The sequence below is a fragment of the Peptostreptococcaceae bacterium genome, from assembly GCA_016649995.1.
Classification (GTDB): domain Bacteria; phylum Bacillota; class Clostridia; order Peptostreptococcales; family BM714; genus BM714.
In genome coordinates, this window is the sequence record JAENWJ010000001.1 from 1 (window position 1) to 115,343 (window position 115,343).

119 protein-coding genes, 2 tRNA genes, 1 other RNA gene, 1 riboswitch and 1 other annotated feature (1 of these 124 running past the window's edge) are annotated in these 115,343 nt (G+C 38.1%); of the genes, 81 read left to right on the forward strand and 41 right to left on the reverse strand.

Translation table 11 applies throughout. The features are described 5' to 3' along the window. Positions 1–218: 218 nt before the first annotated feature. Both typA and JJE29_00010 read left to right on the forward strand, forming a co-directional pair. A complete protein-coding gene (typA, locus tag JJE29_00005; protein MBK5251020.1) occupies positions 219–2,036 on the forward strand; it encodes a translational GTPase TypA in 1,818 nt (605 codons plus the stop codon). 180 nt (positions 2,037–2,216) lie between these two features. Beyond that, the gene (locus JJE29_00010) at positions 2,217–3,380 is read left to right on the forward strand and encodes an aminotransferase class I/II-fold pyridoxal phosphate-dependent enzyme (protein MBK5251021.1); all 1,164 of its coding nucleotides are present in this window, start codon (positions 2,217–2,219) and stop codon (positions 3,378–3,380) included. 42 nt (positions 3,381–3,422) lie between these two features. On the opposite strand, the gene JJE29_00015 is transcribed toward JJE29_00010, so the two are convergent. Further along, the gene (locus JJE29_00015) at positions 3,423–3,998 is read right to left on the reverse strand and encodes a hypothetical protein (protein MBK5251022.1); all 576 of its coding nucleotides are present in this window, start codon (positions 3,996–3,998) and stop codon (positions 3,423–3,425) included. Positions 3,999–4,126: 128 nt separating this feature from the next. Between JJE29_00015 and JJE29_00020 the strand changes: the two genes are divergently transcribed. The 9 genes from JJE29_00020 to JJE29_00060 all read left to right on the forward strand — a co-directional run bounded on the left by JJE29_00020 (position 4,127) and on the right by JJE29_00060 (position 13,020). Beyond that, positions 4,127–4,642 (forward strand): hypothetical protein, encoded by a 516-nt coding sequence (locus tag JJE29_00020; protein MBK5251023.1) that lies wholly within the window; start codon positions 4,127–4,129, stop codon positions 4,640–4,642. Between the two features lie 57 nt (positions 4,643–4,699). Beyond that, positions 4,700–4,801: riboswitch (purine riboswitch) on the forward strand. Between the two features lie 42 nt (positions 4,802–4,843). Continuing rightward, complete coding sequence (locus tag JJE29_00025) at positions 4,844–5,413, forward strand: xanthine phosphoribosyltransferase (GenBank protein ID MBK5251024.1); 570 nt, start codon at positions 4,844–4,846, stop codon at positions 5,411–5,413. 24 nt (positions 5,414–5,437) lie between these two features. After that, the gene (locus JJE29_00030; protein MBK5251025.1) at positions 5,438–6,559 is read left to right on the forward strand and encodes a BMP family ABC transporter substrate-binding protein; all 1,122 of its coding nucleotides are present in this window, start codon (positions 5,438–5,440) and stop codon (positions 6,557–6,559) included. A gap of 12 nt (positions 6,560–6,571) precedes the next feature. Beyond that, positions 6,572–8,107, forward strand: a complete 1,536-nt coding sequence (locus tag JJE29_00035) for an ABC transporter ATP-binding protein (protein MBK5251026.1) — start codon at positions 6,572–6,574, stop codon at positions 8,105–8,107. Then, on the forward strand, positions 8,104–9,174 hold the full coding sequence (locus JJE29_00040; GenBank protein ID MBK5251027.1) for an ABC transporter permease: 1,071 nt from the start codon (positions 8,104–8,106) through the stop codon (positions 9,172–9,174). The genes JJE29_00035 and JJE29_00040 overlap by 4 nt, the downstream gene beginning before the upstream one ends. After that, positions 9,175–10,107: an ABC transporter permease gene (locus JJE29_00045; GenBank protein ID MBK5251028.1), complete on the forward strand. Its 933-nt coding sequence runs from the start codon at positions 9,175–9,177 to the stop codon at positions 10,105–10,107. A gap of 297 nt (positions 10,108–10,404) precedes the next feature. Continuing rightward, positions 10,405–11,082, forward strand: coding sequence for a serine O-acetyltransferase (gene cysE, locus JJE29_00050; protein MBK5251029.1), 678 nt, complete (start codon positions 10,405–10,407; stop codon positions 11,080–11,082). A gap of 9 nt (positions 11,083–11,091) precedes the next feature. Beyond that, positions 11,092–12,012, forward strand: a complete 921-nt coding sequence (gene cysK / locus JJE29_00055) for a cysteine synthase A (protein ID MBK5251030.1) — start codon at positions 11,092–11,094, stop codon at positions 12,010–12,012. A gap of 48 nt (positions 12,013–12,060) precedes the next feature. Further along, complete coding sequence (locus JJE29_00060; GenBank protein ID MBK5251031.1) at positions 12,061–13,020, forward strand: ornithine cyclodeaminase family protein; 960 nt, start codon at positions 12,061–12,063, stop codon at positions 13,018–13,020. On the opposite strand, the gene JJE29_00065 is transcribed toward JJE29_00060, so the two are convergent. The 3 genes from JJE29_00065 to JJE29_00075 are packed head-to-tail and all read right to left on the reverse strand — an operon-like array spanning position 13,017 to position 15,023. Then, positions 13,017–13,613, reverse strand: coding sequence for a lysine exporter LysO family protein (locus JJE29_00065; protein ID MBK5251032.1), 597 nt, complete (start codon positions 13,611–13,613; stop codon positions 13,017–13,019). The two genes, JJE29_00060 and JJE29_00065, sit on opposite strands and share 4 nt — an antisense overlap. 2 nt (positions 13,614–13,615) lie before the next feature. Next, positions 13,616–13,888 (reverse strand): LysO family transporter, encoded by a 273-nt coding sequence (locus JJE29_00070; GenBank protein MBK5251033.1) that lies wholly within the window; start codon positions 13,886–13,888, stop codon positions 13,616–13,618. 1 nt (position 13,889) lies between these two features. Further along, complete coding sequence (locus JJE29_00075; protein MBK5251034.1) at positions 13,890–15,023, reverse strand: class I SAM-dependent RNA methyltransferase; 1,134 nt, start codon at positions 15,021–15,023, stop codon at positions 13,890–13,892. A 133-nt stretch (positions 15,024–15,156) separates the two neighbouring features. Here JJE29_00075 and JJE29_00080 point away from each other — a divergent pair, with 133 nt between their 5' ends. The 4 genes from JJE29_00080 to JJE29_00095 all read left to right on the forward strand — a co-directional run bounded on the left by JJE29_00080 (position 15,157) and on the right by JJE29_00095 (position 18,458). Continuing rightward, positions 15,157–15,945, forward strand: a complete 789-nt coding sequence (locus JJE29_00080; protein ID MBK5251035.1) for an Mrp/NBP35 family ATP-binding protein — start codon at positions 15,157–15,159, stop codon at positions 15,943–15,945. Positions 15,946–16,140: 195 nt separating this feature from the next. Then, a complete protein-coding gene (locus JJE29_00085; protein MBK5251036.1) occupies positions 16,141–16,590 on the forward strand; it encodes a transcriptional repressor in 450 nt (149 codons plus the stop codon). A gap of 16 nt (positions 16,591–16,606) precedes the next feature. Next, positions 16,607–17,431: a carbon-nitrogen hydrolase family protein gene (locus tag JJE29_00090; GenBank protein MBK5251037.1), complete on the forward strand. Its 825-nt coding sequence runs from the start codon at positions 16,607–16,609 to the stop codon at positions 17,429–17,431. A 4-nt stretch (positions 17,432–17,435) separates the two neighbouring features. Next, positions 17,436–18,458: an alpha-hydroxy-acid oxidizing protein gene (locus JJE29_00095; protein MBK5251038.1), complete on the forward strand. Its 1,023-nt coding sequence runs from the start codon at positions 17,436–17,438 to the stop codon at positions 18,456–18,458. Positions 18,459–18,531: 73 nt separating this feature from the next. Here the strand turns inward: JJE29_00095 and JJE29_00100 are convergent, their stop codons facing one another. Further along, positions 18,532–20,442 carry a glutamine synthetase gene (locus tag JJE29_00100; GenBank protein ID MBK5251039.1) on the reverse strand — a complete coding sequence of 637 codons (1,911 nt, stop codon included), beginning with the start codon at positions 20,440–20,442 and terminating at the stop codon, positions 18,532–18,534. A 292-nt stretch (positions 20,443–20,734) separates the two neighbouring features. Here JJE29_00100 and ltaE point away from each other — a divergent pair, with 292 nt between their 5' ends. Together ltaE and JJE29_00110 are read left to right on the forward strand one after the other, a co-directional pair. Next, positions 20,735–21,754 (forward strand): low-specificity L-threonine aldolase, encoded by a 1,020-nt coding sequence (gene ltaE / locus JJE29_00105; protein ID MBK5251040.1) that lies wholly within the window; start codon positions 20,735–20,737, stop codon positions 21,752–21,754. 84 nt (positions 21,755–21,838) lie between these two features. Continuing rightward, entirely contained in the window at positions 21,839–22,393 is a 555-nt protein-coding gene (locus JJE29_00110) for a hypothetical protein (protein MBK5251041.1), read from the forward strand. A gap of 26 nt (positions 22,394–22,419) precedes the next feature. On the opposite strand, the gene JJE29_00115 is transcribed toward JJE29_00110, so the two are convergent. Beyond that, positions 22,420–23,223 carry an NAD(+)/NADH kinase gene (locus JJE29_00115; protein ID MBK5251042.1) on the reverse strand — a complete coding sequence of 268 codons (804 nt, stop codon included), beginning with the start codon at positions 23,221–23,223 and terminating at the stop codon, positions 22,420–22,422. Positions 23,224–23,304: 81 nt separating this feature from the next. Here JJE29_00115 and JJE29_00120 point away from each other — a divergent pair, with 81 nt between their 5' ends. From JJE29_00120 to JJE29_00135, 4 genes are all read left to right on the forward strand, one after another. After that, positions 23,305–24,210, forward strand: a complete 906-nt coding sequence (locus tag JJE29_00120) for an RluA family pseudouridine synthase (GenBank protein ID MBK5251043.1) — start codon at positions 23,305–23,307, stop codon at positions 24,208–24,210. Positions 24,211–24,240: 30 nt separating this feature from the next. Then, positions 24,241–24,413: non-coding RNA, 6S RNA (ssrS, locus tag JJE29_00125), on the forward strand. A 73-nt stretch (positions 24,414–24,486) separates the two neighbouring features. Next, positions 24,487–26,199 carry a sensor histidine kinase gene (locus JJE29_00130; protein MBK5251044.1) on the forward strand — a complete coding sequence of 571 codons (1,713 nt, stop codon included), beginning with the start codon at positions 24,487–24,489 and terminating at the stop codon, positions 26,197–26,199. After that, positions 26,196–26,951 (forward strand): response regulator transcription factor, encoded by a 756-nt coding sequence (locus JJE29_00135; GenBank protein ID MBK5251045.1) that lies wholly within the window; start codon positions 26,196–26,198, stop codon positions 26,949–26,951. The genes JJE29_00130 and JJE29_00135 overlap by 4 nt, the downstream gene beginning before the upstream one ends. 48 nt (positions 26,952–26,999) lie before the next feature. Here the strand turns inward: JJE29_00135 and JJE29_00140 are convergent, their stop codons facing one another. Beyond that, positions 27,000–27,746, reverse strand: coding sequence for a peptidoglycan DD-metalloendopeptidase family protein (locus JJE29_00140; GenBank protein MBK5251046.1), 747 nt, complete (start codon positions 27,744–27,746; stop codon positions 27,000–27,002). Between the two features lie 571 nt (positions 27,747–28,317). Here JJE29_00140 and JJE29_00145 point away from each other — a divergent pair. The 4 genes from JJE29_00145 (at position 28,318) to JJE29_00160 (ending at position 32,555) form a co-directional block, all read left to right on the forward strand. After that, entirely contained in the window at positions 28,318–30,198 is a 1,881-nt protein-coding gene (locus tag JJE29_00145; protein ID MBK5251047.1) for a YgiQ family radical SAM protein, read from the forward strand. After that, the gene (locus JJE29_00150; protein ID MBK5251048.1) at positions 30,140–30,337 is read left to right on the forward strand and encodes a DUF896 domain-containing protein; all 198 of its coding nucleotides are present in this window, start codon (positions 30,140–30,142) and stop codon (positions 30,335–30,337) included. Before JJE29_00145 ends, JJE29_00150 begins: the two co-directional genes overlap by 59 nt. Before the next feature lie 15 nt (positions 30,338–30,352). Further along, the gene (locus JJE29_00155; GenBank protein MBK5251049.1) at positions 30,353–31,759 is read left to right on the forward strand and encodes an aminopeptidase; all 1,407 of its coding nucleotides are present in this window, start codon (positions 30,353–30,355) and stop codon (positions 31,757–31,759) included. Between the two features lie 94 nt (positions 31,760–31,853). Continuing rightward, the gene (locus JJE29_00160) at positions 31,854–32,555 is read left to right on the forward strand and encodes a transglycosylase SLT domain-containing protein (GenBank protein ID MBK5251050.1); all 702 of its coding nucleotides are present in this window, start codon (positions 31,854–31,856) and stop codon (positions 32,553–32,555) included. A 106-nt stretch (positions 32,556–32,661) separates the two neighbouring features. Here the strand turns inward: JJE29_00160 and JJE29_00165 are convergent. Then, positions 32,662–32,748, reverse strand: a tRNA-Leu gene (locus JJE29_00165). 192 nt (positions 32,749–32,940) lie between these two features. On the opposite strand from JJE29_00165, the gene JJE29_00170 reads away from it, so the two are divergent. From JJE29_00170 to JJE29_00330, 33 genes are all read left to right on the forward strand, one after another. After that, complete coding sequence (locus tag JJE29_00170; protein ID MBK5251051.1) at positions 32,941–33,894, forward strand: metal-dependent hydrolase; 954 nt, start codon at positions 32,941–32,943, stop codon at positions 33,892–33,894. A gap of 108 nt (positions 33,895–34,002) precedes the next feature. Next, positions 34,003–34,596, forward strand: a complete 594-nt coding sequence (locus JJE29_00175) for an RNA polymerase sigma factor (GenBank protein MBK5251052.1) — start codon at positions 34,003–34,005, stop codon at positions 34,594–34,596. Between the two features lie 22 nt (positions 34,597–34,618). Beyond that, entirely contained in the window at positions 34,619–35,839 is a 1,221-nt protein-coding gene (locus tag JJE29_00180; protein ID MBK5251053.1) for a DUF4349 domain-containing protein, read from the forward strand. 106 nt (positions 35,840–35,945) lie between these two features. Then, positions 35,946–38,549, forward strand: coding sequence for a DNA polymerase I (gene polA, locus JJE29_00185; GenBank protein MBK5251054.1), 2,604 nt, complete (start codon positions 35,946–35,948; stop codon positions 38,547–38,549). Then, complete coding sequence (locus tag JJE29_00190) at positions 38,536–39,159, forward strand: dephospho-CoA kinase (GenBank protein ID MBK5251055.1); 624 nt, start codon at positions 38,536–38,538, stop codon at positions 39,157–39,159. Before polA ends, JJE29_00190 begins: the two co-directional genes overlap by 14 nt. A gap of 26 nt (positions 39,160–39,185) precedes the next feature. Then, entirely contained in the window at positions 39,186–40,223 is a 1,038-nt protein-coding gene (locus JJE29_00195) for a nicotinate phosphoribosyltransferase (GenBank protein ID MBK5251056.1), read from the forward strand. A 22-nt stretch (positions 40,224–40,245) separates the two neighbouring features. Then, positions 40,246–40,331, forward strand: a tRNA-Leu gene (locus JJE29_00200). Positions 40,332–40,685: 354 nt separating this feature from the next. Next, the gene (locus JJE29_00205; GenBank protein MBK5251057.1) at positions 40,686–41,957 is read left to right on the forward strand and encodes a histidine--tRNA ligase; all 1,272 of its coding nucleotides are present in this window, start codon (positions 40,686–40,688) and stop codon (positions 41,955–41,957) included. A 6-nt stretch (positions 41,958–41,963) separates the two neighbouring features. Next, the gene (gene aspS / locus JJE29_00210) at positions 41,964–43,742 is read left to right on the forward strand and encodes an aspartate--tRNA ligase (protein MBK5251058.1); all 1,779 of its coding nucleotides are present in this window, start codon (positions 41,964–41,966) and stop codon (positions 43,740–43,742) included. Between the two features lie 122 nt (positions 43,743–43,864). Then, a complete protein-coding gene (locus JJE29_00215; GenBank protein MBK5251059.1) occupies positions 43,865–44,134 on the forward strand; it encodes a metal-sensitive transcriptional regulator in 270 nt (89 codons plus the stop codon). 10 nt (positions 44,135–44,144) lie between these two features. Continuing rightward, positions 44,145–44,573 (forward strand): SoxR reducing system RseC family protein, encoded by a 429-nt coding sequence (locus JJE29_00220; GenBank protein MBK5251060.1) that lies wholly within the window; start codon positions 44,145–44,147, stop codon positions 44,571–44,573. Between the two features lie 4 nt (positions 44,574–44,577). Continuing rightward, entirely contained in the window at positions 44,578–45,813 is a 1,236-nt protein-coding gene (locus tag JJE29_00225; GenBank protein ID MBK5251061.1) for a serine hydroxymethyltransferase, read from the forward strand. 134 nt (positions 45,814–45,947) lie between these two features. Next, complete coding sequence (locus JJE29_00230; protein ID MBK5251062.1) at positions 45,948–47,201, forward strand: replication-associated recombination protein A; 1,254 nt, start codon at positions 45,948–45,950, stop codon at positions 47,199–47,201. 78 nt (positions 47,202–47,279) lie between these two features. Further along, positions 47,280–47,738, forward strand: coding sequence for an Rrf2 family transcriptional regulator (locus JJE29_00235; GenBank protein MBK5251063.1), 459 nt, complete (start codon positions 47,280–47,282; stop codon positions 47,736–47,738). A 14-nt stretch (positions 47,739–47,752) separates the two neighbouring features. After that, entirely contained in the window at positions 47,753–48,910 is a 1,158-nt protein-coding gene (gene nifS / locus JJE29_00240; GenBank protein ID MBK5251064.1) for a cysteine desulfurase NifS, read from the forward strand. 24 nt (positions 48,911–48,934) lie between these two features. Continuing rightward, a complete protein-coding gene (gene nifU, locus JJE29_00245; protein MBK5251065.1) occupies positions 48,935–49,351 on the forward strand; it encodes a Fe-S cluster assembly scaffold protein NifU in 417 nt (138 codons plus the stop codon). Between the two features lies 1 nt (position 49,352). Then, on the forward strand, positions 49,353–50,444 hold the full coding sequence (gene mnmA, locus JJE29_00250) for a tRNA 2-thiouridine(34) synthase MnmA (GenBank protein MBK5251066.1): 1,092 nt from the start codon (positions 49,353–49,355) through the stop codon (positions 50,442–50,444). A 42-nt stretch (positions 50,445–50,486) separates the two neighbouring features. Beyond that, positions 50,487–50,695, forward strand: a binding site (T-box leader). A gap of 39 nt (positions 50,696–50,734) precedes the next feature. Beyond that, a complete protein-coding gene (gene alaS / locus JJE29_00255; GenBank protein ID MBK5251067.1) occupies positions 50,735–53,368 on the forward strand; it encodes an alanine--tRNA ligase in 2,634 nt (877 codons plus the stop codon). Between the two features lie 175 nt (positions 53,369–53,543). Beyond that, positions 53,544–53,798 (forward strand): IreB family regulatory phosphoprotein, encoded by a 255-nt coding sequence (locus JJE29_00260; GenBank protein ID MBK5251068.1) that lies wholly within the window; start codon positions 53,544–53,546, stop codon positions 53,796–53,798. 1 nt (position 53,799) lies between these two features. Further along, positions 53,800–54,750, forward strand: coding sequence for an aldo/keto reductase (locus JJE29_00265; GenBank protein MBK5251069.1), 951 nt, complete (start codon positions 53,800–53,802; stop codon positions 54,748–54,750). Positions 54,751–54,773: 23 nt separating this feature from the next. Next, positions 54,774–55,184, forward strand: a complete 411-nt coding sequence (ruvX, locus tag JJE29_00270) for a Holliday junction resolvase RuvX (protein ID MBK5251070.1) — start codon at positions 54,774–54,776, stop codon at positions 55,182–55,184. Between the two features lies 1 nt (position 55,185). Beyond that, positions 55,186–55,422: a DUF1292 domain-containing protein gene (locus JJE29_00275; protein MBK5251071.1), complete on the forward strand. Its 237-nt coding sequence runs from the start codon at positions 55,186–55,188 to the stop codon at positions 55,420–55,422. Positions 55,423–55,502: 80 nt separating this feature from the next. Then, the gene (gene smc / locus JJE29_00280; protein MBK5251072.1) at positions 55,503–59,063 is read left to right on the forward strand and encodes a chromosome segregation protein SMC; all 3,561 of its coding nucleotides are present in this window, start codon (positions 55,503–55,505) and stop codon (positions 59,061–59,063) included. Positions 59,064–59,073: 10 nt separating this feature from the next. Beyond that, positions 59,074–59,988, forward strand: coding sequence for a signal recognition particle-docking protein FtsY (gene ftsY / locus JJE29_00285; GenBank protein ID MBK5251073.1), 915 nt, complete (start codon positions 59,074–59,076; stop codon positions 59,986–59,988). A 78-nt stretch (positions 59,989–60,066) separates the two neighbouring features. Continuing rightward, positions 60,067–60,429 (forward strand): hypothetical protein, encoded by a 363-nt coding sequence (locus JJE29_00290; GenBank protein MBK5251074.1) that lies wholly within the window; start codon positions 60,067–60,069, stop codon positions 60,427–60,429. A gap of 18 nt (positions 60,430–60,447) precedes the next feature. Continuing rightward, positions 60,448–61,785, forward strand: coding sequence for a signal recognition particle protein (ffh, locus tag JJE29_00295; protein ID MBK5251075.1), 1,338 nt, complete (start codon positions 60,448–60,450; stop codon positions 61,783–61,785). A 47-nt stretch (positions 61,786–61,832) separates the two neighbouring features. Further along, on the forward strand, positions 61,833–62,111 hold the full coding sequence (rpsP, locus tag JJE29_00300; GenBank protein ID MBK5251076.1) for a 30S ribosomal protein S16: 279 nt from the start codon (positions 61,833–61,835) through the stop codon (positions 62,109–62,111). A 21-nt stretch (positions 62,112–62,132) separates the two neighbouring features. Continuing rightward, positions 62,133–62,363, forward strand: a complete 231-nt coding sequence (locus JJE29_00305) for a KH domain-containing protein (GenBank protein MBK5251077.1) — start codon at positions 62,133–62,135, stop codon at positions 62,361–62,363. A 68-nt stretch (positions 62,364–62,431) separates the two neighbouring features. Then, positions 62,432–62,932 carry a 16S rRNA processing protein RimM gene (gene rimM / locus JJE29_00310; GenBank protein ID MBK5251078.1) on the forward strand — a complete coding sequence of 167 codons (501 nt, stop codon included), beginning with the start codon at positions 62,432–62,434 and terminating at the stop codon, positions 62,930–62,932. After that, the gene (trmD, locus tag JJE29_00315) at positions 62,932–63,690 is read left to right on the forward strand and encodes a tRNA (guanosine(37)-N1)-methyltransferase TrmD (GenBank protein ID MBK5251079.1); all 759 of its coding nucleotides are present in this window, start codon (positions 62,932–62,934) and stop codon (positions 63,688–63,690) included. Before rimM ends, trmD begins: the two co-directional genes overlap by 1 nt. Positions 63,691–63,935: 245 nt before the next feature. Continuing rightward, on the forward strand, positions 63,936–64,583 hold the full coding sequence (locus tag JJE29_00320; protein ID MBK5251080.1) for a (d)CMP kinase: 648 nt from the start codon (positions 63,936–63,938) through the stop codon (positions 64,581–64,583). A 29-nt stretch (positions 64,584–64,612) separates the two neighbouring features. Then, positions 64,613–65,227 carry a 1-acyl-sn-glycerol-3-phosphate acyltransferase gene (locus JJE29_00325; GenBank protein ID MBK5251081.1) on the forward strand — a complete coding sequence of 205 codons (615 nt, stop codon included), beginning with the start codon at positions 64,613–64,615 and terminating at the stop codon, positions 65,225–65,227. Positions 65,228–65,241: 14 nt separating this feature from the next. Beyond that, positions 65,242–67,290, forward strand: a complete 2,049-nt coding sequence (locus tag JJE29_00330) for a bifunctional 4-hydroxy-3-methylbut-2-enyl diphosphate reductase/30S ribosomal protein S1 (protein MBK5251082.1) — start codon at positions 65,242–65,244, stop codon at positions 67,288–67,290. A gap of 75 nt (positions 67,291–67,365) precedes the next feature. On the opposite strand, the gene JJE29_00335 is transcribed toward JJE29_00330, so the two are convergent. Then, positions 67,366–68,559, reverse strand: a complete 1,194-nt coding sequence (locus tag JJE29_00335; protein ID MBK5251083.1) for a pyridoxal phosphate-dependent aminotransferase — start codon at positions 68,557–68,559, stop codon at positions 67,366–67,368. A gap of 221 nt (positions 68,560–68,780) precedes the next feature. Here JJE29_00335 and miaB point away from each other — a divergent pair, with 221 nt between their 5' ends. The 6 genes from miaB to JJE29_00365 all read left to right on the forward strand — a co-directional run bounded on the left by miaB (position 68,781) and on the right by JJE29_00365 (position 77,287). Beyond that, positions 68,781–70,112, forward strand: a complete 1,332-nt coding sequence (miaB, locus tag JJE29_00340; protein MBK5251084.1) for a tRNA (N6-isopentenyl adenosine(37)-C2)-methylthiotransferase MiaB — start codon at positions 68,781–68,783, stop codon at positions 70,110–70,112. A gap of 28 nt (positions 70,113–70,140) precedes the next feature. Further along, a complete protein-coding gene (gene mutS / locus JJE29_00345; GenBank protein ID MBK5251085.1) occupies positions 70,141–72,762 on the forward strand; it encodes a DNA mismatch repair protein MutS in 2,622 nt (873 codons plus the stop codon). Between the two features lie 14 nt (positions 72,763–72,776). Further along, on the forward strand, positions 72,777–74,639 hold the full coding sequence (mutL, locus tag JJE29_00350) for a DNA mismatch repair endonuclease MutL (protein ID MBK5251086.1): 1,863 nt from the start codon (positions 72,777–72,779) through the stop codon (positions 74,637–74,639). Between the two features lie 21 nt (positions 74,640–74,660). After that, complete coding sequence (gene miaA / locus JJE29_00355) at positions 74,661–75,596, forward strand: tRNA (adenosine(37)-N6)-dimethylallyltransferase MiaA (protein MBK5251087.1); 936 nt, start codon at positions 74,661–74,663, stop codon at positions 75,594–75,596. A gap of 20 nt (positions 75,597–75,616) precedes the next feature. Beyond that, entirely contained in the window at positions 75,617–75,868 is a 252-nt protein-coding gene (hfq, locus tag JJE29_00360; protein ID MBK5251088.1) for an RNA chaperone Hfq, read from the forward strand. Between the two features lie 228 nt (positions 75,869–76,096). Next, positions 76,097–77,287, forward strand: a complete 1,191-nt coding sequence (locus JJE29_00365) for a methionine gamma-lyase family protein (GenBank protein ID MBK5251089.1) — start codon at positions 76,097–76,099, stop codon at positions 77,285–77,287. Positions 77,288–77,353: 66 nt separating this feature from the next. Here JJE29_00365 and lexA read toward each other — a convergent pair whose 3' ends face one another. Together lexA and JJE29_00375 are read right to left on the reverse strand one after the other, a co-directional pair. Continuing rightward, on the reverse strand, positions 77,354–77,977 hold the full coding sequence (lexA, locus tag JJE29_00370) for a transcriptional repressor LexA (GenBank protein ID MBK5251090.1): 624 nt from the start codon (positions 77,975–77,977) through the stop codon (positions 77,354–77,356). Positions 77,978–78,052: 75 nt separating this feature from the next. Then, entirely contained in the window at positions 78,053–79,165 is a 1,113-nt protein-coding gene (locus tag JJE29_00375) for a tyrosine-type recombinase/integrase (GenBank protein ID MBK5251091.1), read from the reverse strand. Positions 79,166–79,375: 210 nt separating this feature from the next. Here JJE29_00375 and JJE29_00380 point away from each other — a divergent pair, with 210 nt between their 5' ends. From JJE29_00380 to JJE29_00460, 17 genes are all read left to right on the forward strand, one after another. Then, the gene (locus JJE29_00380; protein MBK5251092.1) at positions 79,376–80,485 is read left to right on the forward strand and encodes a hypothetical protein; all 1,110 of its coding nucleotides are present in this window, start codon (positions 79,376–79,378) and stop codon (positions 80,483–80,485) included. Further along, positions 80,485–80,706: a hypothetical protein gene (locus JJE29_00385; GenBank protein ID MBK5251093.1), complete on the forward strand. Its 222-nt coding sequence runs from the start codon at positions 80,485–80,487 to the stop codon at positions 80,704–80,706. Before JJE29_00380 ends, JJE29_00385 begins: the two co-directional genes overlap by 1 nt. A gap of 147 nt (positions 80,707–80,853) precedes the next feature. Then, positions 80,854–81,138 (forward strand): hypothetical protein, encoded by a 285-nt coding sequence (locus JJE29_00390; GenBank protein MBK5251094.1) that lies wholly within the window; start codon positions 80,854–80,856, stop codon positions 81,136–81,138. A 1-nt stretch (position 81,139) separates the two neighbouring features. Next, complete coding sequence (locus JJE29_00395; GenBank protein ID MBK5251095.1) at positions 81,140–81,286, forward strand: hypothetical protein; 147 nt, start codon at positions 81,140–81,142, stop codon at positions 81,284–81,286. Positions 81,287–81,329: 43 nt separating this feature from the next. Beyond that, complete coding sequence (locus JJE29_00400; protein MBK5251096.1) at positions 81,330–81,596, forward strand: hypothetical protein; 267 nt, start codon at positions 81,330–81,332, stop codon at positions 81,594–81,596. Between the two features lie 21 nt (positions 81,597–81,617). Beyond that, positions 81,618–81,938 (forward strand): hypothetical protein, encoded by a 321-nt coding sequence (locus JJE29_00405; protein MBK5251097.1) that lies wholly within the window; start codon positions 81,618–81,620, stop codon positions 81,936–81,938. Next, entirely contained in the window at positions 81,895–82,548 is a 654-nt protein-coding gene (locus tag JJE29_00410) for an ATP-binding protein (GenBank protein ID MBK5251098.1), read from the forward strand. The genes JJE29_00405 and JJE29_00410 overlap by 44 nt, the downstream gene beginning before the upstream one ends. Before the next feature lie 20 nt (positions 82,549–82,568). Beyond that, the gene (locus JJE29_00415) at positions 82,569–82,874 is read left to right on the forward strand and encodes a hypothetical protein (protein ID MBK5251099.1); all 306 of its coding nucleotides are present in this window, start codon (positions 82,569–82,571) and stop codon (positions 82,872–82,874) included. 104 nt (positions 82,875–82,978) lie between these two features. Continuing rightward, positions 82,979–83,200, forward strand: coding sequence for a hypothetical protein (locus JJE29_00420; GenBank protein MBK5251100.1), 222 nt, complete (start codon positions 82,979–82,981; stop codon positions 83,198–83,200). Between the two features lie 21 nt (positions 83,201–83,221). Further along, complete coding sequence (locus tag JJE29_00425; protein MBK5251101.1) at positions 83,222–83,689, forward strand: hypothetical protein; 468 nt, start codon at positions 83,222–83,224, stop codon at positions 83,687–83,689. Between the two features lie 89 nt (positions 83,690–83,778). Further along, positions 83,779–84,180, forward strand: a complete 402-nt coding sequence (locus JJE29_00430) for a hypothetical protein (protein MBK5251102.1) — start codon at positions 83,779–83,781, stop codon at positions 84,178–84,180. 1 nt (position 84,181) lies between these two features. Further along, positions 84,182–85,015 (forward strand): hypothetical protein, encoded by an 834-nt coding sequence (locus JJE29_00435; protein ID MBK5251103.1) that lies wholly within the window; start codon positions 84,182–84,184, stop codon positions 85,013–85,015. A 16-nt stretch (positions 85,016–85,031) separates the two neighbouring features. Further along, positions 85,032–85,301, forward strand: a complete 270-nt coding sequence (locus JJE29_00440; protein MBK5251104.1) for a hypothetical protein — start codon at positions 85,032–85,034, stop codon at positions 85,299–85,301. Positions 85,302–85,304: 3 nt separating this feature from the next. After that, on the forward strand, positions 85,305–85,952 hold the full coding sequence (locus JJE29_00445; protein MBK5251105.1) for a hypothetical protein: 648 nt from the start codon (positions 85,305–85,307) through the stop codon (positions 85,950–85,952). A gap of 50 nt (positions 85,953–86,002) precedes the next feature. Further along, the gene (locus JJE29_00450; protein ID MBK5251106.1) at positions 86,003–86,410 is read left to right on the forward strand and encodes a hypothetical protein; all 408 of its coding nucleotides are present in this window, start codon (positions 86,003–86,005) and stop codon (positions 86,408–86,410) included. A 52-nt stretch (positions 86,411–86,462) separates the two neighbouring features. Beyond that, positions 86,463–86,636 carry a hypothetical protein gene (locus JJE29_00455; protein MBK5251107.1) on the forward strand — a complete coding sequence of 58 codons (174 nt, stop codon included), beginning with the start codon at positions 86,463–86,465 and terminating at the stop codon, positions 86,634–86,636. Then, positions 86,626–87,189 (forward strand): glucosaminidase domain-containing protein, encoded by a 564-nt coding sequence (locus JJE29_00460; GenBank protein MBK5251108.1) that lies wholly within the window; start codon positions 86,626–86,628, stop codon positions 87,187–87,189. The genes JJE29_00455 and JJE29_00460 overlap by 11 nt, the downstream gene beginning before the upstream one ends. Before the next feature lie 293 nt (positions 87,190–87,482). Here JJE29_00460 and JJE29_00465 read toward each other — a convergent pair whose 3' ends face one another. From JJE29_00465 to JJE29_00610, 30 genes are all read right to left on the reverse strand, one after another. After that, positions 87,483–88,916: an adenylosuccinate lyase gene (locus JJE29_00465; GenBank protein ID MBK5251109.1), complete on the reverse strand. Its 1,434-nt coding sequence runs from the start codon at positions 88,914–88,916 to the stop codon at positions 87,483–87,485. A gap of 104 nt (positions 88,917–89,020) precedes the next feature. Then, complete coding sequence (locus JJE29_00470) at positions 89,021–89,167, reverse strand: stage V sporulation protein S (GenBank protein ID MBK5251110.1); 147 nt, start codon at positions 89,165–89,167, stop codon at positions 89,021–89,023. Next, complete coding sequence (locus JJE29_00475; protein MBK5251111.1) at positions 89,167–89,802, reverse strand: thiamine diphosphokinase; 636 nt, start codon at positions 89,800–89,802, stop codon at positions 89,167–89,169. The genes JJE29_00470 and JJE29_00475 overlap by 1 nt, the downstream gene beginning before the upstream one ends. Beyond that, positions 89,799–90,464, reverse strand: a complete 666-nt coding sequence (locus JJE29_00480; GenBank protein ID MBK5251112.1) for a ribulose-phosphate 3-epimerase — start codon at positions 90,462–90,464, stop codon at positions 89,799–89,801. The genes JJE29_00475 and JJE29_00480 overlap by 4 nt, the downstream gene beginning before the upstream one ends. 2 nt (positions 90,465–90,466) lie before the next feature. Beyond that, positions 90,467–91,330: a ribosome small subunit-dependent GTPase A gene (rsgA, locus tag JJE29_00485; GenBank protein MBK5251113.1), complete on the reverse strand. Its 864-nt coding sequence runs from the start codon at positions 91,328–91,330 to the stop codon at positions 90,467–90,469. 9 nt (positions 91,331–91,339) lie between these two features. Further along, on the reverse strand, positions 91,340–93,229 hold the full coding sequence (gene pknB, locus JJE29_00490) for a Stk1 family PASTA domain-containing Ser/Thr kinase (GenBank protein ID MBK5251114.1): 1,890 nt from the start codon (positions 93,227–93,229) through the stop codon (positions 91,340–91,342). Then, a complete protein-coding gene (locus JJE29_00495) occupies positions 93,226–93,975 on the reverse strand; it encodes a Stp1/IreP family PP2C-type Ser/Thr phosphatase (protein MBK5251115.1) in 750 nt (249 codons plus the stop codon). The genes pknB and JJE29_00495 overlap by 4 nt, the downstream gene beginning before the upstream one ends. Next, entirely contained in the window at positions 93,972–95,345 is a 1,374-nt protein-coding gene (gene rsmB / locus JJE29_00500; GenBank protein MBK5251116.1) for a 16S rRNA (cytosine(967)-C(5))-methyltransferase RsmB, read from the reverse strand. The genes JJE29_00495 and rsmB overlap by 4 nt, the downstream gene beginning before the upstream one ends. Before the next feature lie 4 nt (positions 95,346–95,349). Beyond that, entirely contained in the window at positions 95,350–96,039 is a 690-nt protein-coding gene (locus tag JJE29_00505; protein MBK5251117.1) for a zinc metallopeptidase, read from the reverse strand. Between the two features lie 13 nt (positions 96,040–96,052). Continuing rightward, positions 96,053–96,982, reverse strand: coding sequence for a methionyl-tRNA formyltransferase (locus tag JJE29_00510; protein MBK5251118.1), 930 nt, complete (start codon positions 96,980–96,982; stop codon positions 96,053–96,055). A gap of 8 nt (positions 96,983–96,990) precedes the next feature. Then, positions 96,991–97,440: a peptide deformylase gene (def, locus tag JJE29_00515; protein ID MBK5251119.1), complete on the reverse strand. Its 450-nt coding sequence runs from the start codon at positions 97,438–97,440 to the stop codon at positions 96,991–96,993. 15 nt (positions 97,441–97,455) lie between these two features. Then, positions 97,456–99,615, reverse strand: a complete 2,160-nt coding sequence (priA, locus tag JJE29_00520) for a primosomal protein N' (protein MBK5251120.1) — start codon at positions 99,613–99,615, stop codon at positions 97,456–97,458. Positions 99,616–99,714: 99 nt separating this feature from the next. Then, the gene (coaBC, locus tag JJE29_00525) at positions 99,715–100,917 is read right to left on the reverse strand and encodes a bifunctional phosphopantothenoylcysteine decarboxylase/phosphopantothenate--cysteine ligase CoaBC (GenBank protein ID MBK5251121.1); all 1,203 of its coding nucleotides are present in this window, start codon (positions 100,915–100,917) and stop codon (positions 99,715–99,717) included. A gap of 9 nt (positions 100,918–100,926) precedes the next feature. Continuing rightward, on the reverse strand, positions 100,927–101,124 hold the full coding sequence (rpoZ, locus tag JJE29_00530) for a DNA-directed RNA polymerase subunit omega (GenBank protein MBK5251122.1): 198 nt from the start codon (positions 101,122–101,124) through the stop codon (positions 100,927–100,929). Continuing rightward, positions 101,117–101,755, reverse strand: coding sequence for a guanylate kinase (gene gmk / locus JJE29_00535; protein ID MBK5251123.1), 639 nt, complete (start codon positions 101,753–101,755; stop codon positions 101,117–101,119). The genes rpoZ and gmk overlap by 8 nt, the downstream gene beginning before the upstream one ends. Before the next feature lie 18 nt (positions 101,756–101,773). Beyond that, the gene (locus tag JJE29_00540; GenBank protein MBK5251124.1) at positions 101,774–102,658 is read right to left on the reverse strand and encodes a YicC family protein; all 885 of its coding nucleotides are present in this window, start codon (positions 102,656–102,658) and stop codon (positions 101,774–101,776) included. A gap of 15 nt (positions 102,659–102,673) precedes the next feature. Then, positions 102,674–103,885: an aspartate kinase gene (locus tag JJE29_00545; protein ID MBK5251125.1), complete on the reverse strand. Its 1,212-nt coding sequence runs from the start codon at positions 103,883–103,885 to the stop codon at positions 102,674–102,676. 12 nt (positions 103,886–103,897) lie between these two features. After that, entirely contained in the window at positions 103,898–104,329 is a 432-nt protein-coding gene (gene dut, locus JJE29_00550) for a dUTP diphosphatase (GenBank protein ID MBK5251126.1), read from the reverse strand. A 79-nt stretch (positions 104,330–104,408) separates the two neighbouring features. After that, positions 104,409–106,508, reverse strand: a complete 2,100-nt coding sequence (gene pnp / locus JJE29_00555; GenBank protein ID MBK5251127.1) for a polyribonucleotide nucleotidyltransferase — start codon at positions 106,506–106,508, stop codon at positions 104,409–104,411. A gap of 117 nt (positions 106,509–106,625) precedes the next feature. After that, positions 106,626–106,895 (reverse strand): 30S ribosomal protein S15, encoded by a 270-nt coding sequence (gene rpsO / locus JJE29_00560; protein MBK5251128.1) that lies wholly within the window; start codon positions 106,893–106,895, stop codon positions 106,626–106,628. Between the two features lie 94 nt (positions 106,896–106,989). Further along, entirely contained in the window at positions 106,990–107,943 is a 954-nt protein-coding gene (locus tag JJE29_00565; protein MBK5251129.1) for a bifunctional riboflavin kinase/FAD synthetase, read from the reverse strand. Positions 107,944–107,957: 14 nt separating this feature from the next. Beyond that, the gene (gene truB, locus JJE29_00570) at positions 107,958–108,845 is read right to left on the reverse strand and encodes a tRNA pseudouridine(55) synthase TruB (GenBank protein MBK5251130.1); all 888 of its coding nucleotides are present in this window, start codon (positions 108,843–108,845) and stop codon (positions 107,958–107,960) included. Further along, entirely contained in the window at positions 108,835–109,785 is a 951-nt protein-coding gene (locus tag JJE29_00575) for a bifunctional oligoribonuclease/PAP phosphatase NrnA (GenBank protein ID MBK5251131.1), read from the reverse strand. The genes truB and JJE29_00575 overlap by 11 nt, the downstream gene beginning before the upstream one ends. Before the next feature lies 1 nt (position 109,786). Continuing rightward, complete coding sequence (gene rbfA, locus JJE29_00580; protein ID MBK5251132.1) at positions 109,787–110,134, reverse strand: 30S ribosome-binding factor RbfA; 348 nt, start codon at positions 110,132–110,134, stop codon at positions 109,787–109,789. Between the two features lie 11 nt (positions 110,135–110,145). Beyond that, positions 110,146–112,113, reverse strand: coding sequence for a translation initiation factor IF-2 (gene infB, locus JJE29_00585; protein ID MBK5251133.1), 1,968 nt, complete (start codon positions 112,111–112,113; stop codon positions 110,146–110,148). A 14-nt stretch (positions 112,114–112,127) separates the two neighbouring features. Next, a complete protein-coding gene (locus tag JJE29_00590) occupies positions 112,128–112,466 on the reverse strand; it encodes a ribosomal L7Ae/L30e/S12e/Gadd45 family protein (protein ID MBK5251134.1) in 339 nt (112 codons plus the stop codon). Then, on the reverse strand, positions 112,453–112,728 hold the full coding sequence (locus JJE29_00595) for a YlxR family protein (GenBank protein ID MBK5251135.1): 276 nt from the start codon (positions 112,726–112,728) through the stop codon (positions 112,453–112,455). Before JJE29_00595 ends, JJE29_00590 begins: the two co-directional genes overlap by 14 nt. 48 nt (positions 112,729–112,776) lie before the next feature. Beyond that, a complete protein-coding gene (gene nusA / locus JJE29_00600; protein ID MBK5251136.1) occupies positions 112,777–113,910 on the reverse strand; it encodes a transcription termination/antitermination protein NusA in 1,134 nt (377 codons plus the stop codon). A gap of 14 nt (positions 113,911–113,924) precedes the next feature. Then, positions 113,925–114,386 carry a ribosome maturation factor RimP gene (locus JJE29_00605; GenBank protein ID MBK5251137.1) on the reverse strand — a complete coding sequence of 154 codons (462 nt, stop codon included), beginning with the start codon at positions 114,384–114,386 and terminating at the stop codon, positions 113,925–113,927. Between the two features lie 93 nt (positions 114,387–114,479). Next, positions 114,480–115,343: the 3' portion of a PolC-type DNA polymerase III gene (locus JJE29_00610; GenBank protein MBK5251138.1), read on the reverse strand. It continues 3,309 nt past the right edge of the window; the window shows 864 of its 4,173 coding nt (coding positions 3,310–4,173); its start codon lies beyond the right edge, outside the window — the gene reads right to left on this strand; it ends in the stop codon at positions 114,480–114,482.

Sequence of the window (115,343 nt, forward strand, 5' to 3'; positions counted from 1 at the left end):
AACTATCCACGAAAAATATTAGGCTATAAAACAGCAAATGAAATAGCAGCATAAACACATAAAATATGAAGAATGATTTCAAGCTAAATATTCGCGGGTTTTTCAAAAAAAGTTGGGCATTTAATATTGCAATGTTTCTAAAAAAATTGCACACACTACTATTAAAGTGTATAATAGAAGAGTTGATTATAAATAAATGCATGAGAAGGAAGGAAATTATGAAACAAAAGATTATTAACATAGCAGTGATAGCCCACGTAGATGCTGGCAAATCAACCCTGGTTGACGCGCTCTTGAAACAGAGCAACGTTTTTAGGGACAATGAGGAAGTCAGAGACTGCATCATGGACAGTAACGATCTGGAACGGGAACGGGGCATCACAATTTATTCAAAGAATTGCGCCATCGAACACAAAGGCGTGAAAATTAATATTGTAGACACACCGGGACATGCCGATTTTTCTTCGGAAGTTGAGCGGATTATTAAAACAGTGGATACGGCAATACTGCTTGTAGATTCAAGCGAGGGGCCAATGCCGCAAACTCGTTTCGTATTGAAAAAGGCATTGGAACATGGACTCAAGCCAATTCTTTTTATAAACAAGATTGATAAAAAAGATGAGCGGGCCGAAGAAGTTGTAGACATGGCTTTTGATCTTTTTGCCGACTTGGGGGCAAACGATGAACAACTTGATTTTCCGATTATTTTCGGAGTTGCCAGGGAAGGCATAGCAAAGATGGATATGTCAGATGAAAGCGATAATTTGGATCCTCTTTTCGATTTGATTCAGTCGCATGTAGAGGCGTATCCGGATAGGGATGATGAGCCGCTGCAAATTCAGATATCGTCGCTTGACTATGACGACTATGTGGGTCGTCTCGGGATTGGCCGAATAAGAAAAGGAACCATAAAAAAGGGGCAGACCGTATCAGTAGCTAAAAGGGACGGAAGCGTCAAACAGGCCAAGATTGTAAATCTGTATATTAATGAAGGACTCAAGCGTGTGGAGACAGATGAAGCGGGAAGCGGTGAAATCGTCGTATTGTCCGGAATGTCAGATATTTCCATAGGCGAAACAATCTGTATGACAGGAGCCGTTGAGCCTCTCGAGATGATTGAGATTGAGGAGCCTACGCTTTCTATGAATTTTTATGTAAACGACTCTCCATTTTGTGGACAGAGCGGAAAATATCTTACATCAAGGCACCTGAAGGCGCGTCTCGATAGGGAGCTTGAAGTAAATGTTGGACTTAGAGTTGAGGAACTTGAAGGAAAGGACGGATTCATCGTATCCGGAAGAGGAGAACTCCATCTTTCCATACTTCTTGAAAACATGAGAAGGGAAAAGTACGAGATGTCAGTATCCAAACCCCAAGTTCTCATGAGAAATATAAAAGGGGTTCGCTCTGAGCCGGTGGAACGGGTTTTAGCTACAATGCCGGAAACATATAGCGGAACCGTCATTTCAAAACTGAATGAACGTAAGGGCGTAATGCTTGCAATGATCTCGGAAAATGGATATGCAAAGATTGAGTTTGCCGTTCCGACAAGAGGACTCTTGGGTTTCAGAAGCGAATTTATAAACGATACTAGGGGAGAGGGCACTATGGTGCGTTCTTTCCAAGATTACCAGCCTTACTTTGGGGAAATTCCGGGAAGAAAGAATGGTGTTCTTGTAGCCCAGCTTAGGGGATCCACGATGGCTTATTCACTGTTTAATCTTGGGAAAAGGTCTACCATATTCGTAGATCCTGCCACAGAAGTATATGAAGGCATGATTATAGGAATGAACAGCCGCCAGGACGATATGGCTGTCAATCCATGTAAAAACAAAAAGCTTACCAATACAAGGGCTTCCGGAAGCGATGATGCCATAAAGCTTCAGAATCCAAAGAAATTCACTCTTGAAGAGGCATTGGAGTTCATCGAAATAGACGAGCTTGTGGAAGTTACTCCGGATGCTTTGAGACTCAGGAAAAAGATTCTGAATGAGAACAATAGGATGAAGGCTGGAAAAGGGCCAAAGACAGTATAATATATAGCATAAATACACAAAAAAGGCCTTCGCATTATGCGAAGGCCTTTTTTGTGTATATTTATAAATAATCAGCTTAGAGGGTTTATCTGATTATTTTATTTGGACAGCAAGTGAAGGTGGCTTGTTGTTTTTCATTATGTTAACATTGAAGCATGATGAAAGTATAGGAGGATTATAATGAAAGCTTTGTCAAAAAAGACTGAAGCGTTTACGGAATCCGTAATAAGGGAAATGACACGTGTGAGCAAATTTTATGGAGGGTATAACCTGTCCCAGGGATTCCCGGATTTTGGAAGCCCTAACATATTAAAAGAAGCAGCTAAGCGTGCGATAGATGAAGAGCTAAATCAGTATCCCATAACCTTTGGTGAACAGGAATTAAGAGAGGCGATAGCAAGGAAGGAAAAGGAGTATAATGGAATCGTTTGTGATCCCGAAAAGGAAATAACGGTAACCTGCGGGGCTTCCGAGGCCATGATTTCAACTATGATGGCACTCGTGAATTCGGGTGACGAAATAATAGTATTTGAACCCTTCTATGAGAACTATGGACCAGATGGAATTCTTTCGGGCGCTACTCCGCGTTATGTAAGGCTTAAACCGCCTGCGTGGTCCTATGACGAGGTAGACCTTGAAAATGCATTTAACGAAAAAACCAAGGCGATAATAATCAATACGCCGAATAATCCTACAGGCAAGGTTTTCTCAAAGGATGAATTACAAAAGATTGCTGATTTATGCATGAAATGGGACGTGTATGCAATTACGGATGAAATATATGAATATATTATTTTTGACGGCGAAAAGCATATCTCAATAGCTTCTCTGCCGGGCATGGAGAATAGAACTGTAACAATTAACTCGATTTCGAAAACCTATTCAGTTACGGGATGGAGAGTGGGCTGGGCTATAGCGGATGAGCGTATTACAAGCAGAATAAGAAAAGTGCATGACTTTTTCACAGTAGGAGCCCCTACTCCGTTTCAGCATGCATCAGTCACTGCCTTGAACCTCGATGAATCCTATTACATGGGCTTGCAGGAGCATTATAACCAGGCAAGAAATCATGTGTTTGAAACCCTTGAGAATAGTAAATTTAAGCCGTACAGGCCAAAAGGCGCCTACTACATCATAGCCGATTGTGAAGATCTGATGCAGGAATATGGAACAAAAGACAACTATGAATTTTGCATCGAGTTAATAAAGAAGACTGGGGTTGCGGTTGTGCCGGGGACATCATTTTATTCTAAAAAGGAGTACGGCATTCATCAAGTAAGGTTCTGTTTCAGCAAAAAATGGGAGACCCTCGAAAGCGTAAGAGAGGCCTTCAAAGATCTCTAAATAGTCGATATTATTTAAGGTGGGAAGAAAAATACTTGTCGGTTAATATATATGTTTGACCGACTCGTTATTGTAATCGATTATTTTGACCATGAGACGGTGCCACTTGTTTGTTTCTTCCCTTTTGAAAAGGTATTCGTTGTTGTCGACAGGACCGCTTGAATTGATTGTATAAATCTTGAAACTTGGGACTTTCTCCGAAATAAATGTGCACTCTACGGAAAGCCTTAATATTTTTTTCTCTTCCTCGGCGAGTTCCTTCTCGAAATTGAGTTTAAGTATTTTGGAATCATCGGAAAAGAATGATATTGAAGTTTCGTTTTCGAAAATTTCGGACGACACCAATTCCGAGTAATTCATAATGTGATGCTTGTTTTTTTCGTTTTCATCGTACAAGCAAATAGATTCATTTTTAGGGTCAATTGCCATGGCTTTAGTATGGCCGGAAGGATCCTTTATTCCGAAAATCCCGTAGGAAGGCGTAAAATTATCGAGTGAATTAAAGAAATCTAGAGCCGATTTTGAAAAAGATTCCGAATTCCTTAGTTTTTTTTGTTGCCGAGCAAAGAACAATATGAATAAGACGGCGATAATTGCAATATAAGCATATATGGACATAACATACATCTCCTTTTATTTGTATATTGTAATCTTACCCTAAAGATAGTATTCTTATGCCAAAAAGTTAAACGCAAAAAGAAATTGATGGTATAATAAATCGTAATTAAAAATTTAGGGGGTTTGTTATGAGTTTAAAAATGGATTTGAGGGTTTTTGAAGCAATGATATTTTTTTGGACGGCTACTATGGAGAGAGAAAAAGTAGGCGAAAGATACTTAAACGACATAGCTGACATGGAAGACATGAAGTCGCTATATGACGATGAATTTAACAAGGAATCTGTAAGGAAAATTTTGAGCGCAATATCGAACAGAGAGATGTTTCGCCCTGCAAACAAGAAGGAAGGAAGCTTTTGGAATTACAACATGTGGATAATGGAAGACCCGGAAGTAATGAAGATGATAATAGAAACGGTTAAATCCATAGAAGTGAAAGCAGTTGAAGAGAAGATTAGCGGTAAGCAAGACGAAATAATAGAGATAGCATTTATTCCGGGCCATGGAAATCCATTCTATACCATCGGCGGGAAATTGCTTATTAATGTATTCATGTTTAGATATGATTTCAACGCAGATAAAATAAAATATATTGAAAAGCCCATTGAGGATTATATCGCTGAGACAATAATGGAAAAAATGTAATCGATAGGTTGATTTTTTAGCAAATATGCTTTACAATAATAACGAATATTAAATTAATAATTTGATTAAAAGTTCGTCCGTATAGATTTGGAGATATGGTCCAAAAGTTTCTACCGGGTTGCCGTTAACAATCCGACTACGGGAGCAGTTTTTTCTGACTCTCAACCAAATTTGGTTGGGTTTTTGCTTTGAGGGGGGAAAATGAAGACACTTAAAGATCGAATATTGAAAGACGGAAGAGTATTGGATGGAAACATATTGAAGGTTGACAGCTTTATTAACCATCAGGTTGATTACAAGCTAATGGACGACATAGGCGAAGAAATACATAGAAGGTTTGAGGACTGCAAAGTTGACAAGATACTTACTATTGAAACCTCGGGAATTCCTGCGGCGTATTCCGTGGCTAGAAATTTCGATGTTCCTTTTGTTTTTGCAAAAAAGATAACATCAGGAAACATTGGGGATGATTTATATAAAACCAAAGTGTTTTCATACACAAAGTCATGTCGCTATGATGTGGTTGTTTCTAAAAAATATTTAATCGAAGGTGAAAATGTGCTTGTTGTTGATGATTTTCTTGCAAACGGTCAAGCAGCCTTGGGGATGATAGATCTGGTTGAACAGGCAGGCGCAAATGTTGTTGGAGTAGTAGCCTTGATTGAAAAAGCATTCCAAGATGGCGGGAAGATTTTAAGAGAAAAAGGATATAGGCTTGAAGCCCTTGCATCCATTGAAAAAATGGATTATGAAGGCATAAAAATAAAATAATATAATATACAGGAGGAGTAAATCATGTTCAAGAAATCGTTTGTAGTATTAATGTCATTGTTATTGGTTCTATCCATGTTGTTTGTGGGTTGCGCCAAGGAAGAGGCAACACCGGAAGAGCCTGCAACTGAAGCAGAAGAGGCTACTCCGGAAGAAGCATTCAAAGTAGGTTTTGTATATGTAGGACCGATAGGAGACGGCGGATGGTCGTACACTCACAATGAAGGAAGACTCTACCTTGAGGAACAACTAGGGGTTGAGACTATTTATAAGGAATCCGTACCTGAAGGACCTGAAGTAGAAAAGGTTATGAAAGATATGATTGACCAAGGTGCAAAAGTTATATTTGCAACAAGCTTCGGTTACATGGATTATGTAGTAAAGGTAGCTGAAGAGTATCCGGAAGTTACATTCCTTCACTGTTCAGGATATAAGGATGCTCCTAATATGAACAATTACTTTGGAAGAATATATGAAGCAAGATACTTGTCGGGAATAGTAGCAGGCCTTAAAACTGAAAGCGACAAAATAGGATATGTAGCAGCATATGAGATACCTGAAGTAATAAGAGGAATCAACGCATTCACATTGGGCGTACAATCTGTAAATGAAAACGCAACAGTAGCGGTAAGATGGACTCACACTTGGTATGACCCTGCAAATGAAAAAGAAGCAGCAAAGGCACTTCTTGATGAGGGTGCGGATGTAATAGCTCAGCATCAGGATACAGCAGGACCTCAACAGGCAGCTGAAGAAAGAGGCGCTTTCTCAATTGGTTATCACACGGACATGAGCGCTGCTGCACCGAATGCATTCATGACTGCTCCTATCTGGGATTGGGGACCATATTACACAGAACAAGTAGATAAGATTATGAAAGGCGAATGGACAAACGAACCTTATTGGGGCGGAATGGAAGACGGAGTTGTAAAACTTGCTGAATTTACTGAAAACGCTCCGGCAGAAGCCCAAGCAATAGTTGACGAAGCAACTGCAGCATTGGCTGATGGAAGCCTCGTAGTTTTCGCAGGACCTCTTTACGACCAAGAAGGAACTTTGAAGGTTGAAGATGGAAAAGTAATGAGCGATGGAGAAATGCTTTCAATGGATTGGTTTGTCAAAGGGGTAGAAGGAAAAATAGAATAATCGGGTGATGATATGTTGCAAGATAAAAAAGTATTGGTAGAAATGCAGAATATTACAAAAATATTTGGAAAAGTCCAAGCCAACAAAGATGTATTTCTCACACTGCACGGCGGGGAAGTTCATTCCCTGCTGGGTGAAAATGGTGCAGGAAAAAGTACATTAATGAACATACTGTCAGGCATTTACCAGCCTGACAGTGGTTTTGTTTTTGTAGAAGGACAAAAGGCAGATATAACGACGCCGAAAGTGGCTATAAGTTTGGGAATCGGAATGGTTCACCAACACTTCAAATTAGTTGATGTGTTGACAGCCAAAGAAAATATAATTGCGGGTCAAAAGGGGATGCCGTTTATTAACGGTGGAAAAATTTCGGAAGAGATAAGGTATCTTTCCGAGCGTTATGGATTGGAAATCGATCCTGATAAAAAGATTTATGACATGTCGGTGGCTGAAAAGCAGCGGGTTGAAATTTTGAAGGTTCTTTATAGCGGGGCAAAGATACTTATTCTTGATGAGCCGACTGCTGTTCTGACTCCGCAGGAGACAAAAAAATTATTTGAAATTATAAATAGGATGAAAAAAAGCGGTTGCGCAATTGTGATAATAACACATAAATTAAATGAAGTGCTTGAAATAAGCGACAAGATAACAATACTTAGAAAAGGTGAATACATCGAAACTGTTCAGAACAAGAATCTGAATTCACATGAACTTACTGACAAGATGGTTGGAAAGTCCATGAATCTATCAATAAACAGGCCTGAAACCAAAGACAAAAAATTATTGCTTAGAGTAAGCGGATTAACAGTTAATAATGAGGAACGTGTAAAGGTTCTTAAAGACATAACATTTGATTTGAGCAGCGGAGAAGTTCTGGGAGTTGCAGGTGTTGCTGGCAGCGGACAGAAAGAACTGTGCGAGGCCATTGCCGGTTTGCAAAAGATACACAGCGGGAAAATAAAATTTGGCAAAAGCAATCTTGTCGGCAAGTCTCCAAGGGAAATCATAAAAATGGGTATAAGTATGAGTTTTGTTCCTGAAGACAGATTGGGAATGGGTCTGATAGCTTCGATGGACATTGTGGATAATGTTCCTTTAAAGGAATACCAAAGCCAGAAGGGATTCTTTCTTTCAAAGAAAAAGTCAAGAGAAAAGGCGGCTAGCTTAGTTGAAAAGCTAAATATATCGACTCCGGATATCTATACAAAGGTTAGCATGCTGTCAGGCGGCAACATACAGAAGGTTCTGCTTGGAAGGGAAATAGAGACAAAGCCGCAAATTATGATTACTGCTTATCCGGCAAGAGGACTTGATGTTGGATCGGCTCACCTTGTTTATGATTTGATAAACGATCAAAAGAAGAGCGGTGTTGCCGTTCTATTCATAGGAGAGGATCTTGATGTACTCATAGAGATGTGCGACAGAATAATGGTTCTTTGCAACGGAAAACTCATAGGTACATTGGACGGACATCAAGCGACTAAAGAGGATTTGGGCTATATGATGGCCGGCAATCCCTTGGACAAAGGAGTTGGCGATATATCATGATAAGAATAGCCGCGCGGTCTGAAGTAAGCAAAAACAGGAATATTTTTACGCGAATAACGGCAATAATAATGGCATTGATGCTGTCGGCCTTGTTTATTGTGTTCCTCGGACATGATCCGATAAAAGTATATTTGTCGATGCTCGAGGGTTCTTTTGGATCGGTCTACAGATTTAAGGAAACTATAATAAGTACTATTCCGCTAACGATAACATCTCTTGGAATACTTATGGCATTTAAAATGAAATTTTGGAATATCGGAGCCGAGGGACAAATGATTATGGGAGCCTTTTTTGCAAGTTATTTTGCATTGAGCTATCCCGATATGAATAGGCTGGCGCTTTTAATTGTTATGCTCATTGCAGGAGCAATTGGAGGCGGTTTATGGGCACTTATACCGGCATATTTCAAAGCAAAATACGGAACAAATGAGGTTCTGTTTACCCTAATGATGAATTACGTTGCATTGAAGTGGATAACATATTTGCAATATGGTCCGTGGAAGGACAAAAATGCCCTCGGATTTCCTAAAATTCCAAACTTTACATCAAATGCGGTTCTGCCTGAATTCCTGGGGATTCATATAGGATGGGTTATTGCACTTGTGTTGACGGCAGTTGTATATGTTTTTATACATTACACCAAAAAAGGTTATGAAATAAATGTAATAGGCGAGAGCGAAAATACAGGGGCTTATGCAGGAATGAATGTAAGGAGTATCATTTTGGAGGCAATGTTTATAGGTGGCGCACTAGCGGGTATAGCTGGAATGATTCAGGCTTCTGCTGTCAGTGGGACTCTTTCAGTAGAAGTGACTGGCGGGGTGGGATACACGGCAATTATTGTAACATGGCTCTCCGGTTTGAGCGCACCGTTGATTGTGGTGGTATCGTTTTTGTTTGCGATTCTTATTCAGGGTGGTTCGTATATACAGACAGCTTTTCAAATTCCGCAGTCTGCAGCTCAGATATTGCAGGGAATGATACTGCTGTTTGTTCTTGGCAGCGAGTTTTTTGTTAAGTATCAAATAATATTCAAGAATAATAGAGTGAAAAAGGAGGGGATGTAAATGGCAATAATCGTATTTCTTAATGCAGCGGTACAGGCAGGAACCCCTTTGCTATTTGCAACCCTTGGAGAAATAATTACCGAAAAAGTAGGCAATTTGAATCTTGGAGTTGAGGGTCTAATGCTGATGGGAGCAGTTGCCGGATTCAAAATAGGGCTGTTGACTTCGAACCCATATATGGCTCTGCTTGGAGCTGCAACCGCGGGTGCTTTCGGAGGATTGATATTTGCATTTCTGACAGTTTCTCTAAAGGCAAATCAGGTGGTAACGGGATTGTCTCTTACTATTCTCGGAACGGGTCTATCGGGTTTTGCGGGCAAGAGCCTTATGGGACAGATTGTGCCGGTAGAAGTAGGGAGTTTTTTCAAGGCTTTTGAAATACCCGGACTCAGCGATATACCGATTTTGGGAAAAATATTGTTCAATCAGAATGTATTCATTTACTTGGGATATATTACAGCGATTTTGCTTGGTATATACATGTATCGCACCCGTTGGGGCCTAAATATGAGGGTGGTCGGAGAAAATCCTTCAGCTGCCGATGCAAGCGGAATAAATATAAACCTGTATAAATATGTTCATATCTTGTTTGGCAGTGCATTATGCGGATTGGGAGGAGCCTATCTTTCATTGGTTTATGTTCCGGCCTGGCAGGAAAACGTAACGGCTGGAAGAGGTTGGATAGCTGTTGCTTTGGTAATATTCAGTACTTGGAATCCTAACAAGGCGATATTGGGAGCATATTTTTTCGGAGGATTGGATATAATAGGATTTAGACTCCAAAAATTTGATTTAAGCATTTCGCAATACATTGTAGACATGTTCCCGTATTTAGCGACAATAATAGTTTTAATAATAATATCCCTTAGGAAAAGCAGAGAGAACATGCCTCCTGAGGGTTTATCGAATCCTTATTTTAGGGAGGAACGATAAAAAATTTGCAATAGATTTAAATCTGTGATATCATAATAAAATATATTAATAAAGGCTTTGAGTAGGAGAGTAATCCCGAATAAACGGACAGAGAGGAAGCATGTACGCTGTAATTGCTTCACGGTTGGAAGCGGGACGAATTGCACCTATGAGCTGACAGTTGAATTTAGTAGGCTGTTCCGGTTTATACCGTTAAAAATATGAGAGATGATTAGTCTCAATAGAGTGGAAAAGCGGATACCAATCTGCCTCTGTGAGTTGCACAGGGGCAGATTTTTATTTTAAGGAGGGAAAAAAATGAATAGATTTAAATCTTTCGGAGAGTATTTGGATTCAATAATAGATAGGGATCCAGCGGTTAATAGCCGATATGAGGTGATGATTTGTCATCCTTGCGTTTTTTCAATTGCTTCACATCGCTTGAATCATGCTCTTTACCATAAGGGGTATAAGGTTACGGCTAGATTTCTATCTCAAATAAGCAGGTTCTTGACAGGTATTGAAATTCATCCCGGAGCAAAAATTAAAGAAAACCTATTCATAGATCATGGAATGGGAGTTGTAATAGGCGAAACCGCTGAGATAGGTCGAAATGTAACAATTTATCAAGGGGTTACCCTTGGAGGCACCGGGAAGGACACGGGCAAAAGGCACCCTACGATCGGAAATGATGTGATGATAAGTGCGGGCGCAAGGGTATTGGGGCCGCTAAAAATCGGGGATCGCTCGAAAATAGGCGCCGGTTCCGTTGTGCTTAAGGATATACCTTCAGACTCTACAGCCGTAGGAATACCTGCTAGGGTGGTAAGAAAAAGAAATGTGAAGATTCATGCCATAAGACGAGCGAATGAATTTGCGGATCTTGATCAGATTAATATTCCGGATCCTCTCGAAAAAGAATTAGAATCCATGAAGGAAAAAATAAGGATGCTCGAAGAACGTTTGGACAGTTTTGATGAACGTAAAGCTATTTAGGAGGTTGCTATGGAAATATATAATAATGTTCTAGAAATGATTGGGGACACACCCATTGTAAGACTTGAGTCCTATTCAAAACCGGGTGTTGAGGTTTTTTTAAAGCTTGAATTCCATAATCCCGGAGGGAGCATAAAGGATAGGCCGGCTGCAAAGATAATAGAAGAGGCTGAAAAACGATTGGAAATAAAAGCGGGAGGCACTATCGTCGAAGCGACGAGTGGCAACACCGGAATTGGTCTAAGCCTTGTCGGGGCGGTTAAAGGATATCGTGTTGTTATTGTTATGCCTGAAAACATGAGCATTGAGAGACAAAAAATAATGAAGGCTTATGGCGCAGAATTGATCTTGACGCCTAAGGAAGATGGAATGAAAGGGGCAATAGAAGTAGCGGAATCAATGAAAGAAAATAATCCCGAGTATTTTGTGGCAAATCAATTTGGCAATAAAGACAATGCAAAAGCGCATGAGGAAGGTACTGCCATCGAAATATTAAAACAGATGGACAATAAATTGGATTATTTTATTAACGGGATAGGGACAGGGGGAACAATTACGGGCATAGGAAAAGTCCTTAAAGAAAATATTATAAATATAAAGGTCATTGGAGTTGAGCCTTCTGGTTCTGCGGTTATTTCCGGCAAGAAAGCGGGACCACATAAATTGCAGGGAATAGGTGCCGGATTCGTTCCTAGCATTTTGAATGTGGGTCTATTGGATGAACTGATTTTAGTTGATGATGAAGAAGCATATACGGAAGCCAGATTCCTCGCGAGAAAAGAGGGACTAATGGTTGGAATTTCGACAGGAGCAAACCTGGCCGCAGTACGAAAATTGGTTTCAAGTATAGAATCGGACAAAGAGATAAGAATTTTGACCTTGTCGGCAAGCTCGGGAGAAAGGTATTTAAGCACCGACTTGTATGATTAAAATGTTATAATGATTGTGTTTAAGAAACAATTACAAGGAGATAGTAAAATGATTCAGATAGACAAAAAAAAGATAGATGAGATTTACACAATGGCAGAAGCAATAGAATCGGTAAAAAGAGCCTTGGTTCTTAATGAAAACGGAAAGGCGCAAATACCGGTTAGAACAAGCCTTTCATTTGCAGATAAGCAGGGAACATGCCTTTTTATGCCGGGGTTGATAGAGTCGATGGATTTGATAGGAATAAAAATAGTTTCGGTTTTTCCCGGTAATTCAAAAATGGGATTGGATAATGTGCCATCCCAGATGATATTGCTTGATGGCGAAACGGGATACGTCAAAGCGATGATAAACGGCACAAGGCTCACGGAAATAAGAACAGGGGCCATTACGGCGGTTGCCACAGATCTTATTTGCAGGGAATCAGTTAAGACAGCGGCAATCATCGGTACAGGCGGACAGGCTCCATGCCAGATTGAAGGCCTTTTGACTGTAAGGAATATCGATAAGGTGAATATTGCCGCAAGAAACTATGATAAAACAAAATTATTTGCAAAGGAAATGAAAAATCGCTTCAAGGACAGGTTTGAAACCGAGTTTATTGCATGCGAAACCATTGAAGAGGCAGTAGCGAATGCAGATATAATAAATACAGTTACTACATCCCATACACCTATTATTAGGAAAGAGATGCTTAAAGAGAATGTTCATATAAATGCAGTAGGTTCGTTTAGACCGGACATGCAGGAAATCCACGAGGATATAATGGAGAACGCATCTTTCATTTTGGTGGACAACTTGGAGGTCGTATTGAAGGAATCAGGGGACCTGCTTAAACCCATTGAAATGGGGCTTATTAAAATTTGCGATGTTGATTCTGAGATTGGTTCATATATTGCCGAAAACAAGAACTATAGAGGTTCCGGTGGGATAACTGTATTCGAAACTGTAGGATTTGCAGTTCTTGATTTAGTTGTGGCAAACGACATACTTATGAAAATGGTTTAGAAATTCAAGAAAAATGGAACAAGAAAAGGAACAAGCGCAGAAAGGGTAAATCCATTTATAAAGGCAATCAATGATGTTTCGCTATCAGTGGATTTAGATATAATAGGAAGTGTAGAATCCATGCTGGTTGCGCCTGCCGGGGCTATGCTCGTAAGAAAGTTGAGGTGTTTGGCAATCACTGGAATAATCAATACTGCCATCAATTCCCTGAAAACATTACATAGAAAAGCAATTGCGCCGACCTCGGCGTTTACCAATCGTGTCAAAAGGATTCCAGATAGGCTGTACCAACCGAATCCGGAGGCAATAGAGAGACTTATTCCGATTTCACGATGAAGTATGAATGCGGCCAGGATACCTCCTGTCAGACTTCCGAGAACGATTGAAAAAGGTATCAATAATACCTTTGGACCCAAAACCCTTAATCGATGAAAAACACTGCGATTGTATCCCAATTCGATTCCTACTGTAAGAATAAGAAAGTTTAATGCATAACCGGAGGCATGCTCAATTAACGGCTTCATCTCCATTGGAAGAAAAACAAATCCGAAGAAAATGCCGGAACATACTGATATGACAATGGCAAGCGACATGGTTAACTCCTTTCAAAAAATCTCTTTGTAGCGATATAGACAAAAAGAGTGCTGAAAAATATTGTGCTTATTGCATATATGAAGGAGTCTATGCCGATGGTTTTTAAATTGGACAAAAGGCTTTTGTTCATTCCTATCGAAGCACCCATAAAGAATAAAAGAAACACCAGTCCTACGAATTGCAGTTTTGAATTCAACAGGACTGTTTTTTTGCTTAGATTTGCTATTGAGCCTATAAGTATGCCAATAATTAAAAAAAATAGAACCTGGGTCAATTTAATTCCCCCATTCTCTGCTAAAGTATTGATAATAGTAGCTTTTAATACGTCCGTTGTACAGTTTTCTGTTTTTATCTGATTTGATGGCGAAAGCGGATTCAAAGTGCTCGTGAGAGGTTATTATGAAGTAGGACCATCTGTCAAGATGCTTAAGTCTTTCCCCCATGATTCGGTAAAGTCTTTCAGCCGATTCCTGTGACTCTAATCTTTCTCCATAAGGAGGGTTTGTGATTACGCATCCGTTTTTGCTGTTTGAGCTTAGCTCGGAAATATCGCGAACCTGGAAATGAATTGAATCTTCGACGCCGGCTTCGGCGGCGTTTATCTTGGCGGCCTTGATTGCACGTTTGTCTATGTCATACCCTTGTATGTTCAATGACTTATCAAAATCAATAGATGAATATGCTTCCTTTCGGGTTTCTTTCCATATCGATTCGGGTATGAAACCCCATGTTTCTGAAATGAATTTGCGGTTTAAACCGGGCGCTATATTGCGAGCTATCATTGCTGCTTCGATAGGTATGGTTCCTGATCCGCAGAATGGGTCTATCAAGGGCTTGTCAGGATACCAATTGCTAAGCAATACCAAGGCTGCGGCCAAGGTTTCCTTCAATGGAGCAATAACAGGTTCTATTCGGTAGCCTCTCTTATGGAGGCCTTCGCCGCTTGTGTCCATGAGTACGCTTGCTTGGTCATTGAGAATTGCAATGTGTATTGGAAAGCGAGGTCCTGTTTCTTCAAACCAGTCCAAGTTATAGGTTTCCTTCATAGACTCGACAACAGCTTTTTTAGATATGGACTGTATGTCTGAAAGGCTGAAAAGCTTTGACTTGACTGATTTCGCATACACAGGGAAACAAGCGTCTTTAGAAAGATACGTGTTCCACTCGATTTTTTTTACATTTTGAAACAAAGATTCAAAGCTTGTGGCATTGAATTCCGCAAGTTTAATGAAAACACGGTCTGCGCTGCGGAGCCATAAATTGCATTTGCATATATCCTCTTCAATACCCGCAAATTCAACACCTCCGTTGAAAATTTTCAAATCTTTGAATCCAAGGGCCTTAAGTTCTTTGGCTACAACGGATTCCAACCCGAAGGTTGCCGTGGCAATTAATTTGTATTCTGACATAGTATACTCCTTTCATAGTCATACATTATATTATATCAAATAAGGAGGCATTGTTGGCAATTGAGAAGGATTTTCATTGAAAATATTATCGTGTTGTAATATAATTAGCATATGCTATTTATAGGAGGGTACTATGGAAATACGTAAAGAGAGAACAAATGACAACAGCAATATTAAAAAAGTTATCGCAGTAATGAGCGGTAAAGGCGGAGTTGGAAAATCATCGGTAACATCATTGGTGGCTTTGGCGCTGAGTAAACAAGGCTACAAGGTAGGAATAATGGATGCTGATATAACAGGACCCAGCATTCCGAAGATTTTCGGAATCAATGCTCAGCGCGCAACCGGAGACGAAAAATCAATAAACCCGGTTGAAGCACAAAACGGAATAAAAGTTATTTCATTGAATCTTTTAATAAAAGAAGAGGAGTCTCCCGTTATTTGGAGAGGACCGCTTCTTGGAAGCACAGTAAAACAATTTTATACCGATGTAAACTGGGGAGAGCTTGACTACCTCATAATCGATTTGCCGCCGGGAACCGGAGATGTATCGCTTACAGTAATGCAGTCAGTTCCGGTTGATGGAATTATTGTTGTTACAGCGCCTCAAGATCTTGTCAATTTAATTGTAAAAAAATCGATCAACATGGCCAACATGATGAATATTCCTGTAATGGGAGTCATAGAGAACATGAGCTATTACGAGTGCCCTGATTGTGGTAAACGCAACTATATTTTCGGAAAGAGCAAATTGGATGAAATTGCCAAGGATATGGATTTGAATATAATACATAAATTGCCAATCGACTCTCAGTTTGTTGAACTGTGCGATGAAGGAAAAGTTGAGTTGTACCCAGAAATTGGATTCGGTATTTTTGATGACTTCAATGAGAAAATCAAGGAACTGATAGCAGAAAAGTAATAAAAAAACTGTTGTACAGGAATTGTTTAGAAAAAATAATATTAAGGTTATTGTTGGAATGTCAGGAGATGTAGAAGAAGCAGTAAGAAAATATCTTGAGGGAGAAATTGAATCAAATAATTCTGTTTGCGAGAATTAAAGATTGAAAGCGAGATAAAAATCTCGCTTTCTCCAATAAATAATGGATGTGATTATATGAATGATAAAGTGTGCATGATAGAAGACATTTTAAGAAAAAAGAATTTCAAATTCACTTCTTCAAGAAAAGAGATTATTAGAATATTTTTGGAAAGCGACAAGCATTTGAAGCCTGAGGATGTGTATGAATTAGTTAAGGCAAAAGGGATAAGCTTGCCGACAGTCTACAGGACAATAGACATACTAAAAAAGAATCAAATTATCGAGGAAATAGCGATAGGCAAACATAGATATTATGAACTGAAAATATTCAGCGGGAAAAAACTCCATATTCATTTTAAATGCGATAGCTGTGGTGAGATTTTTGATATCGATGACCCAAAGCTTGTGATGGATCTTATTGATATAACCAGCAGTGTTGAAAGTTCGTATAAGGTGGAAGTAGAAGATTTGCTTATGGTATTGCATGGTACTTGCGAAAGCTGTAATAAGAAAATAATAATATAATCTAAGGAGGATTGAAATGAAACTTGGATTAGTGCAAATGAATGTAACTGAAGATAAAAATGCCAACATTGATAAAGCTTGTGAAATGATAAAAAAAGCATCAATAGAAGGGGCGGACATGATTGTGCTTCCTGAAATGTTCAATTGTCCTTATGACAACAAGTATTTTAGAAAATATGCAGAGGATGCTTCGGGAAAGACAATAAAAGAAATGTCAAAAGCTGCAATAGAGAATGGGGTTTACATCGTTGCGGGCTCAATTCCTGAAATTGAGGAAGGGAACGTATTCAACACTTCATTTGTGCTGAACCCGAAAGGGGAAATTGTTGCAAAACATCGAAAAATGCATCTCTTCGACATCGACATAGAGGGCGGAATACGTTTTAAAGAATCGGAAACCCTGACACCGGGACGAGATGTAACGGTTTTTGAGACTCCTTTTGGAATTGTGGGATTGGCAATATGCTATGATATGCGATTTCCGGAACTTATGAGGCTTATGGCCTTGAAGGGAGCAGAATTGATTGTAGTTCCTGCAGCGTTCAATAGGATTACAGGATCTGCTCATTGGGAAATGACAGCAAAAGCCAGGGCATTGGATAATCAGGTTTATTTTGCAGCGGTTTCACCTGCGGTTGACTGGAATGCATCTTATCATGCCTATGGACATACGATTTTTGTTGATCCATGGGGAAGAGTAAAACAGCAGCTTGATGATAAAGAAGGTTTGCTGATATGTGAAATGGAAAAAGATTTAATTGAAAAGGTTAGGAACGAGTTGCCGCTTATGAAACATAGAAGAACTGACCTGTATGAAATAGATTTCATGGGAAGGCGATAATGTTATGGACTATACTGATGTAAGAAATAATGCGAAAAAAAAATTTGGGGGCAAATGCAAGGTTTGTTTAGAGTGCAACGGTGTTGCATGCAAGGGACAGGTCCCGGGTATGGGAGGGAAAGGTTCCGGAAACGGATTTATTAGAAATGTTGAGCAACTTAAAAATGTTAAGATTCACATGGATACGCTTTATCAATCCGGAAAAGTCGATGCAGGTCTTGAAATGTTTGGAAGGTCATTTAAATACCCATTTTTTGCAGCTCCGATAGGTGGAGTCAAAGTTAATTATGGGGAAGGATTTACAGACACAAGTTATTCGGAAGCTGTCGTTAATGGATGCTTTGAATCGGGAACTGCGGCATTTACAGGAGACGGCATACCGGAAGAATCGTACACAGGTCCGTTGGATGCCATAGGGGCGGTATCAGGATGCGGTATTCCGACAATCAAACCGTGGGGTGTTGAAGAATCAATAAGGAAGGTAAAAATTGCAGAAGAAAGAAATGTGATGGCGATTGCAATGGATGTGGATGCCGCAGGACTCACTGTGTTTGCAAAAATGGGCAAGCCGCTATTTCCGCAGTCAGTTGAATCTCTGAGGAAGATAATTGCGAGCACTGAGTTGCCATTTATTGTTAAAGGAGTAATGACTGTTGAAGGGGCTTTAAAAGCAAAAGATGCAGGTGCCTTTGGAATAATTGTTTCAAATCATGGGGGTAGGGTTTTAGATGATACTCTATCTACTATAGAGGTATTGCCACGTATTGTTGAAGCTTGCAAAGGGGAAATGAAAATCTTTATTGACGGAGGGTTCAGAAAGGGAACAGATATATTTAAGGCCCTGGCTTTGGGAGCAGATGGAGTGCTCATTGGAAGACCCTACGGAGTTGCGGTTTATGGAGGAGAAAAAGAAGGCGTAAAACTTTACACCGAAAAAATTGGAGCTGAGCTTGAGGATGTAATGAGAATGACAGGGGCTCAGAGCATTAAAGATATAACAAGGGAAAAAGTTGAAATTGTAAAATAAACACGAAAAGCAGAAAAAGAGATGACCTTTAACCATCTCTTTTCTAGACAAATCTTTATGAGCAGTAAGCTGCTTACTTTATTCCGAAAAGGTTGCGCTTGTAGATATAATAGAACTTTTCTAGTTCTGCCATTTTTTTCTGCATTTCAATTTGCAGTTTTGAAACAGCCTCATAATTTTCTTCTTCTATCGCAAATCTCAACTCCTCGAATAGGGACTGCTTGCTGAGTTTGTTTTTCATCAAATCATGACGAAGCTGATTAATTTTTTCCCAGTTCACAACATCGTAATCCGTTGCATTTTCAGTTTCATGGATTTTTTTGTAAGAGCGTACCAAATCAGTATTGGTATCGAGTATTCTGGACTTCAATTCATTAATCCATTGACTGGTTGATGCTGATTTAAGGGATTTGATGATGTCTTTTGTAAATACATCTCCATTTAAAAGTATATCGACTTTCTTGGGGTATAAATCTAAAGCTAATACATTTTCATATACTGTTGCTGGAGGTATTCCAAACATTGAACCCCGTTCTTCATCGGTGTAATCCTCAAATACGTCTTCTTCGCTCCTATATGCCCTTTCTTTTTCAAGATAAAAGGCACTATCTCCCGGTTTTTTTGAAAGCTCTTTTTCGATTTCATCGAGCGACATGCCGGACTTTTGAATACTAAGGATTCCGTCGAGCATTGCCTGATAGATTGCGGCAATTGACACATAAGTGTTGGTGGTCGGGTTTGGTGATCTAACTTCAAATCGTGTAGCCATAGGGTTGCTCATGTCCCTTATCAAACCTGTAAGTACGGTTCTATTACGGGAAGGAGATTCTACCGAGTGACCCAATGAGGTTACTATGCAAACAGGTGCCTCAAAACCGGGCTTGAGACGTCTTAGAGCATCATTTGTGTTGCTTATGAACGGATTGATAATCTCATAATTTTTAAGGAGTCCCATGATTGATTCGAATCCTATTGAACTCATATATGAAGAATTTTGGTCAATGGGAGAGAAAAGATTTATCATTTTTCCGGTTTTCAGTTTTAGCGCAATTCCTATGTGTATGTGTTTGCCGTTTCCCGCAACCCCTTCAATAGGTTTGGCAAGGAAGGTTACATCAAGGTTCTTTTCAACAAAAGTATCTTTTATTATATCCTGCGCGAATAGTTCATTGTCGCCCGTTTGCATTTCTGAGCTGTATTTCCAGTCTATTTCCAGCTGTTCCATGATGTAAGTGAAATTTCCATCACTGTCCATCGCGGAAGGGACTCCACCGACTTCCTTGTGACCCATTTCAACTTCGAAACCATACTTGTTGAGTTTTAGCAAAGATTCTTCAAGAGCTGTTTTTACCGGGCCTATGGTGCGTTTCCAGTATTGCTCTTTTAAAATCTGCGATGTGGAAAGTTTTTCTATATCGGCTTGTTTACCTGGAGTCTTTACCCAAAATTCCAATTCAGTAGCTGTGGTGAGAACTATTTCATCAATTAAATCGGCACTTGCAATTTCGAATTCAGCCAAAAGGGTTTTACTGTTTGAAATGAGTTCTAAAAGGCTTTCCTTTATTCGCACTGCGGATCGTTTCAAAACGGAACGTGAGCAGACCAATTTGTCTTCATGGCAAATGAATGCGGGAATGATAAGCGTTCCAACTGGCAAAGAATTTAGCGGGTCCAAAAGGTCGTAATTGTAATCGATAAACCATCTGACATCTTTGTCGGGAATCAAATCTACCTTTGCATTGCTCAATTCGGCGATTTCCGGAAGAACAACGCTTGAACCGTCAGTTTGCACTCCTTTTACAAGGAAACCGGATACATCCTCTTTGAAAAGTTCAATTGGTACTTTTTCATCTGTGTGGTTGTTTCCCAAGTCTACAGCTACAAGGGATACGAATTTGATTTCTGAATGATCATTGATAAGCTTAAGCAAACCTTGATCATCATATGTTCCTGGGTCGATAAAATAGAGAAGCTCATTGTAAATTTTTGAAACCATAGGATCACCTCTTTATAAAATATTTAATATTGAATAATTATAGCATAATAAATATTAATGTAAAGATTAATATTTTGCGTCAAACCTTTGATAAGCAGTAAAATCAACGTGAGAGGTGCAAATAAAAAAATATTTAATAATTTTGATATCAAGCAATAGTATGTAACATAACGTACAATAAATATAAATAGCAACTATAATGTCCGTAATTATACAGCTTGAATTAATCGGTTATTTCGTTTAAGATTTAGTTATGAATAAATATTTAGAGGAGGCGTAAATGATAGATTTAAGAAGTGATACTGTTACGAAACCGACAGAAAGAATGAGAATGGCAATGGAAAAAGCAATTGTTGGGGACGATGTTTATGGAGATGATCCTACGGTAAATGAATTAGAGCGTCTAGCTGCGAAAATTATCGGGAAAGAAGATTCTATTTTTGTACCAAGTGGAACATTCGGAAATCAATTGGCGGTACTGACTCATACAAAAAGAGGCGATGAAGTAATCTTAGGCAAAGGGAGTCATATATTTCAGCATGAGGTTGGGGCAGCAGCTGTTATAGCAGGGGTTCAGCTTAGGCTAGTTGATGATGAAAAGGGTTACATGTCGACCGAGGATGTGAAAGAAGCAATAAGAAAAGAAAATATTCATTATCCGGATACGGGATTGATATGCATAGAGAACGCTCATTCTAACGGTATGGCTATTTCCCCCGAAAAGTATGAAGGCATACGTAAATTGGCGAAACAAAATAAAATTCCAATACATATGGATGGGGCACGCGTTATGAATGCAGCCGTTTCTCTTGGAGTAAATGTAAAGGATATTACAAAATATGCAGACAGCGTGATGTTTTGCCTATCGAAAGGCCTGGGGGCTCCAATAGGTTCCATGCTGGCCGGCGACAAGGAATTTGTTAAAAGGGCGAGAAAATATAGAAAACTGATGGGTGGAGGTATGCGTCAGGTAGGTGTGATTGCGGCTCCAGGAATATTGGCATTGATTGAAATGGTTGATCGATTGCAGGAGGACCATGATAATGCGAAGGTTCTGGCATCAAAACTAGATGCTATTTTGGGCATTGAAGTGAAGCATGATAGAAATGATATTAATATGGTTTACTGCAAAATACCAAATGCTTTGATAAAAGAGGAAAAGCTTGTAAAGGAAATGAAAAAGAATGGAATCATAATAAATGGCGAGGAAAAAGGAGAATATAGATTTGTAACAAACAAGGATGTTAGCAGGGAAGATTTGGATGTTTTCATGAAGGTTATTGAAGAATTGACAAAGTAAATTATTGAGGTTAACCAGGTGTCAATTTATGGATTAATATGATATTATGTTGAGAGAGTTTTGAAATTGACACAGGAGGTGGCCATGCAACCTGCCATATATGAATTGAAAAAAGAAATTTTAGAGCTCGAGAGGGCTGGCTATATAAAGGATTTGGAGCAAATAAGAAAAGTGCTAAATCGAATCAGGTTTATTTGCGATGAGATTGAAGACGGGACTTCAGAAATACCGGAAGCCACAATTTCTTATAAGAGGATAAACAAGCTTCCGTTTATCTACAAGCCTGTATTGAGGAAAGACTATTTCAAAGGAGATTATCTTGAGAAATTTTCTTTGGAAAGAACAATGCAACTCAAGGAAGCGGATGCATTAATAACCCATAATAATTTTTGGAAAGAACATGAGGATGTAAAGGGAAATGTATTCGGTTCCCTGCCGGTTGATATGATGACTGCAAAATCTCTTTCTAAATTATTGCAAATGGGCTGGCGTGAAACGAATGTGAATGTAATTGATTTTAACAAGGAGAACGTTGAAGAAAAAACCATAATAAGATTTTGTGAAAAGACCTTTGAACAATTCATTCTCGTAAAGGAAAAAGCTACTGGGACTTATCTTGCTCTCGAATATGAGACATAAAAAACTCATCTATATAGATGAGTTTTTTATAGGAATTTATCCTTTGCTTTATACCAAAAATTATAGTTGTTCATGCGGAGCAGCTTGGTGCCGATTTCTGAATAACGGATAATTATGCTTTCAATTCCCTTATAATTATATTCCATACCGTCGGTAACTATTAAAATTGAATTTTCATATGTATATTCGGGTTCAAGACCGATTATTGTAGATTCGGGCAGAATAACGCTGGATGTGAAGGAACGGTATGCGGTTGTATTAATGGGAGAAATAGGGGTTATTTGAAGTATGTTTATATTTGGGTGAACGATGCTTCCGCCAAGTGAGTAGTTGTAGGCTGTACTTCCGGCGGTTGTGGAAACTAAGATACCGTCTCCGCTGAAGTTTTCTAGTACATCATTGTCTAAAGTTATGCGTAAGTGGATTGTCGCCGATTTGTCGCCCTTTATGACTATTTCATTAATCCCTATGACATGCATACAATCGGAATTTGTACAGATTTCTGCTTCGATATGTTTTATTTCGTTGACAATAAATTCGTTTTTTTCATATTTGCCTACGAATTCTTCGATGTTTTTAGGAAGCAATTCTTGAAAAAACCCCAAATGACCAGTATTTATGCCTATAACCGGCATCTGTGGGAAATCATATTTATGCATAGTTCTCAGAAAAGAACCATCTCCGCCTATTGTAATCAAAAGCACGGCTTCAGGATCGAAATCTGTTTTTACTTTAAAATTGTGGCGGAGAAGTGCTTGAACAAGATTTTTTTTGGCATCTAAGGACTGTTCATTTGTGTTGGCTATGATGCTTATGATTTTTTTCTTCATAGGATGAGCCCCTCTACCATTTGATTTTTAACTAACATTACTATATAACAAAAGAGATGATTTTGAAAGGCGGTAATATGAATGAAAAGAGACGCCGATTTAAAAGTAAAGGTTAATGATAAATATAAAAATGAAAAAATAATTGAGATATTGTATAAGGAATTCGGAATGTCTGGCAGATTTGTAAGAAAGCTGAAAAAAAGCAAAACAATCGAGATTAATGGAGAAAATAAATCAGTATATAACAGAGTTGAGTTGGGAGACGTTATTGATATATTCTTTCCTATTGAAGCATGTGAGGATATTCCAAACGAAGATATAAAAATTAAAGTTATATACGAAGATAAATGGCTTATGGCAGTTGAAAAGCCTGCCGGATTATTGGTTCATCCAATAAAAGAGGAGCAAACAGATACATTGTCAAATGGGATATCCGCATATATGAAAGAGAAAGGTGAAGATTATATTGTAAGGCATGTAAACCGATTGGATAGGGATACCTCTGGAGTGATTTTGATAGCAAAGAATTCATACATACATGACCAAATTGCTGTTCAAATGAGCAAAGGAGAAGTTAAAAAAAATTATCAGGCTATTGTTTTAGGGATTTTGGATGAAAAATCGAAATGCTTGGAGTATCCGATAGGAAAGCCTGATATAAAGAATATAAGAAGAGAGGTTATGGATCAGGGCAAGCCTTCAACTACAGTATATGAAGTCGTAGCGGAATCGGAAAATGCGAGTCTCTTGAACATAAGGCTAATAACGGGCAGGACACATCAGATTAGGGTTCATATGGCATACATAGGACATCCTGTACTGGGAGATGATTTGTACGGAGTATTTGATGAGTCAATCGGAAGGCAGGCTCTGCACGCAGGATCATATATTTTCAAGCATCCCATAACCAATGAAATTGTAAGTATAAAGTCGGATTTGCCCGAAGATATGCAAAAAATTATAAAACAAAAAAATTTGAATAATTGAAAGTATGAGATATAATAACTATAGAAAAGGAAATGCCTGAGATGTTAGTTATTTCTGATAAATTCAACCACTGGATTTAATACGGGAGCTTGAGTTTCGCTGTAGATGGCATGCCTGTTTATGGACGTCAAAAGCAGAGAGCAGAGCACCCACCTGGTTGTAACTGGGTATGAATTTAAAGAAGACGGCATCTTGGGTATAAAATATAGCTTCTGATTATTCAGGAGCTATATTTATATTAAATGTATTCATTATATGCAGCGAGGTATGTATGCTATGAGTGAAACGATTCTTATTCTTTTAAAAAGCATGACCGGTAAAGTGGGAATAATAATCACACTTGCGTTTTTGTTGTCTAAAATAGCCATATTCAAGCGTCTAGTGACTAAAAAGAATATAACCTTTGTCGACAAGATAATAATGTCGGTTCTATTTGGATTGTTTGGAATTATCGGTACATATGCCGGTGTTCCGGTGAATGGAGCAATTGCGAATTCAAGGATTATAGGAGTGTTTGTTGCCGGGTGGCTTGGAGGGCCTTTAGTTGGTTTTTTAAGTGCTCTTATTGCCGGATCTCATAGATGGATTATTGATATAGGAGGATTTACAGCAGTAGCTTGTGCCGTTTCTACAATTGCGGAGGGTTTGCTGGCTGGATATTGCAGTCGAATGTTCAAGAATATAAGAATGGACTGGCTTGGAGCTCTTGTAATGGGTGCCTTGGCAGAACTAATGCAGATGGCAATCATTTTGATAATTGCAAGGCCGTTTACCGATGCAATCGAATTGGTAAAGATAATTTGGCTGCCAATGGTATTTGTAAACTCAATAGGAATTTCTATATTTATTGCCATAACTCAGAGCATATTTAGTGAAAAAGAAAGAATAAAAGCGGAACAAGCACAGCTGACACTAAATATTGCAACTAAAACACTGCCCTATTTGAGGATGGGATTCAATAAGGAGACCTCAAAGGAAGCAGCCAGAATAATATATGAGATGACAAGTTTAGCTGCAGTTTCGATAACGGATGAGAATAAAATACTGGCATATGTGGGTACCGGAAGCGAAAATATTGTTCCAGGGGAAATGGATATATCAAGCATAACAAGGAATGTAATAGAAACCGGCGAATATAAAGTAACTAAAGAAGTTAAGGAAATTGAGAATAAAGCAAAAACCGATCTGAGCTCAGGCGTTATCGTACCGTTGAAAGAAAGAGATAAAGTTGTCGGAACATTGAAGGTTTTTAGAAATGGTAAACGGGGCATTACCGATCACGATGTGCAGCTTGTTCTTGGGCTTGCAAAATTGTTTTCGATGCAAATAGAGTTGGGAATGGTTGAGTATCAAAGGAAGCTTGTGGCTAAAGCGGAACTAAAGGCTTTGCAGGCTCAGATAAATCCGCACTTTCTGTTTAATGCTTTAAATACAATTGCTTCTTTTATAAGGACTAATCCGGATAGCGCAAGGAATCTTATATTCAATTTGTGCGATTATATAAGGCAAAACATGCAAATTTCTCAAGACGAAATACCACTTGCTAAAGAAATTGCGCATATAAAATCATACCTGGCAATTGAAAGGGCGCGTTTTGGAAATAAAATAGATGTGCTTTTTGATATTGACGATAAATTGGATTTCAAGGTGCCGCCACTTATACTTCAGCCCATAGTAGAGAATTCCATAAAACATGGGATGAAAGGAATGAATGATGGAATTAAGATAAGAATATCGATTGAAGCCATAAAAGACTACTATAATTTGGTTGTAGAGGATAATGGAATAGGAATAGACAAAAAAATAATTGAGTATATAAAAAAAGGTGAGAATGGACAGTCAATAGGACTGGTTAATGTTGATAAGCGTTTGAAGTGCAAGTACGGCTCAAACTACGGGCTTGATATTGTATCCAATAGGGAAAAAGGAACCATGATAAGCATTAAGATACCGATAGAAAAAGAATTGAGTAGGGGGAGAATTGCATGATAAGATGCGTTGTTGTAGATGACGAAATGCCCGCAATAAATGAAATCAAATATGTTTTAAATGAAATTGGTGGAGTAAAAATCGTTGCGGAAGCATATGATTATGAGACTGCAGCAAAGGTAATATGTGATACGAAACCTGATGCCGTATTTTTAGATATAAATCTAGGGAGTGGAGATGGTATAGAGCTTGCTGAAATGCTCAATAATGATAAGGATTGTCCGGCGATAGTTTTTGTGACTGCATATAACGATTATGCAATAAAAGCGTTTGAGGTAAATGCAATAGACTATATACTAAAACCTATTGACAGCAAAAGGCTTTCAAAAGCCTTAAATAAGATAAGAGAAAATATTGAAAACAAAGAACAATCGGGAACGGACCAGCGTTTGAAAATGTTCTTAGAGAACTACAATAGGAAAATAGAAAGAATTAGCGTGTATGCCGATGGAAAATACATTCCTTTGGAGCCTGAAGAAATTTATTATGTTACTACGGATGGAAAGAATACGATTATAAACACGGGAAAAGGTGAATATATCACAAGCATGACGCTTTCCGAGCTCGAGAATAAGTTTAGAGATTACAACCTCTTTAGGACACATAGAAGCTACCTTTTGAATTTGGACCATGTTAAAGAGGTATATAATTGGTTTAACGGTACATTGCAAGTTGTTTTAACAGGAAGCGATGAAAAAATTCCTGTCAGCAGGAACAAGGTATGCAGCTTCAAAGAAATAATGGGAATATAAAGAACTTAAAAAAAAAAAAATAAAGCCGCCTGCATGGCGGCTTTAAAATTAGTCTTCAAGGATGTTAAGTGGATTTATTTGCTTTCCGTTGTAGTGTATTTCGAAGTGAAGATGAGAACCGGTACTTAAGCCTGTACTTCCCATAAGAGCAATTTTGTTTCCCTTTTCAACTGCATCGCCTAAGTTTACGGATGCAGATTTCAAATGGGCATAAACGCTTTTATAGCCGTAGCCGTGAGAAATTATTATCATCCTTCCGTAACCGCCGTTGTAGCCCACATAGGTTACCACTCCGCTGCCTGCGGCAAATATTGGGGTACCTTGCTCATTGGCTATATCGATGCCCTTGTGATAATCCTTTTTACCGGTAGTTGGATGAATCCTAAAACCGAATGGTGATGTTATGCGGCCGGTTGCAGGAAATTGATCGGGTCTTGCATCGAGAAAGTCGAGACGTTCTTCCAAATCCTTTGAGAATTTGTCTATGATTTCTTTTTCGTTTTCTATTAGAGTTATAACTTCATTGCTGTCTTCAGGGACATAAATGCTGCTGTTGTCGGGGATGTTTACTGTTCTGTCAGCTGAGCGTGATAGTGGCGCTGACAATCCATCAGCAACTGAAGCCGTTTCTGATATGTTTAGGCCGACCATATCCCTTATTTTGTATTCAAGATCATTAAGTTCATTGAGCTTTTCTGAAACAATTACCGCATTGTTTGTAAGTTTGTCTATCTGTTCTTCATATGACTCGTTTAAAGCAATAATATTACCGGTTTTTTCACGGCTGGCAAACACTTCATTAGTGAGATTTTCATTGATATTGAAAAGAACTAATGAAGAAATTACTAAGAATAGAGTTGTAAAGGAAATTGCAATGGCTCCGGAATAAACTAAAAGTTTGCTAAAGCAAAGATTCTTTTGTTTTGAGGTTTCAGGTGATATGATAACGAAAGTGAATTTTTCTTTTTTCCATTTTAATATAAGACAAATAAGCCAAATAGCTGATTTGGAGGCAATATTGCATATGAATTCAATGAATTTGTAAAAAACAAAACATGTGGAAGTTAATAAGGATACAAGCATTTGGTCAATAATCATATTGATTTCATTTAAATAGCAAAATGTGTCGCGAAGAGAAGAAAGAATAAGAAGTGATACTTTCCATGATATTTTGATAGTATATGATAAAAAGACCATAAATTTGGATAGAAAATGAGATAAGGGATTAAAAATAGAATTAATTTTGTGTATAAAGTTCTTAATGTTTTGCATAATCTTCTCCTAAAAATATTATATGATGTAATTATAGCAGGAAAACGAGGAAAATGTAACAACTTTATAACAATTGATTTTAACGGAGGTTCTAATGAATAAACGAGATTATTTTCTTCCTATAAACAAGGATGATATGAATAAAAGAGGGTGGAATCAATGCGATTTCATTATGGTCACTGGCGATGCATATGTTGATCATCCGAGCTTTGGCACAGCTATACTTTCAAGAAGTCTTGAAAGATTGGGATACAGAGTAGGAATAATAGCTCAGCCGGATTGGAAAAATGCGGAGAGCATAAGCCTATTAGGAAGACCCAAATACGCTTTCTTGGTGACTTCAGGAAATATGGATTCAATGGTTAACCATTATACTGTTAACAAAAGAAAAAGAAGAAGCGATGCGTACACACCAGGTGGAGAATTCGGAAAACGACCCGATCGCGCGGTAATAGTGTATACAAACCTTATAAAATCACATTACAAGGATGTTCCTGTTGTTATAGGAGGAATAGAAGCAAGTTTGAGACGAATGGCTCATTACGACTATTGGGACGACAAAATAAGACGATCAATTCTGCTTGATTCAAAAGCTGATTTGCTTGTTTATGGAATGGGAGAAAAACCGCTTACTGAAATTGCGGAATACTTGTCAGCGGGTGTGTCAATAAAAGATATTAAACATATTAGAGGAACGGTGTATATACAAAATATAGATTTCGATGAAATAAAGGCAATCGAAATACCTTCATATGATGAAGAGGTGTCAGATAAAACCGCTCTTTCGCGAGCTTTTTCAATGCAAGCAAAAGGCGATAATCCTTTTAACGATATGACGATTATGCAGAAGCATGGGGACCGGTATTTGGTTCAGAATCCCCCACAATACCCATTGGAACAAGTATATCTAGATGACATATACGACCTGCCGTATGTACGGGAATCACACCCGGATTATGACAGTGCCGGAGGGATTCCGGCATTAAACGAAATGCGTTTTAGCATAACAGCGCAAAGAGGCTGTTTTGGAGACTGTTCGTTTTGCGCAATAAGCAGACATCAAGGGAAGCATATACAACCAAGAAGCGCTGCATCGGTTATTAAAGAAGCAAAGTGGATGATCGGGCAGAAAGACTTTAAGGGATATATTCAAGATGTAGGAGGACCGACCGCCAATTTTAGAAAAGAGGCTTGTAAAAAAGCGAAAGAACATGGCTATTGCGATGACAGAAGTTGCCTTGCCCCTTCGCCGTGTCCCAACCTTTCTCCTGACCATAGCGATTATGTGGAGCTTTTGAGGGAACTCCGAGAATTGAAGGGTGTAAAAAAAGTTTTCATTAAATCAGGAGTCAGATATGACTATCTAATGTTGGATCCGAAGAATGTGTTTTTTGAAGAGTTGTGCAAGAATCATATAAGCGGACAATTGAAGGTTGCACCGGAACATGTTTCGAGAAATGTCTTGAAATGCTTGAATAAACCTTCTTTTGATAATTATAAACAATTTAGAGATGCATATTTTAAATACAACAGTTTAATAGATACGGAACAATATCTGGTTCCGTATTTCATATCAAGCCACCCGGGAAGCAGACTTGAGGATGCAGTTATGCTAGCGGAATATTTGCGTGATATTGGTAGACACCCGGAACAGGTTCAGGATTTTTATCCCACGCCGGGAACATTGTCAACGGTCATGTATTATACGGGATTAGACCCTAGAACAATGAAACCTGTATATGTGCCAAAGGGACGGGAAAAGGAACTGCAAAGAGCACTCTTGCAGTATTGGAATCCAAAATACAAGTCACTGGTGTATGAGGCTTTAAAAAAGGCAAATAGACTGGATCTTGTAGGCTATGAAGAAAAGACATTGATTAGGCCATTAAAAACAGAAAAGACATTTGGAGGTAAAAATGATAGAAAAGAAAAGACTGGATCGAATAAACCAGCTCGCAAGAAAACAAAAAGATGAGGGCTTAACAAAGGAAGAAAAAGAGGAACAGAGGGTGCTTAGGGAAGAATACTTGAAATCTTTCAGAAAACAATTTAGGAAACAGCTTGATTCCATAAAAATAGTTGATGAAAAGGAAGATAAGAATGGCCAAAACTAAAAAAGACAGGGGGCAATGCAGATGAAAAAAATCGATCATAGAAAGAGCAAAAGTGCGTGGAGCAGTTTAGAAATTGAAGATAAAAATGAAATGGAAAAGCTGATAGATGAATACAAAAGATTTATTTCAATAGGCAAGACGGAGAGGGAAACGGCTGACTATATTGAATCGGAAGCAAAAAGAGAAGGCTTCATAGATTTGTACGATGTGGACGAGAAAGACTTCAATCCTAATGGAAAATATTATGCTAAACACCGCGGTAAATCCATGGTAATGATTAACCTGGGTAAATGTGATTTAACCGATGGCGTAAACATTATAGGCGGTCATATAGATTCACCAAGGCTTGACCTGAAGCAAAATCCTATCTACGAAGATGGGGACATGGCTTTGCTAAAGACTCATTACTACGGAGGCATAAAAAAGTATCAATGGACATCACTGCCACTGGCCCTTCACGGGGTTGCATATAACTCCGATGGCAACAAAATTTCAATAAGCATAGGAGAAAAGCCTGAAGATCCCGTATTTACGATAAGCGATTTGCTGCCGCATCTTGCAAAGGATCAGAATGCAAAAAAAATGAGCGAAGCGGTAACCGGAGAGAGTTTGAATGTTATCATTGGGAACATGCCTTGCGAGGACGAGGAAGAAAAGAAACCGGTCAAGGCATATATCCTTAAAATGATTGAGGAAATGTACGGCATATCTGAAGAGGACTTTAAAGTAGCGGAATTGGAAGTTGTGCCTGCGGGCAAAGCAAGAGATTCCGGATTTGACCGCTCAATGGTGCTTGGATATGGGCAAGACGACCGCTCATGCTCCTTTGCCGCAATGAAAGCCATTTTTTCATCCGAAACTTATGAAAGAAGTGCGGTAGCTATTTTCAGTGATAAAGAGGAAATAGGAAGTGTTGGAAACACAGGAATGCTCTCAAGTTTCTTTGAAAACTTCATGGCTGAAATAATATATAGGACTAAAGGCCAATACAATGAACTGATGCTTAGAAGATTGCTGTCAAAGAGCTATGTTCTTTCTGCAGATGTCGTGAATGGTTTTGACCCTGATTACTCCGATGTTTCCGATAAAATTAATTCGGCATACATTGGTAGAGGGGTTTCTGTTTCAAAATACGGCGGATCCAGAGGAAAATCAAACGCAAACGATTCAAATGCAGAATATATGTCGAAAATAAGAATGCTCTTTGACAAAGAAAATATTGTTTGGCAAACTGCCGAAGTTGGGAAAGTAGACCAAGGCGGAGGTGGAACCATCGCTTATATTCTTGCAAATAAAGGGGCCGAAGTGGTTGACATCGGACTGCCGGTAATCAGCATGCATGCTCCCTTTGAGTTGATAAGCAAGGTGGATTTATATATGGCTTACAGGGCTTATGATATCTTTTTTAAAGAAATGTCTTGATTTTTTCTCTTGTTTTGTTATAATTCAATAGTTGTGACAAAAAAGGCGTATGCATTTGCATATGCCTTCTATTTTTTTGAAAAGGGGATTAATCATGAAAGTTTTAAATAAGAAAGCAATGAATAAGTTCTATTTGTTGCTTATACCAATTCTGGTAATTGGATTTGCATTGGTTGCATATGCCGAAACTGAGAATGAATACGAAGTAAATGATAAAGATGTTCCGTTTACGGTATTATCCGGGGAATTCAATGAGGCGTATGATAATGAATTGCTCAATAAAGTTGAAACTGCGCAAAACTTCGAAACATATGAGAATTTATTGTTGATGGAAAATGCTACAAGAATAATGGAAGTGACCTCACTGCCTGAAGAAGCGGCATTGTCGCTTGTTAAATATTCAGATGAGCTTGAAATAAGAATCTCACTCTTGCTTGCGCTTATGGAACTGGAAAGCGATTTTAACAAGTATGAGGTAGGCACACATGAAGACAGAGGGTATATGCAAATTATACCTGGAACGGAAAAATGGCTGGCTGAAGAATATGGGGATACGATAGGTGTGGAATATGATCCTGAACGCATTTTCGAGGAGGATTACAACATAGGGCTATCAGCAGTCTATATAAACATGCTTCATAACGCTTATGGTGATAATTACAATAGAATCTTATCAGAATACAATCGCGGACCCTATAATCTGAAAGCGTACTATGAAAAAAATGGAACCTACAGCACCAGCTATTCGAGAAAGGTGCTTTCGCTTGAAAAGAAATATAAGCCCTTGAACTCATAAGAAACACCTTTGATCCGCCTTAACTTTAGGCGGGTTTTTTATGTGTGCCCGGCATGGGCACACATAAAAAAGACTCAAGTCGATTTCTCAACTTGAGTCTTTCTAGTGGTGCCGAAGGCGGGAGTCGAACCCGCACGAAGTTACCCTCACAGGATTTTGAGTCCAGCGCGTCTGCCAGTTCCACCACTTCGGCTCGGTGACAAAATTTATAATATCATAAACCTATTATGATTTCAACAACAAATGTAAAAAAACTGCTAATTATAGGTTTTGATTATACTTAATCATAAAAGACAATGTCGGAATTTGTTGTAATTATTCCCCCCCAGGTGTATAATGGTTTCAATTAATGTTTTAAATATAGTTTCAATAGGGAGTGTTTTATTTGGATCCTTTAACTCACGGTGTTATTGGTTTGGCAATATCGACTTTTAGTGGAACACCGGTTGGTGTTATGAATCCTATAACTTTGGGATGTTCCATAGGGGCAATGGCTCCTGATATAGATGTGGTAATGAAGTTCATTTGGGATGATAAGGTTTATCTTAAGCACCATAGGGGATTTTCACACACAATGCCTGCATTGCTAGGCTTATCCGGCATAATTACAGGAGCTTTGCATATGATGTTCCCAGGCAGTGCGGTAATGGACATCTTTCTTTGGACCATGATAGGGGCGCTTTCGCATACAATGTTTGATATATTGAACTCGTATGGCGCAAGGCTGATTCCGTTCGTAAAGAGGAAGTTCAAGTTGAATCTGTTAATGTTGTATGATCCGGTAGTGACGCTTCTAGCGTTGGTATTGATATTCAAAGCACAGAAGAGTTTAATGGTTTACGGAACTTCGGTTTCGATATTTATTGTCTACCTTTTTGCAAGATTGCTGATGAGAAAAAGAGCTGAGAAGGCTATAATTAAAAACTTTGCTCATGGATATAAAATAATCAGTATAGATGTTTTGCCGGCTTTAATGGCTTTTCACAAATGGAACTTCGTGCTTAGCACAAACAGCCACAACATAGCAGGCCAGATAAACATATTGAACAAGAGTATAGAAATAAGGAAAAAGCTTAGATGTCAAGACAAGGATTTGGTCAAGCTTTTCAAGGGATCGAATGCGGGGCAGTATTTCACAAGTCTTTCTCCAAATTATCATGTGGCCCAAAAAAGCTTTGAAGGCGGGATAATTCTTGAAGGCATTGATTTGAGATATTTCATGAGAGACGACTTCATGCATCATGCGACTGTAATAATCGATGAAAACAAGAACATATTAGAATCATTTATTCAGCCATATAAATATGATAAAAGAATACCAGTTGCAGAACATTTTTAAAACCGGGAAATCCCGGTTTTTTTTTGCAGGAAATACGAAAGAATTATGGAACTTATTTAAAGTAAAGAGAGTCTAATATCTATAAATCCTGGGAAAGGAGTGAAAAAAATGGATTTTACAGAAAAAATACTGGTTGAAAAGTCTCAAAAGGGCGATATGGAAAGCTTTGAAAAACTGATTAAGGAATACCAGAAGGGCGCATACAACATAGCGTATAGGATGCTTGGAAATACAGAAGATGCGAAAGATGCTTCTCAGGAATCTATTATTAAAATTTATAAATCGATAGACGGATTCAAGATGAAATCAAGCTTCAAGACATGGTTTTATAGGATTGTAACAAATACATGTTTGGATTATAGAAGAAAAAGAAGCCGCAACAATGTGCTTTACATAGACAATTCACTGAATACGGAAGAAGGCAGTTACACCAGAGAAATTGAAGATCCATCAGACGGTCCGGCAGAAATACTATTAAAGAATGAAAATATGGAAGCATTGCAGAGATGTATTTGCGGCATGCCTGAAAAATATAGAATGGCGATAATACTAAGAGATATCAGGGGTTTTAGTTACTCGGAAATGGGTGAAATAATGGAACTGCCTGAGGGTACGGTTAAATCGAGAATCAGCCGAGCAAGGATTATGCTTAAAAAAATTATTAATGACAATGCGGAACAAAATGATATAAAAACTGTCTAATTATTGGAAAGGAGGGATAAAAATGAACTGTGAATTCGACAAGACCAAAATTAATGCATATATAGACGGAGAATTAAGCGTTGAAGAAATAGGCGCTGCGGAAGAACATATTAAATCATGTCCGGAGTGCAAAGTCTTATATGAAGAGTTGAAAAATGTCAGAGAAAGGCTATCCAATGCAGAAGAGTTGGAACTTCCTGATGGTTATGAAGAAGAAATGCATCAGAAACTTTTGGGACTACATGACTTGAATAGAGTAAAGGGTAAATCAACCGGCAAGGGTAAAAAGAATTATAATTGGAAACGATGGACGGCTTTCGCGGCAATTTTCTTGGTGGGGTTTGTTTCATACAATGTATGGAAGCCTTCGGGATTTCAAATGAAATCGGCTCAAAATGATATGGCTGTTGCAGTGGAATCTGCGGAAGCGCCGCGAGCCATGAATTCGGATTCTGGAATGAGCCAGGATAAGGAAATGTCCGTCACTATGAGAGAAGAAGATGGAACCGGGTCTCCCGGCGATATGCTCAACATTGATGGCCGAAAGATCATCAGAAACGGATATGTGAATCTCGAGGTTGACAGTTTTGAACAGATATATGACGAGATAATAGCATTGACAGAAACATCCGGCGGTTTCATACAAGACTCAAATACAGGAAAACAATATTACGGCGGACCGGGAAATGAAACAACTTTGCTTAGAGGAAGTTTAAATATCAGGATTCCCGAAAAATCCTTCCTGACAGTTTACAACCAGATAAAAGAACTTGGAGAAGTAAATGATTCGAGCATTAGTGGAAGCGATATAACCTTCCAATACAACGATATTTCAAGTCAAATAGCAAATCTCGAAGTACAGGAAGCACGATTGAGAGACATAATGGAAAAAGCCGAGAATGTGGAAGAGCTTCTTCAGGTTGAGCGGGAACTAAACAGAGTTCGTACTGAAATTGACCGCATGACTGGAATGATTAAGAACTGGGACAATCTTGTAAGCTATTCTACAATAAATGTTTCTTTGACCGAAATTGCGCCTAACTCGACAGAAATAGAAGGATTCGAAAATGATTTCTGGGAAAAGGCGAAACGCGAATTTGTAAAATCGGTGAACCAAGTTATAATATTGTCGCAAAATCTATTTGTTTGGATTATATCAATCATTCCGTTCATATTTATCCTTGGATTGTTGGCGATTATAGTGGCATTTATTGTTAAAAAGAAACGAAAAAGAAAAATCTAACGATAAAAACAAGTTTAAAGCTTTCCTGCTGTTGATGCTGGAAAGCTTTTTCTTTTACTGAAACGCTTTTATTGGTAGAATGGATGTATCAAGAAAGGATGAGACCATGAATAAAATAGTAATAATAGATGGACACAGTTTGATATACAGAGCATTCTACGCTTTGCCTGAGCTGATGACAGCGGAGGGGCTTCATACCAATGCAATTTACGGATTTTTGAATATGCTTAACAGAGTAATTGAGGAAGAGTCTCCGGAATACATAAGCGTGGCTTTCGATATGAAGGCTGCAACATTTCGTAAAGAAGCTTATGAGGGTTATAAGGCAAACAGAAAGAAGATGCCGGTTGAATTGAGAGAACAGATTCCGGCAATTAAAGAAATTCTTGATGCTTATCGCATACATAGAATGGAGTTTGAAGGTTATGAAGGCGATGATCTAATAGGAACCCTTGCGAAAGAATGTGGAAGCCAGGGATTGAAGGTCGTGATTGTTACAGGAGACAAGGACGCATTGCAGTTGGTTGATGAAAACATAAGCGTTATGCTTACTAAAAAAGGAATTAGTAATACTAAGATGTATGATAGCGAGGCTGTATTTGATGAATTTGGAGTTGCTCCCAAACAAATCGCAGACTATAAGGGTCTTGTTGGAGATAAATCAGACAATATTCCGGGGGTAAAAGGCATCGGCAAGAAGACTGCGGAAAGCCTGCTCCAAAGATTCAATACAGTGGAAGAACTTTATGAAAGAATAGATGAATTAGAGAAACAGAACTTGAGGGATAAATTGGAAGCTGAATCCGAAGAGGCTTTTTTGAGCAAACGATTGGCTACAATAGCATTGAATGTTCCTATCGATTTTAGTATAGAAGAGCTTGCGCTTCTAGAACCGGATTGCGAAAGACTTAGAGAATACTTTGTAAAGTATGAATTTAAAAGCCTTTTGCTCAAAACTGCAAAATCGAGCAAAAATCCCGATGAAGTTGAAGATATTGAAACTGAAAAAGTTAAAACGGAGGAAGAAATATCTGCATTGCACAAGACAGCGGCAAAAATTGGGAATATAGGATGCATGGCGTTTAAAAACAATGAAGTTGAAGATAAGGCTAATGCATCATATGTAATGTTTTGCGGCGAAAAAGCTTATTTGATAGATGGAATACTTTCAACATCAAATGCTGTGAGAAAATTGCTTTCCGATGAAAACATTGAAAAATCAGGATATAACATTAAGGAATCATGTTTATTGGCAAAAAAAGATGGTATTGAAATGAAAAACATAGGATTTGATATTAAAATTGCCGAGCATATGCTTCATCCGTCAGGCGCGGATTATTCTCTTGAAAACATTGTTATGAGTAGGACTGGAAATGGATTGGGGCTATCAACTTCTAAGGAAACGAACAATTTGGAATATGGGGGAAGGGCTCTTAGGGCGATTGAAAATCTTCGTGAAAGCATGCTTATGGAGCTTGAGGAAAATGGATTGCTTCATGTGTTTAAAGAAGTCGAGATGCCGCTTATTGAAGTATTGGCAGAAATGGAGAGAAACGGATTCTATATAGATACTGTTAGGCTCAATGAACTTGATGTTGAATTTACAGAAAAACTACTTAGTATAGAACAATCGATTTATGAGCATGCTGGCGAAGAATTCAATATTAATTCTACAAAGCAAACCGGCTATATTCTGTTTGAAAAGTTGGGTTTGCCTGCTCGGAAAAAGACAAAAACAGGGTATTCGACAAATCAAAAGGTTCTTGAGAAGATAAAAAACAAACATCCTATAGTTGAGGAAATAATGGAATACAGGCAATACATGAAGCTTAAATCAACATATGTTGACGGACTTGGCAAGTTGATCAATGAAGAAACAAAACGATTGTACCCCAGTTTTAATCAGGCAGCTACGGTTACGGGCAGGCTGAGTACTTCAGAGCCAAATCTACAGAATATTCCTGTAAGGCTTGAAATGGGTAGAAAGCTAAGACAGATTTTTATCGCAGAAGGCGAAAGGAAGCTTGTTGACGCTGACTATTCACAAATAGAACTCAGAGTTCTGGCGCATCTTTCGAAGGATAAAGGGCTTATAGAGGCTTTTAACAATGGAATTGATATTCATACACTCACAGCTTCACAGGTTTTCGATGTTCCTGTTGAAGAAGTGACATCAGAGCAAAGGGGAAGAGCCAAAGGTGTAAATTTCGGTATAATTTATGGAATAAGTGATTTCGGCCTTTCCGACAACATCGGTATAAGCATAAAAGAGGCTGCCTCTTATATAGATCAGTATTTCAAGAAGTATCCAGACGTTAAAAACTTTATGGACAACCAAATCGATGAAGCGAAAAAACTTGGATATGTAAGAACGATGTTCAATAGAAAGCGTTTTATTCCTGAGCTTAAGTCAAATAACCGCAATCTTAGGGCTTTTGGTGAAAGAACTGCTATGAATACTCCTATTCAGGGAAGCGCGGCAGACATAATAAAGATTGCAATGATAAAGATTTATAGGGAATTAAAGGATAGAGAATTGAAATCAAAGTTGGTGCTTCAGATACACGATGAACTCATAATAGAGACTGAGGCTTCTGAAATAGAAGAGATAAAAGAACTTATGAGAAGAAACATGGAGTGTGCGGTTGAAATGGAAGTGCCTTTGACTGTTGATATGAAAGTCGGTGAAAGCTGGTATGAAACAAAATAAGAATGAGAAAAAGAGTATCATAATAGGACTTACCGGAGGAATAGGATCAGGAAAAACAACTGTGACTGAATTATTATTAGAAAAGGGATTTCCTGTTATAGATGCCGATAAAATAAGCAGAGAGATTATGGATGAACCGAAAACCGGCTGCGAAGTAGTTGATTGCTTTGGAGAGAACATAGTGGATCCCGATGGCAAAATAGACAGAAGAAAATTGAGAAAGATTGTCTTTGAAGATGAATCCCTTTTGAAAGAACTAAATAAGATTTTTCACGAAAAAATAAGGAATCGAATAAATATAGACATATCAAGTCTAAAAAAAGACGGCAAAAGTGTAATATTTTTGGATGCCCCGTTGCTCATTGAGAATAAACTTGATAAAATGGTTGATGAGGTTTGGATAGTGTTTTGCAGCATTGAGTCGCAGATTGAAAGAGTCATGAAAAGGGATAATTCAAGTCGGAAGGAAATTGAGCAAATCATCAAGAGGCAGATGCCGCTTGATGAAAAGTTGGAATGCGCGAACCTTGTTTTCAAAAACGATGGTTCCGTATTGGAATTAAAGGAAAAATTAGAATCGGCTTTACAGAGCTTGAATGAAAGAGTCTGAAAAATAAGCATGAAAGGATAATTTCAATGAAGGAATTGAAAACGTTAAAGGATGTAGAAGAATTTGAATCAGGAGATCCAAAAAGATTATCTTCTGCAAGTCATGAGGAAATACTCAATGGAGCGACAACGGACATATACTTCATAAGAACCATGGATATACTTAAAAGCATGGGAATTGAAGATAAGTATGTGGTTGCCGAGATATTTGCGAGAAAAGATGGCGTCTTTGCCGGAATTGAAGACGTAAAGACTCTTCTGAAAGGGAGAAATATCGAGTTGTGGGGTATAGAAGAAGGAGATTTCTTCAAGACTAAAGAACCTTTAGTGGTTATAAAGGGTCCGTATTCTGAATTCGGAGCCTACGAGACGGTAATACTTGGAATGCTGGCAAGTGCATCTGGATGGGCTACGGCTTCAAGAGAGATTAAAGAGGCGTGTGGAGATAAGACTTTTCTATGCTTTGGGGCAAGGCATTTGCATCCTGCAGTGGCTCCATGCATGGAAAGAGCGGCCATAATAGGCGGAGCAAGCGGAGCAAGCTGTATACTGGCTGCGAAAGAAATGAACATTGAACCGAGTGGAACGCTTCCTCATGCTGCAATGCTTATTGCTGGAGATACTGAAATAATAGCAAAACATTATGATGAACTAATGCCGCTTGAGCATAAAAGAATCGTCTTGGTGGACACATTCAAGGACGAGGTGGAGGAAAGCATTAGAATTGCAAAATTGCTCGGGGATAGACTATATGGTGTAAGAGTAGATACCCCTAGCGAAAGAGGCGGAGTTACATCTGGACTTATTCGTGAACTTAGAGCAAAACTGGATCAAGAGGGGTTTGAAAAGGTAAAGATTTTCGTTTCCGGTGGACTTAAACCGGAAAAAATAAGAGAACTTTCGATTGCAGGAGCAGATTCTTTTGGCGTAGGAAGCTACATTTCATCGGCCTCCCCTATTGATATGACTATGGATTTGAAAGAAGTGGACGGAAAGCTTATTGCAAAGAGAGGGAGAATTCCGGGAATCAATGAAAATAATCGCTTGAAAAAGATAGAGATATGATTTATAATAAGTTTTGTTGATTGCGGATGTGGTGGAACGGCAGACACGCTGTCTTGAGGGGGCAGTGCTCAACTGAGTATGCGGGTTCAAATCCCGCCATCCGCACCATATATAAATTAAATCCAACTACGGTTGGATTTTTTATTAATCGCAAAATTCAGAAAATATTGAAATCTTTAACTATTTAGTATATAATGAGACCATATAAAACATTTGGGGAGGGATATATGTGAACTTGGACTTAGACTTCGAGAATCAGATAAAAAGCGTTGAGGTTTTATATGAAAGACTGAGTGATCGTGAAAGGCAATACTTGAAGGAAGCGCTTCAAATAATACTAACAAAATTCGATGAAAGAACCTAAGAGTGTGGCAATGCCCTACTCTTTTTATTTTGTATGTCAATGTATTTCATTTATGATATAATTATTAAATGTTAAAATGACCGTAGGGAGGAATTAATATGTTGACACAAGCACCGAGGGGTACTAAGGATGTACTCCCAGCTGATGCCTATAAATGGCAATATGTTGAAAGAAAATTTGCTGATATATGCAATCGTTTTGGGTATGAGGAAATCAGAACTCCGGGATTCGAGCATACAGTTCTCTTCAAAAGAGGAGTAGGCGAAGGAACCGACATCGTTCAAAAGGAAATGTATACGTTTAAAGATAATGGAAAGAGAGAGCTTACGCTAAAACCTGAAGGAACTTCACCCGTGGTAAGGTCTTTCGTTGAAAATAAGATTTATGCACTGGCTCAACCTACAAAAGTGTATTACAACACTCCTTGCTATAGGTATGAAAGGCCGCAGGCAGGAAGATTGAGGGCTTTTCATCAATTTGGGATAGAAGTCTTCGGAGCAAAGGATCCTTCGACGGATGCCGAAATAATTCATCTCGGAATGACATTCTTCAAAGAGGTGGGACTCAGTAATCTTGAACTGAGAATAAACAGCATAGGGTGTCCTAAATGCAGAAAAGAATATATTAAAGTGTTGAAAGAATACTATAAGCCTAAATTGAGCGAATTATGTAGTACATGCAACGATCGTTATGAAAGAAATCCTGTGAGAATTATAGACTGCAAAAGCCCGATATGTCAAGAAATCAGTGAGGGAGCCCCTTCAATTCTTGATTATCTGTGCGATGAATGCATGGAACATTTCGAGGGATTGAAAAGAAACCTAGATATTATGAAAACTCCGTATATTATCGACTCAAACATAGTAAGAGGGCTTGATTATTATTCGAAAACGGCTTTTGAAATAATAAGCCGCGATATAGGCGCGCAGGGAACTGTGTGTGGCGGCGGAAGATATGATGGATTGGTTGAGGAAATAGGAGGCCCTCCAACACCGGGTGTGGGTTTTGGACTGGGTGTTGAAAGACTTATTCTGACACTGGAAAGCAATAACATAGATATTCCAAAGCCGGCAGGGCTAGACATATTTATTGCGGCAATGGGACAGAATGCTTTGGAAAAGGCGGTTGAGATTGTAGCAGTATTGAGGACATTGGGTTATAAAGCAGATTTCGACCATCTGAAGAGAAGCCTGAAGGCTCAATTCAAATATTCGGATAAGAAGAATGCCTCATATACATTGGTAATAGGCGACAACGAATTGGAAAAGGGCGATGCTATTCTTAAGAATATGAAAACGGGAGAGCAGAGCGAAATAGCCATAAGCAATACTGCTGAAGAAATTGCGAATAAATTGAGTGAGGGGATGTAAAAGGACATGGCTGAACTTTTAAAAGGCTTGAAAAGAACACATATGTGTGGCTCATTGCGCAAGCAAAACGAGGGTGAAAGAGTAACCCTGATGGGTTGGGTACAGAAAAGAAGAAATTTGGGTTCATTAATATTTGTTGACATAAGAGATGTAACAGGAATATCGCAGATTATTTTCGATGAGGATGTTTCTAAAGAAGCCTTTGAGAAAGCCGGCAAAATAAGAGGAGAATTCGTAATTGCCGTTTTAGGAACTGTTCATATAAGGCAATCAATAAACACGAAAATGGATACGGGTGACATAGAGATATATGCAGAAGAAATAAGAATACTTTCTGAGGCTGATATTCCACCAATACACATAAATGACGATGACGATGCAGGAGAGCGCCTTAGATTAATGTATCGTTATCTTGACCTCCGAAAACCCAAAATGCAGAAGAATCTTATTATGAGGAACAAGGTTACCAAATCTGCAAGGGATTTTCTTAACAATGAGTCATTTACGGAAGTGGAAACGCCAATGCTTACGAAACCAACACCTGAGGGGGCAAGGGATTATCTTGTTCCGAGCAGAGTTAATCCAGGCAAATTTTATGCATTGCCTCAGTCTCCACAAATATTCAAGCAATTGCTTATGGTATCAGGAATGGACAGGTATTTTCAGATTGCAAGATGCTTCAGGGATGAGGACCTAAGGGCTGACAGGCAACCGGAATTTACTCAAATTGACATAGAGATGTCCTTTGTAGAAGAAGACGATGTAATAAGTATAAACGAGAAGCTAATACGCCACATATTCAAGGAAGTAATGAATGTGGATGTGGAGATTCCATTCAAAAGGATATCCTATATAGAGGCTATGGAAAGATACGGTTCGGACAAACCGGACCTCCGATTCGGTTTTGAGCTTAAGAGCTTGAACGAGGTTCTTTCAGGAACGGAATTTAAGGTGTTTAAAACTGTTATTGACAATGGGGGATCTGTAAAGGGAATAAATGTTAAGGGATATGCTGACAAGTTTAGCAAGAAAGGCATTTCTAAACTTGAAAAGCATGTAAAGACCTACGGAGCAAAGGGTCTTGCTTGGATTAAACTTGAAAATGGTGAAATAGTATCACCTATTCTAAAATTCTTGACAGCGGATGAAATTGCCGCGATAACTGAATTGTTTGAACTTGAAGAAAATGATTTAATACTTGTTGTTGCAGATGAACCCAAGGTTGTTTATGACTCACTTGGAAGCCTAAGAGTTCATGTAGCCAAGATGCTTGATATATTGGATGAAAGTAAATATGTATTCCTATGGGTAACCGAATTTCCACTGCTTGAATATGATGAGGAAAACAAAAGATATGTAGCTATGCATCATCCGTTCACTTCACCGGTAGATGCGGATGTCGAGCTGCTTGAAAAGGATCCGGGGAAAGTAAGGGCTAAGGCCTATGACATAGTGCTTAACGGAGTGGAACTTGGGGGCGGAAGCATACGAATCCATGACCCGAAATTGCAGAAAAAAATGTTCGAGGCATTGGGTTTCAGCGATGAAGAGTCTGAAAGGAAATTTGGATTCCTTATGAATGCATTTAAATATGGGACTCCGCCGCACGGAGGACTCGCTTATGGGTTGGACAGAATGGTTATGCTTATGACATTCAGTGAAAGCATTCGTGAGGTAATAGCTTTTCCCAAGACGCAAAACGCGACATGTTTAATGACAGAAGCTCCTGCAGAAGCGGATGAAAAACAATTGGACGAACTGAGCATAGCCTTGAAGCTTGACTGATAATATACCAAGAGTTCCGAATTGGCGAGTGTTTCCGCCTTTTGGAACTTTTGTTTTAGTTGAATATATTCAAAGTCTGTAATATAATAATTATACCGTATACAGGTATAAGGAGGATTGAAATGGCGAATTACGACAAGGATGCTGTTCAGAGAAGACTTAGAAGAATTGAAGGACAGATAAAAGGAATACAGAGAATGATAGACGAAGAACGGGGATGCAACGATATTCTTATCCAGGTCTCCGCTGTGCGTTCAGCAGTAAATAGGGTTGGGGGCATTGTACTTGAGAATCATTTGAAGCATTGTATGACAAAATGCAAGAGCGAAGAATCGGAAAAAGAACAAACAATTGACGAGCTTATCGAAACCATGATAGGATTTTTGAAATAGGAGTATAAACATGTATAGAGTCGGAGAAGTGGTAAATATTAAAGGGGAAATGGCTCAGGTAAAATTGATGAGGCATTCAGCGTGTGGAAATTGCAAAGCATGTAAAATTGGTGATGATGACGGGAGCGTATATTCAGATGTATACAATGAATTGAACGCAAAAGAAGGAGACCATGTTGAAATTAGTATGGAGGAAGGGAATCTTCTCGGTGCGGCAGCCATACTTTATGGATTTCCACTCGTTACCATGTTGTTTAGTGTATTTATAGTAAACTTCATATTGGAAAGAATTAGTGTCGGTCACCATGAATTGATTTTAGGGGCAGTAGTTTTGCTGTCATTGACTACAACTTTTGCAATAATCAGAGCTAAAAATGGTAAGTTCATAAAATCAAAAAAATATCTTCCTGTGGTAACCAAAATAATTGATAAGGGGTGATTGCATGAAATACGAATATCTTAGAAAGGCTGATCCTGAAATAATGGATGTATTAAATAAGGAATTGTATAGACAAAGGAACGGAATAGAATTGATTGCATCGGAGAATTTCATTTCAAAGGCTGTTATGGAAACGATGGGAAGCACTCTAACAAATAAATATGCTGAAGGCTATCCCGGCAAAAGGTATTATGGAGGATGCGAAGAAATTGATGTGGCTGAAGAATTGGCTATTGATCGATTAAAAAAGCTTTTTGGAGCAGAACATGCAAATGTACAGCCTCATTGTGGGTCCGCGGCAAATTTTGCAGTATATCAGTCAGTATTGCAGCCGGGAGACGTTGTAATGGGCATGTCGCTTACGCATGGAGGACATTTGACGCATGGAAGCCCTGTAAATCAGTCAGGAAAGCTTTACAAATTCATAAGCTACGGAGTCGATAAGGAAACGGAAAGAATCGATTATGATGATGTTGAAAAAATTGCAAGAGAGAGCAAACCCAGGTTGATTGTAGCGGGAGCAAGCGCATATTCACGGGAAATAGATTTTGAAAAATTCAGAATGATAGCTGATGCAGTAGGCGCGTACCTTATGGTTGACATGGCTCATATTGCAGGATTGGTTGCTGCAGGCCTTCATGTAAATCCTTGCCCTTATGCCGATTTTGTAACGACGACCACGCATAAAACATTAAGAGGACCAAGGGGCGGAGCCATTCTTTGCAAAGCGGAATACGCAAAGATAATTGACAAGGCCATTTTTCCGGGGTCTCAAGGCGGACCGTTGATGCATGTAATTGCCTCGAAAGCCGTTTGTTTCAAAGAAGCTGCTACAGATGAATTCAAACGATATCAAGAGCAGATAATAAAGAATGCCAAAGTATTGGCAGCGGAATTAAAGATAAGAGGCTTCAGAATTGTTTCAGATGGAACAGACAACCATATGATGCTGCTTGATTTGCGAAGCAAAAATATCACAGGCAAGGATGCGGAAAAAAGGCTAGATGAAATAGGCGTAACTGTAAATAAGAACACCGTTCCATATGATTCCGAAAGTCCTTTTATCACCAGTGGAATTCGTTTGGGGACTCCAGCGGTAACAACAAGAGGCATGCGTGAATCGGATATGGCTGTTATTGCTGAAATAATAAAAGGTGCAATTGAAAGGGATATTGACGACGATTCATTGAAAAACGATGTAAAAGAACTTTGCAAAAAATTCCCTTTATACGAACAATAAATATAAATCAATCTTTATTATCTTTCAACATAAAAAGCGTAAAAAGGATATAATATACAGGAGGTCTAAGACCTCCTGTATATTATATTTAAAAAGATTGAATATTTAAGATTATAAGGGAAAAGGGTGATTTTATGGAGCCGCTAGCTGTTAGGATAAGACCTGAAAAATTGGAAGATGTTATAGGGCAAAAGCATATTATCGGAAATGGAAAATTGATAAACAGCCTTTTGGAAAAGAAACAATTGATGAATATGATTTTTTACGGTCCTCCAGGGACGGGAAAAACTACGGTTGCCAATCTGCTCGCAAGATCTACGGACAGAAAATTTTACAAGATAAATGCCACAAATGCCGGTGTGGGAGACTTGAAAAAAGTGATTGGTGATCTTGATACACTCTTTACAATGAATGGGGTTGTATTGTATGTAGATGAGATTCAGCATTTCAATAGGAAACAGCAACAGGTTCTTTTGGAACATACAGAAAACGGAAAAATAGTTCTTATTGCAAGCACGACAGAAAATCCTTTTCAATATGTATACAAGGCACTTTTGAGTCGTTCAATGCTTTTTGAGTTCCGCTCAATAAGTCCTAATGATATGGTTGAAGGAATTAAGAATTTAAAAGAGCGAATTGAAATTGAATCGGGCAAAGAAATTGTTTTTCAGGAAAATCCCTTATTGAGAATGGCTCAGCATGCAAATGGCGACTACAGAAAATTTCTTAACTATATTGAAATAGGCCTATTGGTTGAAAATGGACAGAAAGTGCTGTTTGATGAAAATATGGCAGAAAAGATACTACAAAAAAAAGTGTTCAGTTATGATAGGACCGGTGATGAATATTACGATATAATAAGCGCTTTCCAAAAATCAATACGAGGAAGCGACCCGGACGCATCGGTTCATTATCTTGCAAGGCTAATAGAGGCGGAGGATATAAAGCCAATATGTAGAAGATTGCTGGTAATAGCTGCTGAGGATATAGGGCTAGCATATCCCAACGCCATAAATATTGTAAAGGCTTGCGTCGATTCTGCGCTATTTGTAGGGCTCCCTGAGGCAAGAATAATATTATCTGAAGCAACACTTTTACTTGCTCTTATGCCCAAGTCGAACTCAGCTATGGTTGCCATAGAAAATGCATTGGCGGATATTGCAACAGGAGAAATTGATCAAATACCCAATAATATAAGAGACAGCCACTTTTCTGGAGCTAAGCAGCTGAATAGAGGAAAAGGTTATAAATATCCTCACAGTTACGACAATCACTATGTAGATCAACAATATTTGCCGGATAATTTAAAGAATAAAAATTACTACGAATCATCCCGGTCAGGCCAAGAAACAAAATTTTACGAGTTCAATAAAAAGATCAGGAAATAAAGTTGACAAAATTACTAGGGTATTATATAATCTCCTTGAATCCCGAGCAATAAACTAGGGTTTTAAGGAGATGATTTTTTGAAGCTTTCAACTAAAGGAAGATATGGATTAAGGGCAATGTTTTATCTGGCGTTGAAATACGGTGAAGGATCTGTGCCTTTAAGTGAGATAAGCAATGAACAAAGCATATCGATAAGTTATTTGGAGCAGCTTTTTTCATCCTTGAGAAAAAAAGATTTAGTTGTAAGCTTAAGAGGTGCAAATGGAGGATACAAACTTGCTGCATCACCCGATGAAACTGTTGTCGGAGATATTTTAAGGGCTCTTGAAGGTTCATTGGCACCAACCGATTGCGTTATGGATGGGGAAGAAGAAAAATATTCTTATAATGACCAATGCGTAACACAACGGGTATGGAGAAAGATAAAGGATAGTATTACTGAAGTGGTTGATTCTATCACATTGCAGGACATGATAAATGATTACAATGAAATGAACAATTGCCGAAGTTGCAAAATTGAAAGTAAATTAAAATAATGGGGGATGATATCATGAAGAGGAATGTGTATTTAGATTATTCGGCTACAACACCGGTAAAGAAAGAAGTATTTGAAGCGATGGTGCCGTTCTATACTGATAATTTTGGTAATGCCTCAAGTATTTACAGGATTGGTAGAGAAGCTAAAGACGTTATCGACAAATCTCGCGAAACAATAGCTGAAACAATTAATGCCTCTCCGAAGGAAATATACTTTTGCGCAGGCGGTTCGGAAGCGGACAATTGGGCGCTGAAGGGAATTGCCGAGGCAAACAGTGCAAAGGGAAAACACATAATTACAAGTAAGATTGAACATCATGCAATTCTTCATACCTGCGAGTATCTCGAAAAGAGAGGGTTTGAAGTAACATATCTTGATGTAGATGAATATGGAATGATTAATCTGAAAGATCTTGAAAATGCGATAAAAAATGAAACCATACTTATCTCGATAATGTATGTAAATAACGAAATAGGAACGATTCAGTCAATAAAAGAAATCGGGAAAATAGCGAAGAAAAACGGTGTTTACTTCCATACCGACGCAGTTCAGGCTTATGGACATATAAAGATGGATGTGGAGGATCTTGGGGTTGATTTAATGACGATGTCATCTCACAAAATTTATGGACCCAAGGGCATTGGAGCTCTTTATATAAAAAGAGGAACACACATCGATCAGCTTATACATGGAGGCGCACAAGAAAAAAACATGCGTGCAGGAACTGAAAATTTGGCTGCAATTGTTGGATTTGGGAAAGCCGCATCCATTGCTGACGAAACACTTGATGAACATCGAAGCCGATTAATCGTATTAAGGGATAGAATGATAAATGAAATCTTGAATAAAATCGATCATGTAAAGTTAAACGGGCCTCGTACCGAAAGACATCCCGGAAATGTCAACTTTTGTTTCGAATTCATAGAGGGAGAGTCTTTGCTTCTACTTTTGGACAATGAGGGAATTGCCGCTTCAAGCGGTTCTGCGTGTACATCGGGCTCATTGGATCCTTCACATGTTCTTATGTCCATAGGGTTGCCGCACGAAATAGCTCATGGTTCCCTTCGATTGACAATTGGGGATTTCACAACCAAAGAAGATGTTGATTATACGGTTGAAAAACTTATCGGAATAGTAGAGAAGCTGAGAGCGATATCTCCGCTTCATTAATAAATAACGGAAGGAGCAAAATACATGTATTCAGAAAAGGTAATGGATCATTTCATGAATCCCAGGAATGTTGGTGAAATAGAGAATGCCGATGGAGTTGGTGAAGTTGGAAACCCGCAATGCGGGGATATTATGAAAATATATCTTAAAATTGAAAAAGATATAATAGTTGATGCAAAATTCAAAACTTTTGGTTGTGGGTCTGCAATAGCTTCTTCAAGCATGGCAACCGAACTAATAAAGGGGAAATCCATTGATGAAGTAGTTAGTTTTACCAACAAAGCTGTTGTAGAAGCATTGGACGGCCTTCCACCTAAAAAAATCCATTGCTCCGTATTGGCTGAAGACGCAATAAAAATAGCTCTTATGGATTACGCTAAAAAGAACAATATAACAATAAAAGGGCTTGAAAACTTCAAGGTCAGGGAGCCTGAACATTAAGATGGCAAAAATGTTGGATAAAAAAAAGGTAGTTATTGGAATGAGCGGTGGAGTTGACAGCTCGGTAGCCGCATACATGTTGAAAGAAGAAGGTTTTGATGTTACAGGTGTCTATTTCAACTTATGGGAGTCGATAGACGGAGGTCGTTTTGAGAATTTTGCAAAAGCAAATGAAGAAGATGCGCGAGCGGTTTGCGAAAATATTGACATAAACTTTCTTTCAAAAAATTATGAAGAACCTTTTAAAAGTGAAGTTGTTGAATACTTTATAAGCGAATATCTTGCCGGTAGGACTCCGAATCCATGTGTGCAATGCAATAGAACAATTAAATTCAAGTATTTAATGGACATAGCAAATGAAATAGGTGCATATTATTTGGCAACCGGACACTATGTTCAGGTCTGTAAAGATAAGGCAAAAAGCAGATATTTCATAAAAAAAACCGATAACAGCAAAGACCAGAGTTATATGTTTTACACATTGTCACAAGAGATGCTATCCAGACTTATAATGCCGCTTGGAAACATGAAAGATAAAGAAGATGTTCGAAGATATGCTGAGGAAATAGGTCTAAGCATGGCAAAAAAGAAGGATAGTCAAGAAATCTGTTTCATACAGGACAACGATTATTGCGGTTTTATTGAAAGGAATGTTAAGGACGGATTTAAATCTGGCGATTTTATAGATGATGATGGAAAATTTCTTGGAAAACATAAAGGAATACCTTTTTACACCGTTGGTCAAAGAAAGGGTTTGGGCATATCTGTTGGAAAACCAATGTATGTAAAGAATATAATGGTAGACAGTAATAAAATTATGTTAACCGATAATTCTGAGCTATTTACATCAGTACTTTTGGCTGAAAAAGTCAATAGTGTTAAATATGAGGAAATACCAGAGGATAGAGTTTTAAAAATTAAGACCAGATATACGGCAAAAGAAGCCGATGGAAAAATAAAAAAACTTAACAATGGAAATCTGGAAATTACATTTCTTAAACCACAAAGGGCAGTTACCCCAGGACAGTCAATTGTAATATATGAAGGTGATGATTTGATAGGCGGAGGTATTATTGTTAAAACCGCTGGTTGATATTGACATAAGATGGGGATTCTATTATAATCACAGGTGATTGCGAATGCTATGATAAAGAATAGTAACCGGGCGGAACTTCTTTAGAGAGAGGCAGATAGCTGAAAATGCCTTGAAGTAATCCGGTGAAGCAGCTTTTGAGCACCTTTTTTGAAATCAAGTAGAAAAAGGCGAATGATGCCCGATAAAGCATCAAGAGTGATTGCTTTGGCAATAACTAGGGTGGTACCGCGAGTGCTCTCGTCCCTAACAAGGATGAGGGCGCTTTTTATTTTATGGAGGTGTATATTATGGAAAAAATGGGTCTTAACGAAATTAGAAAGAACTTTTTAGAGTTTTTCGAGTCAAAGGAACACTATGCACGAATGAGTTATTCACTTGTACCTAAAAATGACAAAAGCCTTCTGCTTGTAAACGCAGGGATGGCGCCGCTTAAAACATATTTTATGGGAACCGAGGTACCACCCAACAAGAGAATGGCCACATGCCAGAAATGTATTCGGACGGGTGATATCGAAAATGTAGGTATTACTGCGCGCCATGCTACTTTTTTTGAAATGCTTGGAAATTTTTCATTTGGAGATTACTTTAAACGTGAATCCATTAAATGGGGATGGGAATTTGTGACCGAATGGCTCGATATGCCGGTGGACAAATTATGGGTTACTGTTTACGAAGATGATGATGAAGCTTATGAAATATGGGAAAAGGAAATAGGAATTTCCAGGGAACGAATTGTACGACTGGGTAAAGATGACAACTTTTGGGAAATTGGAACAGGCCCATGCGGACCTTGTTCAGAGATATATTTTGACAGAGGCGAAAAGTTCAGTTGCGGCGCAGATACGTGCAAACCGGGTTGCGATTGCGATCGCTTCATAGAATTCTGGAACCATGTATTTACTCAATTTGATAAAGATAATGAAGGAAACTATAATCTATTGCCAAAACCCAATATAGACACAGGAATGGGGCTTGAACGAGTAGCCTGCATAATGCAAAATGTGGAATCAATATTTGAAATTGACACAATAAAATATGTGCTTGACGGAGTTATAGAACTAGCGGGCAAACAGTATGGAAAAAATCGCAAAGATGACATATCCATAAGAATAATCACAGATCATATAAGGGCTGTTACCTTTATGACTGCAGATGGCATTATCCCTAGCAATGAAGGAAGAGGTTATGTATTAAGAAGGTTGCTTAGACGAGCTGCAAGGCACGGAAAGCTTATGGGAATAGAAAAACAATTCCTAACTGAACTTGTTGACAGAGTAATTGAAATATCAAAAGATGCGTACCCGGAATTATTTGAAAAACGCGAATACATCAAAAAGGTGCTTGAGATAGAAGAAAAACGTTTTCAGCAGACAATTGATTCAGGGATAGAAATTCTTAACGGATACATTGAGTCCATGAAAAAAGACAGCAATGAAATGCTTTCAGGCAAGGATGCATTTATTTTGTATGACACTTACGGTTTTCCGCTTGATCTAACAAGAGAAATCTTGGAGGAAATCGGATGCACTGTAGATGAAGAGGAATTTGAAAAGGAAATGACCATTCAGAAGGATAGAGCAAGACAAGCTAGAAAAAATCAAAATGATGTAGGATGGGAGTTTGGAGCGGATCTTGAAAAACTCAAAACTGAAAGAACCGAATTTGTGGGATACGATATATTTGAAGCGGAAGCAGAAGTCCTTGCAATTATAAAAGAAGGAATGCCTATTGAAGAAGCTAAAAAAGGTGAAGAAGTCCAAATAATCATGAATGTCACTCCATTTTACGCAGAGAGCGGAGGCCAAGTAGCTGACAAGGGTTTTATTAAAACATCTAAGGGATTGTTTGAAGTTTCAGATTGCAAGAAAAAAAACAATCTATATATACACTACGGAATAGTAATAGAAGGATTGCTCAGTGTTGGTGAAACAGTCGTTTCAAAGATTGACAAAAAGAACAGAATGGATACGGCAAGAAATCACACTGCTACACATATTCTTCATAGGGCTCTGAAGAATATTTTGGGTGAGCATGTAGAACAGGCGGGATCATTAGTAACCCCAAACAGACTTAGATTTGACTTTACTCATTTCGACAATGTAAAGAATGCGGAATTGGATGAAGTAGAAGCAATGGTTAACGAGAAAATTTTTGAAGCTCTTCAAATTGATATTTCTGAAATGGATTTGGATAAGGCAAAAGAACTTGGAGCAACAGCACTTTTCGGTGAAAAATACGGCAAAATAGTAAGAGTTGTCAAGGTTGACGATTACAGCACCGAACTTTGCGGAGGAACCCACCTAAAGAATACAAGCGAAGTGGGACTATTTAAAATATATTCAGAAGGCGGGATAGCTGCAGGAGTTAGGCGAATAGAAGCCTTTACAGGAAGAAAGGCATATGCATATGTTAAGCAGGCGGAAAAAGAAATGAATAATATTATGACATTGGTAAAAGCCAATAATGAAAATGAAGTTGAAGGTAAAATTATTCAAATACTTGATGAATTGAAAATATCAAAGAAAACATGTGAAGAATTCAAAAAAGAAATGGCATCCTCATCAATGGACGAATTGCTTGGCGGCTTGAAAAAGATAAACGGATTCGATGTAGTTGCAGGCAAATTAGATGATTTAGATGCGGAAACCTTGCGTGGTCTTGGAGATAAAATATTGAACAAGATTGAAAATGGGGTTGTAGTTCTTGTATCGGACGATGGAGAAAAATTGAACTATGCCGCTATGGCGGACAAGGAAGCCATAGCAAACGGAATCCATTGCGGAAAATTGATTAAAGATGTTGCAAAAATTGCTTCCGGAGGAGGCGGCGGCCGGCCAAACATGGCTCAAGCCGGAGCCAAGGACAGAAGCAAGGCATTGCTTTCTTTGGAACAGGTATATAAGTATGTGGAAAGCATTTAACAACTAAGCGAGAGCTAAAAGGTATTACTTATAAATAAAATGTAAACATTAAAAAAAGCATTACTTTGTTTTTTTATCAATCTTTAAGGCAGAGGATACCAACCTCTGCCTTTCTTATAAAATGGTCCATTGAAATGGAAGGGATTATTAGAGTATAATGGTTAAAAGGAGTGAATTGGACATGAATGATCAATATACCATGAAGTATGATGTTGGAAGCGACAATGAAGCCGAAACAAGGGAAATTATTGACGTAGCCTACGAAGCGCTTAAAGAAAAGGGATATAATCCCGTGAATCAGATTGTCGGATATTTACTTTCAGGAGACCCAACATATATTACAAGTCACAAGGATGCGAGAAAAATGATAAAGAGACTTGAACGAGATGAAATAATGGAAGAACTTTTAAAGGCATATTTGGAGAAATAAAATGGAATATAAAAAACTTGGAAATACAGACTTGCTTGTTTCAAGGTTGTGTTTCGGAAGCCTGACCATGAGCCCTTTACAGCGTAATCTTACTCCTAAAGAGGGAGGTTTGCTTATAGAAAAGGCCTATGAAAAAGGTGTTAATTTTATTGATACAGCGGACTTATATGACAACTATGAACACATTAAAACCGGAATGGAAAATATAGGAAAGAATAATCTAATTATTTCTAGCAAGGCATATGCTTATGATAGAAAAACTGCCGAGAAAACATTGACAAGGGCCTTGAAATCTTTAAAAAGAGATTATATAGATATATTTATGTTGCACGAACAGGAAAGCATCCATACAATAAGAGGCCATTGGGATGCAATCGAGTATTTTATGGAAATGCGTGATAAAGGCTATATAAGGGCTTTGGGTCTTTCTACACACCATGTTGCGGGAGTGATAGGAGCCAACATGCACGAAGTCTTTCAGGTAATACATCCAATTTGCAATTATAAAGGCTTGGGAATACAGGATGGCACAATTGAAGACATGTTGGATGTACTACAAGCTTCGAAAAAAGCGGGAAAAGGAATATACGGTATGAAACCGCTGGGAGGCGGCAATTTAATAAGCCATATAGACGAAGCTTTTGCATTTGCATTAGACCAAGATGTCATGGATTCCTTTGCAATTGGAATGCAGAGTATTGAAGAGATAGATGACAATGTAAATCGTTTCGAAGGAAAGATCTCAAATGAAACGATTTTATCTGAAATAAAAAAACGGGACAGGCACTTGCATATTGCAGATTGGTGCAGGCGTTGCGGCAAATGTGTTGAAGCATGCAAGCAGGATGCTCTTACAATGGGACCTGATGGTGTTGAAATTGATGAAGACTTATGCGTTCTTTGTGGTTATTGTAGCGCATATTGCCCTGACTTTTGCATAAAGATAATTTGAAAGGGGAAATATTATTGCGAATTATGGGTTTGGATGTCGGCGACAAGACAATAGGGGTATCGGTTAGTGATGAGTTGTTTTGGACGGCTCAAGCATTGAAGACAATAAAGAGAAAGAGCAAGAAAAAGGATTTATATATCCTGAGGGGTATAATAGAAGAAAAGAATGTTGGAAAAATTGTCGTCGGTTTACCGTTCAATATGAATGGAACTTTAGGGCCTCAAGGCGAAAAGGTTAAGGATTTTGTTGCTTGGATTGAGAGTAAAGTCGATATTGAGTGCGTTTACGAGGATGAGAGATTGACAACAGCAATGGCTGAACGATATTTGATAGAGGCGGATATGTCTAGAAAGAAAAGAAAAGAAGTGATTGATACGGTTGCTGCTATGCATATTCTGCAATCATATCTTGACAGAACAAAAAGAGGTGATTAATATGGTTGATAAAATAATCGAACTCATCGACGAGGAAAACAATACGAAAAAGTTTGAATTAATAGAGATGGTCGAGTATGATGATAAAAATTTTGCGATTCTTGCACCGGTTGAAGGCTCACAGGACGATGCAATTGTATGCGAAATTATCGATAAAGGAAGCGAGCTGATTATTAAACCAATCGAGGACCAAAAGTTATTGGATATAATCGAAGATATATATGATGAAATGAATTAAATAACACCCTTGTGGTGTTTTTTAATTCATTATTTATGATAAAATATTCATGTTATTCAAAATAGTTATGAGGTGATATATTGTATCTCAAAAGCATAGAAATGTATGGATTCAAGTCTTTCGCGGAAAGAGCGGAAATAAAATTTAAAGATGGAATTGTGGGAATTGTTGGCCCGAACGGAAGTGGAAAGAGCAATATTACTGATGCGGTAAGATGGGTTTTAGGCGAACAAAGCGCAAAGGTTCTCAGGGGCAACAAAATGGAGGATCTTATTTTCAGTGGAACCGATAGACGTAAACAGTTGGGAATGGCTGAGGTATCTCTAACATTTGACAACAAAGAAGGAATTCTGCCTATTGAATATGGTGAAGTTATTGTTAAGCGAAGAGTCTATAGATCCGGGGAAAGCGAATATCTTATAAACAACAACCCATGCAAATTGAGAGAAATAAAAGAATTGTTTATGGATACGGGTATAGGAATAGATGGATACTCAATAATAGGACAAGGAAGGATCGACTCGATTTTAAACAGCAAATCAGATGAAAGAAGAAAAATATTTGAAGAAGCTGCCGGAATAGTCAAATACAAAAATAGAAAAGAAAATACGGAAAAAAAGCTGGAAGGTACAAATAAAAACATTCTTAGAGTTGAGGACATTCTTAACGAACTCAAGCTAAGGATTAATCCTTTAAAGCTTGAAGCTGAAAAATCAAAGCGGTATGAAGAATACTATGGTGAATTGAAGGGTATGGAAATTTCACTATTTATGGAAGAAATCGATATTATTAACGGTAAAATGAAGGATAATAGAGAAAAACTCGCAAGCGTAGAAACAAACATATCAAGTTTAGAAAACAAAAAAAATGAATCGAAAATTGAACTAATTGAAACGAAAGAGATTTTGGAACAATTGAGATATAATTCCCGAGAAGGTGAGAAAAACCTTTTGGATGCAAATGAAAAGAGAAATCAACTAAACTATGAGATGGACCTGTTAACTGAGAAAAAGAGATCTTCCATTAAAGAAAAAACTAATAAGAAAAACCAAATAGATGGTAATGAAAAAGAAAATGAAGTATTGTTAAATGCCATGAATAAGCAAAAAAACCTTTCGGATGAGTTTGAGGAAAAGAAATATTTGCTTAAAGAAAGCATGAAAAATGAAGAGGAAAAAATAGAAATATTATCCAACAAATTAGCACTGGCAAAAAATCAACTGCTGAAGGAAAAAGCAAATGTACTTGAGGATTTCAATAAATCGTCTGAAATGAAAAGTGAAATCGCAAGTCTTAATTCATACGAGAAAAGTGTGGAAAAACGTCTGGCAAAATTGCATGAAGATAAAAAGTCAATTGACGAATTGATTGCATGCGCTGCATCTGAAAAAAAAGCTTTTGAAGAGGAAATGGAAATAATTGAAAATAAAAGAGCAAGCTATTTGACTGTACACGAATCTGCCATACATATTTATGAAGAATACAGGGATTTGGAATATGAAACAGAAAAAGGAATAAATGATATCGAGCGTGAAATAAAAACACTACATGAAAGACAGCTTTTTTACAAAAGAATGATTGACAATTATGAAGGCTTTAACAGCAGTGTGAAAAATTCACTAACTGCTTTGCGTGGACACGCATTGGCAAAACATATTGAAGGAACTGTTTCAGAAATCATTAAAGTTGACAAAGTTTATGAATTAGCCATAGAAACTGCATTGGGCTATTCAAGCCAACACATAATATGCGACACAATCGATTCTGCGAGAAAAATCATAGAGTTTGCAAAAAAAGAAAAAACAGGACGCATAACACTTCTTCCAATGAGCGATATAAGAGGTCGAACAGGCAATGGTGGCATTGTTCCAAAAGATGATGACGTTGTAGGAAGAGCTAAGGAATTAATTCGTTATGACAAGAAATTTGAGAATATTGTTGATTTTGTGCTTGGCAGCATAATTATAGTGAAAGATTCGTCAACGGCCACCAGACTTATAAAAAACGGTTTCAGAGGAAGCCGGCTGATCACTCTTGAAGGGGATGTATTCAATCCGGGAGGAACTATCACAGGTGGAAGTGCAAAAGGCAGGAGCGCAGGTCTGTTAACAAGAAAACGAATTTATGGGGATATTATTAGAGAAATTGAAGAAAAAAACAGCGATTTGAAAATAATGAAGACCAATATCGAGGCAATAATTGACAAGAGACTATTAAGTGAAAAGGATTTGAATGAAGCAAAAGAAAAAGTAATGTGGACTGATAATGCAATGGAAAAACTGTCTCGAGATCTTGAAATGGCTGTAAAGAATAATAATACATTAAGAGATAGACAATTTGATTTGGAAAATGAATTGAGTGAATCGATTCAAGAAGGAGAAAATATAGAAAGAAATAGAGCATCTATTGTCAATAGTATAAATGATATGGAAGCCCTTAATTCTTTCAACGAAAAAAGCATAGCGGAATTAGAAAAAAATGAAAAAACACATGCAAACGGACTGGATGCGCTAAAAGAATCACTTAATGTAAAAAAAGTGGAACACGCCATCATGTTTGAAAAAATGAAAGGTATTGAAAATGAAATTTCCAGGTTGAGCTTTTCAATTGATAGGTTGATAAAAAATAACAATGATTGTGAAACTCAATTATCCGAGTTGAATTTGCATATAGAAAAATACGAGAGTGAAATTTTAATGAAGCGTGAAACATTCGAACAATTAACTCTTGAAATAGAAAAATTAAAAAAAGTGAATGTTAAACACGCAATGTCTATAGGTGAAAATGCGGCCATAGCAAGAGCGGGACAAGAATATTTGGATAAAACCAATGAAAACATCATAAAAGAAAAGGAAAGATATCACAAATTAGAAATGTCAGATACAAGAAACCAAATGAATTATGATCATTTTATCAAACAATTATGGGAAGTTTATCAACTTTCTTATATCGAGGCAACGGAGCAGCGAACGGAGATAACGAATAGAAGCTCAATGAATAAGCGCATCGAAGTTCTTAAGAGGGAAATTGAATTACTCGGAGATATAAACAAAACAGCCATAAAGGAATATGATGAAGTATTGCATAGATATGAGTTTCTTAGCAAACAAAAATGCGATTTGATTGAGGCAAAAAACACTCTCGAGGATTTGATTGTAAAGCTTGAAGAGAAGATGGTTAAAATTTTCAAAGAGGAAATTAAAGAAATAAACAGCAACTTTAACAAAACATTCAATCAACTTTTCAATGGGGGAAGAGCGGAAATAATATTCGAAGACACCGAAGACATATTGAATTCACATATAGATATTTATGCGGAGCCTCCAGGCAAAAGGTTGCAAAACCTTAATCTTCTATCTGGCGGAGAAAAGTCGTTGACTGCTATAGCGATGCTTTTCGCAATATTAATGAAAAAGCCTTCGCCTTTCTGTGTGTTGGATGAAATTGAAGCTGCTTTGGATGATGTAAATGTTTATAGGTTTGCATCGTTCTTAAAAAAATTCGCGACACAATCGCAATTCATTTTAATCACGCATCGAAAGGGTACAATGGGAATTGCCGACGTGCTTTACGGAGTCACCATGGAAGAGAAGGGGATATCAAAAATAGTTTCATTGGAAATAAAAAACAAAGCGAGCTAGGAGTGGAAACTTGAAGAATATTTTTGAAAGGCTTAGAGAAGGATTAGGTAAAACAAGAGATAATTTTACAGGAAAGATTGATGCATTGTTTAATTCTTTAAAAGTTATTGATGATGATTTTTATGAGGAGTTAGAAGATCTGCTTATTCTATCGGATGTCGGATATGAAACAACAATGGAAATCATGGAATCTCTTGAAAAGACACTTAAAAATGAGAAGGTAAGGGATGCGGGAAAGGTAAAAGGGATTTTGAAATCATTGCTGGCAGAAAAACTAAATGTAGTTGAGTCTGCTAAAGTTGAAGTGAAAAATGAGGGCCTGCGAATAATACTGATAATAGGGGTCAACGGGGTTGGTAAAACTACCACTATAGGCAAGCTTGCAAGTAAATTTACGGCAAATGGTGAAAAAGTTATCGTTGCTGCTGCCGATACATTCAGAGCAGCTGCAGTGGAACAACTAAAAGTATGGGTTGAACGAGCAAATTGTGATTTGATTTCACAAAAAGAGGGAGCAGATCCTGCGTCTGTGGTTTACGATGCCATTCAGGCTGCGAAAGCCCGCAAAATGGATTTATTGATTTGTGATACTGCAGGGCGTTTGCACAATAAAAAGAATCTGATGAATGAATTGAATAAGATTACAAAAATCATTAAAAGAGAAGCCCATGAAGCGTCTTTGGAAACATACCTTGTATTGGATGCTACAACAGGTCAAAATGCGTTGAATCAGGCAAAGGCTTTTAGCGAAATAACGGATATAAGCGGGATTGTAATGACCAAGCTTGATGGTACGGCAAAGGGCGGCATTGTTTTTGCACTTGTTTCCGAGTTGGGATTGCCGGTTAAATATATAGGTGTTGGCGAAGGTATTGAAGATCTTCAAAAATTTGATGCAGAAAGCTTTATTAATGCAATTTTTTAAAAAGCTCTTGACTATTTCTTTTGAATACTGTAATATTCTCATGTAAAGCAAAATCACTTTACATAAGAGGTACGAATAATGGAAAAAAAAATTAGATACGGTAATTTGTTTGCGTTTTATGGGAAGCTCTTAACAGAAAAACAATACGAAATGCTGTATTATTATTACTTGAATGATTATTCAATGGTTGAAATTGCTGAGAATATGAAAATTAGCAGACAGGCAGTATATGACGCGGTAAGAAAATCAAACAAAGCATTGGATAGTTATGAACTTAAAATGGAGCTTTATGGAAAATTCAAAAGAATATCCGATTATTCAAATTCGATAATTGAGAATGCTAAAAGAGTATTGCAAAATGAGAATAATGAAGATAAAAGAAATGAAGTGTATAACATTGTAAAATTGGCTACGGAAATAATACAGGTAAATGATAATTAACCATTAGGAGGATTCGGTATGTTGTTTGAAAGCCTTGCTGAAAAACTTCAAAATTCATTAAATAAACTGAAAGGCAAGGGTAAGCTTTCAGAAAAAGATATAAAATCGGCAATGCGTGAAGTAAAACTTGCATTATTGGAAGCGGATGTAAACTATAAAGTTGTAAAATCATTCATAAGCAAGATCACTGAACGTTCAGTAGGATCAGAAGTAATGACGAGCCTTACCCCTGGACAACAGGTAATAAAAATTGTTAATGAAGAATTGATGGTTTTGATGGGGACAAGCGAGACGAAAATCGAGTTTTCTTCAAAGCCACCCACTGTCATTATGATGGTTGGACTGCAAGGCGCCGGGAAAACGACTACAATGGGGAAATTGGGCGGTTACTTTAAGAAGGCTGGCAAGAACCCTCTATTGGTTGCAGGAGATATATATAGGCCTGCTGCAATAAAACAGCTTCAAGTTGTCGGCGAAAAATTGGATATTCCGGTTTTTTCAATGGGCGATTCTACATTGCCGCAAAATATTTCTAAAGCGGCACTTGAATTCGCAAAGAGAAAAGGACATGATATAGTTCTTATAGATACGGCAGGAAGGTTGCATATTGATGAAACATTAATGCAGGAATTGATAAATATAAAGAAAGCTGTTGATCCAAAGGAAATATTGCTTGTAATAGATGCAATGACAGGACAAGATGCAGTAAATGTTGCCGAAGCTTTCGACAGAGATCTTTCGATAACAGGTGTTGTTCTAACAAAGCTTGATGGTGATACCAGAGGAGGAGCAGCACTTTCGGTAAAAGCTATAACAGGAAAACCAATAAAATTTGTTGGAACAGGTGAAAAACTTGATTCAATAGAACCATTTTATCCTGAAAGAATGGCCTCAAGGATTTTGGGTATGGGGGATGTACTCACACTTATAGAAAAGGCTCAAGAAACCTTTTCTGAAGATAGTGCAAGAAAACTTCAGAAAAAGATAAAAGAACAAAGCTTTGATTTGAATGACTTTCTCAGTCAGATGGAACAGATGAAAAACATGGGGCCAATTGACCAAATTATGGAAATGATGCCTGGGGTCGGCGGAAAACAGTTGAAAAACTTGAAGGTCGATGAAAACGAATTGACAAGAATCGAAGCTGTAATAAAATCAATGACGGTGGAAGAACGTACAAATCCAGAGATAATAAGCAGCGGAAGAAGAAAGCGAATAGCTTCCGGAAGTGGAACCAGCGTTCAGCAGGTAAACAAGCTTTTAAAGCAATTTTCCCAGACAAAAAAGATGATGAAGCAATTTTCGGGCATGGGAAAGAAACAAGGCAAAAGAGGATTCAATATTCCTTTTATGTAAATAAATGATTTTATGCTTAGATAATTATTTTCAAGGAGGTGAAGTAAATGTCTGTAAAAATTAGATTGAAAAGAATTGGTGCTAAAAAGAAACCTTTTTATAGAATTGTTGTAGCTGATTCAAGATCTCCAAGAGATGGTAAATTCATCGAAGAGTTAGGTTATTATAATCCTTTGAAAGACCCGGGAGAGGTTAAAATCAACGATGAAAAAGCTGTCGAATGGTTGCTTAACGGGGCACAACCTACTGAAACAGTAAGAGTATTGCTCAAGAAGAACAACATTTTAGAAAAATTTAAAGAAGCTAAAGAAGCTAAAAAAGCATAGGAACCATCAGGAGGTGTAATCGTGGGAGAACTTGTAAAAGTCATTGCTAAGGCATTGGTTGATCATCCTGAAATGGTAACTGTCAACGAAGTCGAAGGTTCTCATTCTCTAATTGTGGAACTTTCGGTTGCCCCTGACGATATGGGAAAAGTAATCGGTAAACAAGGCAGAATTGCCAAAGCAATAAGGACTGTTGTTAAAGCGGCGGCTATCAGGGAAAATAAAAGAGTCGTTGTGGAAATCGTTCAATAGGATAAGCTCCCAAGGGCTTATCCTTTTTTCGATTTTACAAAATATTGAAACATTAGGATGGTGAGAGAATGTCATATATTAAAATTGGTATAATAGTAAATACTCATGGTTTAAAAGGCGAAGTAAAGGCGAAAAATTTTACTGATGAAGTAGAGCGATTCGAAGATTTTGACTATGTTTATATAGATACGGATAATGGATTTGAAAGATTAAATATTGAGAAGATACGATATGCAAAATCACTTGCCATTCTTAAATTCGAAGATTATGATAATATAAATGAAATCGAAGCATTTAAAGGCAGTGATATTTACATTGATCGTTCTCAGCTTAGAGAACTTCCGGATGGCACTTACCATGTTTTTGATTTAATTGGACTATCCGTTAATGAAAATGGTAAATTTATAGGAGAAATTGTAGATATTAATCAGAATGCCTACCAAGATATATATATAGTAAAAAAAGAAGACGGTAAAATGATACAAATTCCCGCAGTTAAAAATTTTGTAAAATCTATTAATTTGAAAAAAGGCATCGTTGAAGTGGAATTGATTGAGGGGATGTTTTAATGAAAATAGATATACTGACTCTTTTTCCCGAGGTATTTGAGCCATTCTTCAGCTCTAGCATTATCGGAAGGGCCATTGATCAAAACTTAATAGATATTAACACTGTAAACATAAGGGATTATGCAGACAACAAGCATAGCCAGGTTGACGATTCACCATATGGCGGAGGTGAAGGGATGGTTTTTACGCCACAGCCTTTGTTTTCAGCTATAGAAAGTATGAATTGCTATAAAGAAGCAATTAAAATATATCTTTCGCCAAAAGGAAAAAGACTTAATCAAAAAATTGTTGGAGAATTGGCAGAAAAGAATCATCTGATACTTGTATGTGGCCACTATGAAGGGGTTGACCAAAGATTCATTGATAAAATGGTAGATATGGAAATATCGATTGGCGATTATGTTTTGACTGGCGGAGAACTTCCTGCAATAGTTCTTGTTGATGCGATTTCAAGACTTCAAAAGGGAGTATTAAAAAGTGAAAAAGGATATGAGGAAGAAAGCTTCAGCTTTAAATCTCTTTTGGAATATCCTCATTATACAAGGCCGAAAGTTTTCAGGCATATGAGTGTACCGGATGTACTGATATCTGGCAATCACAAGCTAATAGAACAGTGGCGACTGGAAAAAGCCATAGAAGAAACCATTGAAAAACGCCCCGATATTATAGAAACTTTGATGAAGGATGAAAAAATTGAAAAATCGCTAAAAAAATGTATTATTAAAATTTTAGATAAAACTAGTGTCAATCACTTTTGAAAATGTCCCAATAAATCGCAAACATTAGCACCAGAATCTTGTGCTACGTTTTTTCTATGGGCCTGTTTTTTTCATATCTATTTTATGAGGGTTTATTATACTATAATTGGGACATAATCATTTGTGGTATAAGAGGACATTATCATTTGTGGGTCATAATACTACCCTTCGTGGTAGTTGTTTTCTTGTTTGCAAACTCTAAATAAGATATAATGCAATATGAATAAGAATAATAGGGGTATTTTATGAATAACAAATGCATTGCAATAGACGGACCGGCTGGTTCAGGCAAAAGCACAATAGCCAGGGAAATTGCAACTTTACTTGGTTGGACATATATTGATACTGGCGCGATGTATCGCGCTATAACATTGAAAATACTGTCTTCGAATATTTCATTGGAAGACATATCGGGTATTCAATTATTGCTTAATAATACGCAAATTGAATTCAATAAATCGAAAATCTTTTTAGATGGAAAAGATGTTACTTCTCAAATAAGAAGCGAAAAAATCGACAAAAATGTATCGGCTGTTTCTGCCATAAGCGAAATTCGGTCGAAATTGGTTGAGTTGCAGCGTGAATATGCTGCAGCCCATCCTGTGGTTATGGATGGAAGGGATATAGGAACTATTGTCTTTCCTAATGCCAAATACAAATTTTTTCTTACGGCTTCTCCTGAAGAAAGGGCACGAAGAAGATATAATCAATTACGAGGCAAAGGAATAAGCATACCGATTGAACAAATATTTAATGACATCGAAAGAAGGGATCATATGGACTCGTCGCGCGAAATAAGCCCACTTAAAAGGGCCGAGGATGCACATCTTATTGACACTGATAAGCTTGGCATTGGAGAAGTCGTAGAAGAGATTATGTCTCGTATTAAATAAGCAGTTTTCGGTAAATAGGAGGACATTAAGTGAATTTTGTGCAATTTGCAAAAATATTTTTCAAGTTTCTATTTGGCATTTTTTACAATATTGATGTACAAGGTTATGAAAATATTCCTGAGTCTGGTGATGGATATGTTTTATGCGCGAACCATTCATGTTGGTTCGACCCGCTTCTTATAGGCAGCTATTATCCGGATGTACTTCATTTTATGGCAAAAAAAGAATTATTTGAATCTCATATACTGAGCTTTCTTGTAAGAAAGCTCAATGCATTTCCTGTGGATAGAAATGGAAGCGATTTGAAAGCCATAAAAACTGCCGTCAAAATACTGCGTGAAGGGAAGATACTGGGAATTTTCCCGGAAGGTACACGCAACCTGTCCGGCACGCCCGGAGCAAAAGCCGGAGTGGCAATCATTGCTATCAACGCAAAAAAAAATGTGCTTCCTGTCGCAATAACAGCAGAGAAAAACTATAGAATTTTTACAAGGATAAGTATTGTTATAGGTAAAAAGATAAGTCTTGAAGAGTATTATTCTACAAAAAAAATACCAAAAGAAAAATATCAATCGATAAGTGACGATATCATGAAAAACATATACATCCTAAAGGAATCAAACTTCAGTGCAAATAGCAAATAGCAGATGGAGGTTTCATGAAAATAATCATATCCGACAATTCAGGATTTTGTTTTGGTGTAAAACGCGCAATGGAAAAAACTGTTGGCCTTGCCGATTTAAATGAAAAACGAATACATACCCTTGGCCCGCTTATTCACAATAATCAGGTCATTGAGTATTTGGAAGAGCGGGGTGTATTCATTGCCAACTCGATTGAGGAAGTGGAAGAGGGTCCTTTGATCATAAGGTCGCATGGTGTTCCACTAAGCGTATATGAAAAAGCCAAGAAATTAAATATAGAAATAGTAGACGCCACATGTCCATATGTCCGAAAAGTGCAGGAAATAGTTGCATCTGAATTTGAGCAAGGCCGACAGGTTGTTATTCTCGGAAATCCGGACCATCCTGAAGTCATTGGAATCAACGGATGGTGTCAAAACGAAGCAGTTGTAATAAATGATGAATCAAACATTGATTCAATCTCAAATTGTGATAGAATAAGCATAGTTGCGCAAACCACTTTGAATATAGAGAAATGGAATAGGCTGACAAACCTTATTTCAAAGCTTTCAAAGGATGTGCAATTGTTTAACACTATATGTGTTGCAACTAGGAACAGACAGAAATCTTGCATTGATTTATCGCAGACGGCCGATGTCATGTTAATAATCGGTGGATTACACAGTTCAAACACACAAAAATTGTTTGAACTCAGCAAAAAATATTGTCCCGAGAGCCACCATATAGAAACTGCAGAGCAACTGGATTTTGAATGGATTAAAGATGTTGAAATACTCGGGATATCCGCAGGAGCATCAACTCCTGATTGGATAATTAATGATGTTATCAAAAAAATTAAAATAAAGGTAGGTAGGCAAACTATGGAAAATGAAAACTTGATGAATGAGATGCTTGAGGAGATTGAGAAGTCTCTGAGAGTGCCGAGGAGGGGTGAGATTCTCAAAGCGAAAGTCGTACAAATTTCAGATGATGAAGTTGTAGTCAACATTGGCTATAAATCTGATGGTATTATTCCGAAAAGAGAATTGACCTCTGAAGAAGGAGTTAATCTTAAAGATATACTTAATGAAGACGATGAAATCGAAGTCATGGTTATAAAATCGGATGACGGCGAGGGAAATGTTCTCCTTTCAAGAAAAAGGGTAGATGCCCTCAAGCAATGGGATGATTTGAAAGTCTATCTCGATGAAGGCAAGCCTGTTAAGGTATTCACAAAAGAAGTAGTCAAGGGAGGCATAATAGCCTACTTTGAAGACATTAGGGGCTTCATTCCGGCTTCGCATCTTTCACTCAATTATGTAAGCAATCTAAACGCTTTTGTAAATGAGGAAATTGAAGTAAAAATCATCGAATTCAATAAAGAGAAAAGAAATGTAGTATTTTCACACAAAGAAGTGCTCGAGCAGGGAAGAAAGAAAGAACTCGAATCCCTTTGGGCTGAACTCGAAGTTAATCAGAAGCTTCAAGGGAAGGTTAAAAGACTTGCTAAATTCGGCGCTTTCGTCGATATAGGCGGCATAGACGGTTTGGTTCATATTTCGGAGCTTTCATGGGGAAGAATCAAGAACCCGGGCGAACTTTTGAAAGTTGGCGATGATATAGAAGTTGTTATCATTGGTCTAGACAAAGAGAGCAACAAGATTTCGCTTAGCCTTAAGCAAATTCTTCCGGATCCGTGGTCTTTGGTAAATACCAAATACAACATTGGTGACATCATAAGTGGAAGAGTTGTCAATTTGACAGACTTTGGAGCATTTGTTGAAATAGAACCGGGTCTTGAAGGACTTGTTCATATTTCGCAAATTTCAAAAGAACATGTAAAAACAACTTCAGATGCACTAAAAGTAAACGAGGAAGTTGAAGTTAAAATTCTTGGCATTGACAAAGAAAAACAGCGTATAAGTCTTTCCATCAAAGATGCTGCAGAGGATGAAGCTGGAGAAGAGTCATCTGTAGAGGAAGTTGATGAAGAAGAGAATGACAACCTCGAAATTCCGGAAAGCGTCAAAGAAGATAATACCATAACAATAGGAGACATGCTTGAGTCGAAGAAAAATCAATAGATCAAGTATATTAACATAAAAGTGGGGGTTCCAATTGGAACCCCCACTTTTATGTTTTGCTTTTCAGCTATAAGACTATTTTTTGTCTGGATAAGCTTCCAATCCCAGCTTTAATATATTCATTGCTTTTTTCAACGATTCTTGGTTAAGAACATAAGCCATCCTTATTTCATCAACACCAAGACCTGGAGTTCCGTAGAATCCTTCAGCAGGAGCAAACATTACAGTCTCTCCATCCACATCAAATTCTTCAAGCATCCAAATAACAAATTTCTCGGCATTCTTGACAGGTAATTTTGCCATTATATAGAAAGCTCCGTGGGGAAGTTCACAAACAACTCCGGGCATTTCTTGAAGCGCAGCGTAAACGATATCCCTTCTTTGTCTATATTCTTCTTTTGTTTTATCAAAGTATTCTTTAGGAACTTTTGCGAGTGCGGCAGCACCGAGTTGCTCGATTGTAGGAACACAAAGTCTTCCTTGGCAAAGTTTCAGTACCTGTGCAATTAAATCCTTGTTTTTAGAGGCAATTGAACCTATTCTAGCTCCACATGCGGAGTAGCGCTTTGATATACTGTCGATGATTATAACCCTGTCTGAGATATCGTCAAATTGTGCAAAACTCATGTATGGGAAGTCGTCAAATATGTATTCTCTATATACTTCATCTGCAATGATGTACAAATTATTTTCCTTGGCCAAGTCTCGAACTATGTTTAATTGTTCTTTCGAGTATACTGCGCCAGTAGGATTTCCGGGATTGGAAAGAAGTATTCCCTTGGTTTTTGCAGTTATTAATTTTTTGATTTCCTCTTTAGAAGGAAGGTCGAATCCTTTTTCGGCTTTTGTAGTTATAGGAACTACATTTACTCCAGTAACATTTCCAAAGCCGTTGTAGTTAGTGTAGAATGGTTCCGGAACCAGAACTTCATCTCCGTTGTCGCAAATAGCAAGCATTGCAAAAACCAAAGCCTCGCTGCCACCATTTGTAACCAGTATGTCGGCAGGGTCAAAGTCGATTCCATAAGTCTTATAGTATTCGCTGAAGCTCTCTAGCAATTCAGGACTGCCTTGTGAAAAACTGTAAGCTAAAACTTCCTCGTCGAAATTCTTTAATGCATCAAAAAAAACTTCCGGTGTTTTTACATCCGGTTGCCCGATGTTTAAGTGATAAACTTTTTTGCCTCTCTTTTTTGCGGCCTCTGCGATTGGAACCAATTTCCTTATCGGAGACTGTTGCATGTCTGTGATTCTTCCAGAAAATTTCATTTTTTTACCCCCTATTAATGTTTTAAATAATATATCAACCAGCTTAATAATATCATAAATCAACACTCGATTTTAAATAATTTCTTATTAATACCATAATATTGCAATAATTTTTACATAGAGCAACCCTGTTGGATTTTGCGCTATTAATTGGTATAATGATACGAGATACGTTCTTAAAAAGCGTATCACTATTTATTTGGACTGGGAGAGGATAATAAATGCAACAATTGAAATACTATATACGAACATGGGGTTGCCAAATGAATGAACATGATTCGGAGAGATATTCCGGAATGTTCAAACAAATGGGCCACATTGAGGTTAAAAAGCTTAAGGATGCAGACATAGTTCTTTTCAACACATGTTGTGTAAGGGAGACTGCTGAAAGAAAAGTGCTTGGAAACATTGGAAGGTTGAAAAATTTTAGAAAGCAAAAGCCTGATCTCAAAATTATCATTGCAGGATGCATGATGCAGCAGCCACATGTAATAGATAAAATAAAAAAGGATCTTTCATTTGTAAATTTGATAGTCGGAACCTATAATATACACAGATTTCCGCTCTTGTTTGAAAAAGTGCTGGAAAAAAAGAATTCCAAGGGACCGTTAGTGGAAGTTTGGGATAAGCCTAAAACTATAGTTGAAGGAATTCCATCAATCCGAAAATACAAATTCAAAGCCTCTGTGAATATTATGTATGGATGCAACAATTTCTGTTCATACTGTATTGTTCCATATACAAGAGGACGTGAAAGAAGCCGTGGAAAAGAGGCTATTATCGATGAAATTTCATCTCTTGTAAAGGATGGAGTTTTGGAAGTGACATTGCTTGGGCAGAATGTGAATTCATATGGAAGGGATTTGTACAGTGATTATGATTTCTCGGATTTGATTAGTGATGTTGATAAAATTGATGGAATTCGGCGAATTAGGTTCATGACTTCCCACCCAAAGGATGCTACAGAAAAACTTATCGCCACAATAAAAGCTTCCCAAAATATCTGTGAAAATTTTCATTTGCCAGTACAATCGGGAAGCAACAGTATTCTAAATAAAATGAATCGCCATTATACGAGAGAACAATACTTGGGCTTTGTAAAAAAGCTTTATGAAGGCATACCGGAAATAACTCTGTCAACAGACATAATAATAGGCTTTCCGGAAGAAACGGAATCCGACTTTGAGGATACATTATCACTTGCAAAAGAAGTATATTTTGACAGTGCCTATATATTTCTTTATTCCAAAAGGAGTGGAACAAAGGCCGCGGAATCATCGCACCAGATTTCGGAAAAGGTAAAACATGAGCGTTTTGATAGAGCCCTATTGGAGATGAACTCTATAGCATACGAAAAGAATCTCAAAATAGTAGGCAGCACCGAGAAGGTACTTGTAGACGGTTTAAGCGACAAATATCCAGGAAACGTATACGGTAGAACGCGAGGCAATAAAATTATGACATTTAAGGGAGATTCGTCCCTGATTGGAACGATAGTTCTTGTCCGAATACTAGAAGCCAAGCGTGCTACCTTGATTGGTGAACTTTGTTGACATAGTAGTATTTTGAAAGGAGTCTTCCATGGGACTTACACCTATGATGCGCCAATATATTGAAATAAAAGAGACATACGAGGATTGCATCCTTTTCTTCAGACTTGGAGACTTTTACGAAATGTTTTTCGATGATGCTTTGACATGCTCTAAACTTCTTGAAATAACCCTTACCGGAAAATCATGCGGTTTGGAGGAACGTGCACCTATGTGCGGAATTCCGTACCATGCTGCCGAAAATTATATACGTAAGCTTATTAACTTTGGCCTTAAGGTAGCGATATGCGAGCAGATAGGAGATCCAAAACAAGCTACGGGAATAGTAAAGCGTGAGGTAGTGAAGATAATCACTCCAGGAACTATAACAGAACCCGATATGTTGGATTCATCACTAAACAACTATATACTTTCAATTTCTGAGGGGAAAAACAGAATCGGATTTTCCTATGTGGATATTACTACAGGAGAACTGCGCGTAACATCATTTAAGGGGATTTCTCGCTATAAAACGGCAGAAAACGAATTGATTAAGATATTTCCTCGTGAAATTTTGATTGTAGCCTCGTCTCTTTCAATAAAAATGGCCGATTTTATACATTCCGCAATGCCTCAGGTTTTAACGACTGATGTTGGAATTCAAGACGATTATGATGATGCAAATAAAACAATACAGAGACAATTTAAAATAATGTCACTTGACAGTCTTGGGCTTAACACGGAAAAAGAGATTGTTCTTTCCTTAGGTTGTCTCATAGATTATGTCATTGAAACGCAAAAGGTCGATTTGCCACATATAAGAAAGGTCAAACACTACAATCCTTCCGACTTTATGATTATTGACGATTTTACGGCTAGAAATCTTGAATTGTCAAAAACTATTATGGGTGATAAGAAGAAGGGTTCACTTTTGTGGGTTCTGGACAAGACAAAAACATCAATGGGTTCAAGGTTGCTTGTAAAATGGATTAATGAACCGCTTTTGAACCACGATGAAATAGAAACTAGGTTAAGCATCGTGGATGTCTTTTTCAAAGACCTTAAAACAAGTGATGATGTGCGTGAAATCTTGGAAACCATATACGATTTAGAAAGACTGACATCCAAAGTAGTATACGGAAATCTCAATGGAAGGGATTTGATTTCACTAAAGGTTTCTCTCAAAAAGATTCCCGAATTAAAAGATATTTTATGCAAGCACTCGACTTCGATACCGCTGTCAGCTCTTAATGAATCACTGGATTCTCTAGGAGACGTCTACGAACTTATTGAAGCGGCGATAGCAGAGAATCCTCCAATAACAATAACCGAAGGCGGAATAATAAAAAGCACATATAATGAGGAGCTTTTATCGCTTGTTGATATATTGTCAAATGGGAAATCATGGATCAGGAGCATTGAAACAAGAGAGAGAGAATCTACCGGTATTAAATCGCTTAAGATAAAGTTCAACAAGGTTTTCGGATATTACATTGAAATAACCAAATCTAATCTTGAAATGGTTCCGGATGAATATATAAGGAAGCAAACCCTTGTAAATGCGGAGCGGTATATTACCCCGGAACTTAAGGAGTTGGAAGACAAGATTATAAATGCTGAAGAGAGAAAAAACCATCTGGAGTACGAAATATTTCAATCCGTTAGAGAAGATATCCTAAAGAATGTGGATCGTTTGCTTAACACGGCTGAAGCTCTTTCTCATATAGATGTTTTATCAACTTTTGCCAATGTGGCATATCATAACGGATACTCGAAACCGGAGGTAAACTCTAGCGACAGAATATATATTGAAAATGGACGACATCCTGTAGTGGAAAAGTTTTCAAACATAGAAACCTTTATACCTAATAATACGGAGCTTGATAACAACCACAACCGTTTTCATATAATAACAGGGCCGAATATGGCAGGGAAATCGACATATTTAAGGCAGGTCGCACTGATTACGCTTATGGCGCAGATAGGCTCATTTATACCTGCTGATAATGCGGTCATAGGAATCGTTGACAGGATATTTACTCGTGTAGGAGCTTCAGACAACTTGTCACAGGGACAAAGTACCTTCATGGTTGAAATGAGCGAATTATCCAATATATTGACGAATGCAACGCGTAAGAGCCTTATCATATTGGATGAGATAGGAAGAGGAACCAGCACATACGATGGTCTGAGCATTGCATGGTCTGTAGTCGAATATATAAACAGCCAAAAGCATATTGGAGCAAAAAGCCTTTTTGCAACACATTACCATGAACTTACTGAATTGGAAGGCAAATTGGAAGGAATAAAGAATTATTTCATAACAGTCAAGGAAATAGGCGATGATATAATCTTCCTTCGAAAGATAAAACTAGGCGGAGCAAACCACAGTTATGGAGTGCAGGTAGCAAAGCTTGCCGGTCTGCCTTACAAGGTAGTAAGCCGTGCCTCTGAAATTCTTGCCGAGCTTGAAAGCCATGACATAAATAAAAACTTTGTAGCAACCGAAGCAGATTTGCCGAAACAGGATAAAGAGCTGAGGCAGCTTGATTTCTTTTCTGATGAACGCAGGCAATTCATTGAAATGGTGACAAAGATAGATACAAATTACTTGACGCCAATCGAGGCTCTGAACATTTTAAATCATTTGGTGGAAGAATCGGAAAAATTGTAAAGGTAGTGAATAATATGCATGCAATAAAAAAACTTGATGAAGCCTTAATAGCAAAAATCGCTGCGGGAGAGGTAGTAGAAAATCCCGCATCCATAGTTAAGGAGCTGCTTGAAAACTCAATTGATGCAGGAGCGGATTCCATAACAATAGAAATAGAAAAAGCAGGCAAGAAGCTTATTAGGGTAACTGATAATGGCTCGGGTATACCGGGGAATGATCTTAATTTGGCTTTTGAAAGGCATGCCACAAGCAAGCTTTTCGAAGAAAGAGATCTCTTTGAAATAAAAAGTCTTGGTTTCAGGGGCGAGGCTTTGGCAAGCATAGCTGCAGTTTCGAATATGGAAATAATAACAAAGACGCGTCAAAGCACAGTAGGAAAAAGAGCCTTAATGAAAAATGGTGGATTACTTGAGATTGGAGACATAGGAACAATAGATGGAACCACCGTAATCTGTAAAAGTATATTTTCAAAGATTCCGGCAAGGCTTAAATTCCTCAAATCAGATACTATTGAATCCAATAATATAATCGATGTAGTAAATCACTTGGCGTCTGCGCAACACCATATTTCATTCCGTTTGATTTCGGACAAGAAGCATTTATATACGACCCCTGGAAATAGGAACCTCCAGGACACTATTTATTCAATATATGGGAAGAAAATTGCAAATAATCTTGCGCGGATAGACCATTTCCACAAGGACATGCATATTCATGGTCTTGTTTCAAATCTTCAAAACAGCCACTCCAACAGGAATTTGCAATCAATCTATGTAAACAGAAGATGGATTAAGAGTGCTCTTATATCAGAACTTTTAAACGGTGCTTTTTTTCATATTCTTGAAAAAAGAAGGTATCCCATAGCATTTCTTTTTTTGGAAATACATCCATCATCCATAGATATAAACATTAGCCCAAACAAAACTGAAATCAAATTCAAGGATGAAGAACCACTTCGGGAGTTATTCCGCTCAGCATTTTCCGAGCTGATAAATAATCATTCATGGATTGGGGAGGAAACTATATGGCCAAAACCCAATGCTTTTGCAAGAGGGAATCTCGAAAAACAAACGCTTGGCAATGCAATTGTCAATTCTCCTGAGTCTTCAAATCATTTTTTGGAAACTGACGCCCCTTATTTGGCAAAGGATCTTGAAAAGGTAGAAGGTAAAAATGAAAGCGAAGTGCAAACGGCTTTTGAAACGATTCTTGGAAACATCGCAGCTGAGCAGAGTCTGCCTCAAAGAAATAATCATTATTTGAAAACGCAACCATCTAGGAATATGAATTTTTTCAAAAGCTTAAAGATAATAGGCCAAATCTTCAATTCATATATTATTTGCGAAGACGCGTTAGCGGGTGAAATGATACTCATTGACCAACATGCCGCCCATGAAAAGGTGATTTATGAAACATTCAAAAGTCAATTGAAGGACAAATCAATTCCATCACAAGTACTCTTGGAGCCGTACATTTTAAACATGTCGGAAACAGAAAAAAATCTGCTGATTGAATCGAAAAGTGCACTTTTTTTAATTGGATTTTCAATTGAAGATTTTGGTCCGAATGTACTTTTGGTACGCGAAATACCGTCGATTTTTAATATGCGTACAGCGATTGCTTTCCTTGAAGAATTGAAAAATATGCTTTTAAAAACTACTTACATCGATTCTATGAAATCGGATGAAATGATTTATTCTATAGCTGTGCGTGCCTGCCACGCAGCAATCAAGGCCAATGACAGACTCGAAAATATTGAAATAATGACTCTTCTTGCAAATATGGATAATCTAGAGAATCCATATACCTGTCCACATGGACGCCCGACTGTCGTTCGGATAAGCATAACGGAAATCGGGAAATATTTTAACAGATAAAAAATGAAGGGAGCCATTTTGATGAACAAAATTATCATCATAGCAGGACCTACAGCAGTGGGAAAAACCGGCTATGCTATAGAATTGGCCGAGGCTTTTGAAACAGAAATAATCTCTGCCGATTCAATGCAGGTATATAAATATATGGACATAGGTACAGCCAAACCTACAATAGATGAGCTAAGTAGAGTTAAGCACCACATGATTGATGTAGCCGATCCACTTGAAAACGATTATTCTGTTGCCTTATACAAGGAACAAGCGGAAAAAGCAATCCGCAATTTGCATGAAAACGGAAAAATTCCGGTTATTGCAGGCGGCACTGGGCTCTACATTAGTTCGTTGATCTATAATATGGATTTTTCAAATGCAACATTTGATCAGGAATACAGGAATAATCTTCTGAAGCTTAATGAAGAGAAAGGAAGCACATATCTTCACGCTCTTCTAAAGAAAATAGATCCTGATTCTGCGGAAATCATACACCCTAACAATTTTAAAAGGGTGATACGGGCGCTTGAGGTGCATCGCAGCACAGGTTCCACAATAAAGAAATTCGCAAAAGATCTGTATCCTAGTCCAAAATATGACGTATTATTATTTTGTTTGCATAGAGAGAGAAATCTGTTGTATGATAGAATAAACTTAAGGGTAGAAATAATGATGGAAGCTGGGCTTGTCGATGAAGTTGTCCGATTGACTGAAATTGGACTTGACGAGAATCATAAAGCAATGAAGGGGATTGGATACAAGGAAGTACTTGAACACTTGTCGTGGAAAATAGATAAAGAAGAGATGATTTATAGAATTAAGTTAAATTCAAGACATTATGCAAAACGACAGCTGACTTGGCTGAGAAGATATAGAGAAGCTGTTTGGATTGATGCAAACGGCTCGGAAGAAGAAATTTTAAATAATTTGTTGATAAAGACAAAAGATTTTGTCAGACAAACATAAATTAAAGGGGGATATGAATCATCATGAAAAACGTACTTAATTTGCAGGATATTATACTCAATCAGTCCAGAAAAGACAAGATACTTCTTACTATTTTCCTTACAAACGGTTTCCAGTTAAAAGGCTATGTGAAAGGATTCGACCTCTATACAATCGTCATAGAAAATGACGGAAGCCAGCAAATGATCTACAAGCATGCCATTTCCACAATAATTCCGTCAAAGCGTGTGAACATAAACCAATTCATTAATACGGATTCTGAGGAAGAGTAGTTTGCCTTGATAGGAATGCAACAATTTAAGTAATGCAAAATTTTAAATAAGATTAAAAGAAAAGACTTGCGGCAATTCCGGACGGCGTAAATGCCGTTCGTTTTTTTTTGAAAGCGGGTGAAAGAAGTGCCAATAAATGAACCCCCCCCCGAAACTCTTTTCGGAATTGGGGAAAATGTGTTGAATTTTGTTAAAAAATGCGAAAAAGAAATAAAAAGCAATTTTGAAATGCTTGCAGATACAAGGGCCTACAATCAATATAAGGTTCTTCTTGCTATGCAGGAAAACCGTCTAAGCGATACTGATTTCACTTGGAACAGCGGATATGGCTACAATGAAAAGGGAAGGGACACCCTCGAAAGAATTTACTCCGATGTTTTCCGCACGGAAGATTCACTTGTTCGACCCATTATCGTCAATGGTACTCATGCGATTTCCCTATGCCTTACTGGAACGCTCCGGCCGGGCGATCAAATGCTTTCTGTTACCGGTCTACCATATGACACAATAAGAACATTGATAGGAATTAACGGTTCACAGCCATCCACACTTTCAGAAATAGGGATTGAATATAAGCAGGTTGATTTGACTCCGGGTGGTGAATTTGATTACGATGCAATACAAAAAGCACTTGAATCGAATCCAAAGATGATTTATGTCCAGCGATCAACAGGCTATGATTGGCGGAAAGCCATTAGTATAAATAAGATGAAAGCTTTATCCGATTTTGTAAGGCTAAAAGTCCCTGAAGCTATTCTGATGGTTGACAATTGCTATGGCGAATTTTTGGAAAAGAAAGAACCTACTGAAATTGGCTTTGATTTGGCAGCTGGTTCACTTATCAAGAATCCCGGTGGCGGATTGGCAATGACCGGTGGATATATAGTTGGAAAAAGCAAGCTGATTGAGCTCATATCACATAAAATGACGTCTCCCGGAATTGGGAAGGAATGTGGATTGTCTTTTGGAATGAACCGTCATTTTTTCCAAGGCTTATTCATGGCTCCACATACGGTAACAGAGGCTTTGAAGGGCGCTTTGCTTTGCGCCTGCATGTTTGAAAAACTTGGTTTTGAAACATATCCGGGGCTTTCCGATGAGCGGAGCGATATAATCCAGGCCGTCAAGCTAAATACTAAGGAAGCCGTAATTTGCTTTTGCGAAGCTATACAGGCATCCTCGCCTGTCGATTCGTATGTCCGCCCTATTCCATGGGATATGCCGGGGTATGAAACTCAGGTGATAATGGCCGCTGGGACATTCGTGCAGGGTTCATCAATCGAACTGAGTGCTGATTCCCCTCTTACGCCTCCATATATCGCTTATTTCCAGGGAGGTCTCACCTATGATCATGCTCGGATAGGCTTGATGAAGGCTCTACAAAATCTGATTGAAAAAGGGCATTTGTCCATAGAATAAAAAACTTGTAATTATGCTAAAAAGCCCATGCATTTGTAAACTGCATGGGCTAAATATTGTGATATTTTACATAAACCTAAATACGCCTTTAATTTGTCCTAGAACCATTAAATCATCTGTTACAATTATAGGATTCATTGAACTGTTCTCAGGCTGAAGCCTTATATGGTCTTTTTCTCTGTAGAATGTTTTTACTGTAGCGGAATCGTCTAAAAGCGCAACGACCATGTCTCCATTCTCAGCATCGTGTTTTTGTTTTACCAAGACATAATCTTGGTCATGTATGCCTGCTTCAATCATACTGTCTCCGCTTATTCTAAGCATGAAGTAAGTTCCATCTTTCGAAAATTGTTCAGGAATAGGAAAATGGAAATCAATATTTTCAACAGCCAAAATGGGTGTGCCGGCTGCGACTGAACCTACAACTGGAACCATTACGACGCCTTCTTTTCCCTTGCCTTGAATGTTCAGCTTTTGATCATTAAGCTCTATTGCTCTAGTTTTGGTTGCATCCCTCTTTATATATCCCAACTTCTGAAGAGTAACTAAATGATTGTGAACAGAAGAAGTGGACTTCAATCCGACAGCTTTGCAAATTTCCCTGACTGAAGGCGGATACCCTTTTTTATTTACCTCTTCAACAATGAATTCTATGATGTTGACCTGCTTGACTGTCAAATCCTGATACATAAACTGCGCCTCCCTCAAAGATTTACTTCTTTGATTATAACACATAAAACAATCCATATGCAAACATAGGTTCGATTAATCGTTTTCAAGCCATTCAAAATTCTTGATAATTTCGCGTTTTTGATCTCTTTTGTGGGCTGAATACAATTGTGTGGTAGTGACATTGTCATGGTCTAGTAAATTTTTCACATCGTAGATGGAAAAGCCTTCCTCAATCAATGATGTCGCAGCGGTTGCTCTAAGCTTGTGCGGACTGTATCCGTTTTCCTTGGTCGTTCCTAAAGCGATAGCTGTATATTTTTTTACGATATCCCTTATTGCCCTTTGAGTAAGGCGTTTTTTTTGCATAGAGAGAAGAAGTGCGTCTTCCCCTTTGGATGCGTACCGGCTCCGTTCAATATTAAGGTAGTCTGTAAATGCGCCCTCAACCGACTTGTTTATTGGCATTGCCGATTCTTTGCCTCTTTTTCTGTAAATAAGGAATTCTCCGCGGCTTAAATTGAAAGATGAAATATTTAATTGCTGAAGCTCCATAAGACGCAGTCCATATGTTGTGAACAAAAGCAGTATCAGCATATCCCTGTGCCTTGTTTTTTCCCAATATACCATTTCTTTTTCAGTTAAACCTTTTCCACTTGCTACACAGTCGAACATTATGCGAACCTCGGCTATATCAAGCCTCTTAATCGCATCAGGTTGCGGTTTTGGCAACTTTATCGGGTTGAAAGCATCAGTTATATTGCTAGGCATAATTTCTTCGCGATATAGGAATTTAAAAAGCACGCTTAATGATGATTTTTTCCTTGATAGCGATCGATTATGGTTTTCCATAATTATTGACTGTTTTCCCTGTTCAATTAGATATCTTGAACAATATCCACCAATATATCGATTGACATCCTTTGCCGTTATGCTTTTAATGTCATCTATGGGAATCTCTCGGATTGAAGAAGCCGAAGAAAGAGGACTTTCGCTTATCATATAGTTAAGGAAAAATTTTAAATCAAGCAAATAGGCAAGCCGTGTAGAAATTGCAACCGAACTCTGGAGATACAAAAAATAATCGTATAAATAGTCTGGAAGAAGTTTTTCGAGTTCCAGGCATTCCTGAATAATGCCATGTTCATAGGCGACCACGTTGGTAGGTTTCGACGATTTATTGTGAACCTTTAGAATTTTGTTTAACATGAATAATTTCCCCCTTATTAACTATTCCCTAAATATACAATTAATATTCAGTAGGTTACCTTTTACAATACTGTTATATTGTGGTACAGAGTCGTCGCGGAATGTGTGACGCTCTTAGTATATTTTAGGAATAGTTGAATGTCAATAAAACTCAAAAACTCTCCTACTACGTAAGATAAGCATCTTGCGGAGTAGGGGAGTTTTTTTTATATGCGTAAAAAGGGACGGACGAAGAAGAAGGACCAAAAGAAGCTTAGCGACTGCATGGCCATGTCGGAGCAAAAAGAGTTTATCAATTCCAAAATTGGAGACCAGGAGCTACAAATTCCTTGTTGTCTTGAAAGCCCAAAGGGCTTATATAGATTAATTCCGACAAGAATGCAGGACCATCTCCAAAACCCTTCCAAATACGAGTACTTGGCTTGCTACACAAAATTTGGAAAATTGGACTATCACCCGTACAACTTGGACAATTTCGAAGCTATACTGATGAACAACTTCACGCAGTCGGTGGCGCTCATAGATTCAACGCAGATCCTTTTACAAAACGAATTGACTGGAGAATATAAAGTCGTTCAACCTCGGGAATCTTGCCGCTACTTTGAAAAAGGCCGGAAGAAAATCAAGAAAAAAATATATAAACGCCTGGGGCATAACAAAAACCAAAAGGGAATATTTCTGACGGTGACGTATGATCCTAAAATTACGAGCCGGTACAAGGCATGGGAGAGCGTGGGGAAAGATATTTCAAAACTGTTGGAAGCAATGAATAAGCAGCGCAAACGGAATCGAGGGATTAAAGAGCGCCTAACTTATTTATGGGTGATAGAAGAGCAGCAGAACACCGGCTGGCCACATGTTCATTTTTTCTTTCCAGGGATCAAGTCTTTGCTAGGGTTTAGAAAAATCAAACAACTGTGGGGGAAAGGGACGGTGGAAGTACATAGCGACAAGAGTTGCAAGGTTGCAAGCTATGTCACAAAATACATAACGAAAATGTCGGGCTTCTCGCTTTTGGGCTTGGCTCACATGTGGCATAACAAACGCAGGCTTTATGGCTTTTCGAGATCCTTTGCAGTGAAAACACCGAAGGAAGAAAAACAAAGTTACAAACTTGTGGGCATGTCAAACAACAAGATGGGCTTCGGGAAATGGGACTGTGAGTTTAAAGAATATACATGGCTTGGCACTGTGGTGTGGGAATGGCTGCTTGGAGAAAACGCAGCATTCGAGGACCCAGGAGGGAAAGATCTCCTGCTAGAAAACAATAATTTCATAATGAAAGCAAACTTGAAAGAAGAAGAGGAGGACTGGTTTTAATGATAGATCCATTTATGCTTGTGGTGCTTTTACTCATACAGGTGGTTTTTCAATGGGGCATTGCGTTTCTTTTCATTGTGCTCATTAAAAAATATCTAGGGAAATCAATCAAGAAAGGGGTTGGAAGTGTTGGAGAATCAATCAAGGATAGGCTCGGAAGCATACAACAATCTTTTGCAGGGAGCGACGATAGCAAAGTTCCGGAAGATCCTGTGGAATGACATCGACCCGACCGTGGCGGTGATGAAGATATGCCGGACGTTCAATAAACAAAAGTTATTGCAGAAAAACAAAAACAAAGAAATGGTGATTGCTAACCTGCGGGCTTTTTATCAAGCTCGCTTGGACGAATTGGAAGGGGTGAACCTATGAGCGAAATATTGAAATGCCGTGTGTGTGACCGTGAATTTGAAGGTAAAAGCGCTGCGGGGGCAAGAACGCTGCATGAGAGAAGGGCGCACGGAATACACTTTGACAAAGACGGAAACAAGGAAGAAGTCGAGAAGCAAGCACCCAGGAAAGAAAAAGGCGACTGCGAACACGTGTGGCAACTGCTTACTTCCGAAGAGCTCGGCATGGTGGACTCAGACGGAAAAACGCTGCGGGAACATGGCTACGTTAAAAAGTGCAAAAAGTGCTGGGAGTTGAAATAACATGACAGTCAATGAATTAATTGAAGTATTGGAGAAGTTTCCGCGGGACTATGAAGTCCGGCACGGCGACATGGTGACATGGTGGTCGAAAATAGAGGATGAAAATATTGATGTATACGTTGACGCGAAAGTGGTGACTATCGAATGATCAAACGAATATTAGAAGCAATACTGAGAGGTGGTGGCTTCGGGTGGCGGTAGTATTGGAACTGAATCAAGAGAACATTGAAATGGCCAAAGATAAAATACGCGCAATATCAGAAGCATTTGTTAGAGATCCAATAGATATAAAATCAATATACCAACGAAAAAAGTTTTACGGGAACAGAATAGCTTTTGAAAGACAAATTGTTTTTCGTTTTGTTTGGGCAAAATTTGTTTACAAAGAAAACTCATCGACGGGATATATATCAATAAGGAATTTAGAAACTGGCGAACTCATTGCAGACAATGAATAAAAACAATAGGGGGAAAAGAAAATGGAAAAAACGATTGCAGAAGAATTGATGGAAGAGAATGTAAAGGCGGAAGGTATTCCGAATGAAGCAGGCGCTTCAGTAGAAGCTGAACCCGTTGAAAAAGAGAATGGCGGATTCAACCTGAACTTTCTGAACACGCCAACGGGTCCTGGAAGCATTGACGAATACATGGACCACCCACTCAATTTCAACGAATCAAAAGGAATGGCGCAGATTATACGGGGACTTACAGGTTTTGTTGATGATATGGCGCTTGCTATCATTGATATTTTAGTCGGTGGCTTCCGACTCTTCAAGGAAAAAGCAAATGTTCAAGGGTAAGCACACGTTTGTTTGCGGAATGACTCAAAGCGGAAAAACGAGCTTTGTTATTAATCAATTAAAAAAAAGTCATTGCCCGGTGCTCTTTTTCAACCCGCAGCGCGTGGACCTTGGAAGGGACTACATCACAACGGACGTTCACTCGGCCGTTTGGCAACACGTACTCCGGGCGTTGAAACGCGGTGAAAAGATAGACTATCTTCCTGCGCTCTCAGACAGGGTGGCGGCTGCCGAACTTGAATATATAGTGAACCGGCTCTTTGAGGCGGGCTTTACAAAAGACAAGCCCATTATCATTGCCATTGACGAAACGCATATGGTGAGCGACTACAAAGAAGGAAAGCGGGCGCTGCGGAAGGTGGCAAACCGTGGTCTCTCTTTCGGGGTCCATGCCGTCTTTATAAGTCAACGGCCTGCCAACGTGGAATATACAATCCTCACCCAGAGCGACCAACACGTCATATTTAAGACGGGATACGAAAAAGAATACTTCAACCGAAAGGGTCTTGACTATGAAGAGATAAAAAGCCGAATACAGGCTAAGGGCGAACACGCCTATGTCGTGTGGAACGGCTACGAACTGACGGGGGCGTACAGGGAAAAACTATAAGATGGAAGAAGGAAAACCCGTTGAATAATTGGACAGATTATGCAGGCGCTCCGTTTCAAAAGCGTGAAGACGCTATGAACCGTATTAAAGAGCTTGAAAAGAAAATCGAGCTAGTCGAAGCAACCGTCATGCGGATAGTTGCAACCATGAATAAGCAAGAGGGGTCTTCTATATCATGGACAATGCAACAACAACTAAAACATGGCGGGATATTCGGTCGTAGTGATTACATTGCTTTCCAGGAGCGCTTCCATAAAAATGAGCTGCGGATCCATAACATTGAAACCGTTCTTATTGAAACATTGCTTAAATTAAACGATAAATAAAAAATATTCATTCACATTCATTCATAGCCACTATATATTGTGGTTATTTTTCTTGTATTATACACTATATGGTTTATAATGGTAGGCAAAAGGGGGGTGACGTGGTGAAAATCACAAACTTTAAAATGCCTGGCACAGGTAAAGAAGGAAATATCTTAAATCTATCGGATTGGATGGCGTACATATTGGGGGCTTTCTTCATGGTTGCGACTTTCGGACTCGGAACAAAGCTTTTCAACTTTGCGAACGCCAAGACACCGAAGCTTGATGCTTCCGTGCAAAGCGTAACAACAAAACAAGCAGCATCTGGCAAGTATTCATACTAAGGGGAAAGGGGGAAAAAAGAAATGGCTAAAAAATTTAAGACTACACTAAACGCAGCGCTTCTCGGCATGGACACAGACGTTGTTTGCGCTGCGGGCGTACCTGCAAGACTCGGAACTTTTACTATTCCGGCCGGACAAGCCTATTCTGTCGGCTATGGTCCTTTTGTAGGAAGAAGCGACGCAATTGGACACGCAATGCTGGTATTGATGGACGACACGGCAGTAACACCCGAAGCAGAAGAAGGACTCGTTTCTCTTGAGGTAAGGGATCCTCAAGGTAGACACAAGGCAACTATCTTTGAAGCAAGAACCGAAGAACTTAAACTCGGCGCTGCTGATCCTGGACTCAGAATGCCTCTGGCAGAGGACGCTGGCATGATCAACGAGGACGACCGAATCGAACTTTGGTTTACATCGGACGCTGCGGACACCGTGGACGTTTCGGCTTGTAGTGCTGCAATAGATTGTACCATCTACCCGACAAGGTAGAGCAAAACCTCATTCATTCGACAAACAAATAAACTTCATAGACCTGCCTTGAATTGGCGGGTCTTTTTTTCAAGAAAGGGGGAACGGTGATGGCGTATAAAAACAAAACCACCAACATGAACACTAAGGAAGTGATCCACTTCTCAAAGACAATCGCCGCCGGGGCGACTGACACGTTAAACGCTCGAATCAAGAATAACGGAACACTCGAAGAAATACGGGTGAGATTCTACGAGGGGGCAAACAAAGAACTGGCAATAAGGCCTGTTATAGATACCAGGGGAAACCTGCAGGAAATCTTCTCGTATGCAACAAGCGGTGACAGCAGCATAAAGGGCAACGACGACTACTTCGTGCTTCCCGTCAACATGCCTGTGAAACTTGACGACGTGGCGAAAGTTATGGTCGTATCTTCAAGCTTGATAGACCTGGACTTCGTTGTTGACTTCGTTATTGATTACAAAGCAGGACTTGAAAGGGCGGTGAGATAAAATGGCAGCTCAATTTCAATTTATGAGTAAAATAATCGGAGCACTACAAACAACCCTCAACACCGTGGCGACGAAATCGGACGACACAGTCACAAAAATAAACGACCTCATCACAGCGCTTAACACCAAAGGGGACGCGCAGATTGCCGAAACAGGCTCCGTCGGAGCGGACCAAGTCGCAAAAATAAACGACCTCATCACAGCGATTAACGCCAAAGGTGACGCGCAGATTGTCGAAATAGGCTCCGTCGGAGTGAACCAAGTCACAAAAATAAACGACCTCATCACAGCGTTTAACGCCAAAGGGGACGCGCAGATTGCTAAAATAGGCTCCGTAGGCGCCGACCAGGTGCTTGAACTCGGAACGCTGCAATCCAAAACAGATTCAATGTTAACAAAACTCGATACTACTATAACAAAATTGCAGGGCGTTATAGATAGCCAATATGTGGGCGAATTATTGGTGGAAGGGTTGAGTACTAACACTATCCAATATTCAAACTCAACGGAAGAATCGTTCACTATGACAAATCATACACATGAATTTAATAGCGTGATGGTAAATTCAACAGGCTCAATGCACGTATCTTATGATGTCTCAATGTATGAGGGTGCTGCATATGAGGCACAAATTTTGGTGAATGGAATCATGGTAAAGGAAGATCATACAATGGTTTCAAATGTATACGAAACTAAAGAGAATATCATACCAATTACAAAGGGCGACGTTGTATCTATTTCGATTACAAGTGCAAGCACGATTTCTCGAACCTACAAAATAAAAAATATCGTTATGCGTTACGAAACAACAACCGACGAAATCGTACAAAGTTAGGGGGTGAAGGTAAACCATGAAAAAATTTAAAGAACTAAAGACCAGGGCGTCGCGCCTGGACAGAATCAAGCCTGGCATAGAAAAGTATAGAAAGAACGTGCAGCTGTCGGAGGACGAATTAACCGTCGTATCTTTTGAAATCGACTATCCTCTCATGGTGGAGGACGCAAGGAACCGCTACGAAATGGCCATCGAGGAAGGCGGGGATCCTTTGGAGCAATTCACAACCGCCCAACTCTATGAAAACTACATTCACCTGTGGAAGAAATACGGAAAGAGGGTGTAAACTGTGAGTGTAATAAGCTCAATATTCCCTGGTGCTGATAATTACGTACGTACTACGGGAGTATCAAACGACCGAGGGGAGTACATCAATAACTTTCAAGACGTAATCATGAAAGGTGAGACCAACAGCGAACTTGAACGGACCGCACAAGTAATTGCGCAGCGTATAGCCGCAGGACTCGACACCAGCGCGCAAGAAACCTATAAGTCACAATTGCTTCAAGCGAGTAACGACACGATGAACAACGGAAGTGGCATGGAAACGAAGAAAAGCACCTATGGAGAGTCATATGTTAAACCAATAAATGAAACGGTGCCTGCTGGCGGTAATTGGGGCGTAGGTGGTGCAAATAGTGTGCCAGGATATGAAAACGCAACCAATGGACCTTTGGCGTCGCTTGGTGCGGGAATTGAAGCGGTAGATAAAATATTCGGCATAGTTAGAAATGAAGATGGAAGCTACGCAGAAGGAACGCCGGCTTCTATTATTGCAAAAGAAAATCTAGTTGAAATAATTAAAAATGGAGGAACTCCTGAATTTCTAACTGGAGGAACTCCTGAATTTCTAACTGGAACAGATTGGACAGCAGTCGCTTTGATAGGCGGGGGAGCTCTCATAGTCGCTACACTCTTAAAAAAAGTTTTGAAATAACCTAAATGTGATAAACTAAATACAAATACATATTTGGGGGGACTTGTCGAATGAATGAATTAATTGATAGTTACAACAGTATGGTAAATACGATTAACGAGATGGTATACAACACGGGAATGATTGATGATTATATCGATCGGCTGAAACAGGACCTAATGGAAAAGCTCAATCCTATGGCTGATCAATTAGAAGCTATAATGGTAATAATGTTCGTACTGGTAGCTTTGCAAATGATAACCATGATTGTAGTCTTTTCTCTCAATAGCCAAATTAAAAGTTTAAAGGGGGAATTGAAAGATGGCAAACCAAATATCGAGCGAAATAGAAGAGACAGTAGTATCGGGTCTGAACCTAGCACAGATGGGAATGGGGTACGTGGCACGGATAGCGGCCGAAAAACCGTATATACTAGCGGCAGTGGTAGGATTAGTCCTGTTAAAAGGAAAAAACCTTAAATTGGGCAAAGCTTTCAACGTAAAACTATAAAACGCAAGGGGGAAAAGGGGAATGGGAGAATTGGTTGACATAATTAATCAAGTCGGCTTTCCAATCGCTCTGTGTGTATACTTTGCGTGGGATAGAACCGTACTGATGAAAAGCTTTATGAAATCAAACGACGAACTAGCAGCAGCAATCCGTCAACTGTGCAACCAAAAAGGGGTGGGCATAAATGGATCCTAAAAGCTATTTTGATAAAATGAGTCCTTACGCTGCCAAAGCTTCCGCGGCTCTTGGCATACCCAAAAGCGTAATACTTGCGCAATGGAGTTGGGAAACCGCTTTCGGAACCAATAGAGGAAGTAAGGACCTTAACAACCATGGGGGCATAAAATACGTGGGTGCAAGCACGCAGGGCTATGAATCGGGAATGTATGCCGGTTATGCTACCATTGACAGCTTTGTGGACGATTACGTTCGTGTTTTGAGCCTTAGATATTACGACGACGTCAGAAAAGCCGGGGCTACGCCTGGCATAAACGACGACGTGGTGGCTCTTGGGGCGTCACCATATGCCGAGAGCGGTTACGCCAACGGTAATAACATACTGCAAAGAATCAAACAGTATGGCCTGATAACCTTTGATGGGGCGTCAAGCACTGGATCAGTGGCAAGCGACACATTGGCAGGGGTAAAGGCTCAAAGCGATAAAATCGTATACTCGAAGGATACAGGGCTGTTCGTGGCCGTGGGGGCTGCGGCTTTGCTCTTGGCAGGGATTATCCTGGACGATTAGAAAAAAAAATAAAAAAAAACAAAAACGCTAAAAGAAAGACCCGGAGAGACTTCCGGGTCTTTTGAATGTCTATGAATGAATAGCGAATAAAAAATAACCCTTGACAGATAATCAGGGGTAGGGATATTATTTAAGCAAATAGAGAAAAAATCTTACGAGTGAGGGAGTTTTGCCGCTGAAAAAAGCGGCTAATAAAATGGGTTTTCAACTATACCCTAAATATACATTTAAAGTATAGTACAACCAAAAAGAAAATGCAAGATAAAGTATCTTGCATTTTCTGATTTTATAAATCAAACCTTCATTTCTACTTCTTTCTCAGCAAATACTCCGTATGATTCCTTCAAGGGATTCACTCTTTTTTTAATGAAGTCGGTTACTTGCTCTGGCGCCCGCCCTATATAAAGGCTTGGATTCATCAATTCTTTCAGATCGCCCAGATTAAGATTAAAGGTATCGTCTTTTGCTATTCTTTCGAGTAAATCATTTTTTTTGCCGAATTGTTTCACTTGCTTTGCGGCTTCCATTGAGTGTACTCGGATTCTTTCATGGAGTTCCTGTCGGTCGCCGCCTTTCTTGACTGCGGCCATTAATATGTTTTCCGTCATCATGAAAGGTAATTCCTTTTCGATATCCGACATAATAACATTTTTATTCACAACTAATCCGGAACTTATATTTGCTGCAATGTCCAATATGGCATCTGTTGCCATGAAGGTTTCAGGAATCACAATCCTTCTATTTGCGGAATCATCCAATGTCCTTTCGAACCACTGGGTTGAGACCGTTGCTGAAGCGTTCCCCAAATTGTTCATGATGTATCGCGATAATGAAGCAATTCGCTCGCTTCTCATTGGGTTTCTCTTGTATGCCATTGCCGAAGAACCAATTTGATTCTTTGCGAACGGTTCTTCGATTTCTTTTAGGTTTTGCAGCAATCTTATGTCATTGGTCATTTTGTGAAGTGTTTGAGCAATTCCGCTAAGAACTGAAAGCATCTTGAAATCAAATTTTCTTGAATATGTCTGACCTGTAGCATCAAATGCATCCTTGAATCCAATTTTTTCTGCTACTTTCGTTTCGAGCTGCATTACTTTTTCGTGGTTTCCATTAAACAATTCCAAATAGCTGGCTTGAGTGCCTGTAGTGCCCTTCACTCCTCTTATTTTGTAATTATCCATAAGATAATTCATATCCATTAGATCCATATGCAAATCTTGAATCCATAGAACCGCCCTTTTCCCGACTGTCGTAAGTTGGGCAGGTTGATAGTGTGTAAATCCGAGAGTTGGCAGAGATTTATGCTCAAGCGCGAAATCCGAAAGCTTTAATATGAGAACCGCAAGCTTCTTCTTTATTATCTCCAAAGCCTGAAAATATACCACAAGGTCCGTATTATCTCCTACAAAGGCGCTTGTTGCACCTAAATGCATGATGGCCTTGGCTTTTGGGCATGCATCGCCAAATGTCAATACATGAGACATTACATCGTGCCGCGTTTTCTTTTCATATTCCTTTGCTTTTTCAAAATCTATAACATCAGCGTTGTCTTTCATTTCCGTTATCTGTTCATCACTTATGTCTAAACCCAGTTCCTTCTGGGATTCCGCAAGCGCTATCCACAAAGTCCTCCATGTTCTGAACTTGTTGTATGGCGAAAATATTTTTTGCATTTCCTCGCTTGTATATCTTTCAATTAATGGATTGCTGTATATTTCATTTGACATAGTAATTCCTCCTATAGCTTTACTGGATTATTCGAACATATAATATAATATTATATAATAACGAACTATTATTATCAATAAAAGATTAATCTTCGTATTTTTTATTAAATAGAAAACCTGCCATATAGGCAGGTTTGAATAAGGTCCATACCGCTTGGCGTAACAAATCCTCTTGCAATTGCAATAGCCTTAATTGTAATCCTTTTTATTAACAAATATTGTATTTTTTTATGCAATATTAATTTACCCATTACAATGATTTATCTGCAAATATCCCGAGTAAAAGGCCTTCATTTGCAAAGATTTCACAATTTTTAGATATGACAATGTTGCTCATTCCTATTGTATCGCCCATTCTTATTGATGCATTTTCAAGTGGATACTCGAATCCTTTGAGGGTTACTCCTCTTACAATCGGATCCAATGGCAGCAATGAAAGCAGCGACCCTTCAAAACCATAAAGAGTTTTGTGTCCATTGATTAGGAACATTTTGTGGTGTTCATCTACTATTTCGGATTCAATACCGGATTCGTATAGTTTGCGAAGCAAAAAGACATTTGCAATGCTGTGGTCCATTCGTGAACCTGTTGCACCAGCAAGGCAAATGGAGTCGCATCCCCTGTCGATAGCGTATTCAACAGCTAATTCAATATCTGTGAAATCCTTTTCTTTGGGAAAAGTTAAAATTTCAAAAGATTTTGATTCAGGCAGTTTTTCTATTGAATCAAAATCACCAAGCAATACATCGGGAGTTATCATAGCGTTTTTCAAATGGTTGAATCCACCGTCTGCTGCTATTATCAAATCGGGACTATATTTTTTCACTTTGGTTGAAAGCCATGCAGAATCTGCAATTTCTCCGTTTCCTACAATAAAGCATTTCATGGCGCAACGACTATATTCGCTGATTCCTTGAAAAGACGAATATTTTCAGAAATTTGTTTCCCTTTAAATATTGCCGATCCCGCTACAAGTATATCTGCTCCTGCCCGCAACACTCTGGCCGCATTCTCGGGTTTTATTCCCCCATCAACTTCTATAAGAAAATCAAGACCACTGCTTTTCCTTAAGAGGCTTGCCTTTTCAATTTTTTTAAGGCTATGCTCTATAAAGCTTTGTCCTCCGAATCCTGGGTTTACAGACATAATTAAAAGAAGGTCCAAGAGATCTGCAACCTCTTCTATCATAAACAGCGGCGTTGAAGGATTTATTGAGACTCCGGACTTTATTCCTGATTCCCTTATGCTGCTTAGAGTCTTATGCATATGGCAATCAGCTTCTGCGTGAATTGTCAAAATATCAGCACCTGCTTCAATAAAATCATTTATATATTGTCCCGGATTTGAAATCATTAGATGAACGTCCAATTCCAAATCAGTAATTTTTCGTATTGATTGAAGAACTATAGGACCAATTGTTATATTGGGTACAAAATGCCCGTCCATTACGTCGATATGAAGCATTTCAATACCGCTTTTTTCTACTTCTCTTATATCTCTTTCAAGATTTGCAAAATCTGCCGATAAAACTGATGGAGACAATTTCATGGTTAGTACCTCCTGTTATTTTTAAGTTCTTCAATTATCGATTTATAATTTTCATATCTGGAAGCGCTTATGCCGCCACTGGATACTTGCTCTTTTACATGGCATCCCGGCTCATCCAGATGATTGCAGTTTTTGAATTTACATAAACTACTAAATTTGAGAAAGTCTGGATAATATTCCTTGACTTCGCAATAATCCAATTTTTCGATTTCTAGTGATGTGAAACCCGGAGTGTCCAGCACATAGCCGTTATTGCTGGTTTTAAGAAGTTCAGTATGCCTTGTAGTGTGTTTTCCCCTTTTCAATTTAGCGCTTATTTTACCCGTCAATAAATCCATTTCAGGCTCAATAGCGTTGATGAGAGAGGATTTTCCAACTCCGGATGGTCCTGCCAGCACTGTCGTTTTGTTTTTAAGTCTGCTCTGAATTTTAAGTAGATTGATATTATTTATAATGCTTGAAAAAATGATTTCGTATCCTGTATTTTTGAAATGATTACTTATTGAATCGGTCGCTTCTGAATTTAAGTCGATTTTGTTGCAACACAATAATATGTCCAAATGTTCCATTTCGCAATTGATAATCAATTTGTCGAGAAAAAGAAAATTTGGTTTAGGAAAATCAACAGAAAATACAATCATAACCTGGTCTACATTCGAAACCGGTGGCCGCCTCAACTCATTTTCGCGAGGCAGTATTCGTTCTATAATACATCCATGTTTTTCCTTGGCAAACACAACATTGTCCCCGGTAAGAATAATACCTTGTCCCAATTTGACTTTCTTTCTTGCCCTGCATTCCAATATGGAATCACCAGTGGATACGTAATAGAAACCCCCTATGCCTTTGGTTATTTTTCCTTCCATGAAACCTCCCTATTCAAAATTCTCTTCTTGTGAAAAAGCCAAAATCCCATCGAAAAATACTTCGACAAGCGCTTTCCCGTTTCCCTCAATTTCAAGACTTAAAATTTTTTCGGATTTTTTTACTGGATTTTCAAAAACAATTGTTTGCGTGCCATCATGAGTCATTACTACTTTTACCTGAGCCTCTTTTGAGCTGAAACTCAATGGAATCATCATAGTCTTGGTGATTTTGTCATCGATGAGTTCAGATCCATCGCTTACCACCAGACTGATTGAAGTATTTTGAGAAATTTCAGATCCGGAAGATACACTTTGACTGATTATACGATCCTTTTCAATTTCTTTATTGGTTTCATACTTTACATTAGCTAAAGATATTCCCAACTCAGCCAAATTGTTTTTTGCGGATTCCACCGTTTTTCCTATAAGATTAGGCATCATGAATGTTTTAACATCAAGGCCTTGGCTTAAAATAAGATTAATTGGAGTAGTTTCATCTACAAGTTCTCCAGCTTCAGGAAGTTGTTTTATTACGGTATCAATAGGCAAATCGTCGTATACATATTCAACATCACCGACTGCAAGATTATTATTTTCAATTGCAATTATGGCTTCTGTGTTTGTCAGATTCAACAGATTCGGAACCATTGTTTTTACCTTGCCAAGGCTTACGGTCAATTTGACGGTATATCCCTCTTTAACAATTTCATCCGCGGCGGGTTCTTGAATTATTATGTTTCCGCTTGCAATTGAATGGTCGTATTTTTCTTCGAAGACTACATAATCAAGACCATTTTCCAACAATATACTCTTGGCCTCACTAAAAGGCATGTTTATCAAAGTTGGTATTGTAACCTCGCTTTTGAACAAGTCGCCTTTAAAGAATGCATAGGACGAAAATATGGTAAAAAGGATTGAAAGTATCAATCCTGAAAGTATAGCTAAAGAATAAATATGCTTTTGGCTTTTCTTATTCTTTTTATTAGTATTTCCAGATTGTTTCCCAGGTTTTTTCCTTTCTTTGACTAAAGGTAGAACTGTTGTTTTGCCTGAATCAAAATCCGAGTTGTAAATATCAATTTTACCGGATCCGGATATGCTAAGGTCTTTAATTAAAGATTGTGCTGAGTCGTAACGGTATGCTGCTGTTTTATTCATTGTTTTCAATATTATACTATTTAAACTGCCCAATATTTTTTTGTTTACCAGATTTGGAGGAATTAATACCTCGTTCATGTGTTTTAGTGCAACTGTTATTGGCGCTTCACCGTCATAAGGCAATTGGCCTGTTGACATTTCATACATTATTACTCCCAAAGAATAGATGTCAGTTCGTTCATCGACAAGACTTCCCTTAAGTTGTTCGGGTGAAGCATAGTGGACAGTGCCCATTAAATTGGATGCATTTACTACCGTTGCATCAGTTACAGCTCTGGCAATACCGAAATCGGCAACCTTGATGCGATTGTCTTTGGTAAACAATATGTTTTGCGGTTTTATGTCTCGGTGAATAATTTTATTTTTATGGGCATGTGCAAGGGCCGCGGCAATTTGAGAAGAGATTTCTATTATCTCGGCATTATCAAAGGGCGCATTCTTCAGTATGGAATCCTTGAGAGTGATTCCATCAATGTATTCCATTATTATATAATTGATGTCCCCTTCTATTCCAATGTCATAGATGTTGACTATATTGGGATGAGACAATTTTGCTGCTGATTGAGACTCGCTATTGAACTTTGCAGTAAATTCTTTATTGTTAACATATTCGTTTTTTAGTATTTTTACGGCAACAAAACGATTCAACAAATTGCATTTGGCCTTATAAACCTTTGCCATACCGCCCTCACCGATTTTTTCAACTATTTCGTATCTATTTCCAAGTATTTTACCTATCATACACTAACAACTCCCCATGATTCACTTAATCGTATCGCTGAGATGCTTATATTATCGTAACCGCCGCGTTTTAAAGCCAATTCCAACATATCGTTCACGCTGTCTTCCAATATATCTGAATGATTGCAAATATTTTTCATTTCATCATCACTAACATAATCGGTTAAGCCGTCAGTACACATGAACAATTCCGAAACAGCTTTAGGCAATAATTCTCTTGTTAAAACATCTGGTTTTATTGAAGATTGTGTGCCGATAGCTTTTGTTATCATGTGTCTTTTGGGATGCACAGCGGCTTGAATTTGGTTCAATTCGCCTCTATCAATCATTTCCTGTACGAGAGACTGATCCTTTGTAAGGCGAATAAAGTCTTCGCCGCTGAATAGATATGCACGGCTATCACCGACATGGGCAATAACAATATTCTTTTCAAATAAATAACTTACTATCATGGTGGTACCCATTCCAACTAATGATTCCTTTGAAAAAGACATATTATACACTGCTTCGTTTGCTGCATTAAAAACTTCAATAAGTTTTGCCTCAATTTGAGGCAAGCTCTTGGCATTATAATTCTTCAATAATCGGTGAGCAGTAGTTACAGCTGTATAACTGGCCACTTCTCCGCCCTTATGTCCACCCATACCGTCGGCAATGATAAAATAACGATTATGAGAATCCATTAGCTGATAATCTTGATTATTCTCTCTTTTATAGCCTTTATTACTGATAGCTATTTTTTTCATATGTCCACCTTATAAATATTTTTTTGTATCATGCAGATGAAGAACCCATCGGTATTGTCTCTATGAGGATAAGTATGGATTGATTCATCTAAAGCCGGAATAAACGACTTGTATATTGAAGGATACTTGCCTTTATTTATATCTACAAGTTTAAACCCTTTGTTTTTATCTAAAAAATCAATAATGATTTTATCATTTTCATTGTAATTGACTGTGCATGTGCTATAGACAATAAATCCATGATTCTTAACATATAAAGCTGCATTATCAAGCAACCTGCTTTGAATTGATACAATATCGTCAAGATCATTATTTTTGAGTCTATATCTAAGCTCAGGCTTTCTTCTTAAAATTCCGATTCCGCTACAGGGTACATCTATCAAAACACGGTCGGCACTGCCGGTTAGTTCGGCATCTTTAATAGCTGAATCTTTCCTTTGCGCATCAATTATTTCAATGCCAAGTCTTTTTGCATTTTCCCTTATGCTTATGACTCTATGTTCATACAAGTCGAAAGCGCGAATCCTGCCGGATTGCGCCATTATTTGGGCAATGTGAGTTGTTTTACCGCCTGGAGCCGCACATAAATCATATACAATAGTCCCCGGTTTTGGAGAGAAATATTCTGATACCATCATTGATGCTTCATCCTGTATATAATAGTACCCTTCTTTGAAATAGAGGTTGTCGGTTATGCTGGCATTCTCTATTTTTTTAACAACAAGACCATCATCTGCATGAATGCTTTCAGTTGTTTCAATTCCAATAGATGAAAGATTCCGTTTTAGTTCGTTTCTTTCAGTTTTCAAAGTGTTTACGCGTAGCGATACAGGCGGAGCCTGATTGTTTGAGTCAGCCATACTAATAACTGAATCGTAATCGAATTGTTCGAGAAGTCTTTTAACTAGCCATTCAGGCAAGGAATATTTCACTGAAATATTCCTTGTGCTATCTTCTTCTCCGGGTAGCGCCAATAATCCTTTTTCGTACTTGCGTATGAAATTCCTTAAAACTCCGTTTACGAATCCTGATGAATGTTTGTTTGTTACATTTGCAATTTTTACCGATTCGTTTACTGCGGCAGAAAATGGAATGTTGTCAAGAAACACAATTTGATAGATTGCTATCCTAATTGTGTTTAGTATCTTTTCATGCAATTTGGTTATTTTGATTTTGGATAAAATGCTTATATAGTAATCAATTAAGATCTTGTTTTCTAAAACGCCATAAAAAATACGCGTAAGCAGGCGCTGATCGCTTTCGCTCAAAGAATTTTTTTTTATGGCAGAGTCGAGAATTTCATTAGAATATGCATTGCTTGAATCAATTCGCACAAGCAAATCTACGGCCATGTGTCGGACAGTTTTCATTTAATCAACCTCTACGATTATTTCTAAGGATTAAAAGGCGCATTAACTGTGCAAGCGAAACCGCGGCAGCAGCGACATATGTGAGGGCAGCGGCGTTGAGAACCCGTTTTGATTTATCCCTTTCCACAGTATTAACGATACCTAGATCTTCAAGCTGAACAAGTGCCCTTGAACTGGCATTAAATTCCACGGGTAGGGTTACAATCTGGAAAAGTATTGCAACTGTATACAGTATTATTCCAATGGTGATAAGACCGTACATTCCCAGAAATATTCCTGCGAATACCAATACCCATACAAACTTCATGCTGAAACTTGCTGCAGGCGCAATCATGCTGCGAATGCTTAGGGGCACATAATTTTTTGAGTGCTGAATTGCATGACCCGTCTCGTGTGCTGCAACACTTACAGATGCTATTGAATTGCCGCGGGCTACTTGATCGGAAAGGCGAACAACCCTTTTCATTGGGTCGTAATGATCCGACAAATTGCCCGGTATAATTTCTACGTCTACATTCGACAAACCATTGTGGTCTAATATTGTTCTGGCTGTCTCATAACCGGTTACACCCTTTTGTGTAGGTACTTTCAGGTATTTTGAAAACGTGCTTTTAACCTTAAATTGAGCATATATGGCTAATGCGAATGCGGGCAGCAGATAAACCAGCCCTTCAAGTCCATAAGGATAATACATATAGTTATTCCTCCTATTTTCCGAAAATCGTACCGGTTTCGATAATATGCCCTCTTGCATATTCATCGGTGTACATGGCTTTTTTGTTTGGAAATTGAATGCGTGTAATCAATAGACAATCGCTACCTGCTTTTACAAGAAACCCGTTATTGCACATTCGAATATAGGTTCCGGGAAGCATATTTGATTCGCATTCAACATGTTTGGCTTCCATAATTTTCATTTTAATGTTTTGATAGTAGGTATAAGCAACGGGCCATGGGTTCAATCCGCGTATTAGATTCAATATTTCTTCAGAACTTCTGCTCCAGTCGATTTCACCTGTTTCTTTGGTCAGTTTAGGGGCGTATGTCGCAAGGGTTTTGTCTTGAACGGTTCTTACAGCCGTTCCTTTTTCCAATTGGGCAATGGCTTCTAAAATAGCTTCCGCTCCGATAACAGCCAAACTATCATGAAGGCATCCGGCCGTATCATCTTTATTTATAAGAATTTCCCTAACAATAATAATATCTCCAGTGTCCATACCCTTATCCATCTTCATTATTGTTATGCCTGTTTTTTTCTCGCCGTTTATTATAGCTCTATGGATAGGGGCAGCTCCTCTATATGAGGGTAATAAAGAAGCGTGAATGTTGTAGCAACCAAGCTTAGGCAAATTGAGCATATTATCCTTAAGGATTTGACCATAGGCAACTACTACTGCTGCGTCGGGGTCTTTTTCTCTAATTAAATCAATTGCTGTTGATTCATTTACATTTTCCGGTTGAAAAACGGGGATACCCATTTTTATGGCATATTCCTTGACCGGTGTCATCTGGATTTTCTTTCCTCTGCCTTTTCGCTTGTCGGGTTGAGTCACAACCATTGCAATTTCATGGTGTTTATGCAGCATCTCAAGAGCCTTTAAGGAAAAATCAGGTGTTCCAAAAAATACAATTTTCATGTGCTCACCTACTCGCTTTCCGGCGTTCCCTTGTCTATAAACAATATGCCGTTTAGATGGTCAACCTCATGGCAAAAAGCTCTTGCCAATAAGTCTGAACCTTCATATTCAACCATTTTTCCTTCTCTGTTTATCCCTTCGACTTTTACATTCAGGGGCCTTTTCACATTTCTAGAAACACCGGGAACACTGAGGCAACCTTCAATATCGGTCTGTTGGCCATTTTCATATGTGATTTCAGGATTTATTAATTGAATAAGATTTTCGCCAATTTTTATTACAATAGCTCTCTTCAATACACCGACTTGGGGGGCTGCAAGGCCTACTCCGTCTTCTACGTCCATGGTTTCAATCATGTCGTCAAACAGCTGATGAATTCTTTCATCGATTTTTGATACTTCTCTTGATCTTTTGCGAAGAATTGGATCTCCTTCTTTTCTAATGGTTCTTATAGCCATTTTAATACCTCCAATTTACAAACAGCGGGCATCGAAATCGAATGAAATCTTGACTGCAGATTTTCTGAAAGCCTGTCTTTTGTTTTTATTTACATACTTTATTATACCCATAAATTTGTTAATATCAACCTGCGAGTACCTAGCTACCAGTTGATACTTATAACGGGACTTATATCTGAGATTATCATTTTTGCTTGGACCAAGAATTTTAATATTATGATTGCTGACCGCCTTCTTAAGTGCAATACCGTAATCGTTTGCCATATTAACCACACTTGCCTCTTCGTCTCCAAATATATGGAAAATAGCCATGCGATAATATGGAGGAAGCTTTAGTGTATTTCTGTAAAGAAGTTCTTCTTTGTAAAATGATTCATAATTGTTTTCAAGTATATGACGAATAGCCATTTGCTCAGGATTATATGTTTGTATAAGAAGTTCATTTTGATTGAAACCTATTGATGACCTTATTCTCCTTACAAGTGAAAAAAACCTTTCGTTTGCGTGAAAATCCTGTCCGTAAAGAAACATGTCCGCATTTAATATTGAGAAAAGAACCGGTCTTTTGATAAGCTTGTTTTTGAGTATCAATTCAGTGGCTATTATAATATCATGTTCTCCGCTATTAAATTTATTAATTGAAGATTCAAGCGCTGAATATGTTTTAATACTTTTGTTGCTTAGGAAAAATACATTTGCTCCAGGAAGTCGGTTTGCTATTTCAGTTTTTACTTTTTCAGGACCAATACCCAAATATCTATAGTAGTGGCTGCCGCAATCGGGGCAAACTGAATCCGCAGATGCGCTATAGGCGCAATGAGGACATCGGAGTAAGTTGTCTTCTGCATAGTAAGTAAGAGACAGCCCACATAAGGGGCATTTCCTAACATACCCGCAGGACCTGCATGCAACTGAGGAAGAATGGCCCTTTTGGTTCAAAAGCAATATTGTTCCCTGGCCTTTTTTGTAGGTATTCCTTATTTTCTCATCAAGAAGCATGCTGAACATAGTTTTATTTCCATGCCTTAGTTCCAGTTTCATATCAACGCAAAAGGTTTTGTTTGAATTGCCTATTACAATATCTTTTCCAATTAAAAGGGCTTTACTTTTCACATTCTCATAGTATGATCTTATGGTTGGGCTTATATCGGAGTATATTAGCCGGGCATTGTATGAATCACTCAAAAATTCTGCAACTTCACTTGTGTGAAATTTGGGCATCGTATCAGATTTGTGACCGTATTCACTTTCGTGGTCTACTATAATAAGTCCAAGCTTGTTAAATGGAAGAAAAAGCGAATTTCGTGTACCAAAAACTAGATTTGCTTTTTTTGTCAGAATGGAATCATGAATTGACTCTAAAGAAGAAGCTGAAAGGTTGCCATTGTATAATACAATGTTTATGTGGCTATACCTTTTAGAAAACAAATTAAAGAGTCCCTTTGCTTCAGAAACTTCATTTGAAATTACTAATATACATTCATTGCCTTTTACCGCTTCGTCAATGTAATGCAAATAGCAATTTTCACGGTCTGAATTATCGAGCATACAAAGGATTTGATTTGGAACGTGTTTTATTTGGTTTTGGGTATTGTTTACTGACGCTGATACTTTGTATGATGTTCTATTTATAGAAATTAAATTTTTCTTTTCCATACTAGTAATCAATGCTCTGGAAACACCAGCTTCTTTGATAAATAAAGTTTCATCTAACGACTCGTTTTTTAAAAGATACAGAAGAGCTTTTCTCTGTTTCGTAGCATTTGGCCTAATTGCTTTGTCAATGGCTTCAGCACTATCAAGCAATGGCGAAATTTTTATCATAATGCGAAAAGAAGGCTTAGAGCCTCTTATGAATTCCTGTGGCAAAATAGTTTTGATTGCCTGAGAATATGTACATATATATTTATTTCGCATCCAATTACATAACGCGATTTGTTTAATATTCAAAGCGTAAATGGGCGAAAATACTTCATTGATTATCTTTGTTTTGAAATCGGGAACATCGTTATGGATTTGAAAAACAAATCCCATGATGAAATTTTTGCCTTTCCCAAAGGAAACTGAAACTTTGCTGCCGCTTTTTATATCATCTTGCAGCGATTTCGATATTTCATATGTGTAGAGTTTGTCCGTATCCTTGTCATTCCGAATTAAAGCTATATCGGCATACATAATTGTATTAACCTCCCAACCAAAACAAAAGGAGCAGCTGTTTGCTCCTCTCTTATTATTGACATTATATTTCGCGTTGTTAACAACAATAAAAATGTATTAATTTGTTGTTAACAGATTTTCGATTTCATCGAATATTCTTTTTGAGAGAACTCTTTTGCTCATTAGAACAAATTTTTTAATCTCGCCGCTTTTGAATATTAGAGTGGCTTTATTCATGTCGGATTTAAATCCGGAGTCTTTTATGCTAATATCGTTTGCAATTATAATATCGAGTTTTTTTCTTTCCATTTTATCGGTTGCATTTGCAATTAAGTTTTCTGTTTCAGCAGCGAAGCCAATCAAAATTTGACCCGGGTTTTTTATTTGGGATAGGTTTTTCAGTATATCCGGGTTTCTTTCAAGTTCTATAACCAAATCATCATTTGTTTTTTTGATTTTCTGACAGCTTGTCTCTTTTGGTCTATAGTCTGAAACTGCAGCAGATTTGACGATGATATCTGAGCTGCTGCAGTACTTCAATACAATATCGTTCATCTCAATCGCACTTTTTACATTGATGACTGTGCAGCCTTTAGGTGGGCTTATATGAACGGGTCCACTTACGAGTGTAACATCTGCACCTCTTGAAATTGCTTCGCTCGCCATTGCGTATCCCATCTTGCCCGATGAATGGTTTGTAAGATATCGGACTGGATCAAGCGCCTCGATTGTTGGGCCGGCCGTAATGAGCACTCTTTTGCCCTTTAAAGTCGGTTTTGAAGTTAAAGCATTCGCAATAACCTCAACTATGGCTTGGGGAGTTGCAAGCTTGCCAATACCATCGTCACCGCATGCTAAAATTCCGCTATCAGGCTCAATGAATTTATATCCCAGATTTTTAAGAAATTCAATATTTTTTTGCACAATTGGATTCAAATACATCTTTGAGTTCATTGCAGGTGCTATGAACTTTATTGCATCGGTTGCCATTACCGTAGTTGACAATATATCATCCGCTATCCCGGAAGCAATTTTCCCAATTATATTTGCTGAAGCCGGAGCAATCAAAATAACATTTGCAGATTTAGCAAGTGATATATGGTCTATTTCCAAGCTAAAAGTATTTGAGAACAATTTAGTATAGACAGGGTTGTTTGAAAGCGTTTGCAGTGTGCATTCGCCTATCAGTTTGGTAGATGACTCTGTCATTATTACTTTTACTTCGGCATTCATTTTTTTAAGGAGGCTCACGATTTCAGCAGCTTTGTATGCCGCTATGCTGCCTGTAACTCCTAGCACTACGGTTTTTCCATTAAGCATGTCGCACCTCTATTTTTCGAGTTTAACTACATTGTATTTGTCATGATAAAATTCATCGATTGCTACTGCAAGTGGTTTGTTTGTAGATTCTCCTTCATCTTCCGATTGCTCCTGAATTATTTCCCTAGCTCTTTTTGATGTTGCGATAACGAGAGAATATCTATTATCTGTCTTTTTTAATAAATCATTTACCGATGGATTAAGCATTTTCTTTTTCCTCCCTGTATTTATCAATGACATATTTGATGTCCGCGTTGATTCTACATTTTTCTGCAATATATATTGCATTGATTATTTCAACAGCATTATCTATTTCATCGTTTATTATATAATAATTATACTCCTTAATAAAGCCAATTTCATTATATGCGGCTCCGAGCCTGTTTTTCATACTCTCAGGAGTTTCACTTCCACGCTTTTGAATCCTTTTTTCAAGATCTTTCAAGGATGGCGGTAAAATGAAAATATAAATCCCGTTTGGATATTTTTCTTTTACCTGTCTTGCACCTTGCATTTCTATTTCAAGCAAAACATCAATACCTTTGTTTATTTTTGACATTACAGCATCTTTTGTTGTTCCATACATATTTCCGTATACTTTTGCATGCTCAAGGAAAGCGTCTTCATCCAACAATTTTTGGAATGAAGCAGGCGAAATAAAGTGGTAATTTATACCCTCTACTTCAGATTTGCGAGGACCTCTTGTTGTGGTAGACACGGAGGGGTATACATTTCTGTGGGTTTTTAAAAATTCCTTGCATATGGTTCCTTTTCCTGCGCCTGAAGGCCCTGAAACGACCATAAGCAAACCTTTAGAGGTGATATTGTTTATGTTCATAGCAACTCCTCTATAATTTTATTCGATATTCTGTATTTGTTCCCTGATTTTTGATAATTCGCTCTTGAGTTCTATTACTAGGCTTGTTATTGTATTGTCCTGTGATTTAGACCCCATGGTGTTTACCTCGCGATTCATTTCCTGCATCAAAAAATCCAATTTCCTGCCTATAGGTTCAGTTTCTGAAGGTATTTTTTCAAGTTCTTCCAAATGGGATCTCATTCGGACAATTTCTTCAGTAATATCGCTTCGGTCTGCATAAACTGCTACTTCTAAAGCAAGGCGGCTCTCATCTATCTTGGTTCCCGAATCCTTAAGCAACTCGTTTATTCTTTGATTAAGTTTTTCTTTGTATTCTTCCACTACATCAGGCACTCTTTTGTTAATTCCATCCACATATGTTCTTACAAAGCCCACTCTTTCCATGATATCGACAGAAATCCGATTTCCCTCATTCTGTCTCATCTCCATGAGATTAAGCAAGGCATTAGAAATGCATGATTCCAATTTTATCCATAACAAATCAAGATCTTCCTCAACTGGTTCTATTGTAAGGATATCATCAAATTTCATCAAGTGCTCGATGCCGACTGTTTTTTGTAATTCGTATTTATTATTTATACCCTCAAAGGCTTCAATTAATTTGTCTAATAGTTCAAAATTGGGCTTGATTTGAACATCTCCGCCCTTTGCTTCATCTATGTGAACGTAGATTTCAATTCTTCCCCTGGTTATTTTTTCTTTAATTAGATTTCGTGCTTTTTCTTCAAACAAAGACAGTTTTTTGGGCAATTTTATAATAATATCGTTGTATTTATGATTAAGGGTTTTTATTTCGGCCGTTAAAGAAATGCCATCGTCCTTATATTCTCCTCTTCCATACCCAGTCATGCTCTTAATCAATATACCGTCCTCCTTTTAAAGTTTGAAAACGTCATGGATTTTTTCCGTGGCTGCTTTTACATCGCAGCTGTCAATTATTAGCGATATTGTCGTATTAGAATCCGATGTCTGAAAGACATCTATGCCAATGTTGTCAAGCGAGTATAGAAGGCTTGACATAATTCCGGGGACTCCATGTATTGCTTGCCCTACAATTGTAAGCTTTGAGCATTCTCGCCGCAGATCATATTTAATTTTTAAATTAGCAAGAATCGAATCAGCGAGTTTTTGTTTTTCTTCGTCGATTGCAAAATATTGACTATTCTTGCATAAATTTATCATATCAATGCTAATTTCATTTTCAGATAAGCGTTTAAGCAAATCAAGAATGGTAGAGCTTGATTTTACACTGAGATTGTATTGGATGAGTCCATCCTTAGAAACAATAGCAGTCAAAAGTTTCTCTTTAGAATATGGGGAATCAATTTCTTTTGATTCTGTTATCACTGTTCCATGAATACCGATTGGAGAAAATAAAGATTTTACAAACAATGCAATACCGTTTTCCTTAGCATAGGATACAGCTTTGAAATTCACGACTTTTGCCCCGCTTTTTGACATTTCGCATAATTCGTCATAAGAAAGAGTTTCAATTAAATGTGCTTTGTTTGTTATTTTGGGATCAGCGGTTAAAACTCCCGAAACATCCTTGAGTATATAAACCTTTTTCATATTTAAGGATTTAGCCAAAACCACGGCAGAATAATCACTTCCACCTCGGCCGAGCGTTGTAAAAAAACCATTCGGATCTATGCCTTGGAAACCGGTGACAATGACAATATAGTCTTTATCAATCCATTTGAGAATATTTTCAGGGTCCATGCTTTCAACATTCGCTTCTCTAAAGCGTGAATCTGTATGAATTCCTGCCTGGCTGCCATTAAGAGCTATGGATTCATATCCCATTTTCCGTATTGTTTCAGATAAGATGGCTGCAGAAATTATTTCTCCGCAGGAAGCAATCATATCCATGTTGCATCTTGAAGCATCCGGATTTTCGTCTATTAGCATATTTATAAGTGTATCAGTAGCATAGGAATCGCTTAATCTTCCCATTGCTGAAACTACTACAACAGGAGACTTTCCAGAATGCTTCATTTCTATAACCCTAAGTGCTGCGGCATGTCTTTGCTCAAATGTTTTTAGAGATGTGCCTCCAAATTTCATTACAGCTATGTTTTCATTCATGGTATGAATCTCCTAAATGCCGGTAGATCCAAATCCGCCGGTTCCTCTTTCGGTTTCGTCAATTGTCTCTACTTCAATCAAATCGACTCGCTCATATTTGTTTATTACCAATTGAGCAACTCGGTCGCCATTATGGATGGTGAACGGTTCATTGCTTAAATTTACTATCGCTATTTTGAGTTCTCCGCGATAATCACTATCGATAGTTCCTATTCCGTTTACAAGGCTTATTCCATGTTTTATGGCAAGCCCGCTTCTTGCCCTTATCTGACCTTCGAATCCCTTTGGTATTTCAATGAAGAGCCCGGTTGAAATCAATGTTCTTTGAAGAGACTTAATAGTAATGGAATCTGCAAGAAACGCTTTTAGATCCATACCTGCGGAATCCAATGTTTTATATTCCGGCAATTTGAAACTTGACTTATTAACTATTTTTAATTTCATGCAAACTCTCCTTATCTTTTTTTATATTTTAGCATAAACAAGGAATGAAATGGTAAAAAAAAGCATGACCGAAGTCATGCTATGATTTTTTATTGTCATCTTCTTTTTCTAACAAGGCTTTTCTTGACAAATTTATTCTTCCCATTTTGTCGATTTCTTTTACTATGACTCTTATTTCATCTCCAACCTTAAACTTGTCTTCAACTTTTTCGAGTCTTTCAGCTGTCAATTGGGATATATGGCAAAGTCCGTCTTTTCCGGGAAGGAGTTGCACAAATGCTCCAAAAGGCATTATTTTTACAATCTTGCCATTATAAACTTCTCCTACTTCGACATCTTTAACAATGTCTTCTACGGATTTCAGTGCTTGTTTTCCGCTTGCTTCATCGGTTGCAGTTATCAAAACACGCCCGCTGTCGTCAATGTCCATCTTGGCGCCGGTTTCGGCTATTATTCTGTTAATAACTTTTCCTCCAGGTCCGATGATATCTCGAATTTTTTCGGGATTAACCATCATGCTGAATACTCTTGGAGCATACGCTGACATTTCAACTCGCGGCTCTGAAATTATTTCATTCATCTTGTCCATTATAAATAGTCTTCCATCTCTTGCTTGTTTCAATGCGGTTGCAAGGATTTCGCGATTAATGCCATGAATTTTTATATCCATCTGTATTGCAGTGATTCCATCCTTTGTTCCTGCAACCTTGAAATCCATGTCTCCAAGAAAATCCTCAAGGCCCTGTATGTCTGTAAGAATGGATATATCATCGTCTTCCTTTATAAGACCCATTGCTATTCCTGCTACCGGCTTTTTGAGCGGAACGCCTGCATCAAGAAGCGAGAGTGTGCTTCCACATACACTTGCTTGAGATGAGCTTCCGTTTGAACTCAACACCTCGGAAACCACACGTATTGCATATGGGAATTCTTCCTCTGAAGGGATAACTGGCAACAACGCTCTTTCAGCCAAAGCACCATGACCAATTGCTCTCCTGTTTGGTCCTCTCATAAAACCGGCTTCTCCAACTGAGAAAGGCGGAAAATTGTAATGATGCATGTATCTTTTTGTTTCCTCAAGGCCTATGCCGTCGAGTCTTTGAGCGTCACCCAAGGCTCCAAGTGTTGTTATCGAAAGAGCCTGTGTTTGACCTCTAGTGAAGAGTCCTGAACCATGGGTTCTTGGCAAGAGTCCAACATTACAGGTTATTTCTCTTACCTCGGTAAGAGCTCTGTTATCAGGCCTTATCTTATCCTTTGAAATCATACCTCTTACAACTTTTTTCATCATACTTTTTATTATGCTATTTATGTCATTCTTATTTTCAGGATATTTTTTTATGAATTCGTCAAATACTACGGCTTGAACTTCATCCATTTTTTCCTTGCGTTCCTGCTTGTCTACTGTTTTGACGGCTTCTTTCAATCTATCAAAACCGAAATCGAAAATTTCTCTTTTTATTTCTTCGTCAGGTTTGAACAACTTGATTTCCATTTTTTCTTTTCCCACTTCAGCAACGATTTCATTTATGAATCGAACAATTTTCTTAATCTCTTCATGCCCGTACAATATAGCTTCAAGAACTTTTTCCTCTGACACTTCATTTGCTCCGGCTTCGACCATCATAATGGCTTCTTCAGTGCCGGATACAACCAAATGCAAATCTGATTTTTCAGTTTGTTCACTAGTTGGGTTAATAATCAATTCATCGTCGATTAATCCAACAAAAACCGATGCTGTAGGACCTGCAAATGGTATGTCCGAAATGCTTAGAGCAATTGAAGATCCAATCATCGCAACTATATCTGGAGCACAATTTTGGTCTACTGACAAAAGTGTAGCCACAACTTGTACTTCATTCCTGAATCCGTCAGGAAACAGCGGTCTTATAGGCCTATCGATCAAGCGATCTGTTAGTATCGCTTTTTCAGAAGGGCGGCTTTCCCTCTTAATGAATCCGCCGGGAATTTTTCCTACAGCATATAATTTTTCCTGATATTCTACGCTCAGCGGGAAAAAATCGATACCTTCTCTGGACGATTTGGATGTACATGCAGTAACAAAGACTACAGTATCGCCATATTTCAACCAAGCAGCACCATTAGCTTGCTCGGCTACCCTACCCACTTCAACTTCCAGCGTTCTGCCGGCTATTTCAGTTTTGAAGTTTCTTATCATAGTTTCCTCCTTGTAAAGCTTTTCATTATTTTATTATTTATAATCAATTCTATTTTATTGAGCATTTCCCTTTATTTGAGAGTATAAAATAATAGAGCGGGACAATCCCGCTCATAATTATTTTCTCAGGCCAAGTTTTTTAATGAGTGTTCTATACCTTTCGATATCCTTGCATTTCAAATAGTTCAGCATGTTTCTCCTGCGACCAACCATTTTAAGCAAGCCTCTTCTCGAGTGGAAGTCCTTCTTATGCTCCTTAAGATGTTCATTCAAGCTGTTGATTTCATGAGTAAGAATAGCGACTTGCACTTCAGCGGAACCCGTATCGTTTTCGTGAGTTTTATACTCATTGATTATACCGAGTTTCGTTTCTTTTGTCATTGACATATTATTTTCACCTCCGTTTTTTATCCGCCCCAGCCTTGTATGACGTCGGTGATTCGTCTAACAAAGCAAGAGTTTCAATCGCGTGCAATCTATACTAACATAATTGGTCCTTAAAGTAAATGTTTTCAAAATAATTCCTCGAAAAATCGACATCTTTTCTAATTCTATCGGAAAGATGACTTAATGAATTGAATTTAATCTGGTCTCTTATTCTAGCAAGAAATTTCACAGAAATTTTTTCCCCATAAATATTTTCGTCGAAATCTAAAATATGCGTTTCAACCGAACACTCATCGTCATCGAATGAAACATTTTTTCCTACTTTTGTAACACTTTTATAATTCTTATTATTAACGGTTAAAAGAGTTACATAAACCCCCTCTTTAACCGAGCAATAATTGGTTTCTTTCGAAAGATTGGCGGTAGGAAAACCAATCTTTTTGCCATTACTTTTTCCGTGTACTACATGGCCTTGAAGTTCGTATGGACGTCCTAAAAATTCATTTGCCTTTTCAACACGTCCCTCTTCAAGATGCTTTCTAATAAGAGTGCTGCTTACAATCTGCCCATTGATTCTTATCGGTTCAATAACTTTCACCTTGAAGAATCCTTTTGATTCATATGTTTTTAAAAGATTTACATCTCCCTCAGCTTTCTTGCCAAACTTCCAATCATAGCCTACTATTATGTACTTCATTTTGAGCTTCCCAATAAGTATTTCCTCAATGAATTCTTCAGCTTCAATATTCTTGTGATAATCGTCGAATTTTAGATACAACAAATAGCTTGGGTTGTATCTTTGTATTATATCAATCTTTTGGTCAGAGCTTATTATTAATTTGGGTCGTTTTCTTATTCCTGTAAACAAATCCCTTGGGTGGTTTGAGAATGTATATAAAATGCTTTTAAGGTTGTTTATTTCTGAAATTTCAATTAATGTCATAATAAGTTTGTCATGCCCTATATGGAATCCGTCGAATGTGCCCAGTGCAACGGCAGTATTTTCATATATATCGTTTATTTCACTGAAAGTTTTGTATAATTTCATCATTCTCTCCTGATTCATACAAGCAGTTTATCAATTTTAACGCATTCGGTTTTATCTTTTTGATCAATGGAAAAGACTTTGCCTATTCCAACAAATTTATCTCCGGAATAAACTTTATAAGAATCCCCTTCTTCATGCTTAAGCGGTACGATTATTGTGTTCCCATTAAAAAGCTGCATGTAAGAAGAATCATCCACATGGATTTCTCTTAATGCATATAATGCTTTATCAATTTCTATTGTCTTTTCTAAAAGGTTTTCATGGTCATAAGGTACGGCATCGTTCAAATGAAAAGGCCCTGATTTGATTCGTAGAAGAAATGACATTACGGCTCCACATCCTAAATTTTCGCCTATATCATTGCAAAGTGTTCTGATATAAGTTCCTTTTGAACAATGGACATCAATCATTGCCTTGGTTTTTTCGAAACTTATAAGTTCCAAGGACTTTATTTCAATTTCACGCAATTTTCTTTCTACTGTTATGCCTTCTCTAGCTAATTCATAAAGTTTTTTTCCTTTATGTTTAACCGCTGAAAACATAGGCGGCTTTTGAAGTATTTTTCCCCTAAAGGGTTCCAAAGCTTTTAAAAATTCGTCTTTTGTAGGAAAGGAATCTGATTCTTCTAGAATTTTCCCCCAAATATCTTGAGTGTCCGTAGATATTCCAAAAGTTATTTCAGCTCTGTATACCTTATCTTCTGAAAGCATATATTCAGATATTTTTGTGGCCTTTCCTAAACATATGGTCATCAATCCACATGCCATAGGATCCAACGTCCCAGTATGTCCAACCTTGCTTTGGTTATGCGAACGTCTTATATGATTTACCACATCATGAGATGTCATGTGTGGAGGTTTAACAACATTTACAATGCCATTGACATATGAATTAGAAGCCATTTTGAGTTCCTACCTCTTCGATTAGCAATCTACTGGTTTTTTCCATAGGGAATTTCGAAACGAAGCCCGCAGCGTTAATGTGTCCTCCTCCGCCGAATACTTCAGCGATTTTTGAAACATCAAAATTTCCTTTTGAGCGCATGCTGACTTTGACAGTATCCCCAACTTCTTTTAGTAATAAGGAGATGTCTACTCCGCTTATATTTCTTGCTCGTTCAACTATTCCATCAGAAGCTGTATGATTTACTCCGTTCTTTTCAAAAAGCGATTTATTGATGCAAATCATCGAAACATGATTTGCATAATACAATTTCATAGAAAGGAGTGCCTCGGCTTCAAACATGACCTTGTCGAAAGATTGATTTTGATAAAGCTGGATATTTAAATTGTCTATATCTATACCTTTTTGGAGAAGATCGGCTACGATTTTCATTGTTTCGGAACTAGTATTGCTATATAAAAAACGTCCTGTATCGGTTGCAATCGCTATATAAAGACTTTCTGCCATTTCGTTAGTTATTTCGATTCCCATGGATTGAATCAATCGATAGATTATTTCTCCCGTAGCGGCTGCATCGGGAATTACAATATTAAGAATTCCATAATTATCATTTGTTCTGTGGTGATCGATGTTAATAAGATCCAATCCGCTTATTGTTTCAAATGGAATGGAAAGGCGATTCTTGTCACTTGCATCTACCGATATAGCCAAATCTGCAGATGCAACAAAATCCGTTGCATCTGAAAGACATTCCGTTCCGATGAACGAAATGTCGTCAGGCAACGGATCGATGTTATGAACGCAAGCAATTTTACCCATGTTTTGAAGCGCTAATTTTAAAGCAATTGATGAACCTATCGTATCCCCGTCAGGCATTATATGTGGAATAATAAGAATTTTTTCAGCTTTTTGTATTCGCTTGACTATATCAGTAAACATTTTAGCCCTTTCCTAGTCCATCTATAATCTGGCTCATCCTTATACCGTTCTTTATGGAACTGTCTTCCTTGAAAATGGGTTCAGGAGTATATCTTAACTTAAGTTCTTTTCCTATTTCCCTACGGAAGAAACCCTTTGCCTTGTTCAATGAGTTAACAATTTCAGTATCGGAACGGTTACTGTCATAAGCGCTTATATATATGAAAACAAACCGGTAATCCCCAGTAGTTTCAACATGTGTTACGCTTGTTAGTTTTGGTATTCCCGGGTCTTTTATTCCGTTAAGCAAAAGACCCGCAACTATTTTTTTTATTTCTTCTGAAACTCTCTGTGTTCTTTTAACCTTCATTTTCACACCTTCTAATCTCTCTTTACCTCTACAATTTGAAATGCTTCTATTGTGTCGCCAACTTTTATGTCATTAAAATTCTTAATACCAATACCGCATTCAAATCCTGTTTGCACTTCTTTGGCATCATCCTTGAACCTTCTGAGAGAACTGATTTCGCCTTCATGTATGATGATTCCATCTCTTACAATTCTAGCTTTAGCATTTCTCGCGATTCTCCCATTTGTTACATATGAGCCAGCGATAAATCCAATATTAGGAACTTTGAATGTCAATCTAACTTCTGCATTTCCAATAACCTCTTCTTTATAAATAGGATCGAGCATTCCTTTGATAGCAGATTCAATATCCTCAAGGGCTTCATAAATAATTCTGTAAGTTTTAATTTCAATACCTTCATTTTTGGCTATTGCTGCCACCGATGGAGCAGGCCTTACATTGAATCCAATTATTATAGCACTTGATGCCGAAGCCAATAGTATATCGGACTCGTTTATTGTACCGACAGCGCCATGAATCATATTTACATTCACTTCGTCAGATTCGATTTTCCCTAGTGATTGTCTAATTGCTTCTACCGATCCCTGCGCATCTGCTTTAACGATTATATTTAATTCCTTAACATTGCCTTCTTGTATTTTTTCGAAAAGGTTTTCCAATGTTACATTTTGCACACTTCTCAAATTGGCTTCTCTTAGAACCATACGTCTTTCATCGGCAATATTCCTTGCTTTTTTATCATCTTCAACTACATAGAATTTTTCGCCAGCTGTGGGTACATCAGACAAACCAATGATTTCTACCGCAGTTGCAGGTTTTGCTTTTTTGATACGATTTCCTTTGTCATTTACCATAGCTCGTATTTTTCCGTGGCAAGCACCTGCTACCAATGCGTCCGATACCTTTAGCGTACCGTTTTGGATAAGTACGGTAGCTACCGGACCTCGTCCCTTGTCAAGACGCGCTTCTATTATAACTCCGGAAGCGACTCTTTTTGGATTTGCCTTAAGTTCTTGCATATCAGCAACCAAAACAATCATCTCAAGTAATTCATCAATGCCAGTTCCTTTGATTGCTGAAACTTCAACGCATATTGTACTGCCGCCCCATTCTTCAATAAGCAGATTATTGTCCGCAAGCTCTTTTTTAACTTTATCGGGGTTTGCATTATCTTTGTCTATTTTGTTTATCGCAACAATTATTGGAACATCAGCAGCTTTTGCATGATTTATAGCTTCCATTGTCTGAGGCATCACTCCATCGTCGGCAGCTACTACAAGCACAGCAATATCGGTTATCTTTGCACCTCTTGCCCTTAGTGATGTAAATGCTTCATGTCCTGGTGTATCAAGAAAAACAATTTTTTGATTATTAATGTATACTTCAGAAGCACCGATGTGTTGCGTTATTCCGCCTGCCTCGCCATCAGTCACCTTGGTTTTTCTAATTGCATCCAATAAAGAAGTTTTACCATGGTCTACATGCCCCATTACAGTTACAACAGGCGAGCGTTTTTCATAATCATCTGGGTTATCTTCGCCCTGATCAATGAAGAACTCTTCTTCTTCTTCTTCGTCTTCTTTTTCAAGAAGGATTCCATAGTCATTTTTGGCAATTAAAGCCGCAGTTTCAAACGGCACTTCTTGATTGATGGAAGCCATTATTCCTTTAGACATCAAATTGACTATCAGATTATTGGGCTGCTCTTCAAGTATTTCCGACAATGCACTTACGATTATTGTATTTCCGACCTTCACTTTTTTCATATCGATATTGTCGCGGTTATCGATTTCTACCGTTTTTTTGGTATTTGAAGCTGTTTCCGAAGAAAGCAGTTCTACTACCATGGTTGCTTCTTCGCTACTCAATGAACTCATGTGATTAGTTGCATCGATTCCCAATCCATGTAGCTCTTCTATCAATTCTTTGTTGCCGATTTCCAGTTCTTTTGCAAGCTGGTATACTCGTATTTTCGACAAATCAACACCTCCAATTAACTCTTCCTGTACAATTCATAGTACTTTTTTATGGCATAAGCAAGATTTTCATTGCGGATACCAAACACCTTTTTATTTGACAGCCCGGTTTCTTTATTTAAAATAGAGCTGTGTTCAAAAATAATTATAGTTGATTTTTTATTGCATTTGTTTTTCAAGTTTCGTAATGATCCTTGAGAAATATCTTTTGCTGCTATTATTAATCTTAAATTTCCTTTTTTGCTTTCATTTACGCAGGCATCAAAACCGGCAATCAAATCTCCGGATTTTCTTGCGAGACGGATATAAGTGAGAATTTTTTGTTGGTTTTCATTTTCTTGATTATTCTCTGACATTTTTTCTAATCTCATCAATTATTATATCATATATTTCGTTTTTAACTTCCATGGAGAAAGCTCTATTAAGCGCCTTGCTTTTTCTTAGTTTTTCTATACATTCCTCATTGGGACAAACATAAGCCCCTCTTCCATGTGCTTTTCCTGCAAAATCAACCTCTATATTATTTTCTTTGTTCTTTACAATCCTTATCATTTCTTTTTTGCCGAATTGCTGGCCGCATCCTATGCATTTTCTTAATGGTAACCTCTTTTTTTTCATGGAAATGCGCCTCCTATACTTAAAAAATACATAATGTTAATACTTGTCTTATTCCTTATCCAAATTACTGGAAACAATTCCTTCCTTTGAATCATTAAGTTCAAAGGATTCATCATTCTTAGCAGCAATGATGTCATTTTTATTTATATCTCCATATTGCGATTCGCTCTTTATGTCAATTTTCCATCCTGTTAGTTTTGCAGCAAGCCTTGCATTTTGTCCCTCTTTTCCAATTGCCAGTGAAAGTTGGTAATCGGGAACCACAACTGTGGCAGACCTTTCAGATTCTCCAACATCGACTTTGGTTACCTTAGAAGGGCTTAGTGCATTTGCAATGAATTCTCTCGGATCATCGCTCCACTTAATGATATCAATTTTTTCTCCATTCAGTTCATTAACGATATTTTGAACTCTAGCTCCCCTTTGACCAACACATGCACCGACCGGATCGACATTTTCATCAGAAGAATACACAGCAATTTTTGTTCTTGAACCAGCTTCTCTTGAAATACTTTTGACTTCTACAATTCCATCATGAATTTCGGGTACTTCCAATTCGAAAAGTCTTTTCACCAAACCCGGATGAGTCCGAGAAACAAGAACCTGTGGACCCTTGGTCGTATTCTTAACCTCGGTTATATATGTCTTTATTCTATCTCCTTGATTATATTCTTCCCTTTGGATTTGCTCACTTTGGAGGAGAAGAGCTTCTATTTTGCCAAGATTAATGAATGTGACTCCTCTACTGAAACGCTGTACTACGCCTGTTACAATCTCCGATTCGCGATTTACGAATTCATTGAATATGACATTGCGTTCGGCCTCTCGTATTCGTTGAACGACGACTTGTTTTGCTGTTTGAGCTGCGATTCTGCCGAAATCTTTAGGGGTGACTTCTTTTTCGACGACATCGCCTATTTCAAATGCATCATTTATTTTTTTTGCTTCTTCTAATTTAATTTCAGAACCGGGGTCTTCAACCTTTTCGACTACGGAAATTTGCGAATACACCATGACATTTCCGGTTTCATCATTAATGACTACTCTAACATTTTGCGAAGGACCAAAATATTTTTTGTATGCCGTGATTAACGCAACTTCAATTGCGTCAAGCAAAATCTGCTGATCAATACCCTTGTCCTTTTCTATTTGCTTAATTGCTTCAATCAAATCATTTTTCATTATTTTACCTCCCATCAGAATTCAAATACTTTCTTGACTTTAGCGATTTTATCTTTTGGGATGGACAACTTGGTTCCCTCCACATTTACTTCCAATTCATTGTTTTCCAATCCCAACAACTCACCTTTTAAAAGCTTTTTGCCGTTTATTGGCTGGAATAGTTTTATTTCCACAATTTCACCGGAATATTTGATAAATTCATGATCGCTTTTTAAAACTCTTTCAACTCCCGGAGAAGAAACTTCAAGAAAATAATTCTCTTCAATTGGGTCGGTTTTATCAAGATGACTACTAAGGTATTCGCTTACTATCTGGCAGTCACTCATGTCGATACCGGAAGGCTTATCTATATATACTCTTAGATAACGTTCCTTTCCTTCTTTTACAAACTCAATTCCAACCAATTCGTAATCGTTTTGCTTAATAAAAGGCAACAAAATTTCTTTTGTTAACTCGCTTACTTTTTTCCTTGCCATTTTATTCCCTCCTTATAAACAGAATAAAGAGTGGGCCAACCCACTCTTTAAAGCACACATACTTTATATGCTAAGTTTAACACACTCCTTCGTCTATTGCAAACCGAACATTTGCAGCTGATTTGTTTCGGGAAGCACTTCCATACAGCGATTTTCCCTTAATTTTTCAATTATTTTTTTTGAAAGCTTGGTTCTTGTTCTAATGTCTTCAAGAGAAAGGAAGGGCTCTTTCTCTCTTTCTTTAGCCAAACTATAGGCTGCAGTTTCTCCCAACCCTTGCAAACTAAGCAGCGGGCACAATAAACTTTCACCTACAATGCTGAATCTTTTAGGTTCGGATTTATAAATATCGATATTGCTAAAAGAGTATCCGCGGCTGTACATTTCATAAGCAACCTCAAGTACTGTAAGCTGGTCTTTTTCCTTTTGTTTCAAATCGCTTGAATTACTGCTCAATTCTTTCATTCTTTTTTTTATATGCGATAGACCCTTACAAATTAGTTCAGCGTCGAAATCTACAACCTTGTTTGTGAAATACGTAGCATAAAAAGCCAAGGGATGGTGTACCTTGAAATATGCAATGCGAAATGACATCATCACATATGCAGCAGCATGCGCCTTTGGGAACATGTACTTTATTTTATTGCATGAATCAATATACCATCCGGGCACATTGGATTCTTTCATTAAAACAACATCCTCTTCTCTCAATCCTCGTCCCTTTCTTACATTCTCCATAATTGTGAAAGCGTTCTTGTTTGGTAGCCCTTTTTGTATAAGATAGTTCATTATGTCATCTCTGGTTGATATTACGTCTTTTAATTCCGCCACGCCTGTTTTTACAAGGTCTTGAGCATTGTTTACCCAAACATCTGTGCCATGAGAAAGTCCGCTTATCCTAACCAATTCCGAAAAAGTTGTTGGTTTGGTATCCGCAAGCATTTGCCTTACAAATTT

What these genes read in the sequence shown, in the direction of transcription:
- cysE (MBK5251029.1), top strand. Translation starts at nt 10,405, where the DNA reads ATGAATAGATTTAAATCTTTCGGAGAGTATTTGGATTCAATAATAGAT.
- lexA (MBK5251090.1), bottom strand. Translation starts at nt 77,977, where the DNA reads ATGTATCAGGATTTGACAGTCAAGCAGGTCAACATCATAGAATTCATT.
- JJE29_00335 (MBK5251083.1), bottom strand. Translation starts at nt 68,559, where the DNA reads ATGAAATTTTCTGGAAGAATCACAGACATGCAACAGTCTCCGATAAGG.
- JJE29_00085 (MBK5251036.1), top strand. Translation starts at nt 16,141, where the DNA reads ATGAATGATAAAGTGTGCATGATAGAAGACATTTTAAGAAAAAAGAAT.
- JJE29_00495 (MBK5251115.1), bottom strand. Translation starts at nt 93,975, where the DNA reads ATGAAAAAAATAGCTATCAGTAATAAAGGCTATAAAAGAGAGAATAAT.
- nifS (MBK5251064.1), top strand. Translation starts at nt 47,753, where the DNA reads ATGAAGAGGAATGTGTATTTAGATTATTCGGCTACAACACCGGTAAAG.
- rsmB (MBK5251116.1), bottom strand. Translation starts at nt 95,345, where the DNA reads ATGAAAACTGTCCGACACATGGCCGTAGATTTGCTTGTGCGAATTGAT.
- coaBC (MBK5251121.1), bottom strand. Translation starts at nt 100,917, where the DNA reads ATGCTTAATGGAAAAACCGTAGTGCTAGGAGTTACAGGCAGCATAGCG.
- JJE29_00595 (MBK5251135.1), bottom strand. Translation starts at nt 112,728, where the DNA reads ATGAAAAAAAAGAGGTTACCATTAAGAAAATGCATAGGATGCGGCCAG.
- JJE29_00330 (MBK5251082.1), top strand. Translation starts at nt 65,242, where the DNA reads ATGAAAATAATCATATCCGACAATTCAGGATTTTGTTTTGGTGTAAAA.
- JJE29_00020 (MBK5251023.1), top strand. Translation starts at nt 4,127, where the DNA reads ATGAGTTTAAAAATGGATTTGAGGGTTTTTGAAGCAATGATATTTTTT.
- mutS (MBK5251085.1), top strand. Translation starts at nt 70,141, where the DNA reads ATGGGACTTACACCTATGATGCGCCAATATATTGAAATAAAAGAGACA.
- rpsO (MBK5251128.1), bottom strand. Translation starts at nt 106,895, where the DNA reads ATGTCAATGACAAAAGAAACGAAACTCGGTATAATCAATGAGTATAAA.
- JJE29_00450 (MBK5251106.1), top strand. Translation starts at nt 86,003, where the DNA reads ATGAATGAATTAATTGATAGTTACAACAGTATGGTAAATACGATTAAC.
- JJE29_00505 (MBK5251117.1), bottom strand. Translation starts at nt 96,039, where the DNA reads ATGTATTATCCTTATGGACTTGAAGGGCTGGTTTATCTGCTGCCCGCA.
- JJE29_00265 (MBK5251069.1), top strand. Translation starts at nt 53,800, where the DNA reads ATGGAATATAAAAAACTTGGAAATACAGACTTGCTTGTTTCAAGGTTG.
- JJE29_00405 (MBK5251097.1), top strand. Translation starts at nt 81,618, where the DNA reads ATGGAAAAAACGATTGCAGAAGAATTGATGGAAGAGAATGTAAAGGCG.
- JJE29_00080 (MBK5251035.1), top strand. Translation starts at nt 15,157, where the DNA reads ATGGAAATACGTAAAGAGAGAACAAATGACAACAGCAATATTAAAAAA.
- JJE29_00475 (MBK5251111.1), bottom strand. Translation starts at nt 89,802, where the DNA reads ATGAAATGCTTTATTGTAGGAAACGGAGAAATTGCAGATTCTGCATGG.
- JJE29_00275 (MBK5251071.1), top strand. Translation starts at nt 55,186, where the DNA reads ATGGTTGATAAAATAATCGAACTCATCGACGAGGAAAACAATACGAAA.
- JJE29_00460 (MBK5251108.1), top strand. Translation starts at nt 86,626, where the DNA reads ATGGATCCTAAAAGCTATTTTGATAAAATGAGTCCTTACGCTGCCAAA.
- JJE29_00030 (MBK5251025.1), top strand. Translation starts at nt 5,438, where the DNA reads ATGTTCAAGAAATCGTTTGTAGTATTAATGTCATTGTTATTGGTTCTA.
- miaB (MBK5251084.1), top strand. Translation starts at nt 68,781, where the DNA reads ATGCAACAATTGAAATACTATATACGAACATGGGGTTGCCAAATGAAT.
- JJE29_00110 (MBK5251041.1), top strand. Translation starts at nt 21,839, where the DNA reads ATGCAACCTGCCATATATGAATTGAAAAAAGAAATTTTAGAGCTCGAG.
- cysK (MBK5251030.1), top strand. Translation starts at nt 11,092, where the DNA reads ATGGAAATATATAATAATGTTCTAGAAATGATTGGGGACACACCCATT.
- miaA (MBK5251087.1), top strand. Translation starts at nt 74,661, where the DNA reads ATGAACAAAATTATCATCATAGCAGGACCTACAGCAGTGGGAAAAACC.
- JJE29_00480 (MBK5251112.1), bottom strand. Translation starts at nt 90,464, where the DNA reads ATGAAATTGTCTCCATCAGTTTTATCGGCAGATTTTGCAAATCTTGAA.
- nifU (MBK5251065.1), top strand. Translation starts at nt 48,935, where the DNA reads ATGTATTCAGAAAAGGTAATGGATCATTTCATGAATCCCAGGAATGTT.
- JJE29_00395 (MBK5251095.1), top strand. Translation starts at nt 81,140, where the DNA reads ATGACAGTCAATGAATTAATTGAAGTATTGGAGAAGTTTCCGCGGGAC.
- JJE29_00225 (MBK5251061.1), top strand. Translation starts at nt 44,578, where the DNA reads ATGAAATACGAATATCTTAGAAAGGCTGATCCTGAAATAATGGATGTA.
- JJE29_00215 (MBK5251059.1), top strand. Translation starts at nt 43,865, where the DNA reads ATGGCGAATTACGACAAGGATGCTGTTCAGAGAAGACTTAGAAGAATT.
- rimM (MBK5251078.1), top strand. Translation starts at nt 62,432, where the DNA reads ATGTCATATATTAAAATTGGTATAATAGTAAATACTCATGGTTTAAAA.
- JJE29_00510 (MBK5251118.1), bottom strand. Translation starts at nt 96,982, where the DNA reads ATGAAAATTGTATTTTTTGGAACACCTGATTTTTCCTTAAAGGCTCTT.
- JJE29_00440 (MBK5251104.1), top strand. Translation starts at nt 85,032, where the DNA reads ATGAAAAAATTTAAAGAACTAAAGACCAGGGCGTCGCGCCTGGACAGA.
- JJE29_00135 (MBK5251045.1), top strand. Translation starts at nt 26,196, where the DNA reads ATGATAAGATGCGTTGTTGTAGATGACGAAATGCCCGCAATAAATGAA.
- JJE29_00060 (MBK5251031.1), top strand. Translation starts at nt 12,061, where the DNA reads ATGATTCAGATAGACAAAAAAAAGATAGATGAGATTTACACAATGGCA.
- JJE29_00190 (MBK5251055.1), top strand. Translation starts at nt 38,536, where the DNA reads ATGAAACAAAATAAGAATGAGAAAAAGAGTATCATAATAGGACTTACC.
- JJE29_00455 (MBK5251107.1), top strand. Translation starts at nt 86,463, where the DNA reads ATGGGAGAATTGGTTGACATAATTAATCAAGTCGGCTTTCCAATCGCT.
- JJE29_00115 (MBK5251042.1), bottom strand. Translation starts at nt 23,223, where the DNA reads ATGAAGAAAAAAATCATAAGCATCATAGCCAACACAAATGAACAGTCC.
- rbfA (MBK5251132.1), bottom strand. Translation starts at nt 110,134, where the DNA reads ATGAAGGTTAAAAGAACACAGAGAGTTTCAGAAGAAATAAAAAAAATA.
- truB (MBK5251130.1), bottom strand. Translation starts at nt 108,845, where the DNA reads ATGGCTTCTAATTCATATGTCAATGGCATTGTAAATGTTGTTAAACCT.
- JJE29_00025 (MBK5251024.1), top strand. Translation starts at nt 4,844, where the DNA reads ATGAAGACACTTAAAGATCGAATATTGAAAGACGGAAGAGTATTGGAT.
- mutL (MBK5251086.1), top strand. Translation starts at nt 72,777, where the DNA reads ATGCATGCAATAAAAAAACTTGATGAAGCCTTAATAGCAAAAATCGCT.
- JJE29_00015 (MBK5251022.1), bottom strand. Translation starts at nt 3,998, where the DNA reads ATGTCCATATATGCTTATATTGCAATTATCGCCGTCTTATTCATATTG.
- nusA (MBK5251136.1), bottom strand. Translation starts at nt 113,910, where the DNA reads ATGAAAAATGATTTGATTGAAGCAATTAAGCAAATAGAAAAGGACAAG.
- JJE29_00090 (MBK5251037.1), top strand. Translation starts at nt 16,607, where the DNA reads ATGAAACTTGGATTAGTGCAAATGAATGTAACTGAAGATAAAAATGCC.
- JJE29_00180 (MBK5251053.1), top strand. Translation starts at nt 34,619, where the DNA reads ATGAACTGTGAATTCGACAAGACCAAAATTAATGCATATATAGACGGA.
- JJE29_00045 (MBK5251028.1), top strand. Translation starts at nt 9,175, where the DNA reads ATGGCAATAATCGTATTTCTTAATGCAGCGGTACAGGCAGGAACCCCT.
- gmk (MBK5251123.1), bottom strand. Translation starts at nt 101,755, where the DNA reads ATGAACATAAACAATATCACCTCTAAAGGTTTGCTTATGGTCGTTTCA.
- alaS (MBK5251067.1), top strand. Translation starts at nt 50,735, where the DNA reads ATGGAAAAAATGGGTCTTAACGAAATTAGAAAGAACTTTTTAGAGTTT.
- JJE29_00175 (MBK5251052.1), top strand. Translation starts at nt 34,003, where the DNA reads ATGGATTTTACAGAAAAAATACTGGTTGAAAAGTCTCAAAAGGGCGAT.
- JJE29_00430 (MBK5251102.1), top strand. Translation starts at nt 83,779, where the DNA reads ATGGCGTATAAAAACAAAACCACCAACATGAACACTAAGGAAGTGATC.
- rpsP (MBK5251076.1), top strand. Translation starts at nt 61,833, where the DNA reads ATGTCTGTAAAAATTAGATTGAAAAGAATTGGTGCTAAAAAGAAACCT.
- JJE29_00075 (MBK5251034.1), bottom strand. Translation starts at nt 15,023, where the DNA reads ATGTCAGAATACAAATTAATTGCCACGGCAACCTTCGGGTTGGAATCC.
- JJE29_00590 (MBK5251134.1), bottom strand. Translation starts at nt 112,466, where the DNA reads ATGTCAGAGAATAATCAAGAAAATGAAAACCAACAAAAAATTCTCACT.
- mnmA (MBK5251066.1), top strand. Translation starts at nt 49,353, where the DNA reads ATGGCAAAAATGTTGGATAAAAAAAAGGTAGTTATTGGAATGAGCGGT.
- ruvX (MBK5251070.1), top strand. Translation starts at nt 54,774, where the DNA reads ATGGGTTTGGATGTCGGCGACAAGACAATAGGGGTATCGGTTAGTGAT.
- JJE29_00465 (MBK5251109.1), bottom strand. Translation starts at nt 88,916, where the DNA reads ATGTCAAATGAAATATACAGCAATCCATTAATTGAAAGATATACAAGC.
- pnp (MBK5251127.1), bottom strand. Translation starts at nt 106,508, where the DNA reads ATGATAAGAAACTTCAAAACTGAAATAGCCGGCAGAACGCTGGAAGTT.
- JJE29_00605 (MBK5251137.1), bottom strand. Translation starts at nt 114,386, where the DNA reads ATGGCAAGGAAAAAAGTAAGCGAGTTAACAAAAGAAATTTTGTTGCCT.
- JJE29_00385 (MBK5251093.1), top strand. Translation starts at nt 80,485, where the DNA reads ATGATAGATCCATTTATGCTTGTGGTGCTTTTACTCATACAGGTGGTT.
- JJE29_00205 (MBK5251057.1), top strand. Translation starts at nt 40,686, where the DNA reads ATGTTGACACAAGCACCGAGGGGTACTAAGGATGTACTCCCAGCTGAT.
- JJE29_00035 (MBK5251026.1), top strand. Translation starts at nt 6,572, where the DNA reads ATGTTGCAAGATAAAAAAGTATTGGTAGAAATGCAGAATATTACAAAA.
- pknB (MBK5251114.1), bottom strand. Translation starts at nt 93,229, where the DNA reads ATGATAGGTAAAATACTTGGAAATAGATACGAAATAGTTGAAAAAATC.
- JJE29_00390 (MBK5251094.1), top strand. Translation starts at nt 80,854, where the DNA reads ATGAGCGAAATATTGAAATGCCGTGTGTGTGACCGTGAATTTGAAGGT.
- JJE29_00380 (MBK5251092.1), top strand. Translation starts at nt 79,376, where the DNA reads ATGCGTAAAAAGGGACGGACGAAGAAGAAGGACCAAAAGAAGCTTAGC.
- JJE29_00320 (MBK5251080.1), top strand. Translation starts at nt 63,936, where the DNA reads ATGAATAACAAATGCATTGCAATAGACGGACCGGCTGGTTCAGGCAAA.
- JJE29_00095 (MBK5251038.1), top strand. Translation starts at nt 17,436, where the DNA reads ATGGACTATACTGATGTAAGAAATAATGCGAAAAAAAAATTTGGGGGC.
- JJE29_00160 (MBK5251050.1), top strand. Translation starts at nt 31,854, where the DNA reads ATGAAAGTTTTAAATAAGAAAGCAATGAATAAGTTCTATTTGTTGCTT.
- rsgA (MBK5251113.1), bottom strand. Translation starts at nt 91,330, where the DNA reads ATGGAAGGAAAAATAACCAAAGGCATAGGGGGTTTCTATTACGTATCC.
- JJE29_00425 (MBK5251101.1), top strand. Translation starts at nt 83,222, where the DNA reads ATGGCTAAAAAATTTAAGACTACACTAAACGCAGCGCTTCTCGGCATG.
- rpoZ (MBK5251122.1), bottom strand. Translation starts at nt 101,124, where the DNA reads ATGCTTAATCCATCGGTAAATGATTTATTAAAAAAGACAGATAATAGA.
- JJE29_00365 (MBK5251089.1), top strand. Translation starts at nt 76,097, where the DNA reads ATGCTTGCAGATACAAGGGCCTACAATCAATATAAGGTTCTTCTTGCT.
- JJE29_00130 (MBK5251044.1), top strand. Translation starts at nt 24,487, where the DNA reads ATGAGTGAAACGATTCTTATTCTTTTAAAAAGCATGACCGGTAAAGTG.
- JJE29_00040 (MBK5251027.1), top strand. Translation starts at nt 8,104, where the DNA reads ATGATAAGAATAGCCGCGCGGTCTGAAGTAAGCAAAAACAGGAATATT.
- ltaE (MBK5251040.1), top strand. Translation starts at nt 20,735, where the DNA reads ATGATAGATTTAAGAAGTGATACTGTTACGAAACCGACAGAAAGAATG.
- JJE29_00145 (MBK5251047.1), top strand. Translation starts at nt 28,318, where the DNA reads ATGAATAAACGAGATTATTTTCTTCCTATAAACAAGGATGATATGAAT.
- JJE29_00220 (MBK5251060.1), top strand. Translation starts at nt 44,145, where the DNA reads ATGTATAGAGTCGGAGAAGTGGTAAATATTAAAGGGGAAATGGCTCAG.
- JJE29_00545 (MBK5251125.1), bottom strand. Translation starts at nt 103,885, where the DNA reads ATGAATGAAAACATAGCTGTAATGAAATTTGGAGGCACATCTCTAAAA.
- aspS (MBK5251058.1), top strand. Translation starts at nt 41,964, where the DNA reads ATGGCTGAACTTTTAAAAGGCTTGAAAAGAACACATATGTGTGGCTCA.
- JJE29_00375 (MBK5251091.1), bottom strand. Translation starts at nt 79,165, where the DNA reads ATGTTAAACAAAATTCTAAAGGTTCACAATAAATCGTCGAAACCTACC.
- JJE29_00155 (MBK5251049.1), top strand. Translation starts at nt 30,353, where the DNA reads ATGCAGATGAAAAAAATCGATCATAGAAAGAGCAAAAGTGCGTGGAGC.
- ffh (MBK5251075.1), top strand. Translation starts at nt 60,448, where the DNA reads ATGTTGTTTGAAAGCCTTGCTGAAAAACTTCAAAATTCATTAAATAAA.
- typA (MBK5251020.1), top strand. Translation starts at nt 219, where the DNA reads ATGAAACAAAAGATTATTAACATAGCAGTGATAGCCCACGTAGATGCT.
- JJE29_00120 (MBK5251043.1), top strand. Translation starts at nt 23,305, where the DNA reads ATGAAAAGAGACGCCGATTTAAAAGTAAAGGTTAATGATAAATATAAA.
- JJE29_00470 (MBK5251110.1), bottom strand. Translation starts at nt 89,167, where the DNA reads ATGGGTAAATTAATATTGCATAAAAAAATACAATATTTGTTAATAAAA.
- JJE29_00565 (MBK5251129.1), bottom strand. Translation starts at nt 107,943, where the DNA reads ATGAAATTATACAAAACTTTCAGTGAAATAAACGATATATATGAAAAT.
- JJE29_00195 (MBK5251056.1), top strand. Translation starts at nt 39,186, where the DNA reads ATGAAGGAATTGAAAACGTTAAAGGATGTAGAAGAATTTGAATCAGGA.
- JJE29_00575 (MBK5251131.1), bottom strand. Translation starts at nt 109,785, where the DNA reads ATGTTTACTGATATAGTCAAGCGAATACAAAAAGCTGAAAAAATTCTT.
- def (MBK5251119.1), bottom strand. Translation starts at nt 97,440, where the DNA reads ATGGCTATAAGAACCATTAGAAAAGAAGGAGATCCAATTCTTCGCAAA.
- JJE29_00150 (MBK5251048.1), top strand. Translation starts at nt 30,140, where the DNA reads ATGATAGAAAAGAAAAGACTGGATCGAATAAACCAGCTCGCAAGAAAA.
- JJE29_00290 (MBK5251074.1), top strand. Translation starts at nt 60,067, where the DNA reads ATGGAAAAAAAAATTAGATACGGTAATTTGTTTGCGTTTTATGGGAAG.
- JJE29_00435 (MBK5251103.1), top strand. Translation starts at nt 84,182, where the DNA reads ATGGCAGCTCAATTTCAATTTATGAGTAAAATAATCGGAGCACTACAA.
- polA (MBK5251054.1), top strand. Translation starts at nt 35,946, where the DNA reads ATGAATAAAATAGTAATAATAGATGGACACAGTTTGATATACAGAGCA.
- JJE29_00065 (MBK5251032.1), bottom strand. Translation starts at nt 13,613, where the DNA reads ATGTCGCTTGCCATTGTCATATCAGTATGTTCCGGCATTTTCTTCGGA.
- JJE29_00230 (MBK5251062.1), top strand. Translation starts at nt 45,948, where the DNA reads ATGGAGCCGCTAGCTGTTAGGATAAGACCTGAAAAATTGGAAGATGTT.
- dut (MBK5251126.1), bottom strand. Translation starts at nt 104,329, where the DNA reads ATGAAATTAAAAATAGTTAATAAGTCAAGTTTCAAATTGCCGGAATAT.
- priA (MBK5251120.1), bottom strand. Translation starts at nt 99,615, where the DNA reads ATGTATGCCGATATAGCTTTAATTCGGAATGACAAGGATACGGACAAA.
- JJE29_00010 (MBK5251021.1), top strand. Translation starts at nt 2,217, where the DNA reads ATGAAAGCTTTGTCAAAAAAGACTGAAGCGTTTACGGAATCCGTAATA.
- trmD (MBK5251079.1), top strand. Translation starts at nt 62,932, where the DNA reads ATGAAAATAGATATACTGACTCTTTTTCCCGAGGTATTTGAGCCATTC.